This window comes from Streptomyces sp. NPDC047042, assembly GCF_040644035.1.
Taxonomy (GTDB): Bacteria; Actinomycetota; Actinomycetes; order Streptomycetales; family Streptomycetaceae; genus Streptomyces.
The window spans coordinates 1-101,406 of the sequence record NZ_JBEYVP010000042.1 but is presented as its reverse complement, the minus strand read 5'-3'; the positions used below and the strand labels follow the sequence as shown (position 1 = coordinate 101,406).

Here is a 101,406-nt window from a genome sequence, read left to right as displayed (position 1 = left end):
CGGCGCGCCCCGCACCCCCCCGGGACCCGGTTGGGGTGGCGGCGGGGGCGCGGGGGGGCGGCGCGGGGCGTCTCTGTTGGGGCCCCGGGGGGGGGGGGGCGGGGGGGGCCCCCCCCCCCCCCACCAAAAGGGGTGAACGGTCGTAACTTTCCCGTGCGGTTCGCGTTCTGTCGCGCTAAGAGATCATTCGCACACTCCAGGTCACGAACACATGTGTGGTCACGCCGGGGCCAACTCCCGTCGTGCGGCGCGGCGCTGGGCCGCGACAAGCGGATCGAGAGCGGGTACGGCGGCCAGCAACTGCCGGGTGTACGGATCCCTCGGATTGTCGTACACCTCGTCGGCGGGGCCCGACTCGACGATCCGTCCGCGCCGCATCACCGCGACGCGGTCGCTGACCTGGCGTACGACGGCGAGGTCATGTGCGACGAACACCAGCGCGAGGCCGAGTTCGCGCTGCAACTCGCCGAGCAGGGCGACCACCTGGGCCTGGGTCGTGACGTCGAGCGCCGAGACCGGCTCGTCGCAGACGATGACGCGCGGCTCGGCGGCCAGTGCCCGGGCGATGCCCACGCGTTGGCGCTGGCCTCCGCTGAACTCGTGGGGATAGCGGTCGAAGTGTGCCGGATCGAGCCCGACCCGCTCCAGCAGCTCGCCCACGCGTGCCCGGACCCGCGCGTCGTCCCGCTCGCCGCGTGCCCGTAGCGGGTCGGCGATCGACTCGCCCACGCTGCGGCGGGGGTTGAGCGAGGAGACCGGGTCCTGGAACACCATCTGCACGGCGGGACCGACCCCCGACCGCACCCGCCCCTCGTAGCGCACCTCGCCGGCCGTCGGCTCCAGCAGCCCGACCAGCATCCGCCCTAGCGTCGTCTTGCCGCTGCCGCTCTCGCCGACGATGCCGAGGGTCTCGCCCCGGCGCACGGTCAGCGACACGTCGTCCACGGCCGCGAACGCCCGCTTCCCGCGCCCGAACTCGCGCCGCAGAGCGGTGGCCTCCAGCACGACCTCCGCAGAGCCGACGCCGACGCCCGACCCCGACCCGGCCCCAGAGCCGACGCCCGCCCCAAACCCGGACCCGACGCCCGACCCGGACCCGGACCCGACGCCCGACCCGGACCCGACGCCCGACCCCGACCCCGACCCGGACCCGACGCCCGACCCCGACCCGGACCCCGACCCGGACCCGACGCCCAACCCCGACCCCGACCCCGACCCGGACCCCGACCCGGACCCGACGCCCAACCCCGACCCCGACCCCGACCCGGACCCCGACCCGACGCCCAACCCCGACCCGACGCCCGAGCCAGACCCGGACCCGAGGTCGGACCCGGACCCGAGGCCGGACCCGGACCCTAGGCCCGAGCCAGACCCGGTGGTTCCCCTAGAGCCGGACCCGGTGGTGTCCCCCGTTGCCCTACGCGCCTCCACGCGCGGTACCGCGGCGAGCAGTTCACGCGTGTACGCCTGGGCGGGCGCCCCCAGGACGGCGGCGACCGGGCCGTGCTCGACGGCCCGCCCGTGCCGCATCACCAGCACGTCGTCGACGCTCTCCGCCGCGACGCCCACGTCGTGCGTGACGAGCAGCAGGCCCATGCCGGTCTCCTCGCGGAGTGTGTGCAGCAGGTCGAGGATCTGGGCCTGGACGGTCACGTCCAGCGCGGTCGTCGGCTCGTCGGCGATCAACAGGTCGGGTTCGCAGGCGAGCGCCATGGCGATCAGCGCGCGCTGGCGCATCCCGCCGCTGAACTCGTGCGGCCGGGACCGGGAGCGCCGTACCGCGTCCGGAATCCCGACACGGTCCAGTACGTCGACGGCACGCGCGCGTGCGGCCCGCCGGGACACCCGGTTGTGCACCCGGTACACCTCGGCGATCTGGTCGCCGACCGCGTAGTACGGGTCGAGGGAGGACAGCGGGTCCTGAAAAACCATCGCCGCCTTTGCCCCGCGCAGCCGCCGCAACTCGGCCTCGGACGCCCGCTGTACGTCGGTTCCGGCGACCCGGAGGGCGCCGCCGACCTCCGCTCCCGTACCCCGGTGCAGCCCCAGCAGGGCGGCGGCGACCGTGGACTTGCCCGAGCCGGACTCGCCGACCAGGCCCAGCGCGGCGCCCTTGTCGAGTCGGAACGAGAGCCCGTCCACGGCCCGCAGGGAGCCGAAGGCCACCGTCAGCCCGTCGACCTCCACGAGAGCACTGCTCTCGGCGTTCTCCACCGCGTCCACCACCGCGCCCACCACCGCGTCCAACACCACGTTCTCCACCGGCTTCTCCACCGCGGCCTCGGCCGAGGCACCTTCCGCGGCACCTTCTGAGGCTCCGTCCGAGGCCTCGAATGAGGCCCTGTCCAGGCTCATACGAGCACCACCCGTCGGTCGGCCACCGCGTAGAGCACATCCGCGACGGCGTTGGCCACGACCACGAAGAACCCGGTGACCAGCACCATGCCGACGACCACCGGCAGGTCCACGACCTTGACCGCCTGGACGAGTTCCTGTCCGATGCCGGGCAGTCCGAAGAGCGTCTCGGTGAGCACCGCGCCGCCGAACATCGATCCGAAGTCGGTGGCGCTCAGCGCGATCAGGGGAGCCACCGCACCGCGCAGCGCGTGCCGCCCGATGACGGACCGCTCCCCGACGCCGTACGCGCGGAAAGTGCGTACATGGTCCTCCGCGAGGGTCTCCAGCATCGACGCCCTGGTCAGACGGGCGTACTTGGCGGATTCGATCAGGGCGAGCGACAGCCAGGGCAGCAGCAGGTTCCAGGCCCACTGCTCGGGGTCGTCGGCGAAGGGCACGTACTGCGGGAACGGCAGCAGCTCCAGCTGGCCGCAGACGACGATCATCAGGATCAGGCCGATGACGAAGACGGGCGTGGCCGTGCCGGCCAGCGTGAGGCCGGTCAGGATGCGCTCGGTGGGCCGGCCGCGCCGCCAGGCCGAGAGCACTCCGGTGCCGACGCCGATGAGCAGCCACAGCACCATCGCGCCGAGCGCGAGCGAGCCGGTGACCGGCAGTTTCGCCAGGATCAGCTCGGTGACCTGCTGGTCGCTCTGGTACGACAGACCGAGGCAGGGCGCCGCGCAGTGCTCGACTGACGTACCGGTGGAGTAGTCGTGGCCGACGAAGACGCCCAGCAGGAAGTGCCAGTAGCGCAGGTACAGCGGGTCGTCGAGGCGCAGTTGCTCGGCGACCTGGTGCACCTGGGCCGGGGAGCAGCGCGGGCCGCAGGTGATCTGGGCGATGTTGCCCGGGGCGACGTAGAAGACGACGTAGATGATCACCGAGATGGCGAGGAGGGTGACGATCGCGCCGATGACACGGCGGGCGACGAACCCGCCGAAACCGGAGATGTTCACGCGCGGGCCCCCTGCCCGGTGTCCGATGCTTCCGCCGACGTCGTGCCGGCCTTCTTCTCCCCGGCCCTGGCCTCGCGTTTGCGGCCCGTGCCGATACGCAGCCGGGACGCGGCACGCGGATCGAGGGCGGTGCGTATGCCGTCGCCGAGGACGGTGAGGGCGAGGACGGTCACGAAGAGGGCGCCCGCGGGCAGCAGCAGGTACTGCGGTGCCGCCTGGTACCAGACATCGGCGGCGGTGATCATCTGCCCCCAGGAGGCCGTCGGCGGCTTCACCCCGACCCCGAGGAAGGACAGGGCGGCCTCGACCGTGATGTTCGTCGGAACGAGGAGCGCGGCGTACGTGATGACGGGTGCGGCCAGGCCGGGCAGCAGTTCACGGCGGGCGATCCGCCAGGAGCCCCAGCCGCTGAGGCGGGCGGCGGCCACATGGTCGAGCTGTTTGAGGGTGAGCGTCTGGGCGCGCACGATCTTCGCGATCGAGCCCCAGGCGATCAGTCCGATGACCAGGGCGACGAGGACGGGCCTCGGGAAGCTGCTGGGCACGATCGCCAGCAGGGCCAGCGACATGATCATGAGTGGCAGGGCGATGATGACATCGGTGAGACGGCTCAACAGTTGATCAACCCATTGACCGCCGAGGGCGGACGCAATGCCGACCACGACGCCGATCAATACCTGGACGAGGGTCGCCGCGAGCGCGACGCCCAGCGAGACCCGGGCGCCGTAGACGAGCCGGGCGAACAGGTCGCGACCGGTCTGCGGTTCGACGCCCAGCCAGTGGTCGCCGCTGATCCCGCCGAAGGCGCCGGTCGGGACACCTCCGCGCGCGGAGTCGACGAGGGCCGGGTGGTAGGTGGTCGGATCCTGGCCCTCGATCGCGGTGAGCAGCGGCGCGCCGAGCGCGACCAGGACGAGCAGCGCGACGACGGCCGCCGCGAAGAGGGCGGCACGCTGCGCACGCAGCCGCCGCCAGAACTGGCGGGCCCCCGAAACCGCCGGGACGGGTGTCGTACCCGTCCCGGCGGCCTGGGAGGCGAGAAGGACCTCGCTCACGTCGTCGTCACTTCACCGAGACCTGGGAGATGTCCAGGACACCCGTCCAGTCGCTGATCACGATGTTCTTGATGTCCTTGCCGTACAGCCGCTTGTAGACGGGGTGGAACAGCGGCACGGTCAGCGCCTGCTCACCGATCTTGCTGTCCAGTGCACCCCACCTCTTGGCGGCAGCGTCAAGATCGGTCAACTTGTTGATCGCGTCAATCTCGGCATTGACCGACTTGTCGTCGAGGAAGCCGGTGTTGAAGTTCGCACCGTCCTTGACGATCTGCCGGCCGTCGAAGATCGGAGCGAGGAAGGGACCGCCGGAGGGCCAGTCGGCACCCCAGTGGGCGAGGAAGAACCCGGGCTCCTTCTTCACGTCGTGGATGGTGTCGGAGTAGTCGTTGTCCTCCAGCCCGTTCAGCTTCACCGTGATCCCGGCCTTCTTGAGCGCGTCCTGGACTGCGGTCGCGATCTCCGGGCTGGTCTCGAAGTCCTTGGCGTTGGAGTGGGTCAGGGTGACGGTCAGCCCGTTCGGGTAACCGGCCTCCTTCAGCACCTCCTTGGCCTTCGCCGGGTCCCCCGAGGCACCCGCCGGGAAGTGGTCGTACGGCGTGTATCCGAAGGACTTCTGGTTCGGCAGATAGGTGGTGGCGGGCTCGGCCAGCGACGAACCGCCGGCCGCGTTGACGACGCTCGTACGGTCGATGGCGTACGAGATCGCCTGGCGCACCTTGATGTTGTCGAACGGCTTGATCTTCGGGTTGAACGCTATGTAGTTGATGTAGCCGAAGTGTCCGGTGCCGACACGCGCGGCCAGTTCCCTGTCACCGGAGACCTTGGCGAGCTCGGCCGGGCCGAGGTTGGTGTCCGTGGTGACGGACGCGGCGTCCGCCCCTTGAGACGCGGACAGCCGCTGGTTGATCACCGAGGAGTCGAGCCCGGACCGTACGTCGATCTTGTCCGGGTACGCCTTGCGCTCCGCGTCCGTGGCGGCCGACCAGTAGGGGTTGCGCTCCAGGATCAGCCGCTCACCGTCCCCCTCGTTGCTGACGACCTTGTACGGGCCCGACGAGACCGGGTGCTCCTCGTACTTGGTGCCGGTGTCCTTGGCCTTCGGGACCGGCGTGAACTGCGTCTGGGTGGCCAGGTAGGGAAACTCGCCCTCGGGCTTGTTCAGATGGAAGACGATCGTGCGGGCGTCCGGCGTCTCGATCGCGTCGAGGCCCTCGCCCTTGTCCTTGTAGGGGCCCTGGTAGTCGGCGGCGCCGACCAGCCAGTCCCTCAAGTAGGGCGCGCCGCCGGAGAGTTCGGGGGCGAAGGACCGCTCGATGCCGTACTTGATGTCGGCGCTGGTGATCGCCGTACCGTCCTCGTACTTGAGCCCTTCCTTCAGGGTGTACGTCCACACGGTCGCGTTCTCGCTCGGGCGCCCGGTGTCGGTGGCGAGGTCGGGGACGACCTTCGCGCCCGCCGCCCCGCTCTCGCGGTTGCGCGTGGTGAGCGTACGGAAGACCAGTGAGGGGACGTTGCCGCCGCCGGAGGTGTACAGCCTCGCGGGGTCGAAGTCGTCCTGCGGCCTGGAGTTCAGGACGGTGAGTGTGCCGCCCTTCTGCGGCTTGGAGTCGCCGCTTCCCGCGCCCTTGGCATCGTTGTCCTTCGGACCGCATGCAGCGGCGCCCGCGGCCAGGACAAGGCTGACGGACACCGCTGCGACGCGGCGCGCTCTGACGGACGGTTGGGGCATCGGAAGACGACCTCTCGAATAATGAGACGGAATGACGAGGGATGAGACGGAAAGGAACACACGTCCGCCCGGCGTCACAACACGCGTCAGGTCGCACCAGAAGCACCAGGTCACCAGTGGCACCAGGTAGCACCAGTGGCATCAGGTCATGGAGAACCGCCGACGACGAGACGACGACAGAAGTCGAAGGTCAGTCGGTGACGGCAGAGGTGCAGATCGCGACACGCACGCCGGGGGCGGGTGTCAGCGACAGAGAATGTCGGCCACGCAGAGCGGGGTCACGCCGATCAGCGCCAGCTCGATGGCGGCGCGACGGACAGCATGACTAGACCACATGCGCAAAAATATGAACGAACTTTCCACCGGTGTCAACGTGACATCTGAGCCATGTGTCAACTTCCGGGGAACGGCCAGGGGTTGGCCAGGCAGTGGATCCCGTCGTGGTCGAGGAACTTGGTCTGCTGCTGCATGACCGGGGCGAGTTCGCCGTCCTTGTCGCAGGTCACATGCCCCTTGCCCAGGCGATGGCCGACCTCGTGATTGATCAGCATCTGCCGGTACGCGTAGATCTTGTCGCCGTAGGTCACGGAGCCCTGCGCCCATCGATACGCGTTGATCATCACGCGGTCGGTGGACGCCGAGTCGCAGGACACATTGTCCTCGGTGGTGTCGAGTTCGGACTTGGCGCACCAGAAGGCGGTGGTGCCGGGGCTGGCCAGCGTGATCACGAAGTCGGGCCGGCCGGAGGAGATCCGCTCGAACGTACGGCCGCCGTTGTGCGCCCAGCTGCGGTTGTCGTTGAGCGTCTTCTGCACGGCCTGCGCGAACAGTTCCCCGTCGAGTCCGAGCCCCTGCTCGACGTCCACCCGGTACCTGTACTTCTGCCCGGTCCCCGGCGCCTTGGCGAACCCACGGATCGCGTCGAACTTCCCGGAGCCCTTGAGGGCCGCTCCGAGTGCGTACTCTTTGGCCATCTTCTGGTCGTAGGTCAGCGTCGCCGCCGCGTCCGGTGCTGCCGGAACGGCGTCAGTGCGCGCTCCGGAGTCCCCGTACCCCCGTACGTCCTGGCCCGAGCCGCTCGCGGTCTGTGTCCGGGTACCGCCGTCGTCGTCGTCCGTCTGGCCGCCGGTGACCTGCCCGGCCACGACGACCGCCAGCACGGTGGTGACGGCGGCAGCCGCGATCCCGGTGAACGCCCGCCCCTTGCCGCCCTTGCCCTTGACCGCCACCTCGGGCGCCGGCGCGTGGGCGTGGCCGGTCCCGGGCGGGTCGGAGGGGTGCGAGGTCCGGACGCGGGGCGCGAAGAGGTCGACGTCCTCGGCTGCGGCGCCGTGCGCGCCCGTACCGTCGAAGGCGTCGACGTACGCCTGCCGGGGGCCGGAGGCGTGCGGGGGCGCGGGCCGCTGACGCGGTATGGCCGGACCGACCCCGGGCCGCCCGCCCAACTCGCCCCAGCCACCGCCGGCTTCACGCTGCTCGGGGTGTCCGCCGCCCCGGACCCGGGGGAAGCCGTGGGCGGGGGTTCCCTCCGGGAGACGCGGCGTCCCGTGCGCCGGGGTGCCGTCGGAGAAACGCGGGAAGCCATGAGCGGGCGTGCCGTCGGGAACAGGAAAGCGGGGGGCTTCCTGCCCCTGCTGCGGTTGCCGTCCCTGTTGAGGTTGCCGTCCCTGTTGAGGTTGCCGTCCCTGTGGCCCCACAGGGGTGTTCGCCGTGTTGCCCGTACTCGGGCTGCCGCCGGATCGACCGCGCCGGCTGTGACGTCCCACCTCGCGTCTCAGCTCCCCGCGTTCGCGGCGTCGGCCCTGCTGCCGACCGTCCTCGCTGCCACAGTACCGGCATCCGCCGCCAACTCACCTGCGTCCTCGAGCAGTTCACGGAAGGCCGAGGCCACGACCTCCGGGTACTCCATCATCGCCACATGTCCGGCGTCGGGCAGTGTCAGCAGCCGGGAGTCGCGGAAGGCACGCGACGCGCGCTGGGCCATACGGAAGGCGACGAGCTGATCCCGGCCGCCGTAGACGAGGAGTGTCGGCGCGAGCACACGCTCGGCCTGACGCCACAGTCCGTGCTGACCGCCGAGCGTGTACGCGTTGACGATCCCGCGCGCGGAACGCGCCATCGCGTCCCAGAAGTACGGCAGTTGCAGCCGCCGTTCCATCTCCTCGACCGCGTTGCGGAATCCCTCGGGCGTCACCTGCCCAGGATCCCCGTAACAGAGCGCGGTGACCCCGCGGACGCGCTGTTCGGCGCTCCAGTCCTTGGTCAACCGGGTGAACAGACGGGCCACGCCGGGCAGGGCGAGCAGCCCGGTCGGCACCGCGTTGCGCTGCACGCGGATCTCCGGCAGCGCGGGCGACACGAGCGTGAGCGTGCGGACGAGGTCGGGTCGCACCGCCGCGACACGCGTGGAGACCGCGCCGCCCAGCGAGTTGCCGAACAGGTGCACGGGACCGCGTCCGGAGGCGTCGAGGTAGCGGATGACGGCACGCGCGTGCCCGGTGACCGAGTAGTCGCCGTCGTCCGGTGGCGGGGAGTCACCGAAGCCCGGCAGGTCCAGCGCCTCGCTGTCGACGAGCTCGTCGTTCAGCGGCATCAGCGCCGACCAGTTCTGCGAGGAACCGCCCAGGCCATGGACGTACAGCGCGGGCGGCAGCCCCTCGCGCACGGGGGGCCGTGACCGCACGGTCAGTGTGATCCCCGGCAGACCGACCGAGCGCAGCCGCTCACCCTCCGCGACCCTGACAGGAGTCACCTTGGGCAGCACGTTGGTGGCCGACACGTACGGCAGCTCGGTCGAAGACATGCGGCAATGTTACGAGACGATCACGCAGTGGTTCGTGTGTTCGGCATCACAGGCCGGGTTTGCGGTCGCACGGGGACCCGATCGCATGGCATACCGCCTCCGTGTCTCCTACGCTCGTAAACAGGGCACCCGTAGGAGAACCACACCCCTGGAAGGGAGCCCAGCATGGCCGCCGACCCCACCGACCCCAAGGCCTTCGAAGAAATCACGGACCCCGAAAACGCCGAGAGCCCCGGGGACCACGAGGATTACGAAGCCGAGGACGACACCACCGAGGTCGCCGTGGAGGCCCCCGAGGGCGACGCGGCCGAGCAGCACAGGGAAGTCACCCCACAGCACGACGAGCGGCTGACCGGCGAGAACACGGACCGCGCCAACGAGGCCGACCTCGCGGAACAGGCCCGCGTCGTGGAACTGGACGAGGACGACTACCGGTAGCCGTCCATGTATTCCGCACCCAGCCCGGGATTTGTTGCCATTTGAGCAAATAGACCGGAACATACAGTCGCTCGGTCGAGGAATTTCTGCGCTTGGACCGCGCACACCAGGGTTACCGAAAAGTACGATGGCGGCGCGGCGCACACCGCATGTGGACGAAATTGGGAGGCGGCGTGACAGCCATCGAGCAAACTGAGGCGGCACGCCCGCGGGGCACGCGGTTGCCGCGTCGCGCCCGACGGAACCAGCTGCTGGGCGCCGCCCAGGAAGTGTTCGTGGCGCAGGGCTACCACTCCGCCGCGATGGACGACATCGCCGAACGGGCCGGCGTCAGCAAGCCGGTGCTCTACCAGCACTTCCCGGGCAAGCTCGACCTCTACCTCGCCCTGCTGGACCAGCACTGCGAGGCACTCATCGAGTCGGTCCGTACGGCCCTGGCCTCGACCTCCGACAACAAGCAGCGCGTCCGGGCGACGATGGACGCGTACTTCGCGTACGTGGAGGACGACGGCGGCGCCTTCCGCCTGGTCTTCGAGTCCGACCTGACGAACGAGCCCGCCGTGCGCGAGCGCGTCGACAAGGTGACGCACCAGTGCGCGGAGGCGATCTCCGAGGTCATCGCCGAGGACACCGGCCTCTCCCCCTCGGAGTCGATGCTGCTGGCCTCCGGTCTGGGCGGCCTCGCCCAGGTGGTGGCGCGGTCCTGGCTGCACAGCGACCGCAGCGTCCCGCGCGAGCAGGCGGTCCAGTTGCTGGCCTCGCTGGCCTGGCGCGGCATCGCCGGCTTCCCGCTGCACGGCACCGAGCACCACTGACCGCCCGTTTGTTCCCACTGGTTGTTCGCTCCTGGCGTTCCCGCGCGGAACATCAACGTCCCCTCACCGGGCTAATGTGTGCTGGGTACGGCGCGGACGCCCGCGCACTTCACTGACCGTCGGAGGGACATAGCCGTGGAGGTCAAGATCGGCGTGCAGCACGCGCCCCGCGAGATCGTTCTGGAGAGCGGTCAGAGCGCCGAGGAGGTCGAGCAGGCCGTGGCCGATGCGCTGGCCGGTAAGTCGGCGCTCCTGAGCCTCGTGGACGACCACGGCCGCAAGGTCCTGGTCCCGGCCGACCGTCTCGCGTACGTCGAGCTGGGCGAGCCGACGGTCCGCAAGGTGGGCTTCAGCGCGCTGTAGGGCACGTACGACACGTATATGGGTGGGGCCCGGCGGTCTTGAACCGCCGGGCCCCACCCATGTCGGCGCCCGTGTTCGTGACCGCTGTCGATGTTCACAGGTTGACCACACGTCACCCTTACAAGGGGATTGCCCTGCGCAGGTCACGGGTATGACGGGCTGAGAACGTCACGCGCCGGCAGGCTGTGGGAGGGACCCCGACATGTTCTTTGAAGCACTCGGCTCCGCGATCCTCGGCCTCGCCCTGGCCTGGGCGGCGGCCCACCGTCTGCCCGACCGCCTCCCCGCACGGCACCTGGTCCTGTCGACGGGAGTGGCCGGAGCCCTTTTCGGCGCCTTCCTGACGCACAGTGCGCTGAGCGCCGGCCACTTCCTGCTGATCCTGATGGGCGCGACGGCCGTCAGCGCCGCGTCCCTCTCCCTGCTGCTCCGCCCCAAGGGCGGATTCCGCCGATCATCGGCGACGGCGTAGCCGTCGCCGACAGGGGCGCGCGGAACGCCGCGACCGGCCACCGCGCACCCGCGGACAACTACGCGGCCAGCCCCAGTGCCGCCATCCGCTTCGTGTGCGCCTCGGTGATCCTGGAGAACATCCGGCCGACCTCGGCGAGGTCGAACCCGTCCGCGACACCGCCGACGAGCATCGTCGACAGCGCGTCCCGGTCGGCCACGACCCGCTGCGACTGCGACAGCGCCTCGCCCATCAGCCGCCGCGCCCACAGCGCGAGCCGCCCGCCCACCCGGGGCTCCGCGTCGATGGCCGCGCGCACCTTCTCCACGGCGAAGCTGGCGTGCCCGGTGTCGTCGAGGACCGCCAGCACCAGCTTGCGGGTGTCCGCGTCGAGGCGGGCGGCGACCTCACGGTAGAAGTCACTGGCGATCGAGTCACCGACGTACGCCTTGACGAGCCCCTCCAGCCAGTCGGAGGGCGCCGTCTGCTTGTGGAAGCCGTCGAGCGCGGCGACGAACGGCTCCATCGCCTGCGTGGCGTCGGCGCCGATCTCCGTGAGACGGTCCCTGATCTGCTCGAAGTGATGGAACTCCGCGGACGCCATCTTGGCCAGTTCCGACTTGTCGACGAGGGTCGGCGCCAGCTTGGCGTCCTCGGCGAGCCGCTCGAACGCGGCCAGTTCGCCGTACGCGAGCGCGCCGAGCAGGTCGACGACGGCGGCGCGGTACTGCGGGTCGACGGCAGCCTGCGCCCAGTCCTGGGCGGCGACTCCGGTGGGTGCGGGAGCGGCTTCGGCCGCTGTCTCTGCTGCGCTTTCGTCGGGGGTCGCGGGGGTACCGGAGGCATTGTCAGACGTCGTCATGAAGCGCACAATAGCCCGCTGGCCGCAGCGTGGAAGTCCCTGCTCAATCAGTGTGACGACCACTACGTGACCGAATCGGCCATCGCATGTGCGCGATTCCGGGGTATGGTGGTAATGCGCCCGCTGAGTTGAAAGACGTAGCTCGACGGGCCACACGAATGAGGATGCCCGGTCGGTGGCCCGATCGGCTCCGACCCGACAGCTCTCCTCATCCGTACGGCACGATGCGTACGGAATTCGGAGGGACCCTCAGCGGTACGAGCGCTCGAGCGTCGGCAGTGGTCCCGTGCCACTCGGCCCGCCCGTGAGGCGACCGAAGTTCCCCGGCCCGGTCCCCGACACGACCCCCGCGCTCGCCTCGCACCGCGTACACAGAAGAGGCATTGCCCTGACTACGACTTTCCGGGATCTCGGAATCCTTCCCGAGACCGCCGAGGCGCTCGAAGCCGTCGGCATCATCACTCCCTTCCCCATCCAGGAGATGACCCTCCCCGTCGCCCTCACCGGCACGGACGTCATCGGCCAGGCCAAGACCGGCACCGGCAAGACGCTCGGCTTCGGGCTCCCGCTCCTCGAGCGCGTGACCGTCCCCGCCGACGTCGAGGCCGGCCGCGCCCAGCCCGAGCAGCTCACCGAGGCCCCGCAGGCCCTCGTCGTCGTCCCGACGCGCGAGCTGTGCCAGCAGGTCACGAACGACCTGCTGACGGCCGGCAAGGTCCGTAACGTGCGCGTTCTCGCCATCTACGGCGGCCGGGCGTACGAGCCGCAGGTCGAGGCCCTCAAGAAGGGCGTCGACGTCGTCGTCGGCACCCCGGGGCGCCTTCTCGACCTCGCCGGCCAGAAGAAGCTGAACCTGAAGCACGTCCGCGCGCTCGTCCTCGACGAGGCCGACGAGATGCTCGACCTGGGCTTCCTGCCCGACGTCGAGAAGATCATGAACATGCTTCCGGCCCGCCGTCAGACGATGCTGTTCTCGGCGACCATGCCGGGCGCGGTCATCGGTCTCGCGCGCCGCTACATGTCGCAGCCCACGCACATCCGCGCCGCCGCGCCGGACGACGAGGGCAAGACGGTCGCGAACACCGCGCAGTACGTCTACCGCGCGCACAACATGGACAAGCCCGAGATGGTCGCGCGGATACTGCAGGCCGAAGGCCGGGGACTGGCCATGGTCTTCTGCCGTACGAAACGTACGGCGGCCGATCTCGCCGACCAGCTCTCCCAGCGTGGCTTCGCCTCCGGCGCCGTCCACGGCGACCTCGGCCAGGGTGCCCGCGAGCAGGCGCTGCGCGCGTTCCGCAACGGCAAGGTCGACGTCCTCGTCTGCACGGACGTGGCGGCGCGCGGTATCGACGTCGAGGGCGTCACGCACGTCATCAACTACCAGTCTCCCGAAGAGGAGAAGACGTACCTGCACCGCATCGGCCGTACGGGCCGCGCGGGTGCCAAGGGCATCGCGATCACGCTGGTCGACTGGGACGACATCCCGCGCTGGCAGCTGATCAACAAGGCGCTGGAGCTGAACTTCAACGACCCGCCGGAGACGTACTCCACCTCTCCGCACCTGTTCGAGGACCTGAGCATCCCGGTCGGCACCAAGGGTGTTCTGCCGCGCTCGGAGCGCACGCGCGCCGGCCTGGGTGCCGAGGAGCTCGAAGACCTCGGTGAGACGGGCGGACGCGGTGGCCCGCGTGGTCGCGGTGGCCGCAACTCCGGCCCGGCGGCTGCTTCCGCGCCGTCGGCGGAGCGGGAGCGCCCGGCGCGTACGCCGCGCAGCCGCCGCCGCACCCGTGGCGGTGCCGCCACGGACGCGCAGACGACTCCGGTCACGTCGGCCGCCCCGGTCAGCGAGGCGGTCACCTCGTCCGAGCAGCCGACCGAGCGCCGTACGCCGCGTCGCCGTCGCCGTACGCGCGGTGCCGCCGCCGAGCAGGTGACGGCCCCGACGGCGACGTTCGTCCAGCCGTCGGCCGAGGCCGCGGTCGCGACGGCGGAGGGCACGGCTCCGGAGTCCACGGAGCGCCCGCGCCGCCGCCGCACCCGCAGGACGGCGGAGCCCGCACCGGCCACGGTCACACCGACCGAGACCACCACCGAGGCACCCCAGGCCGAGGTCCCGGCGGAACAGCCCCGCCGACGCCGTACCCGCAAGGCCGCAGAGCCCACGCTGACCACCCCGGCCCAGGCCCTGCCGACCGAAGCCCCGGCAGCACCCGAAGCCGAGGCCACGGAGGAACAGCCCCGCCGACGCCGTACGCGCAAGGTGGCCGAGCCGACACTGACCACCCCGGCCCAGGCCCTCCCGACCGAGACCCCGGCAGCACCCGAAGCCGAGGCCACGGAGGAACAGCCCCGCCGACGCCGTACCCGCAAGGCCGCAGAGCCCACGCTGACCACCCCGGCCCAGGCCCTCCCGACCGAGACCCCGGCAGCACCCGAAGCCGAGGCCACGGAGGAACAGCCCCGCCGACGCCGTACCCGCAAGGCCGCAGAGCCCACGCTGACCACCCCGGCCCAGGTCCTCCCGACCGAAGCCCCGGCAGCACCCGAGGCCGAAGTGGCCAAGGAGCAGCCTCGCCGCCGTACGCGCAAGGCTGCGGAGTCGGTCGTCGAGGCCGAGGTCGTCGCGGAGGCCAAGCCGCGCCGCGCAACCCGTAAGGCGGCGGCGACGGCTCCTGCCGAAGCCGCCGTGGACACCGTCGAGGCCGTGGAGGCCAAGCCGCGCAGGACGGCCGCCCGCAAGGCGACCGCGACCGCGCCGGCCGCCGAAGCCGCCGTCGACACCGCCGAGGCAACCGAGGCCAAGCCCCGCCGCCGTACGACGCGTAAGGCCGCCGAGCCCGTCGTGGCCGTCGTCGAGGCCGCTGCGGAGACTCCGGAACCCGAGGCCGTGAAGCCCCGCCGGACCCGCAAGGCCGCGGTGGCCGCCGTCGACACCGCCGAAGCGGTCGAGGCCAAGCCGCGCAGGACGGCCGCCCGCAAGGCGACCGCGACCGCGCCGGCCGCCGAAGCCGCCGTCGAAGCGGTCGAGGTGAAGCCGCGTCGGACAGCGCGCAAGGCCACCGCGGCTGCCGCCCCGGCCGCCGAGGCTGCCGTCGACACCGCTGAAACGGTCGAGGCGAAGCCGCGCCGCCGTACGACACGTAAGGCCGCCGAACCGGCGGTCGTGACGGAGACCGTCGGCATCCCGGCCCAGCCGACCTCGGCCGACGCCCCGGCGCCGAAGCGCCGTGCGACGCGCAAGGCGACGGCACCAGCCGCGGAGGCCGCCGTGGACACCGCCGAAGGTGTCGAGGCCAAGCCCCGCCGCCGTACGACCGGCAAGGCCGCCGAACCGGCGGTCGTCGCGGAGCCGGAGGCAACCGAGGCGAAGCCGCGTCGTACCCGCAAGGCGACGGCCACGGCCGCTGAGGTCGCAGTCGACACCGCCGAGGCCAAGCCGCGCAGGACGGCCGCCCGCAAGGCGACCGCGACCGCGCCGGCCGCCGAAGCCGCCGTCGACGCTGCCGAGGCGACCGAGGCCAAGCCCCGCCGCCGTACGGCGCGCAAGGCCGTCGAGGTCGTCGCGGACATCCCGGCGCAGGCCGCCGAGGAGCCGAAGCCGCGTGGCCGGACCCGTAAGGCCGCCGAACCGGCGGTCGTGACGGAGAGGGCGACGGCGGAGGCCGCAGCCGAGGCGAAGCCCAGGCGACGTGCCACCCGCAAGGCCACGGTCACCGCGCCGACCACGGACTCCGTGGAGGCCTGACCACCCCGAGGGCCCCGGCCCTCCGCAGTACCGGCCACACCCCGACGGCCCGGACCACCACCAGGTGGCCGGGCCGTCGGCGTTCCCGCCGGCGCCTGTCCGGCGGAGCAGGCGCCCCGGAGGCGGGCAAGCCGCCGATGCGTCGCGCCGCGCCCCCAGCCCGGACGCACGCGCCCGCTGTTGGCGCGACCCGCCGCTCCTGCGACAGCCCCCTCGGCCCGGCCGGACAGACTCGCGCCCACCGAGAACCCGCCTGCCCAGCCCCACACCTGCTCACTCACCCCCTCACCCCCTCACCCCCGCCGCCGACCTCCCCTGCCCTCCTCTCGCCTCCTCCGGATAACCTCGACGCATGAGCAGGCCCGCGACCTTCGCCCCGCCCCCCGGCGCCCGTGCGTACGCCCTGCGTACCGCGCGTGGTGAGTTCGCCGTCATCGACGCCTCCGCCGGTGTCGGTGCCGAGCCGAAGGGGACCGTTCTGCTGCTGCCCGGGTTCACCGGCAGCAAGGAGGACTTCATCTCGCTGCACGAGCCGCTGGCCGCGCGCGGGTACCGTACCGTCGCCGTGGACGGGCGCGGCCAGTTCGAGTCGCCCGGCTCCCGGGACGACGAATCGGCGTACGCACAGGCCGAGTTGGCGCAGGACGTGCTCGCCCAGGCGGCAGCCGTCGGCACCCCCGTGCACCTCGTCGGGCATTCGCTCGGCGGGCAGATCGCCCGAGCCGCCGTCCTGCTCGACCACACCCCGTTCCTCTCGCTGACCCTCGTTTCCTCAGGTCCCGCCGAGATCTCCGAGGCACAGCAGCAGCGCGCGAAACTGCTGCGGGACGCGCTCGCCGTGATGAGCATGGCCGACGTCTGGGCGGCCATCCAGGCCATGGACGACCCCCAGGGCGGTGGCGGCGACCTCGACTCGGTGGACGCCGTGGACGCCGGGCTCGACGACCGCGAGGACCTGCGCCGCCGTTGGATGGGCAACAGCCCCGCCCAACTCGCCGCCACGGGGCTTCAGTTGTGCACCGAGCCGGACCGGGTGGCGGAGCTCGCCGCCGTACCCCTGCCCTTCCATGTCCTGTCCGGCGAGGAGGACGGCACGTGGGCCGTCCCACTGCTCGACGACATGGCCGTACGACTGGACGCGCACCGGACCGTCATCGCGGGCGCCGAACACTCCCCCAACACGGACCGCCCGCTGGAGACCGCACGCGCCCTGGCCGACTTCTGGGACACCCTCGCGCAGTAGGCAATGCACCGGAATGGCCCAGTGGTGACGGCCTATGGGTGACGGCCTAGTACTGGGCCTGCAGATGCTCCCAGAAGCCGTCCCGCAGCGCCCGCCGCAGTTCGGCCTGGCCGCGCAGCGAGTACTGCAGCAGCCCCTCCGCCTCCACCAGCAGGTCCTGGTCGACGGAACCGGGCAGATACGGATGCCCGGGCAGCAGTTCGACCAGCGCCTCGCGCCCCCGCGCCGCCAGCCACTTCGCCGCGATCTGCGCGCCCACGAACCGCACGTCCTCGCGCGTGGGCCGCGTCCCTCCCGACGCCTCGTAGCTCGCGGCCGTGCGCCGGGCGACGTACGGCTTGAAGAAGTCGAGGTCGAACGTACGCTGGCTGTCGACCTCCCAGAGCAGCGGCTCGGCCTGGTTGCGGCCCTCGGGCGCCTCGATGCCCCACAGGTGGACGCGCGCCCCGTACCCCTGCGCCGCCTCGACCGCCGACACCAGGTCCTCGTCGCCGCCGATGAGCGCGGCGTCGCTGATCGCGCGATGCCGGGCCAGGGACTCCAGGTCGGTGCGGATCAGCGAGTCGACGCCTTTCTGCTGGTTGTTGGCGTTGAGGTTGCCCAGGCGGACCTTCACATCGGGAAGCTCCGCGATCGACTGCTGCTCGATGGTGTGGATGCGGCGCCTGGCACCGTCGTACCAGTAGACCCGCAGCAGCCGGCTGTCCGCGAAGATCGTGCGAGCCTTGTCGATGAGCGCCTCGATGAGACCTTCCGCGTCCAGCTCGTAGGAGCGGCGGTCCTCGGTGCCGGCGACGAGCCGTCCCGCCGCCGCGTACAGATATCCCGCGTCGACGAAGATCGCATGCGTCGAGGGTGTCTTCGCCACCTCGGCGAGCATGCGGTGGAGGAGTTCGTTCGTGCGGTCGATGCGGGCGCTCAGTTCCGCGTGGTCGTCGTTGTTCATATGCCGTCCATTGTTCCGGCGGTCACGCTTCGAACACAACCGGTCCCGGTCAGTCTCCTGCACAGCTTGTGTACGGCTCTTACCGGTCAGTAGTTAGGCGTTCGAAAAATTTATTTAGCGTAGGGAATGTTCGTAACACCCGGGTAGTTGACTACCTACGTAACCGAGTAGTTCTCCTCAGGAGGATGACCAGACGAAGGGAGAAGCCCATGCGCTTCGAAATCATGCGTCTCGACGATGTCGACGGAACCCCCGTTGACAGCACGGTCGTGGACGCCGCCTCCGTCAACCGGATCGTGCAGCAAGCAGCCGCCATAGGGCAGCGCCTCTGGATCCGCCCGGCCGACACCACGGCCTCATAACGCGCCAACGCGCGGACACCGCTCGCGGACGACGAGCAGACTTCAGAACCCCCGTACGGCACCCATGCCGTACGGGGGTTCTGCGTACGAACCTCGTCACGGTCGACCGGCTCAACTCTGCTGGATCACCTGGGTGATCCCGTTGATGATCTGCTGCACGGCGATCGCGGACAGCATCATCCCGGCGAGCCGGGTCACCAGCACCACACCCCCGTCCTTGATGACGCGGATGATCAGCAGCGAGTACCGCATCACCACCCACAGCACGACATGGACGGCCAGGATCGCCGCCCACACCGACACCTGCATGGCCGCGCCGTCCGCCTTCTGGACGGCCAGGATGACCGACACGATCGCACCGGGGCCCGCGAGCAACGGCATGCCGAGCGGCACGAGAGCGACGTTCACGTCCTTGGTCTGCTTGGGTTCGTCCGTCTTGCCGGTGAGCAGGTCGAGGGCGATCAGCAGGAGCAGCAGCCCGCCGGCGATCATCAGGGCCGGCACGGAGACGTGCAGATAGTCCAGGATCTGGTGCCCGAGCAGCCCGAACACGGTGATCACGCCGCCGGCCACGCACACCGCCTGGAACGCCATCCGCTTCTGGACGCGGGCGGGGCGACCGGCGGTGAGCGCGAGAAAGATCGGGGTGATCCCAGGGGGATCCATGATCACGAACAGGGTGAGGAAGAGCGAACCGAAAATGGCGACGTCGAACATGGGTGGGCGAGCCTTGCGTAGATACGGGAAGCGGGAAGGGCGCAGCGCAGAGCGGCACGGCTCATGCGAGGCGAGGTGAGGTGAGGTGAGTTACGGCGAGGAGGGAGGCCGCGTCCTGGGGCTCAGGCTCCGCCGGTGCCCGGTACCGGGAACGCGCCTGTGGCCCGCCGGGTGATCTCGCCGTACACCTCGGGGTCCGTGGTGTACTCCCCGAGCACGCAGGTCTTGCGGCTGCCGTGGTAGTCGGACGAGCCGGTGCCCAGCAGTCCCAGCTCCGCCGCGAGGCCGCGCAGTCGCGACCGGGTCGCCGGTTCGTGGTCCATGTGGTCGACCTCGATGCCGTCGAGCCCGGCGGCGGCCAGCTCCGCGATCACGGACTCCGGCACCGTCCGCCCCCGCTTGCTCGCGGCCGGGTGCGCGAACACGGCAACCCCGCCGGCCCCCTTGATCAGGCGCAGCGCCTCGAAGGGGTCGGTCTCGTGCTTCGGTACGTAGGCCCGGGCGCCGTCGGCCAGCCAGCTCCCGGTGAAGGCGTCGTTCACGGTCGGTACGACGCCCAGCTCGACCAGCGCGGTGGCCACGTGCGGCCGGCCCACGGAACCGTCACCGGCGATCCGCGCGACCTGCTCCCAGGTGATCGGTACGCCCAGCTCCTGCAGCTTGGCCACCATGGCCCGGGCCCGCGGCACCCGGTCGTCCCGCACCAGCTCACGCTCGGCGAACAGCTCGGGCTCCTCGGGGTCGAACAGGTAGGCCAGCATGTGCAGGCTGATTCCGTCGAGCCGGCAGGACAGCTCGGCCCCGGTGACCAGCGTGAGCCCGGCGGGCAGCGCGGCGATCGCCTCGGCGTACCCCCGGGTCGTGTCGTGGTCGGTCAGCGCGACGACGTCGAGCCCGGCAGCGGCGGCGTTGCGCACCAGCTCGGCGGGCGTGTCCGTACCGTCGGAGGCCGTGGAGTGGCAGTGCAGATCAATGCGCACGGTGCGGACTCCAGGCAGCGACGGGGTGAACAAGACACGCCAAGCATACCGGCCTCCAGAGGTCCACGTGTCACACCTGAAGCAGGAGAACACCCCTTACATGAGCCGACCCCCAGGGGTGCGGGGAACTGCGCGACAAGCCCCCACCGACCGCAAGCCCGCCCCACACACCAGCCACCCCAAACCGATTCGCCCCTGAAGCGCGGCTCGAAGAACTAAGGCTGAAGCAACCGGGGCGACAACGCCCCGCAAGGCACCAACTCCACCTCGGCCCCCGCATCCCGCAGATCCGTCAGCACCAGTTCGTCGTACATCAGCAACCCCGACTGCTCGGGCCACACCACCGCCCACAGCCAAAGCCCCAGCGCCTCACCCGCGAACACCGCACGGTCGTCGGGCCCACCCGCGACATGCCACAGCGGCGTCGGCCGACCCGCAGCCAGCACCTTCGCCTCGGCCGGCTTCTCGACGTTCATGTACGGCCCCGGGTCGGGCCCGTCGATGCCCGCGTACCGCGCACCGAGTCCGACACCGAGTTCCTCCGCGACCAGGATCAGCTCGCCCATGCCGCCGAGGGGGCCGGGGCCCGTACAGGCCACCGCCGTCGCACGGCCGCCGCTGCGGTCGTCGCCCGCGCAGCCCACGCCCGTGAACAGCCAGCCGACCGGCAGCGGCCACGGCATCCACACCGGCACCTGCGTGCGGTGCACCACGACACTGAGGGCCTCGACGCTGGGCGGGATCACGGGCTGCAGCGGATGCACCGTCCCGTGCGCATCACACTGCCAGGAGTCGGAGAAGAGTCCGGGAGCCCTGACCCGGCCACCACACTTCGGGCAACTGGGTTCGCCCCTCATAGAGCCCCACGGTCCTCCCCGTCCTCCCTCCCGTCAAGGACGATCACCCGTCCGGAGTGACAGGTTTCCACCCTTTCCATCAGACGAAATAGATGTAGCTTGCATTAATTAGCTACTCTAACTTAGTATGTGCATACACCAACGATCCCCTCGCGGGTCGGGTGCAGCGGGTCGAAGTGAAGGAGAAGGAGCGGGCATGCACAGCAGCACGGAAAACACGGGAGGACTCCTCCGCCAGCCGAAGGCCGTCTGGGCGACCGCGGGCGCGTCCGTCGTCGCCTTCATGGGCATCGGGCTCGTCGACCCGATCCTGCCGTCCATCGCCAAGGGCCTGGACGCCACGGCCGGCCAGGTCTCCCTGCTCTTCACGTCGTACTTCCTGATCACCGCCGTGGCGATGCTGGTCACCGGCTTCGTCTCGAGCCGCATCGGCGGCAGGAAGACCCTGCTGCTCGGACTCGCGTTCGTCGTGGTCTTCGCGGGCCTGGCCGGCACATCGGGCTCGGTCGCCGAACTGGTCGGCTTCCGGGCCGGCTGGGGGCTCGGCAACGCCCTCTTCGTGTCGACGGCCCTCGCGGTGATCGTCGGCGCGGCGGCCGGCGGCAGCGCCACGGCGATCCTGCTGTACGAATCGGCCCTGGGCCTCGGCATGGCGTGCGGCCCCCTGCTGGGCGCCCTGCTCGGCAACGCGAGCTGGCGCTACCCCTTCTTCGGCACCGCGTTCCTGATGGCCGTCGGCTTCCTGTGCATCACGGTGTTCCTGAAGGAGCAGCCGAAGCCGGCCCGGAAGACGTCACTGCTCGACCCGATCAAGGCGCTCGGCCACGGCGGACTGGCCTCCGCCGCGATCTCGTCCTTCTTCTACAACTACACGTTCTTCACCGTGCTGGCCTTCACCCCCTTCGTGCTCGACATGACGCCCTACCGGTCCGGGGCCGTGTTCTTCGCCTGGGGTCTGCTGCTCGCCGTCTCGTCCGTGCTCGTGGCACCGCGCCTGCAGCGGCGGTTCGGCTCGCTGACGGTTCTCGGCGGCTCACTGGTGCTGCTCGCCGTCGACGTACTGGTCCTGGGCTACGGCAGCCACACCGTCGCCGTTGTCTGCACGATCCTGTCGGGCGCGTTCATCGGCGTGAACAACACCGTCTACACCGAACTGGCGCTGGGCGTGTCGGACGCGCCGCGCCCGGTGGCGAGCGCCGGTTACAACTTCGTGCGCTGGTTCGCGGCGGCCGCGGCCCCGTACTTCGCGCCGAAGATCGAGGAGTGGAGCGACATCCACATGCCCTTCGTGGTCGCGGCGGTCACCGCCGTGCTCGGCGCGGCGGTGGTCGTCGTACGGCGGAAGTCGCTCACCCACGAGGTCGAGGAACTGGAGACTCGGCACGCGACGGAGGACAGTGTCGCCGTGTTCGCGAACTGAGCGCTGCACCTGATGGACCGTTCGCCGTCAACTGGCTTCCTCCGGGCGCCGGTTGGTGACATCGGTCACTTCGAGAAGACGTACGAGGGTCAGTCCAGCGGGACGGATCTGCGGGCCGGGTCCCGTAGGTCCGTCCCGTTCGTGAGCCAGCGTTCCTGGAGGGCCTGGGCGCCGTGGACGCGCTTCCAGGCGGCCTCGTTGGGGGTCATCGGCAGCAGCGGCAGGAAGCGTACGGGGTCCAGGGGCTCGTCGAGCTCCAGGTCCTCGACCAGGCCGCCCGGTTCGGCGACCAGCACCGAGGTGAAGGGGGCCCCGGGCCACAGCGGCTCCCCGACGTCGAGTGAGGCGCCGGGGGCCACGATCACACCCTCGACCTGCGGGGACGCGGCGAGGATCGCGAGCGGGCGCAGCACCTTGTCGGTGTCGGCGAGGCCGGCCCGGACGGAGATGAGCAGTTCGGCGCGCGGGCCCTTCACCGGGTCGGCGAGCACCGCGGTGGGGTCGGCCATCGGCTGGGCGGACATGCCGAGCGTGGCGTAGCGGACGAGTTCCCCGTCCTGGTCCCGGTCCCTGAAGCGCAGCACCTCGACGCGGTCCGTACCGAGGAAGGTGACCGCGGCGCGCGCGTCCGGTTCGCCCAGCGTCGTACGCAGCCGGGCCTCGACCAGAGGAAGAACATCAGCCATGCGGCGAGCATAGAACTCGTCAGTTACGGGCAAACGAGCACCTTGACAGTTCTGTCGGCTGTTACCCTAGGCCGGGTTCGGGCAGCACGCGCAAGCGTCGGTACAACGTCCCGCACACCGCTGAAGTTCCCCTCAGGGGGCTCCCCTTGACGGGGAATGGATCGTCCCTCACGAGGGACCGGCCGGAGGAGGTGGGGCTGCAATGGATCGAAGTCATCCGTGCAGTAGCACCCGCTCTTCCGCCCGCTGATGTAGTCGCTTGACGTAGTCGCTCCGGCCTACTCCCGCTGGCTGTCACTCTCGCATTCGCGTCATCGCGTTCGCGTCGTCGCGGAAGAGCACTTGGTTTCGTTTTGCCTGATCCATGTGATCTCAGTCAGTTCTGAATCAGCAGCGAAGCTCACCACCGCGACGGTGCGGTGCTCCCCGCTTTGTGGACGTGCCAAACATCCTCAGTCAGGACGTCCCCATTCCGGGCAGTTCCAGTCGTTGTCGGCGGTCTTTCGTTGCGTGTCGCGAAGGAGCCTGCCACATGTCGATGATCCACAACCTGCGTGCCGCGGTCCGTCCGTCCCGTCCGTCCCTGCGCAAGGACGGCAGCACGTACGACACCACCCGCGACCCCTCGACGCCCTCCGCCGTCGTCGACTGCGCCGTCTACCGCGACGGCGCCCGGGTCGAGACGCCGAAGACGCTCACGCCGCACGAGGCGATGCGCAAGGTGCGGCGCGACGGCGGCTTCGTGTGGATCGGTCTGCACGAGCCGACGGAGGCCGAGTTCTCCGGTATCGCCAGCGAGTTCGGGCTCCACCCGCTCGCCGTGGAGGACGCCATCCAGGCCCACCAGCGGCCCAAGCTGGAGCGGTACGACGACACGCTCTTCACCGTCTTCAAGACGATCCACTACGTCGACCACGCCGAACTCACCGCGACCAGCGAGGTCGTGGAGAGCGGCGAGGTCATGTGCTTCACCGGGCGGGACTTCTTCATCACCGTCCGGCACGGCGGCCAGGGTTCCCTGCGCGCCCTGCGCCACCGCCTCCAGGACGACCCCGAGCTGCTCGCCAGGGGCCCCTCCGCCGTACTGCACGCCATCGCCGACCACGTCGTCGACGGCTATGTCGCGGTCGCGGACGCCATGCAGGACGACATCGACGAGGTCGAGACGGAGGTATTCTCACCGGGCCGCAAGGGCACCCCGCGCGGTACGGACGCCGGCCGGATCTACCAGCTCAAGCGCGAGGTCCTGGAGTTCAAGCGGGCGGTGTCGCCGCTGCTGCGGCCCATGCAGCTGCTGAGCGAGCGGCCGATGCGGCTGATCGACCCCGACATCCAGAAGTACTTCCGCGATGTCGCCGACCACCTCGCCAGGGTCCAGGAGCAGGTGATCGGCTTCGACGAGCTGCTCAACTCGATCCTCCAGGCCAACCTCGCCCAGGCCTCCGTCGCGCAGAACGAGGACATGCGCAAGATCACGTCCTGGGCGGCGATCATCGCCGTACCGACGATGGTGTGCGGGGTCTACGGCATGAACTTCGACTACATGCCGGAACTGCACTGGAAGTTTGGCTACCCCGTGGTCATGACGGCCATGATCGGCATGTGTGTGGGCATCCACCGCACGCTGAAGCGCAACGGCTGGCTGTGACGAGGCCCCACCTCGCTGTCACAGGGCATCGCTACGCTTTGCCCATGACTGACACGCTGCTCGACCGGGCCCTCGTCGAGGAGGCCACGAAGAAGTCCGGGCTCATCTGGGTCCAGGGCCCCACCGGTCCCGCCCGCGCCCTGTGGCACGTGTGGCACGAGGGCGCGGCCGTCCTGGTCGGCGACGGGCCCGGTGAGCAGCCGCTGCCGGGGCTCTCCGAGGGGGCGGAGGCGGAGGTCACCGTCCGCAGCAAGGACAAGGGCGGGCGGCTGGTCACGTGGGCGGCGACCGTTGTGGAGGTCGCGCCTCGGTCCCCCGAGTGGGAGGGGGCTGTCGCCGAGCTGAAGGGGAAGCGGTTGAACGCGCCTGACGGGGAGGCCATGCCCGATCGGTGGGCGCGGGAATGCAGGGTTGTGCGGCTCGTTGTTCGCGCCGGGGAGACGCGGCCATTGCCGGACGGATCGTTGTCGGCGCCGCCGGTGCCTACGTCTGCGACGACGCGGGAAGCAATCCCGGCGGGGTTGCCGCGGCTGCTGTTCAGAAAGCGGAAGCGGTCCGTTGGCTAGTTCGTTCGCTGCGGGGCGGCGGGGGCTTGTCGCGCAGTTCCCCGCGCCCCTAAAAGCCTGCGGTTTCCCGCGCCGGAGATGAATTCAGGAGGTCGGTAGTTGTTGGCCGTAGTCGACCGTTTCGTCCTTCTTGGGTTCTTCCAGGGGGAAGTCCTTGCCCCAGTCGCTCAGGAGGAGGGTGCCCGCGCCGCCCGCGCGTACCAGGCGCAGGGGGTAGGGGGCTCCCTCGAGGGAGACGTCCAGGGTGCCGCCCGAGCCCTCGTCGCCGGTGATGCGAATCGTGCGGACGCCCGACTGCTTGTGGTGGCCGTCGGTGGCGAGGCTGCCGTGCAGGGTGAGCAGGCCGTCCAGGAGGACGTCCTTGTCGGTGAAACCGCTGAACTTCTTGTACGAGGGGTCGCCCGTCGGCACCTTCACGAACAGGCCCCCGAGCTTCTCGGCGGCTGCCGCGTCCGAGTCGCTGTCGTCGCCCTTGGCGCCGTCCTCGTGGCTCCAGAACGCGGCGTCGGCCTTCAGGAACAGGTGCTCCCCGACCCGCAGCAACCGGAACGTCGACCCCTTCGCGGTGACCGAGCCGGTGCCGCCGTCGCTCTTGAGCTGCATGTCCAGGGTGTACGTGGTCCCGCTGGTCACCACGGTCCCGGACAGCCGTACCGCGTCGGCGGTCGTGGCGGCCTTGCGGGTCTTGGTCTGGATGGTGTCGGCCGGCAGCTTGCCGACCCCGTTCGTGCCCTCGTCCGGGTCGGCACCGCAACCCGTCAGCAGCCCGGTCCCCGTCACCACCAGCGCGCACATCGCGCTCACCAGTCCGGCGCTGCGGGTACGGCCACGGGGTTTCACAGACACAGGTGGGGCTGCCTCTCGTACGGGTGTCCTGAGGGGTGTGGACGGCAGCGTACCGGTGCCGTGGGCCCCCGGCGGAGCCAGTCCGTCCGGACCCCCCACCAGGGCGCGGCCGAACCGGACGGGCTAGCCTGAAGCGCATCCGAGCAGGCAATTCGGAACCCTTGGACGCAATCCGACGCGCTCCCCACAGCGCACCCGAGGCAGGAGGCTTGGCATGGCGGCAGGCTCCTCCCGGGTCTTCGTCTCGCACCTCGCCGGTACGGCGGTCTTCGACCCGAACGGCGACCAGGTGGGCCGGGTACGCGACCTCGTCGCCATGCTGCGCGTCGGCAACCGCCCGCCCCGGCTGCTCGGCCTCGTCGTCGAACTCACCACCAGGCGCCGCGTGTTCATGCCCATGACCCGCGTCACCGGCATCGAGTCGGGCCAGGTCATCACGACGGGTGTGCTCAACGTCCGGCGCTTCGAGCAGCGCCCCACCGAGCGGCTCGTCCTCGGCGAACTGCTCGACCGGCGCGTCACCCTGGGCGAGACCGGCGAGGAGGTCACCGTCCTGGACGTGGCGGTACGACAGCTGCCGGCCCGCCGCGACTGGGAGATCGAACGGGTCTTCGTACGGAAGAAGGGCCGTGGCGGAGCCTTCCGGCGCAACACCGGCGAGACGCTGACCGTGGACTGGTCCGCCGTCACCGGTTTCTCCCTGGAGGAGGACGGACAGGGCGCCGAGAGCCTCCTCGCCACCTTCGAGCAACTGCGCCCCGCCGACCTCGCGAACGTCCTGCACCACCTCTCCGCCAAGCGGCGCGCGGAGGTCGCCGCCGCTCTCGACGACGACCGGCTGGCCGACGTACTCGAGGAGTTGCCCGAGGACGACCAGATCGAGATCCTCGGCAAGCTCAAGGAGGAGCGGGCCGCCGACGTCCTGGAGGCGATGGACCCGGACGACGCCGCCGACCTGCTGGGCGAGCTGCCCGAGGCCGACAAGGAGCGGCTGCTGAGCCTGATGCAGCCCGCCGACGCGGCCGACATGCGCCGGCTGATGGCGTACCGGGAGGACACGGCGGGCGGTCTGATGACGACCGAGCCGATCGTGCTGCGCCCCGACGCGACCGTGGCCGACGCGCTGGCCCGGATCCGCGAGCCCGACCTGTCCCCCGCGCTCGCCGCCCAGGTGTACGTGTGCCGTCCGCCGGACGAGACGCCGACCGGCAAGTACCTGGGCGCCGTCCACTTCCAGCGGCTGCTGCGCGACCCCCCGTACACCCTGGTCGGCTCGCTCGTCGACGACGATCTGCAGCCGCTTTCGCCGGACGCCGAACTCCCGGTCGTCGCCGGTTTCTTCGCGACGTACGACATGGTGGCGGCGCCGGTCGTCGACGAGAGCGGGTCGCTGCTGGGCGCGGTGACCGTGGACGACGTCCTCGACCACATGCTGCCCGAGGACTGGCGGGAGACGGAGTTCCACCTCGACGACAACGACACCGATGGTGACACCGACGCCGACGCCGACGACTCCGAGGCCGAGGAAGGGGGTGTCCATGGCGCCCGAGCGTGAGCGTGAGGGCGGTGCCCGGGAGCGCGCCGCCAGTGGCGCCACCGCGGCCTCCCGTTCCCGGGTGCGCCTCGACCAGCCGCGGGCGCCCCGGCGCCGGCTGCTGCCCGAGTACGACCCGGAGGCCTTCGGACGGCTGTCCGAACGCATCGCGCGCTTCCTCGGGACCGGGCGGTTCATCGTCTGGATGACGGTCGTCATCATCGTGTGGGTGGTGTGGAACGTGTCCGCACCCGCCGACCTGCGGTGGGACCACTACCCCTTCATCTTCCTGACGCTGATGCTGTCGCTCCAGGCCTCCTACGCGGCCCCGCTGATCCTGCTCGCGCAGAACCGGCAGGACGACCGCGACCGCGTCAACCTCGAGCAGGACCGCAAACAGAACGAGCGGTCGATCGCCGACACCGAGTACCTGACCCGCGAGATCGCCTCCCTGCGGGCCGGCCTCGGCGAGGTCGCGACCCGGGACTGGATCCGTTCCGAGCTCCAGGACCTGGTCAAGGAGCTGGAGGAGCGGTACGCGGACGGGTCTCCGGACCGACCCGGGGTATTCCCGGCAGAACGGCCGCGGGGGCGTGACGTAGAAGACCGGTGACGGGCTTTCCGGGGGCCAGGTGCGGACCCGTACCATCGGGGCTATGGCTACGGAAGACGCGGTGCGCGAGGCACTGGCGACGGTGAACGACCCCGAGATCCAGCGACCCATCACCGAACTGGGGATGGTGAAGTCGGTGGAGATCGGCGCGGACGGAGCGGTCGCGGTCGCCGTGTACCTGACGGTCTCCGGCTGCCCGATGCGCGACACGATCACGAAGAACGTGACGGAGGCGGTCTCGCGGGTCGAGGGCGTCACGAGCGTCGCCGTCGAGTTGGACGTCATGAGCGACAACCAGCGCAAGGAACTGGCGTCCGCCCTGCGCGGCGGCCAGGCCGAGCGCGAGGTCCCCTTCGCCAAGCCGGGCTCCCTCACGCGCGTGTACGCGGTCGCGTCCGGCAAGGGCGGTGTCGGCAAGTCGTCGGTCACCGTCAACCTGGCGGCGGCGATGGCGGCCGACGGCCTCAAGGTGGGCGTGGTCGACGCCGACATCTACGGCCACAGCGTGCCGCGCATGCTGGGCGTGGAGGGCCGTCCGACCCAGGTCGAGAACATGATCATGCCGCCGTCGTCGAACGGTGTGAAGGTCATCTCCATCGGCATGTTCACCCCGGGCAACGCCCCGGTCGTCTGGCGCGGCCCGATGCTCCACAGGGCTCTGCAGCAGTTCCTGGCGGACGTGTTCTGGGGCGACCTGGACGTCCTTCTCCTCGACCTCCCGCCGGGCACCGGTGACATCGCGATCTCGGTGGCCCAGCTGGTCCCGAACGCCGAGATCCTGGTCGTGACGACGCCTCAGCAGGCGGCGGCCGAGGTGGCCGAGCGGGCCGGCGCCATCGCCGTCCAGACCCACCAGAAGATCGTCGGCGTGGTCGAGAACATGGCCGGGCTGCCCTGCCCGCACTGCGGCGAGATGGTCGACGTCTTCGGCACGGGCGGCGGCCAGACCGTCGCCGACGGCCTCACCCGCACGACCGGCGCCACGGTCCCGGTCCTCGGCTCCATCCCGATCGACGTCCGCCTCCGCGAGGGCGGCGACGACGGCAGGCCGGTGGTCCTCTCCGACCCCGACTCCCCGGCAGGCACGGCCCTACGCACCATCGCGGGCAAACTGGGCGGCAGGGCACGGGGTCTTTCGGGACTGTCGCTGGGGATCACTCCGAAAAACAAGTTCTAGAGGAGCGGACCCAGGGGCGCGGGGAACTGCGCGACCAGCCACGGACGGCCCGCAGTCGCCCGAACTCCTGAAGACGAATGACGATGGGGCGCCGAAAACCAACGGCGCCCCTCTCTCATGCGTACACGCCAATATCCTTGATCACGGCAAAGCCCAACCCGTACGCACTCATCCCCCGCCCATACGCCCCCACATGCACCCCCGCCTGCGTAGACCCGGCCAGCACCCACCCGAACTCGGACTCCCGGTAGTGGAACGGCGTAGGCACCCCGTCGACCGGCAGGGACAGCGTGGTCCAGTCCTCACCGGCGAGATCGTCCGCGAGAACCCACGCCGTCTCCGTCTGCTGGTCCAGCCAGTCGTCCCGCAGGGTGTGGTCCATCTGTCCGGGCCAGGTGAAGGACAGTAGCCCCACACCGGCCAGCCAGGCCGCCGAGGACACCGACGTGGCCTCCAGCAGCCCCGTGCCGTCCGCACTGCGCCGTACGGGGTTCGCGGCCACGGTGACGACCACCGCGAACCGCTCCTTGTCCTCCCCCATGGCCTCGTGCCGTACGGAGGGTTCGTCGCCGTGCCCGATCGAACCGTGTTCGACGGCACCGTCGGCCGCCGTACCCACCTGCATCAGCCAGCGCGGTCCCGTGAAGGCCTCGTCGAGGCCGTACCACGGGAAGGGCGCCAGCAGATAGCCGTCGACCGTGCGCCGGGCGGAGGGGACCTGTTGTCCACCCTCCGCGGCCGGCGCCTGCGCGCCCACCCGACTTGTCGTCTCCATGTACCCGGACGCCTCCTCGTTCTCGTAGGCCCGGACGGCCCGCCCCCCTTCGGGCGGCGTTGTTCGCCCATATACGGCCCCACAACAACTCGGCAGCATAGCCACACCGCTCCGAGCAGCAGGGAAAGCGCCCGGCACGCGGGCCGCGCGGACGTCCGGATCAGGCCGTACGGGGCCCGGTCGGAGTATGAATCACGTCACGCGCGGACCTACGACGGTCAGGTGGCGTCCGCGTCGAAGGGCGGGCGCTCGTCCGGCTCGGGCTTCTTCGTCATGTCGACGGTGCCACCGGAGGAACCCGCCGAGGACGACGACGAAGAGGAGGACGACGACGTGTCCGAGTCGCGGCCGTGGACCGCGTCCGTGACCTCGGCCATCTCCTTCTTCAGGTCGAAGCCGTTGCGGATCTCCTTGAGCCCCAGCTCGTCGTTGTCCAGCTGCTTGCGGATGAACGTCTTGGGGTTCAGGTCCTCGAACTCGAAGTCCTTGAACTCCGGGCCCAGCTCCTGGCGGATGTCCTGCTTCGCGCTGTCCGAGAACTCCCGGATCTTGCGGATGGTGCGCGTGACGTCCTGGATCATCTTCGGAAGCTTCTCCGGGCCGAAGACGAGCACGGCGAGGAGCACGAGCGTCACCAGCTCGAGCGGTCCTATGTCATTGAACACCTGAAGCTCCTTGCGATGTCCTCGGTCCTCGGCCCTCGGCGGTCCGTGCGGTCTTCGCGGTCTTCCGTGGTCCGGGCCGGTTCCACGGTACCCGGCCATCCTGTCCCACCGGTACCGTCCAGGGGACCAAGAGTGTGTGTACACGGCCTGTTTTCCGCGATGTTTGCCTTGCGGCAGGCCGTACGGGCACACCACCTGTGACGTTTCTGTCAGTTGCCGCCCGAGGAGCCGAGGACGAGGGAGACCGTCCGCTGCCTGCCACCGCGCAGCAGGGACAGCTCCAGCCGGTCGCCGGGGCGGTGGGCGCGGATCTTGACGATCAGTTCCTCGCCGGAGTGCACGCGTCGGCCGTCGACCTCGGTGATGACGTCGCCGGCCTCCAGGCCGGCCCGGTCGCCGGGGCCGCCGGTGGTGACCGAGGGCCCGCCGTCCTCGCCGTTCGTGCCCACGCGCGCGCCGTCGCCGTTGTAGTCCATGTCGAGGGTGACGCCGATGATGGGGTGGGTCGCCCTGCCGGTGTTGATCAGTTCCTCGGCGACCCGCTTGCCCTGGTTGATGGGGATGGCGAACCCGAGCCCGATCGAACCGGCCTGTGCGCCGGCCGACCCCGAGCCGCTGCCGGCGGAGCGGATCGCGGAGTTGATCCCGACGACCCTGGCCCGGGCGTCGAGCAGCGGTCCGCCGGAGTTGCCCGGGTTGATGGACGCGTCGGTCTGGAGCGCGTCGACGTACGAGACGTCGCTTCCGTCGCCGCTGTCGCCCCCGGCGGTGATGGGCCGTTCCTTGGCGCTGATGATGCCGGAGGTGACGGTGTTGGCGAGGTCGAAGGGGGCTCCGATGGCGACGACGGGGTCACCGACGGCCACGTTGTCGGAGTTCCCGAGGACCACCGGCCGCAGTCCGTCGACTCCGCTCACCTTGACGACGGCGAGGTCGTAGCCGGTGTCCCGTCCGACGATCTCGGCCTCGGCACTCTCGCCGCCGCTGAACGTCACCGTCACCTTGCCGTCGGCGCCGGCGGGCTCGACGACGTGGTTGTTGGTGAGGATGTGGCCCCTGCCGTCGAGCACGAACCCGGTGCCGGTGCCCTCGGCTCCGGCGCCGCGCACCCGTAGCGTCACCACGCTGGGCAGCGCACGCGCGGCGATCCCGGCCACGCTGTCGGGTGCTCGCCCGACGGTCTCGTCCTTCCCGGTCTGCGACAGCCGGATACGGTCGCTGTCCCCCTGATGCCGCTGCAGATAGGACCCGACGACCCCGCCGACGCCCCCGGAGAGCAGCGCGATCACCAGGGCGCCGACGAGCAGCCCCCGCTTGCGCGTCCCCGGCGGGCCGGCGGCGGTGCCGGCACCGTTCTGCTGGAGGGGGCCGACGGGCGCCCAGGGGTCGTAGCGGCGCCAGGGATCGGGGCTGTCCGCAGGCGTCTGCGGCTCCGGTACGGCCGTACCGTGCGCCGGGGCCATCGCGGGGTGCTGGACCGGCGGAGCGGGCGCCCAGGGCCCGGGGCTGTCCGCAGGCGTCTGCGGCTCCGGTACGGCCGCACCGTGCGCCGGGGCCATCGCGGGGTGCTGGACCGGCGGAGCGGGCGCCCAGGGCCCGGGATGGCCGTAGGGCGGGGTGCTGTAGGGGTCGGGGTCGTGCAGCGACCGGGGGCCCGCCTCGACGGCGGGCCCGGAGTCGGCGGCCTCCGCGGGCTCCGGTACGGGCGGCGCGGCCGGAGCCGGCGGCCCAGGGGCTACCGGCGGTGGCAGCTCGAAGTCGCCGCCGGAGTCGGTTCCGGCGGCGACTTCGACGGTTACGGAGTCGGCCGGGGCCTCGCTACGCGCGTCCGGCTCGGCCGGGCCCGGCCCTGGCAGCGGCTCCGCCTCCGACTCCGGTTGCTCGTCCTCCCGAGACCGGCTCCACCAGTTGGCCTTCGCCGGTTTCCCCTCGTTCATGTTCTCCCCACACCTGGCCCGCCGTTGTGCGGCCCGCACCTCGGATTCAACCAGGTTCGTGGGATCAGCGGACCGTGTCCGACGTGGACGTGGTCGTGGAGGCCGACGAGGACGGTGAGGGGGACGAGTCGGGCGCCGGTGCCATGAGCAGGCCCTGGACCGCGGTCTCGGGGGCCGAGGACCACGAGGTCAGGGCGATGTTCGGGGCCGCCAGCGGCTGTATGAGCGGGGACAGCACCGCGGCGGCGGCCACGACGGGCGTGGTCAGCGGATGCATGGCCGCGCGCTCCCGGACCCCGGAGGCAGGCGCCGGTATGCCCGGCAGCAGCGGCGCGGACGCCTCCGTCGACGCCACCGGCGCCTGTCCGAACGTCCCCTGTCCCAGGCCCTGGGTGAACAGCGGGCCGGCCGATCGGCGCCGCTGGCTCTCGGGAGCCGTCGAGGTCCCGCCGCCCTGCGGGCGCATCGGCGTCACATTGCTGCCCCCGGAGGTGCCCCGGGCATCGGTGTCGCCGGGAACGCCCGTCGACACCCCGCCCAGCGCGATCGCGGCCAGCGACACCGCGCCGGCGGCGGCGAACGCGAACCGCAGGCCGCGCGAGGACGAGCGGTCGGCATCGTGACGTCCGACGTCGTGGATACGGAATCCCCGGCCCGGCGCGGACGACGGGAGCACGGAGGTGTGCGGCCGGGCGGGAACGTACCCGAACCCCTCACCTCTCACCCCGAAGACCCCTGAGCCGGAACCCGCCCCTCCGGGGAACCCGGAGAGTCCGTCGGCGAATCCTCCCCCGCCCAGCGGTGAGCCGCCGGAGTCGGAATCACCTCCTCCGGGCAGACCCTGGAGACGTGCCAGGAAGCTCTCCGAAGGTGGCGGCGGGGCCATCTCCGCGAAGACGTTCTTCAGTCGGCGCTGTGCGTCGGCCTCCGCCTTGCACTTCGCGCAGGTGGCCAGGTGCGCCAGGACGCGTTCCCGCGTCTCATGACCGAGTTCTCCGTCCACCAGGGCGGAGAGCCGGTCTCCCAGATGCTGCTCGGCGAGGCGACGCTCGGCAGAGTACGGCCGTGATCCACTCACGCGGTCGCGCCCCCTCCTCCCAGCGCGGCCACCCGTGGCACCGCGAAGCGGCGCTCGGAACGGGCCTCCGGAGAGCGGTGCGCGAGGGCCTTGCGGAGCTGGGAGCGACCACGGTGGATACGCGAGCGGACCGTACCGAGCTTCACGCCGAGAGTCGCGGCGATCTCCTCGTACGACAGTCCCTCGATGTCGCAGAGGACGACGGCGGCGCGGAACTCGGGCGCGAGGGTGTCCAGCGCCTGCTGGACGTCGGCGTCGAAGTGCGCGTCGTTGAAGACCTGCTGCGGGGACGGCTCGCGGCTGGGCAGACGCTCGGCCGCGTCGTCGCCGAGGGCGTCGAAACGGATGCGCTGCTTGCGGCGGACCATGTCCAGGAAGAGGTTGGTGGTGATGCGGTGCAGCCAGCCCTCGAAGGTGCCGGGCGTGTACGTCGACAGGGAGCGGAAGACGCGGACGAAGACCTCCTGCGTGAGGTCCTCGGCGTCGTGCTGGTTGCCGGTCAGGCGGTATGCCAGGCGGTAGACGCGGCCGCTGTGCGTGCTGACGATCTCCTCCCACGTGGGCGGAGTCCACGCCTGCCCGTCCGCGTCGGTGGTGAAGGTCGCGGTCTGGGCTCGGTCAGCGGCGTGGCTGGGGTCAGCAGCGGTCTTGTTCACGGATTTCGGCCTGCCCGCTGATCCAAGAAGGCGCCGGAGCGCTCCTCCTCGATCCACAGGCGCAGCCGCACCTCCCCTGTCGGCTCTGGTGGTGTCCAGTGGAGCCCCTACCATAGCCACCTCGCCCGTTAGCTCCGGATAAGCGGTTTTACGAGAAATTGATGCGTGCTGATCCGGCTCATCCGGCCGCGCCAGCACCTGTACCGCGTCGCCGGTGTACCCGGTGTGCCGGTCCATCCGCTCATCCCCCTTGTCCTTCTCTTGTCTCTTGTCCCTGGTTCCTCGACCTGTCTGCCCCACCTCGTCCCGCACCCCTCTAAACGCCCGGTCCCATCAGCAGGTTCCCGGCCGCAACGGATACAGTCACGCCCAGGCAACCACGGGGACAGGAGAGGGTCATTACCGGCAACCGGCAGACGAGCTGGGCGTTCGCCGACGCCTTTGTCGCCGAGGACGAAGCACTGCGCTGGGCCCGTGACCGGGCCCGCGAGGCGGGGCTGCGCTCGGTCGCGCCCAGCACGGGCGCCGCGCTACGGCTGCTGGCCGCCTCCGTGGACGCGAAGGCGGTGGCGGAGATCGGGACCGGGACGGGCGTCTCGGGTCTGTATCTCCTGCAGGGCATGCGCGCGGACGGGGTCCTGACGACGGTCGACCCCGAGCCGGATCACCAGCAGTTCGCCCGGCAGGCCTTCCGCGCGTCCGGATTCGCCAGCAACCGCGCCCGCTTCATCCCGGGCCGCGCCCTGGACGTGCTGCCCCGGCTCGCGGACGCCGGTTACGACCTCGTCTTCTGCGACGGCGACCGGCTGGAGAGCCTGGAGTGTCTAGCTGAATCGTTGCGTCTGCTCCGTACGGGTGGCCTGGTCGTTTTCGAGGGCGTCTTCGCCAATGGCAGGACGGTCGATTCGGGGCCCCAGCCCACCGAGGTCATACGGCTGCGGGAGCTGCTGCGCGCGGTGCGGGAGAGTCCGGAACTGGTGTCGTCCCTGCTGCCCGTGGGCGACGGACTGCTGTGCGCGGTCAAGCGCTGAGGCGCTGAAACCTCTCCGGGGCGGGCCAGGTGGTCGGGGCGGGCGGGGCGGGGGGCAAAACAGTGCCCCGGCACCGTAAGCGCACGATGCCGGGGCAGCTGAAAGGGTATGGACGCGTCCGCGCGTCAGCCGACGACCTTCTTGAGGGCATCGCCCAGGGCGTCAGCCTCGTCAGGGGTCAGCTCGACGACGAGCCGACCGCCGCCTTCGAGCGGAACTCGCATGACGATGCCCCGCCCCTCCTTTGTCACCTCGAGCGGGCCATCGCCCGTCCGCGGCTTCATGGCCGCCATGCTCGTTCCCCTTCCTGAAACCAGCTCATCGTCGCCGACGGCCCCTTAGGAGGGCACGCAGATCCCCTCATGGGACACACGTCACCGGCATCGAACACATTGCTTCCAGGCCATTATCCCGCATCTCAGGACCCTATGACCAACATCAGTCGGCATCGCTTGGGCAACGCGCGCGAGCAAAACCACCCAATTCGGCGATGTGGCTGCGATACTGCGCCGCCCCGCCGACTCGAACAGACCGCGGCCGAACCGGAATTCTTTGACGCAGGTCACATGACCCGCCCGCTCCTCCGCGCATGATCTCCGCCATGCTGTCATGGGACGAGGACGTACTGATCAGTAGTACGTACGACGACGCATCCGCGACACCGGAGGGGATCCCCATGGCCGACACCGTGCTCTACGAGGTGCACGACGGGCTGGCGACGATCACGCTGAACCGCCCCGAGGCGATGAACGCGCTGAGCATCGCGACCAAGGTCGCACTCCGGGAGGCGGTCCAGGCGGCGGCCACGGACGACGCCGTACGGGCGGTGCTGCTGACGGCCGCCGGTGACCGGGCGTTCTGCGTGGGCCAGGACCTCAAGGAGCATATCGGGCTGCTGGCCTCCGACCGTGAGGCCGGCACGGGCCAGACCATGACGACGGTCCGCGAGCACTACAACCCGATCGTGCGGGCGCTGACGGGCATGCCCAAGCCGGTGGTGGCGGGCGTGAACGGCGTCGCGGCCGGGGCCGGCTTCGGCTTCGCGCTCGCCGCGGACTACCGGGTCGTCGCGGACACGGCCGCCTTCAACACGTCGTTCGCCGGCGTGGCGCTGACCGCCGACTCGGGCGTCTCCTGGACGCTCCCGCGCGTGGTCGGCCCCGGCCGCGCCGCCGACCTGCTGCTGTTCCCGCGCAGCATCAAGGCGCAGGAGGCGTACGAGCTGGGCATCGCGAACCGGGTCGTCCCCTCGGCGGAACTGCGGGCGGAGGCCGAGAAGACGGCACGGGCCCTGGCCGAGGGCCCGACGGTGGCGTACGCGGCCCTCAAGGAGGCGGTGGCGTACGGGTTCACCCACTCCCTGGAGGAGACCCTGGAGAAGGAGGACGAACTCCAGACACGCGCGGGTGCGTCGGCGGACCACATGATCGCGGTGGAGGCGTTCGTCAACAAGGAGAAGCCGAAGTACCTGGGGCGTTAGTCCGGTACGGGGCGCCTCTTGCCACGCAGGTCTCCAGGTGGTCGTCCACCAGTCCGCACGCCTGCATGAGCGCGTACGCGGTCGTGGGGCCCACGAAACGCAGCCCGCGCTTCTTCAGGGCCTTGGACAGGGCGGTGGACTCGTCGGTGATCGCCGGTACGTCGGCGAGGGTCCGGGGAGCCGGGCGGTCGGCCGCGTCGGGGGCGTGGGACCAGATCAGTTCGTCCAGCTCGCCCGGGGCCCAGTCGGCCAGCACGCGCGCGTTGGCGATCGTCGCGTCGACCTTCGCACGGTTGCGGATGATGCCGGCGTCGGCGAGGAGCCGTTCACGGTCGGCGTCCGTGAAGACCGCGACGGACGAGATCTTGAAGTCGGCGAAGGCGGTACGGAAGCCCGGGCGGCGGCGCAGGATGGTGATCCAGGAGAGGCCGGACTGGAAGGCCTCCAGGGAGAGCCGTTCGAACAGGGCGTCGTCGCCGTGGACCGGGCGGCCCCACTCCTCGTCGTGGTACGCCACGTAGTCAGGTGTGGACAGCGCCCAGGGGCAGCGCAGAGCGCCGTCCGGACCGGCCAGGGCGCCTCCGGCGTCGCTCACTGCTCGCCGTCCTCGGCCTGCTTGTCCAGGGTGACCCGGGACACGGCCTGGGCACCGGCCAGCGCGGACTCCAGGTTGGCGATACGGGCGTCCCGCTCGGCGAGTTCGGCACCGAGGCGGGTGAGCGCGTCGTCGACGTCCGACATGCGATAGCCGCGGGCGGCGACCGGGAAGCGGAGGGACTCGACGTCGCCGCGGCCGACCGGGCGATCGAGCGGCAGGAGGTCCTGGAGCCGTTCCGGCGCGACCTCCGGCAGGACGGCGGTCTCGCCGCCGCCGACCACGGCCAGCGTCACCGCGGCGACCACGACGGCGAGCGCGACGACCAGGAACAAGAACATCAACATCGCTGGGTCCCCACGGGGTTCGGACGGATCGGGTTGAGCAGGTGGATCGGGTTGATCCAGTTGATCAAAGTGCCTGTGCCGAATGCGGCAGGCTCCGATCGTGCCATGCGAGTCTGGCAGTTAGGGTCGCAGGCGGCCTAATACAGGGCTGATTACTAGGAGGGGTCGCAGGCGATGCTCAGACTGGGCAGGCGTGAGTTCGACGCGCACGAGCCGGTGATCATGGCGATCGTGAACCGCACCCCCGACTCCTTCTACGACCAGGGAGCCACCTTCCGCGACGAGCCGGCGCTCGCGCGCGTGGAGCAGGCGATGTCAGAGGGTGCTGCCATCATCGACATCGGCGGGGTGAAGGCGGGTCCGGGCGAAGAGGTGACGGCGGCGGAGGAGGCGCGGCGGACTGTCGGCTTCGTCGCCGAGGTGCGGCGCCGCTTCCCCGACGTGATCATCAGCGTGGACACCTGGCGGGCCGATGTGGGCGAGGCCGTGTGCGAGGCCGGCGCGGATCTGCTGAACGACGCGTGGGGCGGCGTCGATCCGCGGCTCGCGGAAGTCGCGGGGCGGTACGGGGTGGGGCTGGTGTGCACGCACGCGGGCGGTGCGGAGCCTCGGACGCGGCCGCATCGGGTGGCGTACGAGGATGTCATGGCCGACATCCTGCGGGTGACTGTCGGGCTGGCCGAGCGGGCGGTCGCGCTGGGGGTGCCGCGGGAGTCGGTGATGATCGATCCCGGGCACGACTTCGGGAAGAACACGCGGCACAGTCTGGAGGCGACGCGGCGGCTGGGGGAGATGGTGGAGACGGGGTGGCCGGTGCTGGTGTCCCTGTCCAACAAGGACTTCGTGGGGGAGACGTTGGACAGGCCGTTGAAGGAACGGCTGGTGGGGACGTTGGCGACGACGGCGGTGTCGATGTGGTTGGGGGCGCGGGTCTATCGCGTGCATGAGGTGGCGGAGACGCGGCAGGTGCTGGACATGGTGGCGTCGATCGCGGGCCACCGGCCTCCGGCGGTGGCCCGGCGGGGGTTGGCATAGGGGTTTCCTTCGCCCCCGCCGCCCCTACCCGTCCCGTCCTTCTGGGGCTCCGCCCCAGACCCCGCTCCTCAAACGCCGGAGGGGCTGAAATGCCAGCTCGTCCGGCGTTTGGGGGCGGCGTCTAGCGGCCCGCCTCCTTGGACACCAGTGCTACCGCCTCGTCCACGTCGTCCGTAACGTGGAAGAGGAGCAGGTCCTTCTCCGATGCCTTGCCCTGGGCGATGAGGGTGTTCGTCACCCAGTCCACCAGACCGCCCCAGTACTCGCTTCCGAAGAGGACGATCGGGAAGCGCGTGACCTTCTGCGTCTGGACGAGGGTGAGGGCCTCGAAGAGTTCGTCCAGGGTGCCGAGGCCGCCGGGCAGGACCACGAACCCCTGTGCGTACTTTACGAACATCATTTTTCGTACGAAAAAGTACCGAAAGTTCAGGCCGATATCGACGTAGGGGTTGAGCCCCTGCTCGAAGGGAAGCTCGATACCCAGCCCCACCGAGACACCCTTCGCCTCGCACGCGCCCTTGTTCGCCGCCTCCATCGCGCCGGGTCCGCCGCCCGTGATCACCGCGAAGCCGGCCTCGACCAGCCCTCGGCCGAGACGGACGCCCGCCTCGTACTCCGGCGAGTCGGCCGGGGTCCGGGCCGAGCCGAACACGCTGATCGCGGGCGGGAGTTCGGCGAGAGTGCCGAAGCCCTCGATGAACTCCGACTGAATGCGCAGGACCCGCCAGGGGTCGGTGTGGACCCAGTCGGAGGGGCCGCCCGCGTCGAGGAGACGCTGGTCGGTGGTGCTCGCCTGGACCTGCTGGCGTCTGCGCAGCACCGGTCCGAGCCGCTGCTCCTCCGGTGGCTGCTGCTTGTCCTCGGGGTTGCCGGTAGCCATGGCCGCTCCCTTCCTCCACCTACTGTCGTTCCACCTCAGCGTAGATCTCCGCCGGTTACGGGCGGGGGACGTGAGCATGTCCGCCGTGAAGCGCCGCTCCCCGGCGCGCTCGGGCACGCTCAGGTGCTGTGCCGGGTCATGACGTCAGCCAGGCCCGCAGCCGTTCCTCGCCTGCCAAAATCTTTCCGGTTTCCACCCGTTCGTCCCGCTTGTGCGCCAAGTGCGGGTTGCCGGGGCCGTAGTTGACGGCGGGGATGCCGAGCGCGCTGAAGCGGGAGACGTCCGTCCAGCCGTACTTGGGCTGCGGGATGCCGCCCACCGCCTCGATGAAGGCCGCCGCGGCGGGATGGGAGAGGCCGGGGAGCGCGGCGCCGCTGTGGTCGTCGACGACGAACTCCGTGACCCCGCAGTCCGCGAACACCTCACGCACGTGCGCGAGCGCCTCGGCCTCCGAACGGTCCGGCGCGTAACGGAAGTTGACGGTCACCACGCACTCGTCGGGGATGACGTTGCCCGCCACTCCGCCCCCGATGCGGACCGCGTTCAGCCCCTCCCGGTACTCCAGGCCGTCGATCACCGGGTAACGCGGCTGGTACGCGGCCAGTTTGGCCAGGATCGGGGCCGCCGCGTGGATCGCGTTGGAGCCCATCCAACTGCGCGCCGAGTGGGCCCGCTCCCCCGCCGTCTTCAGCAGCACCCTCAGCGTGCCCTGGCAGCCGCCCTCCACCTGACCGTCGGACGGCTCGAGCAGCACCGCGAAGTCGCCCTCCAGCCACTCCGGGTGCGCCTCGGCCACGTGCTTGAGGCCGTTCAGCTCGGCCGCGACCTCTTCCTGATCGTAGAAGACGAACGTCAGGTCCCTGTTCGGCTCGGGCACGGTGGCCGCGATACGCAACTGCACCGCGACCCCGGACTTCATGTCGCAGGTACCGCAGCCCCACAGCACCCCGTCGTCGTCGAGCCGCGACGGGACGTTGTCGGCGATCGGGACGGTGTCGATGTGGCCGGCCAGGATCACGCGTTCCGCGCGGCCCAGGTTCGTGCGGGCGACGACGTTGTTCCCGTACCGCTCGACCGCGAGGTGCGGGAGGGCGCGCAGGGCGGTCTCGATCGCGTCCGCGAGTGGTTTCTCGCTGCCGCTCTCGGAGGGGAAGTCGACGAGCCACGCCGTGAGGAGGGCGGCGTCCAGCGAGAGGTCAAGGGGGGTATCGGCCATGCCGACGACCCTAACGCGCCGCCGCACCGCCGCCTGCGGCGCCCGGCTCCGCGCCACGGCCCCCCGCCGCGCCCGGCCCCGCGCCACGGTCTCCCGCGCGCCCGGTGGGGGCTGGTCGCGCAGTTCCCCGCGCCCCTGAAGGGCGCGCGTGCCGCGCCGCCCACCACGCCCCCAAGCCGCCCCACTCCCCTCCACACCGTCCTCTCACCTTCTTCCGACTGCTCTCCTCACCCGTCACGGAAGTCGCACTCCTTACTCTCCAGTACCTTGTACGGATGCCGGAGTCGTCTGCCACCTACACTCGTCGCGGCCGCCTTCTCCGTCGGGGGGCGTCCTTTCTGGTGCTGCTCGCTGTCGCGGGGTATCTCGCGGTGCAGTACGTCACCGGTGGCACCGGGGACAGGGACTGCGAGGTCGTCTCGGCCGGGGGCGACGGGGCTGCCTACGCGTTCACCCCCGAGCAGGCGGTGAACGCGGCGACGATCACCGCGGTCGGTACCACGCGCGGGCTGCCCGAACGGGCCGTCGCGATCGCCCTGGCGACCGCCATCCAGGAGTCGGGGCTGCGCAACATCACCCATGGCGACCGGGATTCACTGGGCCTGTTCCAGCAGCGGCCCTCGCAGGGCTGGGGCACGGAGAAGGAGATCCTGGACCCGACCTACTCGGCGGGCGAGTTCTACGACCACCTCGTCAAGATCCCCGACTACACGCGCCTCCCCCTCACCGTGGCCGCGCAGCGCGTGCAGCGCAGCGGCTACCCCGAGGCTTACGCGAAGCACGAGCCGGACGCCGTACTGCTGGCCGCGGCCCTGACCGGGCGCGCGGCGGCCACGCTGACCTGCGAGGGCCGCACTACCGACACCCCGGCCGGCGGCCCGGACGCCGTACGGGCGGCGCTCGTACGGGACTTCGGCCGCGACGCGCTCGCCGTGGCCGGCGCGGAGGTGCGCCGCAGTCCCAAGGCCACCCCTTTGCCCTCCCCCACCGCGACGACGGACACCGCGAGCCGCACCGTGGCGGTTCCCGTGCCGCCCGGCACCGGCAAGGCCGCCGGGACGACGGTCCTGCGGCGCGGCTGGCAGCTGGCCCAGTGGGCGGTGGCCAACGCGTCCGCGCTGCACATCCAGAACGTCACGTACGCGGGGCGCCGTTGGACGGCCGGAAACACCGACAGCCAGTGGCTCCCGGTCGGCACGGGCAAGGGCACAGGTGAGGGCACAGGTGAGGGCACGGACGTGGTCCGGATCGTCACCATGCAGTAGTACGAGCAGGCGTACGGGACATCACTCGCGAGGGTTACTCCTGGCGGGTGCGGGCGGAAGTCTGCGCGGGTTTTCGCCGAGTCGCTCCCACATCCGCGCACTGTCCGCCAAAACCCTTGCGAACAAAGGGCTGCAACCCATCACAAGGATTCACCCGACTTTCGGACCGGGTGGCCTTTGCCCGTTTTTATCCGCAGCCGATAATGCGACGCATTGCCAACTCTTTACATTACGGCGCCGCAACCTTCAGGGGCCTTCGAGCGGTAGTCACTGCGTCCGAGTCCGGACGATCAACAGTCAACCGACACTCAGGAGCATCATGTCCCTCCCCCTGACCCGCCGGATCGCCCGTGCAGCGCTGCTCGTCGCAGCGGGAGCGGCAGCCGGGGTCGGTGCGGCCGGCTCGGCCAGCGCGGCCCCGGCCGGTCTGCCGGCCACCCCGAACCTCGGCGGCCTGACCGCCCTGGACGGGGCGAACGTCGGCAACACGGTCGACGGCGCGGCTCAGAACGTCTCCGGGCTCGCGGGCCAAGCCGGTGGCGACACGGTCAAGAAGGCCGTGCCGGCGGCGGGCGCGACCGGCGGCAAGGTCGCCAAGAAGGCCACGCCCGCCGCGCAGAAGACGGCCGGTGGAGCGACGGGCGACGCCGGTGCCCTTCTCGGTGACACCGCCGAGACCGCCACGAAGGGCGGCCTGCCGACGGACGCGCTCCCCACGAAGGGCCTGCCGGGCGGCGGCCAGCTGCCCCTGCCGGGCGGGCTGCCGCTGGGCTGACCAAGCAGCGGTGACCAGGTGATGGCGGAGGGGCCCGGGGATCTTCCCCGGGCCCCTCCGTCGCACTGACGACCGTCGCGCTGACCGTCGTACGGACTACAGGCGGGCGACCGCCGCCGCGACCCGCTCGTCCGTCGCCGTCAGGGCCACGCGGACGAACGTCTCGCCGGCGGTGCCGTAGAAGTCACCAGGCGCCACCAGGATGCCCAGGTCGGCGAGGTGGGCGACGGTGTCCCAGCAGGACTCGTCGCGGGTGGCCCACAGGTAGAGGCTGGCCTCGCTGTGCTCGATGCGGAAGCCGTGCCGTACGAGGGCCTCGCGCAGGGCCGTACGCCGGGCCACGTACCGTTCGCGCTGCTCGCGCACATGCGTGTCGTCGCCGAGCGCGGCCACGACCGCCGCCTGGGTGGGCGCCGAGGTCATCATGCCGCCGTGCTTGCGGATCTGCAGCAGCGGGCCGAGGACCTCCGGATCGCCGGCGAGGAAGGCGGCGCGGTAGCCGGCGAGGTTGGAGCGCTTGGAGAGGGAGTGGACGGCCACGATCCCCTCGTACGAGCCGCGGCACACGTCCGGGTGGAGCACGGAGACCGGGTCGGCCTCCCAGCCCAGCTCGAGGTAGCACTCGTCGGAGAAGACCAGTACGCCGTGCTCGCGGGCCCAGGCGACCGCCCTGGTCAGCTCCTCCTTGCTCAGCACCCGGCCCGTGGGGTTCGAGGGCGAGTTGAGCCAGAGCAGCTTGAGGTTCGTCGGGTCCAGCTCGGTGGGGTCGTCGTAGACCTCGTACTCGGCGCGGGCCAGCCGGGCGCCCACCTCGTACGTCGGGTAGGCCAGGCGCGGGTGGGCGACCTTGTCGCCGGGGCCGAGGCCCAGCTGGGTCGGGAGCCAGGCGACCAGTTCCTTGGAGCCGACGATCGGCAGGACGTGGCGGTGGGTGACGTCCCGGGCGCCGAGGCGCCGCTCGACCCAGGAGGTGAGGGCGTCGCGCAGTTCCGGCGTGCCCCAGACGGTCGGGTAGCCCGGCGAGTCGGCCGCCGCGACGAGCGCCTTCTGGATCAGCTCGGGAACGGGGTCGACCGGCGTGCCGACCGACAGATCGACGATGCCGTCCGGGTGCGCGGCAGCCGTCTTCTTGTACGGCTCCAGCTTGTCCCAGGGAAAAGTGGGAAGGCGGTCGGAGACTGCGGAGGACACGGTCACTGGCTCACTTTCGTACGTACGGCAAACGCCTCGGTCCCGTACGGCCGTCAAGATCGGGGCGATCAGGCCGTACGGGACCGGGGTGGCGCAGGCTCTACGGGCCGAACTCAGCCGTTCTGCGGCGGCAGCGCGGCGATGAAGGGGTGGTCGCGCTCGATCAGGCCCAGCTTGCTGGCGCCGCCGGGCGAGCCGAGGTCGTCGAAGAACTCGACGTTCGCCTTGTAGTAGTCCTTCCACTCCTCCGGAGTGTCGTCCTCGTAGAAGATCGCCTCGACCGGGCAGACCGGCTCACAGGCGCCGCAGTCGACGCATTCGTCCGGGTGGATGTACAAGGACCGGGAGCCCTCGTAGATGCAGTCGACCGGGCACTCTTCAATGCACGCCTTGTCCTTGACGTCGACACAAGGCTGCGCGATGACGTAGGTCACGCTGTCGTTCCTCCTCGATAGGGCGCTGGCGAGCCGTCTTCAGGCTCCGCCACCTGGCGCGCGGGAGCGCGGCGTCGTCGATGCCCGCACCTAGTATCTCCGTTCCCGGGCATGATCCATACAGGAGGGGTGAACTGACCTGTGGAAATCTCTGCGGCCGGCCGTCTCGAGGTCCGCATTACCGCTGCTGACGTGGGCAAACGTGTCTCTGTTCGACGGCTGAACGAAGAACCTCAGGGTGCAGAGAAGTTCACCGACACGGTCGGAGTTCTCACATCATGGGACGAAGACGCCGGTGTGCTTCTGATCACACGGCGCGACGGCGAGCCGGTCCGGGTCGCGGAGGCGTCCCTGGTGGCCGGCAAGGTCGTCCCCGCGGCCCCCGCCCGCCGCCGCGGTCCCGCCGCCTCGTACGAGGAGCTGGCGCGGGTCTCCGCGCGGGCCTGGCAGCCGGTGGAGAGCGAGCGGCTGGGCGAGTGGGAGCTGCGGGCGGCCTCCGGATTCACCCGGCGGGCCAACTCCGTCCTGCCGGTCGGCGACCCCGGCATACCGCTCGACGAGGCGCTGACCGCCGTACGCAACTGGTACGGCGAGCGCGGTCTGCCCGCCTACGTCCAGACCGCCACCGGCGCCGAGGGGACGCAGGAGCTGCTGTGCGCGCAGCTGGAGGCGCGCGGGTGGACGCGGGAGGTGACGGCCGAGCTGTGGGTCGGAGGGCTGGCGCCCGTCGCCGACGCGGGTACGGGCGGGGCGGAGGTCGTGCTGTCGCGGGAGGCCGATGACGCGTGGCTCTCGCGGTATCAGCGCAAGGGCGTGAGTGACGTGGCCTTGGCCGTGCTCGGGAGCGGTCCTTCCGTGTGGTTCGCGACCGTGTCCGGTGATGAGGGTGAGTCGCCCGCCGCGATCGGGCGGTGTGTCGTGGAAGGGCGGTGGGCCGGGTTCGGCGCGGTCGAGGTGGATCCCGCCCAGCGGCGGCGGGGGCTGGCCACGGCCGTCATGGCCGCGCTGGCCGGCCGGGCGCTGGAGGAGGGGGCGTCGGCGGCCTGGCTCCAGGTCGAGGCCGACAACGCGGGGGCGCGGGCCCTGTACGCCGGGATGGGGTTCGCGGCGCATCACTCCTACCATCACTATCGAGCCATGTGACACGAGACGGGCCTGGTATGCGTTTCCCTCATCCCCCTCCGTATCCGCCGGGTCCCGAACGGTCCGCCGAGCTGCGCGCGCTCTTCGCCGACGAGGCGCGGTCCGAGCGGCCCGATCTGACGACGCTGTGCCTGCTGATGAGCGCGGTCGCCGACCGGGCGCTCGACGACGCCGGTATCGACGCCGTGCAGATGGAACTCGACCGGCTGGCCGGGCAGTTGCCGTACCAGCCGGGCGGGCCGCGCTCCTGGGCGACGGCCCTGCGTGAACTCCTCGGCGAGCGGGAGGGGTTCGGCGGCAGCCCCGCCGACTACCAGCGGCTGCAGTCGTCGCTGCTGCACGAAGTGCTGGTACGGCGGCGGGGGTTGCCCATCCTGCTGTCCGTGGTGTGGATGGAGGTCGCACGGCGGGCGGGGGCGCCGGTGTACGGGGTCGCGCTGCCCGGGCACTTCGTCGTGGGGTTCGGCCCGGTCGACGAGCAGGTGCTCGCCGATCCCTTCGACGGGGGGCGGGTGTTGAGCGGGGTCGACGCGGAGTTGCTGGTGGCCGGGGCCACGGGGGAGGCGCTGGATCCGTCGATGCTGGCGCCCGCGGATCCGCTGGATGTGGTGTTGCGGGTGCTGAACAACATCCGGGCGTGGGGGGCGGCGCGGCCGGAGCGGTCGGAAGTGTCTTTGTGGGCGGTGGAGTTGGCGTTGCTGTTGCCCTCGCATCCGGCTCGGTTGCGGTACGAGCGGGCTCAGTTGCTGGTGCGGAGGGGGGAGTTTTTGGCGGGGGCGACTGAGCTTGAGGGGTATGCGGAGGTTGTTTCCACGTTTGACGGGCCGTCGGCTGAGCGGATGCGGGGGCAGGCCCGGGCTGCTCGGGCCCGCCTCAACTGAGGTCGTGTTTTGCGTGCGGGTGCGTTGTGGCTTGTCGCGCAGTTCCCCGCGCCCCTGACGGAGTTGCCCTCACGCGTGCTTACAACCAGCCCTTCTCTCTTGCTATGCGTACCGCTTCCGTTCGGTTTCTTGCCGTCAGTTTTTGGATCGCCGTCGACAAGTAGTTGCGGACCGTGCCCTGGGACAGGTGCAGGGTTTTCGCCAGTTCGGCGTTCGTCGCGCCGTCTGCTGCCGCGCGCAGGACCTCGCGTTCGCGGTCGGTCAGGGGGTTGGCGCCGTCCGCCAGGGCGGCTGCTGCCAGCATCGGGTCGATGACTCGCTCGCCGGCCAGTACTTTGCGTACCGCTGCCGCTAGTTGGGCGGCCGGGGCGTCCTTGACGAGGAAGGCGTCGGCGCCGGATTCCATGGCGGTGCGGAGGTAGCCGGGGCGGCCGAAGGTCGTCAGGATGACCAGCTTCAGGGCGGGGAACTCCCGGTGGAGCCGGGCCGCCGCCTCGATGCCGGTGGCACCCGGCATCTCGATGTCCAGGAGGGCCACGTCCAGGTCGGGGTGGGTACGGGCGGCCTCCAACACCTCGTCACCGCGCGCCACTTGGGCCACGACCTCGATGTCGGGCTCCAGGCCGAGCAGCGCGGCCAACGCCTCGCGGACCATCGACTGGTCCTCCGCCAACAGGACCTTGATCGTGCGGGTCATGAAGCGGATCCTACGTCCGTCGAGGCCGGCCGGGGACTCGACGGCACCCTGGCCACCAGACGGAAACCGCGTTTCGTACGGGACGTCTCCAGCGAACCGCCCGCCTGCTCCAGGCGTTCCGCGAGGCCGGTGAGACCGTTGCCGGGGGTGCCGTCGGAGCCGTTGCCCGAGCCGTCGTCCTCGACCGAGAGTTCGAGCATCGGGCCTGCCAGGGTCTGCCGGGTCAGCACCTCCACCGAGCAGCGCCGCGCCCCGCTGTGCCGTACGACGTTGGTCACGGCCTCGCGCAGTGTCCAGGCGAGGGCGGACTCCGCCTCCTCGTCGACGTCGGTCGGGGCGGCGTCGGCGGGCAGTTCGGCCTTGATGCCGGCCGCCGTCAACGCGACCTGTGCGCCCGCGAGTTCACCGGCCAGGCGGGGACGCCGGTAGCCGCTCACCGCCTCGCGTACGTCCACCAGGGCCTGCCGGCTCACCTTCTCGATGTCGGCCACCTGCAGGGCGGCGGTCTCGGGGTGCGCGGGGAGCATCCGGCCCGCCAGCTCGCTCTTCAGGGTGATCAGGGAGAGGGAGTGGCCCAGCAGATCGTGCAGGTCACGGGCCAGCCGCAGCCGTTCCTCGTTCGCCGCGAGCTGGGCGACCGTGGCCCGGGCCTCGCGCAACTCGATGGTCGTGCGCACGAGTTGCCGTACCCCCGCCATGGCGGCCCCGCCGAGCAGGGCCGGGACGAGCAGGCCGGCCAGATAGGAGTGGCCGCCGGGGACGGCCAGCGCGACCGCCGTCATCAGGGCCGCGTTGGCGGCGATCGCCCAGCGCGACATCCGGAGCGGCAGGGCGGCGCCGGACGAGGTGGACACGTACACGAACAGAACCAGCCACTCGCGGCCCAGGCTGAGGGCCAGGACGGCCGACTGGGCCGCGAGGACCCCCAGCGAGCCGACCACCAGGCGGGTCGTCTCACCGCGACCCGTACGGAACACCAGGGCCGCGTACCAGGCCACGAAGGCGACCAGGCCCAGCCAGCCGAGGATCCGTACGCCCGTGCTGTGGCCGCCGTGGAGGAGGTCGTTGACGGGGGCGCCCAGGTAGAACAGCCAGACGCCGATCCACAGGGACTTCATCACCCGCCGCTTGGGGGTCGTGGGGCGCTGCCCGATGCCGACGCTGCTCACGCCTTCAGCGTGTCCTTCCGGTACAGCCAGGCCGCGCCGCCCGCGAAGAGGACGAACGAGACGGCCAGGATCGCCATGTCCTTCGCCTGTGGGGCGTTGCCCAGTTCTATGGACCGCCCCAGGGCAGCGTACGCGTGCGTGGGCAGCCACTTGGCGATGTCCTGCAGCCACTGGGGGAAGGTCGTCGTCGGCATCCACAGGCCGCCGAGCATGGACAGGCCGAAGTAGACGATCATCGTGATCGGGCGGACCGCGTCCCCGCTCGCCAGATAGCCGATGGCCACCCCGAGCGCGGCGAAGACCAGGCTGCCGATCCAGATGGCCGCGGTGAGCGCCAGCCACTTCCAGGCGTCCAGGCGTACGTCCTTCACCGCCGCCGCGACGACGAAGACGATCACGATCGACGGGAGGCTGATCACGGCCGCGCTCGCCGTCTTCGCCAGCACGAAGCCGCGGCCCGGCAGCGGGGTCAGCCGCAACTGCCGTACCCAGCCGCTCTCCCGCTCCTTGGCGATGCGCTCGCTGTTGCCCATCAGGACGGCCGTCAGCGCGCCGAAGGAGGCCATGGAGACCATCATGTACGTCGGGACGGTCAGGCCCGTTCCGTCGACCTTGGTGGTGGCGTCGGCGCTGCCCGCGATCAGCAGGAACAGGGCGGACGGATAGATCACCGAGAAGAACAGGAACTTGCGGTTGCGCAGGGCCCGGGTGATCTCGAGTCGGATGAGGTTGTTCATGCTGTGCGCGCCTCCTCGGCTGCGGCGGTGAGGGTGACGAACGCCTGCTCGAGGCCCAGGCCGGCCACTTCGAGGTTGCGCGGGTAGAGGCCGAGGCCGTACACGGCGTGGACGGTCGCGTCGGCGTCGGAGGACTGGATGCGGACCGTCTGACCGGATATGTCGAGGGAGGTGAGGAAGGGCAGGGAGCGCAGTGCCTCCTCGTTCACCGGGGTCTCCAGTGCCTCCAGGTCGAACGAGATCCGGCGCGCGCCCGCCTTCGCCTTGATCTCGGCGGCCGTTCCGTCGGCCAGCAGCCGTCCCCGGTGGAGGACGAGGACGCGGTCGGCTATCGCGTCCGCCTCCTCCAGGTAGTGGGTGGCGAACAGGACCGTACGCCCCTGGTCCGCCTGCTCGCGCATGGTCGCCCAGAAGGCCTGGCGGGCGGTGACGTCCATGCCGGTGGTGGGCTCGTCCAGGACGATCAGGGCGCTGTCCCCGGCCGTGGCGAGCGCGAACCGTACGCGCTGCTCCTGGCCGCCGGACAGCTTGTTGACCTTGCGGTCGGCGAGCTGGGTGATGCCGGCCCGGGAGAGGACCTCGCCGACCGGGAAGGGGCGCGGGTGCAGGGCGCAGACCAGCGACACGAGCTCGCGGACGGTGACCTCGTCCATCAGGCCGCCGCTCTGGAGCATGGCCCCGACGTCACCGGCGACGATGGCGTCCCGGGGGCTCTTGCCGAGGACGCGAACCGTGCCGCTGTCGGGCTGCTTGAGACCGAGGAGCAGGTCCAGGGTGGTCGACTTGCCGGCGCCGTTGGGGCCCAGAAGGGCGACCGTCTCACCGGGCCGAAGGGTGAGCGCGAGCCCGTCGACGGCCCGTACGTCGCCGTAACTCTTGGTGACCTGGTCGAACGCGACCACGGTGGTGGTTTCCATGCGCCCATGGTGGCCGCGGGCCGGGTCGGCGTGGCAGTGCCGGGGATCCTGACTGCCGGATGACAGATGTCATGTGCGCGACCCCGCGCCCCCCTTCAGGGGCGCGGGGAACTGCGCGACAGGCCACCCACCGGGCCGCGGCCGAAGAACCGCGTATCCGGCTGACCGCTCAACTCGGGTTGGTCTCGATGACACCGACCCGATTGGTGGTGCTGACCAGAGCCTGCCGCAACGCCCCGATGACATCCTCGACGGTGACCGGCGTCTTGTTGCCGTTGCCACGGGCGATCAGAACCTGATCGAACGTCCCGCCGTACAGCTCCTTCAGCGCGGCCTTGTCATAGGCCTCGACGAGCGTGCCGTTGATCGGCTTCACCTGGAGAAACTTCCACAGCGAGTTCTTCGGACTGAACTCCAGCTCCGGCGCGCCGGTGTCCGGGCGGACGGTAACGTTCGCGGACATCGCCGGGATGGCGAACTTCTTCATCATGCGATCGACCTCGGCGTTCGAGATCGTCGGCTCCTGCGTCTTGGTGGGGACCTGGATCGGCGTACTCGTGCCGGTCTCCACCTGACTGCGGTAGGCGTTCTCGACCGACTCGGCGGCCGCGCCGGCGTCGATGCCCTTGCCCGCCTTGCCGTAGACGGCGACGGCCTTGCCGGACACGAACTTGATCGTGCCGTCGGTCGCCGAGCTCGCCCCGCCGGCCACCCGCTGGAGCGCGGCGGCCAGTTTCTCCTCGTCGACCGGCATGACGGGTTCGACGACCCGCTGCTGCCCGAAGAGCGAGCCGACCACCGACACCGGGTTGTAGTCGCTGACGGCCGCCGCCCGGACCGTGGCCTGGGTGTCGAACTGGAGTCCTGCCTGGTCCGGCTTGAGCTCGACCGTCTTGCCGTCGACCGTCAGCTTCAGGGGCTGGGTCATCCGGTCGTCGAAGGCGTCGTCGAGCTTCTTGACGGCGTCGTCACGGGTGCCGCCGCCGATGTCGACGCCGAACACGGTGGTGCCCTTGGGCACGTCGGAGTGGTTCATCAGCAGCCCCGCGCCGTACACGGCACCGGCGGCGACGAAGACGGCGACGAAGAGCAGCGTGACCTTGCTGCGGCCCTTCTTCTTCGCCTTCTTGCCCTTGGGCGCGGCTGCGGCGGGCGTGCTCGGCGACACCGGCTCGGGCAGCTTCGGCGGGGTGTGCGGAAGCGGACCGTCGGAGTGCGTGCCCGGCCCGAACAGGGAGTTCCGCTCGTCCGGTACGACGGGCATGGCGCTGGTGAGGGTGGAGCTGGAGATGTTGTCCACGGAGCCGCCGTGGAAGCCGCCGCCCGGTTCGGGGGCGTGCTTCTGCGGGGTCAGGATCGCGGTGTCGTCACTGAGCCCGGCGGCGAGCCGACCCGTGCCGGAGACGCCGGGGGCGCCGGGGGCGACGGAGCCGTTGCCGGTGACAGGCGGGACGACAGGGCCGTCTCCGGTGACGGGACCGCCGGTGGGACCGGCGGGACCGCGTCGGACGGGACCTCCGGGACGGGCTACGGGGCCGCCGACCCCGAAGCCGTTCTGGCCGTTCTGGCCGTTCTGGCCGTTCTGGCCATTGGGGCCGCCCTGGCCATTCGGGCCGCCGAAGTCACCGAAATCGCCGAAGTCGTTGGGCGCGGTGAAGTCGTTGGACGCCGTGAAGTCGTGCTGGGGCCCGAATGCGCCGGCCTGACCGCCGAAGCCGTTCTGGCCGTTCTGGCCGTTCTGGCCGTTCTGGCCGTTCCGGTCTGCGTGGCCGTTCTGCGCGTGGGGGCCGCCCTGGCCGTTCGGCCCGGCCTGACCGCCCTGCGTATTCCGCCCCTGCCCGTTGTCCGAGAAGTACGGCAGGTCGTCGCGACGCGGCTCACCACGGCCGTCGTCGAGTCCGACGCCGAAGCCGGGATCGCCCTGGCCGGGGGGATTCCCGGCCGACGGGCGGGGAGACGTGCTCAGCGGTCCCGCCCCGGCCGCCAGCGCGGACACGTCGAAGGAACCGGTGCCGCCGCCGTGCCCGGGCGCCACGGGACCGGCGCCGGTGGCACCGGGGAGCCCGGCACCCTTCGTACCGCCGCCTGCGGCACGTGGGCCGCCCGCGTTGCCCGCGGCGCCCATGACACCGAGGCCGGGACGCGAAGAGCCCGTGGAACCCACGCCGTTGGGACCGCCGGGACGTGAAGCACCGGCCGACCCTGTGCCGTTGGGACCGGCGGGCCGGGGACCGCTGGGCACGGGGCCCGAAACACCGGGCATACCGGCCCCGTTGCTCGCGCCGCCGCCCGGAGTGCCCTTGGGCGCACCGGACTTGCGCGGCGCGAACCAGTCGCTGGTCTTGTCCCCCGGCTGACCGGCGGATTCGGCGGAGGGCTCGGCGATGCCGGGGGACGGGGCCGCGCCCGGCGTCGCTCTGCCGTCGCCTCCCGTCTTCGGCCGCGCGTGCGTGCCGGTCTCCTCGGAGGACTCGGTGTCCGCGACGGGGGTGCGGACGACGACCGGCGGAATCGGCCGGGATCCGGGGATGTTGATCCGGATCCGGGTCGTCAGCGTGGTCTCGGTCTTGGGCCCGTCGGGCTCCGCGGCCGAACGGCCCGCGTCCGCACCGCCGTCGGACGCCATGGGCGTGCCGTACGGCGGTGTCCCCGAGGGGTAGGCGGCACCTCCGCGCCCGTTGGGCCCGGAGGACGGACTGTCAGTTTCACGACTCAAGGCAGGTTCTCCCGGTTGGCTCCGCCGCCCGACGCGACCTCACGCGGGCAGCTCGGCGGCGCGCACCACCATACTGGCCACTCCTGGCGCGTATCCCACGACCGCTGAGGAAACCATCACTGGACCCCCACGTGGTTGCGGCGGCGAAGTAGTACGTCACTTGCCAAGTCGGACGGCGGAGCCGTCCGGTTGCCGCGTCCTGGCGAGGGTGGCGCACATCACAGCTACAGCCATCCCACCGAGGAGGAAGAGGTACGAGCCGACTCCTGCGGCGAACAGGAAGTCCCCCTCCGGGCGGCTGGCGGTGAGCAGGACGACGGCGATCATCCAGCCGGCCGCCGGCGCGACCGCCCCGGCGCGCGTGCCGACGCCCCGCGCCCCGCCGAGGAAGAGCCCGGCCGCTCCGCCCAGCGCGAGCAGCAGCCCGCCCGGAAACCAGGCGGCCTGTACGAGCGCCCCCGCGGCCCCCACGACGGCTCCGAGGACGAAGAGCCCCAGATAGACCGCCGCACGCCCCGGAGAGGGCCCGACAAGCGGCTGAGCCAGCAGACTCCCTCCGCCGCCCCCACCGCCCCCGGCTCCCCCGACGCCCGTCACGGCCTTCCCACGCGCCCCACCCGCGGCGATCTTCCCGTTAGCACTCTTCGCACTATCGCCACGCGCAGCTTTGTTTCCACTCGCAGCGCTCTCTCCCCTTGCCGCGCTCCTGCCACTCTTCCCACTCCCGGCACTCATCGCACACCGCTCTCCGTGAGCCCGTCGAACAGATCCGTCTCACGCACCGCGCCGTGTTTGCCTTGCTGCTCCCCACGTACCAACTCGTAGTACTCGTCCGTGAAGAGCGGCTGGGCCTGCTGGTTGGAGAGGGCGAACCAGGGCTCGGCCACCTCGATCTGCGTGGCGTGGGCGCGCATCGCGGCGGCTTTGGCGGCGGCGTACGCGGTGCCGTCGAGGGCCGTGGTGATCCGGTCCTCGTCCACCACACCCGGTACGTCGTCGATCGCGGCGACCTTGGGAAAGGGCAGCCCGGGCAGGGCCTCCTGAAGACGCGCGAAGCCCTCCTCGGCGACCGGACGGGGCACCCGGTTCCAGTACACCTTGGGGACGCTCCAGCCGGCCTCGGCGGCCAGCTCCACTGCGCGCATGGCGACGCGGTGGGCCTGGATGTGGTCGGGGTGGCCGTAGCCGCCGTCCGGGTCGTATGTCACCAGGACCTGCGGGCGGACCTCGAGAATCACCTCGACGAGGTACGCGGCCGCCTCGTCGACGTCCGCCTGCCAGAAGCAGCCGGGGTCGTCGTTGTCGGCGAGCCCCATCATCCCGGAGTCACCGAAGCGTCCGGCTCCGCCGAGCAGGCGGTGGTCGGCGACACCGAGGGCGCGCATCGCCTCGTCCAGCTCACGCAGCCGGTACTCGCCGAGGGCGGCCCCGGTGAGATGCGCGAGCTCGGGCGGAATGACCTCGCCGTGCTCACCGAGGGTGCAGGTGACCAGTGTCACCAGGGCACCCTCGGCCGCGTACCTGGCCATGGTCGCGCCATTGTTGATCGACTCGTCGTCCGGGTGCGCGTGCACCAGAAGCAGACGCCGGTCGGGCAGTTCCGTCATGGGCCAAGCCTACGAGGCGCAGGGCTGCGTCCCGCCGCCACCTGCCCGGCCGTCACTCCTGTGGGTAACGCGGCAGACCGGAGGTCGCAATCGTCCAGTCGACGATGGTGACGTCCTCGCCGTAGACGAAGTCCTTGCGGGTCGCGTAGCGGGGGCCGTCGGGGGTGGGGCGGATGTCGCTGAGGACGGCGCCGGTGCCGGTGCGCGGGTCGAAGATCGCGTAGACGGGGATGCCGATCAGGGGGTAGTCGCGCAGCTTGGTGACCCAGTCGTTGGCCGGGTTGGAACTGGATACGACCTCGATCGCGGCGATGAGGGTGCGGGGGTCGAACGACCCGGCACCCTCCATGCCCGCCTCCGCGAGCAGCATGACGTCGGGACGGCGCATGATGCCTTCGAATTCATCCTCCACATCCGGGGTCCCGGTGTGGGCCACGATTCCTTCCGGCATGACCGCCTCAAGGCCTCTCCGAAGGCGGGCCACAGTCAGTTCGTGGCGACCATTGGGCCGCAGCAGGTCGTGGACAATCCCTTCCTTGGTGACCTCGAACTTCCCAGGCAACGCGTCGTCCATCGTCCGAACGAAGTCCCGCATGGTCCGGTACGCGTGGGAGGAGGTGCTCAGCTGTGGTCTGTCCGGGCCGGTGGCCATCGCGTTCGTTCCTCATTACCCCAGGTATGTGATCTGAACGGCGTAAACGCGCTCGTTCCGCACGACGCCCTTCCAGCTCACTCGCGGGCCGCCCTCATGGCCTCGTCCAGGACGGCACTCAGTTCCCGTAGTGCATCCCGCGCTCTGCACAGGGCTGAGGGACTGCCACTCCACCGCCTTGGCGAAGGCCTCGTCCTTCTGCGCCTGCATCTCCTCCAGACGTCCCGGTTCGACGGCCGCGAGGGCCGCGCGCAGAGCGTCAGGGGCGTGCTCGGGACGGGGGATCAGCTCGTGTCCGTGGTCAGACTGGGTGCTCATCGTGTCCTCCTGGGGATGCCCCCGCCAGCGTATCGAGCCAGGGTGGCAGCCAAGCGAACCTCGGGAGGAGGCGGGTGGACGGCGGTCGGGGTGCCCCTCGCCCACCCCGGCATGAGTGGCAGGATTGAGCTGCTGAAGTTCGCGGACGGCACGGCGGTTGGTCGCTCGGACGGCGCGTTCAACGGCCGCCCGATTTCCGATCCGAAGCAGCTGAGGATCGTTGAGCTGCGGTTCGGCACCATCCGGGCGTTGGCTCTCCCACCTGGGGAGTCACTGGCCCTCATCGAGCAACTGCTGGGAGAGACATGATCCGCGAGACCTCAGCCAAGGACGCCGCAGAGCTGGCGTGGTTCAAGAGCAGCCACAGCAGTGGCCCCGACGGAGACTCCTGCGTCGAGATCGCCACCACCCCGAAGACGATCCACGTCCGAGACTCCAAGCACATAGAAAACGGCCCGCGTCTGGGCTTCACCCCCTCCGCCTGGGCCGGCTTCATCCCCCACGCGTCCAAGTGATGGGCGAGCGCGGCAGAGCGTTCAGGACCTGGGAAGGCTTCGCACTCGCAGGGGTGGTGATCGCCCTCGGTGCCGGTGTTGTCATGGCGCTGGGCCTGTGGAAGTGGTTCGCCCGGGCGACAGCGCCCGTCGTGGTCGACTGGCCAGGCGGGTCATGGGCGTTCGGGGTCGCCGCCGGGGTGATCGTGACCCTCGGCTTTGTCGGCGCCCGGTGGTTTTCCGGACTGGCCTCCAGCGGATCGCGGCTGCGGCGGGCAGGGCATGAGCTCGGCATGGCCCTCTGCGCGGGGACGGCATTCGCCGTACTCATGTACCTCCTCGCCTCCCTGCCCGGCAAGAACTGCCCGTCGTGCAGGGACGGTTGCGAGTACATCCCCGGAACCGGAAGCGCCCTCATCGCCTGCCTGCTCACGTCAGCGCTCCTGGGATGGGGCGGGTACCGCCTCCAGAACGCCCGGGCCGAGGAGCGCCGGGCACGTGAGCGTGAGCGCATGCGGAAGCTGCGTAAGAAGGGCAAGGGCAAGTCGCGTACGGCGCGGTAGCCCGCGACTCGAGAAGCGGACGTCGCACTGGATGGGCGTCCGGCGAGGTCCGGCTCCGGTCGTGCACTCACCGGAGCCCATCAGAGCCCTACCAGCAGCCCATCCACCGCCACCGGCGCCGTTCAGCGCGCACGATCAGAACTTCAGATCGCCGATCATGCCCGCGATGCTCGTCGTCAGGTCGCTGATCGTCGGGGCGAAGGTCGATGAGGCCATGTAGAACCCCAGGAGCATGCACACCACCGCATGCCCTCCCTTGAGCCCTGACTTCCTGATCAGCAGGATGACGATGATCGCCAGCAGCACGACCGCCGAAATCGAAAGTGCCACGGCGGCTCACCTCCAAGGGGCCCAGGGACGCGGGGGGTCGGACTATGGGGGCAGTAAATCCATACAGTGGCCAGCAGGTTCATACCCACTCGCTGTCAGTGATCATAACTATTCGCCCGCGCGCATCGGTCGGCGCACTGCCGCACAAGGGGGCGCATGGCCAATATGGTCGGGGCATGACGACCGAGCCTGTCTCCTTCCCCCGCCGGCACGCCCGCACCCAGCGATTCACGCTTGGCGCGCCCCGCGCGTTCACCGTGGCGCCCGACGGTTCGCGGGTCGCCTATCTGCGGTCCTCCTCGGGTACCGACCGGGCCAACAAACTGTGGGTGCTGGACCTTTCGGACGGCGGCGAGCGCGTCGCCGCCGACCCGTTCGCGCTCCTCGGCGGGGCCGACGAGACGCTGTCCCCCGAGGAGCGGGCGCGCCGGGAACGCAGTCGTGAGGGCAGCGCCGGGATCGTCGGCTATGCCACCGACTCGGCCGTCGAACTGGCCGCCTTCGCCTTGTCCGGGCGGCTTTTCGTGGCCGAGCTGCGAGCCGGGACGGTGAACGAGATCGCCACCCCGGGGCCCGTCATCGACCCCCGCCCCTCCCCCGACGGCCGGCTCGTCGCGTACGTCGCGGACGGCGCCCTGTGTCTCGCCGACCTCACCGGCGAGTGGGCCCGCACGCTCGCCGAGCCCGAGTCGGAGACGGTGACGTACGGGCTGGCCGAGTTCATCGCGGCCGAGGAGATGGCCCGGTCGCGGGGGTTCTGGTGGTCCCCGGAGTCGGACCGGCTGCTGGTCGCGCGGGCCGACGACGCGCCCGTGGACCGCTGGTGGATCGCCGATCCCGCGCATCCGGAACGTGAGCCGCAGCGGGTCGCGTATCCGGTGGCGGGAACCTTGAACGCGGAGGTGCGGCTCTTCGTACTGACCCTCGAGGGTGTGCGCACCGAGGTGGTCTGGGACCGGGCGCGGTACCCGTATCTGGCGCGTGTGCACTGGTCAGCGGCGGGTGCGCCGCTGATCCTGGTGCAGTCGCGGGATCAGCGCGGGCAGCTTTTCCTGGCCGTCGACCCGGACACGGGGGCGACCCGGATGGTGCACGCGGAAGAAGATCCACATTGGCTTGATCTTTTCCCTGGCGTGCCCTGTTGGAGCCCCTCCGGGCAGCTCGTGCGCATCTCCGACGAGGGTGGCGCCCGGGTGTTGGCTGTTGGGGAACGGCCTCTGACCGGCGGTCAGTTGCACGTCCGCGCGGTGCTGGACGTCTCGGCGGACGACGTGCTCGTGTCGGCGTCCGCAGGGCCGGGTGCGGATGCGGGCGGCAACGAGATCGGTGAAGTGCACGTCTATCGAGTGAACGAGCTCGGATTGGAGCGCGTCTCGCAAGAGTCCGGCGTGCACTCTGCGGTTCGCGCCGGGGGCGTGACCGTGCTCGTGTCGGCGGTGCCGGACCGGCCGGGGGCCCAGGTGCAGGTGCTGCGCGACGGAAAGCCCGTGGCGACCGTCGCCTCGTACGCCGAAGACCCCGGTTTGTCCCCGCGCATGACGCTCACCGAGGGGGGCGCACGCAGAATTCCATGCGCCCTGCTTATGCCGACCGACTACGACGGCGTCACTCCCCTCCCCGTCCTCATGGACCCCTACGGCGGTCCGCACGGCCCCCGCGTGGTCGCCGCGCACAACGCGCATCTGACCTCGCAGTGGTTCGCCGACCAGGGCTTCGCGGTGGTCGTCGCGGACGGACGTGGCACCCCGGGGCGCTCGCCGGCCTGGGAAAAGGCCATCGACGGAGACCTCACCCTCTCGCTGGACGATCAGGTCGACGCCCTGCTGGACCTCGCCAAGCGTCACCCTCTCGATCTCTCCCGGGTGGCGATCCGCGGCTGGTCCTACGGCGGCTGGCTCGCGGGGCTGGCGGTCCTGCGGCGCCCCGACATCTTCCACGCGGGTATCGCGGGGGCCCCGGTGACGGACTGGCGTCTCTACGACACGCACTACACGGAGCGGTACCTGGGCGACCCTGCCACGGCACCGGAGGCGTACGCGAACAGCTCACTGGTGACGGACGCCGGGCTGTCGTCGCCCGCCGAGCCGCACCGGCCGCTGATGGTCGTACACGGCACCGCGGACGACAATGTCGTCTTCGCGCACGCCCTGCGGCTGTCCTCTGCCCTGCTGGCCGCAGGCCGCCCGCACGAGGTGCTCCCCCTGTCCGGCGTCACGCACATGACCCCGCAGGAACAGGTCGCGGAGAACCTGCTGCTGCTTCAAGTCGACTTCCTGAAGCGGGCGTTGAGGCTCGCGTAGGTCGCAGGGCACGGGGTACGGCAACGGGCCGGGGCTACATGGCGAGCCCCGGCCCGTTTACGGCACCCGCACGGCCGTACGTTCCTCAGAGTGGCCCGTCCATATATCGAGATCGGGTCGGCCAAGTTGCCTGCGTGTAAACGCGGTTCGTGTGCGTTTGTGCGGTTATCGGCATCCGTCGACAAGATCGTCCCGGAATTCCGAGGTCACCTCGACCGCCCCGCGCTTCCCTCCCGCTTTGGTCATGGCCGTCAAAAGCTGAACCAAGTGGCACACCACACCTGAGTCAAAGGGCAAAAGTCCAGATCAAAGGCGTCAACAAAACATTGACGGCGACCGAAGCGGCGCTGAAAAGTCCCCAATGTGACCTCGTCTATACCTTCCGCCACCGCACCCCAGGTGGCGGCCGATTCCGGTGCTGAACCGCCGGCGCCCACCGCGCCGGCCCGCGGCGGCACCGGCCGCTCGCCGGGCAGGATCGCCTGGCTGCGCTTCAGACGCGACCGGACCGGCGTCGTCTCGGCCGTCGTGGTCGTGCTGTTCTTCGCGGCGGGTATCGCCGCCCCCCTGATCGCCAAGCTCTACGGCAAGGACCCGTACACCACGTACGGCCAGAACGGCACCGGACTGCTCAACGAGTTCGGTTTCCCGATCCGGCCCAACGGCGGGATCAGCGGCGACTTCTGGTTCGGGGTAGAACCCCAGCTCGGCCGGGACGTCTTCACCCTGCTGCTCTACGGCATCCGCAACTCGCTCCTCATCGCCACGGTGACGACCGCGCTGGTCACCCTGCTCGGCATCGCCGTCGGGCTCACCGCCGGCTATCTGGGCGGGCGGATCGACGGGTTCGTGGGCCGGGTCATCGACATCCTGCTGGCGTTCCCCTCCACCCTGTTCTTCATCGCCTTCTGGCCCGTGATGATCTCCGTCTTCGTGTCGCCGGAGGAGAACACCCCGACCTGGCTGACCGTCGTCAGCCTCATCTCCGTGATGACAGCGTTCGGCTGGGCGCCCATCGCCCGGCTGCTGCGCGGTGAGGTACTCGCCCTGCGCGAGCGGGAGTTCGTGGAGTCCGCCAAGGTCACCGGCGCCTCCCCGGCCCGGATCATCTTCAAGGAACTGCTGCCCAACCTGTGGACCCCGGTCCTCATCCAGGCGACCCTCGCGCTGCCCATGTACGTCACCACCGAGGCGGCGCTCGCCTTCCTCGGGGTCGGGCTCAGCGACCCCACGCCCGACTGGGGCGTGATGATCCAGCGCGGGGCGCAGGTCTACCAGAACGACATCACGTACATGCTCTTCCCCGGCCTCTCGATGGTCATCTTCGTCATCGCCTTCAACCTCCTCGGCGACTCCGTGCGCGACGCACTGGACCCGAAGACGAGGCGCTGAACAGCAGCGCCGCATGCCCACGCCACACCGTCCGGCCCCGCACCGGCCCCGCCCAGGAAAAAACCGGATGCGTCCGGAAACACCGGGAAACACCCCTTCTCCCTGATTCAGGCAGGACAACCCATGTCTCTCTCGCGCAGAAACTTCGTCATCGCCACCTCGGTAGCCGCCGGCGGCTCCATGGTCCTGTCCGCGTGCAGCAGCGGTGGGGGAGGCGGCGGCGGCACCTCGGGCGGCGGTGGCGCGGCCGGTACCGCCAAGTTCGCGGCGGTCAGCATCGGCACCAAGGAGGACTCCACGGGGCCCGCGCCGGAGATCCCGGGGGCGAAGAAGGGCGGCACGATCCGGCCGATCGGCCCGCAGGACTTCTCGCACCTCGACCCGCAGCGCATCTACTACTCGTGGAACTCCGAGATCGGCAACCTCTACATCCGCTGCCTCACCGGCTACCGCATCGACGGCGGCGCGATGAAGCTGGTCGGCGACCTCGCCACCGACACCGGCACCATGTCGGACGGCGGCAAGACCTGGACCTTCACCTTGAAGGACGGGCTGAAGTGGGAGGACGGCAGCGAGCTGACCGTCGAGGACGTACGGCACGGCATCGAGCGCGGCTTCGCCAGCTTCACCACCGAGGGCGCCACCTACCTCCAGGCCGCGCTGACCGGCACCAACGACTTCCGCTCGGTCTACAAGGGCCCGTACAGCGGCAAGCACCTCGACTCGGTCGTCACGGACACCGCGAAGAAGACGATCACCTTCCACCTCAAGACGGCCCGCCCGGACCTCAACTGGACGCTGGCGATGCAGTCGTACGGGGCGGTGTCGGCCAAGCACGACACCAAGGAGAAGTACGACAAGGACCCCTTCTCCTGCGGCCCGTACCGGCTCAAGGCGCACTCCGTCGACAAGTCGCTGACGATGGTCCGCAACACCCACTGGGACCCGGCGACCGACCCGATCCGCAACGCCTACCCGGACACGTTCGCCTTCGAGTTCGGACCCGAGGCGCTGCAGAGCACCGACCGGCTGATCGCGGACTCCGGGACCGACCAGTACGCGATCATGGCGTACAGCGGGGTGCCCGCCGAGCGCATCCAGAAGGTGCTGACGACGCCCGCGCTGAAGAGCCGTACCGTCGACGGACTGCTGACGGGCCTGTACTACTACGCCATCAACTGCAAGCGGATCACCGACCTGAAGGTCCGTCAGGCGCTGAACTACGCCTGGCCGTTGCAGCAGATCCGGACCATCTACGGCGGCCCGTCGGCCGGTGACTACGCGACCACGATCCTCGGCCCGGACATGGCGGGCCGGGTGAAGTTCGACATCTACGGCAAGCTGACGAAGCCGCAGGGCGACACCGCGAAGGCGAAGGCGCTGCTGAAGGAGGCCGGCAAGCTCGGCCAGAAGATCGTCTACACGTACCCGCAGGGCGGCAACGACGCCTACGAGAAGACGAAGGTCGTCATCGCCAACGCCCTCAAGGAGGCGGGCTTCGACCCGGTGATCAAGCCGGTGGAGTCGACCAGCTACTACGACCAGGTCCAGCAGATCGACAACTCCTTCGACGTGATGTGGTTCGGCTGGGCCCCCGACTGGCCCACCGGCTACACCATGATCCAGCCGCTCTTCGACGGCCGGACGATCGCCAACGGCGCGAACAACGTCTCGCAGCTGAAGGCGAGTTGGGTCGACGCGGCGATCGACAAGGCCGCCGCGCTCACGAGCCCGACGCAGGCGAACGCGGCGTGGGCGGCGCTGGACAAGGACATCATGGAGAAGGAGGCGCCGATCATTCCCGAGACGTATCAGCGGCGGTTCTATCTGTACGGGAGCAAGGTGGGGGGTACGGAGTACGACCCCCTGAACTCGTCGTTCGTTCTCTACAAGCTGTACGCGAAGGCATAGGCGGTTTTTCAGCTGCGGGCCGTGGGGGCTGGTCGCGCAGTTCCCCGCGCCCCTAGAGGGGGCCTGCCGGCCCCCAATCCCCGCACAACCCGACCACCCCGGCACCGGTTCTGCCCACCAGGGACCGGTGTCGGGGTTCCGCCAGGGAATCGATCGCCATGTTCCGCTTCATCCTCCGCCGGACAGCCAGTGCGCTGATGATCCTCCTCGTCATCAGCGCGATCACCTTCGTCCTCTTCTACGTCGCCCCGCGCGACCCGGCCCGCAGCGCCTGCGGCAAGCTCTGCACGCCGGAGACGCTCGCGCTCGTCCGGCGCAACCTGGGCATCGACGACCCGCTGCCGGTGCAGTACTGGCACTGGCTGGCGGGTGTGTTCGTGGGCCGTGACTACGCCGGCCTCGGCCACTGCGCGGCGCCCTGCCTGGGCTACTCCTTCACCAACCACGAGCCGGTCCTCGGCCTGATCACCAACCGCTTCCCCACCACCCTGTCCCTCACCCTGGGCAGCACGGTGATCTTCGTGGTCCTTGGTGTCGGTACGGGCATGCTGGCGGCGGTGAAGCAGGGCCGGCCCCTGGACAAGATCGCGTCGTCGGTCTCGCTGATCGGCTCGTCACTGCAGATCTACATCGTCGGCGTGGTCGCCATGTACTACCTCTCCGACGAGTGGGGCATCCTCCCCCGCCCCCAGGACAGCGTCGGCTTCAGCGCGGACCCGGTGGCCTGGTTCAAGGGGCTGCTGCTGCCCTGGTTCGTCCTCGCGATCATCTTCACCGCCAACTACACCCGGATGACCCGCTCCCAGCTCGTGGAGACCCTCGCCGAGGACTACGTCCGTACGGCCCGCGCCAAGGGCCTGTCGCGGCGCACGGTGTTCTTCCGGTTCGCCTGGCGGGGCGCGATGGGCCCGATCGTCACGATCCTGGGCCTCGACATCGGCTATCTGCTCGGCGGCGCGATCATCACCGAGGAGACCTTCGGCCTGCACGGCATCGGCGCCCTGTCCATCAAGGCGGTACGGGACAACGACCTGCCGCTGCTGCTGGGGGTGGTCCTGGTGGCCGCGGCGGCGATCGTCGTGGCGAACATCGTGGTGGACGCGGTGTACGCGCTGATCGATCCGCGGATCAGGCTGGCGTAGGAACACGCACGGTGACCTCAAAGGCCGAGTCGACCGCCACCGCCGCCACCACCCCTGCCCCCGGCCCTGCACCCGCCCCTGCCCCTTTCCTGTCCGTACGGGACCTGAAGGTGCACTTCCCCACCGACGACGGCGTGGTGCGGGCGGTCGACGGCCTGTCCTTCGACGTGGGGCGTGGCCGGACCCTGGGCATCGTCGGCGAGTCCGGCTCGGGCAAGTCGGTGACGAACCTGGCGATCCTGGGCCTGCACGACCGCACGCGCACGACGCTGACCGGGGAAATCGTCCTGGACGGCAAGGAGTTGCTCACGGCTCGGGAACGGGAGCTGGAGAGGCTGCGCGGCAGCAAGATGGCGATGATCTTCCAGGACGCGCTGGCGTCCCTGTCGCCGTACCACACGGTGGGCCGGCAGATCGCGGAGACGTACACCAGGCACAAGGGCGCGTCCCGCAGGGAGTCCAGGGCGCGTGCGGTGGAGATGCTGCGGCGAGTGGGCATCCCGCAGCCGCAGCTCCGCGCCGACGACTATCCCCACCAGTTCTCCGGCGGCATGCGCCAACGGGTGATGATCGCCATGGCGTTGGTCTGCGACCCGCAGCTCCTCATCGCCGACGAGCCGACGACCTCCCTGGACGTCACGGTCCAGGCCCAGATCATGGACCTGCTGAAGGACCTCCAGCAGGAGTCCGGCACGTCGATCGTGTTCATCACGCACGACCTGGGCGTCATCTCCCGTATGGCGGACGACATCCTGGTGATGTACGCGGGCCGGGCGGTGGAGCACGGCACCCGCGCCGAGGTACTGAGGACGCCTGAACACCCGTACACCTGGGGCCTGTTGGGCTCCATGCCGACCCTGAAAGCCCCGGTCGACATCCCCCTCTCCCCGATCCCGGGCGCACCCCCGTCCCTCCTGGACCCCCTCCCGGGCTGCCGCTTCGAGCCCCGCTGCGCCTTCACGGAACAGGTCCCGGAGGGCCACTGCGCGACCCGCCGCCCCCACCTTCCCCGCACCCCGAGCCACGGCGCGGCCTGCCATCTGACGGCGGCGCAGCGCAGAGAATTCCACGCGGACTACGTCACCGCGCAGGTCTGCTGATCAGCCCAGGTCGCCGCGTTCCACGCAGAACTCGTTGTCCTCCGGGTCCGCCATCAGGACCCAGCCGGTGCCGTCGGGGCGGCGGTGGTCCGCTACGACCCGGGCGCCCAGGGAGACCAGCCGCTCAACCTCCTCGTCGCGGGTGCGGCCGTGTGGCCGCAGGTCGAGATGGAGGCGGTTTTTCACCGACTTGCCCTCCGGCACGCGGATGAACAGGATCCTCGGACCGCCGTCCGGGTCGTCGATCAGCGCCTCCGGGTCGCCGGGCTTGTCGTCGTCGGCCAGGGGGCGGCCGAACACCGCGCTCCAGAACAGGCCGAGGTCGTAGGGGTCACCGGTGGTGTCGAAGGTGATGTTGTGGATCGTGGCGAAAGACAACCTGGCCTCCGGGCCGTGTGAGGGATACCGCGTGTGAGGGATACCGCGTGCGAGGGTTTCTCTTCCGCGCCCGTATGTCGAACGAATAAAGCCGGGGGTGAGGAGCCGCAGCTCCTCACCCCCGGCCGGTTCACGCGTCTCGGGACCTCAGTCCTCCGTGGCGTCCGCCTCCAGCGCCTTGAGCGCCGGGTCCAGGACGACGTCCTCGTCGCGGGCCTCCGTCGTGGGCTCCTCCGGGAAGTGGCAGGCCGTCAGGTGGCCCCCACGGTTGCCGGAGAGCTGGACCAGCGGGGGCTCCTCGCTCGCGCACTTGTCCTGCGCCTTCCAGCAGCGCGTACGGAAGCGGCAGCCCGACGGCGGGTGTATCGGCGAGGGGACGTCACCGGCGAGGCGGATGCGCTCGCGGGCGTCCGTCTCGTCGTCCATCGCCACCTCGGGGACGGCGGACAGCAGGGCGTGGGTGTACGGGTGACGCGGGCGGTTGTAGATCGAGTCCCGGTCGCCCACCTCGACGATCTTGCCGAGGTACATCACCGCGACGCGCTGCGAGAAGTGCCGCACGATCGCCAGGTCGTGGGCGATGAACAGGAACGCGATGCCCATCTCCTCCTGGACCTTCTTGAGGAGGTTCACCACCTGGGCCTGGATGGAGACGTCCAGCGCGGAGACCGGCTCGTCCGCCACGATCAGCTTCGGCTGCAGGGCGAGCGCGCGGGCCACCCCGATGCGCTGACGCTGGCCGCCGGAGAACTCGTGCGGGAAGCGGTTGTAGTGCTCGGGGTTGAGCCCGACCAGCTCCAGCAGCTCCCGGACCTTCTTCTCCCGGCCGCCAGCCGGCTCGATCCCGTTGACCTCCATCGGCGACTTGATGATCGTGCCGACGGTCTGGCGCGGGTTCAGGGAGCTGTACGGGTCCTGGAAGATCATCTGGATCTCGGAGCGGACCGGCGCCAGCTGCCTGCGCGAGGCGTGCGTGATGTCCTGACCGGAGTAGGTGATCTTGCCACCGGTCGGCTCCAGGAGGCGGGTGATGAGCCGGCCCGCGGTCGACTTGCCGCAGCCCGACTCGCCCACCATGCCGACGCTCTCGGCGACACCGATGCTCAGATCGATGCCGTCGACCGCCTGCACGGCGCCGACCTTCCGCTTGATCGGGAAGCCGCCGTAGATCGGGAAGTGCTTGGTGAGGCCCTCGATCTTGAGCAGTTCCTCGGTCGACGTGCCGGTGGAACCCTGCTGGGTGGGGAGGGTGAGGTTGTCGCTCATGTCTCGGTGCTCCCTAGCGCAGCCGGGGCTGGATCTTGTCGATGAAGATGGTCTGCTTCTGCTCCGCCGACAGGTGGCACGCGGAGGCGCGCCCGTCCCCCAGCGAGGGCCGTACGTCGGTGCAGAGGCTGCCCGACACCTCGCCGGTGAAGGCGCAGCGCGGGTGGAAGGGGCAGCCCGAGGGCGGGTTGAGCAGCGAGGGCGGCGAGCCGGGGATCGGCGTCAGCGCCTCGTTGATGTCACCGTCCAGGCGCGGCATGGAGGTGAGCAGACCCCAGGCGTACGGGTGCTGCGGCGTGCGGAGGACTTCCTTCACGCTGCCGCGCTCCACGGCCCGGCCCGCGTACATCACCAGCAGGTCGTCGGCCATGTTCGAGATGACGCCGAGGTCGTGCGTGATGAAGATGATCGCGGAGCCGAACTCCTGCTGGAGGTCCTTGAGCAGGTCCAGGATCTGGGCCTGCACCGTCACATCCAGCGCGGTGGTGGGCTCGTCGGCGATCAGCAGGTCGGGGTCGCACATCAGCGCCATGGCGATCATCGCGCGCTGGCGCATACCGCCGGAGAACTGGTGGGGGTAGTCGTCGAAGCGCGTCTTGGGCTGCGGGATGCCGACCTTCTCCAGCATCTGCACGGCCCGGTCCTTGGCCTCCTTCTTGGAGGCGCCGGTGTGCTTCATGAAGGGCTCGGACAGCTGGCGGCCCACCGTGTAGTACGGGGAGAGCGCGGTCAGCGGGTCCTGGAAGATCATCGCCATCTTGTTGCCGCGGAGCTGCTCGAGCTCCTTCTCCGTGGCGGTGACGAGCTCCTTGCCGTCGAGGACGATCTCGCCGTCGACGGTCGTGCTCATCGGGTTGTGCAGACCGAGGATCGTCAGGTTCGTGACGGACTTGCCCGATCCGGACTCGCCCACGATGCCCAGGGTCTTGCCGCGCTCGACGTCGAAGGACAGCCCGTCGACCGCCTTGACGATGCCGTCCTCGGTGGAGAACTGCACCTTGAGATCGCGGACCGAGAGGAAGCTGTCCGGACCGGTCGGGGCCGGTGCGCCCTCGGGCTTGGTCAGTGTGGTCACGGTGGTTCGTTCTTCCTAGGAGAGCCGGACGCGCGGGTCGATATAGGCGTACACGATGTCGGTAAGGATGTTCAGGAGCAGGATGAAGAAGGCCCCGAACAGCATGATGCCCATCGTCAGCGGAAGGTCCTTGGTGACAGCCCCGTCCACGGCGAGGCGGCCGATTCCCTGCAGGGAGAAGGTCAGTTCGGTGACGACACCGCCGCCGAGCAGGGCGCTGATGTCGATGCCGAGCACGGTGACGATCGGGATCAGCGAACCACGCCAGGCGTAGCGGAAGAAGACGTACTTCTGTGACATGCCCTTGGCGCGGGCGGTGCGGACGTGTTCCTCCGCGAGCTGCTCGATCATCGAGGCGCGCGCCATACGCGTGTACTGCGCGGTGAAGATGGTGGCCATGACGACCATGGGGATGGACAGTCCGACGAGCCAGCCGACCGGGTCCTCGGTGAACGGCACGTACTTGGGGTCTTCCATCCAGCCGGTGCTGTAGACGAAGATGATCAGCGCGATCGGTCCGAGGAAGTAGATCTGGAACGAGCTGAGCACCATGGACGCGCCGGTGGAGATCTTGTCCACCAGGGAGCCGCGCTTGTAGGCGGAGAGCATGCCCGCGCCAAGACCCACGACCAGGAAGACGACCAGCGCGCCGATCGTCAGCGACAGGGTCAGCGGGAAGCGGTCCTTGATGAGGTTCCAGACCATGTCGTTGTAGTAGAACGATTGTCCGAGGCAGGGTGCGCTGCAGTGGCCCTGCGGGAAGTCACGGCCGGTCACGATGCCGGACATGAAGTCCCAGAACTGCTGTGCGAGGGGCAGGTTGAGCCCAAGGGCGGTACGGATGTCCTCGAGTCTCGCGGGCGAGCAGTCCTTGCCACAGGCCAGTGAGGCGTAGTCGGAGGGCGCTGCGACGAACAGGAAGAACGTGGCGGCGCCGATCAGGAACAGGGTGACGACGGCACCGACCGTGCGCCGGAGGATGAACTGAAACATGGCGGGGGGCTGCTCTCTGCGGAGACGTGCGGAGACGGGATGGGACGGGTTCACGGAACCGCGGGGGTGCGCTCCGCCTGGTGCGCACCCCCGCGATCAGCCGTACAGAGTTACGACTTCAGGAACAGTCGGGTGACGTCGATGTAGCTCGACTCGGTGCTGTAGCGAGCACCGCCGATGTTCGAACCGTAGAGCTGGAACTGCTTGGTGTACCAGAGCGGAGCGGCCGGGTTGACCTTCTCCAGGATGTAGTGGTGCGCTTCCGTCCAGGTCTTGGAGGCCTCGGTCGGCTCCTGAGTCAGGGCCTTCTTGATGAGTTCCTGGACCTTCGGGTCGTTGATGTGCGAGTAGTTCGGCGCACCGTCGGCGACCTGGTCACCGTCGTAGATGGGCGTGACGACCGTGGCTGCCGACGGCCAGTCCTGGCCCCAGCCGGAGATGTACATGTCGTACGGGTTCTTGACCTTGCCGATCTGCTCGTAGTAGCTCGCGGAGTCGATCTCCTTCGAGACTACGTCGATGCCGATCTTCGTCAGCGCGTCCTCGATGGCGACCTTGCGCTTCTGGCCGGCCTCGCTGTTCGAGTAGGCGAAGACGAGCTTCTTCTCGGCGGCCGGAACGTCCTTCAGGAGCTCCTTGGCCTTCTCGATGTTGCCCTGGGGCGTCTTCAGACGACCGTACGGGTCGTACGTGGCCTCGTAGCCCGGCAGGGTCGGGGCGAACAGGTTCGGGGCCGGGTCGCCGCCGTAGGCGCCACCCTCGCCGGCGATGAGCGACTTGGAGTTGATGCCGTAGGTGATGGCGTCACGGACGGCCTTGTTCTTCACCCGGTCCAGGTTGAACGTCAGCGTCATGACGTAGGGCTGGTAGCCCTTGATCGTGCGCTTGTTGACGGCCGCGTCGCTGATGACCTTCTGGATCTGGGTCGCCTCGACGCTACCGGTGAGCTGGATGGCGTTCTTCGAGTCGCCCTGGTCGGCGATCAGACGGCTGGTCTGCGTCGACTCGGTGACACCGAAGTCGAAGTTCCAGCCGTCCACGTACTGGTGGCGCACCGGGTCGGTCTTGGCGTCCCAGTTCTCGTTCTTGACGAGCTTCATGGACTTGCCGACCTTGTACTCGGCGATCTTGTACGGGCCGGTGGAGACGGGGGCCGTGTCGTACTTCGCCTTCGTGTCGCCCTTCGCGGGGACGACCGAGTAGCCGGGCATGGCCAGCGTCTGCGGAAGGTCGGGACGCGGAGTGTCGAAGTGGAAGATGACCGTCTTCGGGTCCGGGGTGTCCAGAACCGAGGCCGGCAGGTGCTTGGAGCCGAAGCCGCCGTCCTTCAGCGCGTCGCGGTACTTCGGGCCGCTCAGCCAGGTCTGCAGGTAGGTCGGGCCGTCGAAGATGAACGGCGCGTACTGGCGCTCGACGGTGTGACGGATGTCGGCGGACGTGATGACGTTGCCGTTCTGGTCCTTCACGCCGTCCTTCAGCGTGTAGGTCCAGGTCTTGCCGCCGTCCGAGGACTTGCCCGAGTCGGTCGCGAGGTCACCGACGACCGAGGTGCCCCCCTTGCCGTCCTCCTCGAAGTTGGTCAGACCGCGGAAGAGCAGGTTGGCGACCTGGCCGGCGTCCGAGACGTAGATCTGGCCCGGGTCCAGGTGCGAGAGGCCCGCCTCCTGGTAGACCTGGACGGTACCGCCGCTCTTGGCGCCGGCGACCTCCTCGGCGGGACCGGTCGACGCGGCGGCGTCGCCGTAGACGACCGCCTTCGACTGCTCGGAGGCCTCCGCCTGGTCCTTCTTGGAGTCCTTGCCGGAGTTGCTGCCCTTGTTCTCGGAGCAACCGGTGAGCGCGAGCGAGCCGGCCGCGATGGCGACCACGATGGCCCGCGTTCTACGCGAGTTGAGCGACTTCATATTGGCGAATACCTACCTGTCAGTTGTTATCCATGAGTACTGCCTGACGTGACCGACAGGCCACGCGGGGGCGGCAGCCACCCCCCACCAATGGACGGTTCAGCGCCCGGACTTGGGGTCGAACGCATCCCGTACGGAGTCTCCGAGGAGGTTGAAGCACAGGATGAAGATCACCAGAGCCAGGCCCGGGAAGAACATGAAGGACGGATCGGGCTCCGCGTACTTGGCACCGGCGGCGAACATGCGCCCCCAGTCGGGAGTCGGCTCGACGAAGCCGACGCCCGCGAAGGACAGGAACGCGATGGTGAGAATTGTGCTGGGCAGCTGGTATGTGAACTGCACCAGGATCGGCGAGACCACGTTGGGCAGGATCTCCTTGCGGACGATCCGCCACGGCGACGCGCCCGAGACCTTCGCGGCCTCCACGAACTCACGGTCGCGCAGGGACAGCACCGTGGAGCGGATCAGACGGGCCATGCCCATCCAGCCCAGCACCCACAGCACGATCAGCATGGCCACCGCGCGGAGGTACGTGGGGGTTTCCTCCTGCGGGTCCACGAAGAACGCGGTCACGACCGGCATGAACGCGATGAAGAACAGCTGTGAGGGGAAAGAGAGGAAGAAGTCCGTGACCCGGCCGATCCAGTAGTCGGTACGACCGCCGGCGTAGCCGCCGATCAGACCGATGAGGACGCCCGTGACCATGACCAGCACGGTCACGCCCACCGCCATGAACAGCGAGGTTCGCATGCCGTACATCAGCATGGCGAAGACGTCACGGCCCAGCTGCGGCTCGACCCCGAACCAGTGGGTTCCCGACAGGCCGCCGAAGTAGCCGAGCGGCAGCCCGAAGTCGTCGAGGACGGGGGTGTCCGCGTACGTGGGGTCCTGGCCGTACAGGGTGTAGGGGTCGGTCCCACTCAGCTTGGTGAGCAGGGGTGCCGCGAGCGCGATGACGAAGTACAAAATCACTACCACGGCACAGATCACACCGGTACGGTCGCGCTTGAAGCGCTGCCACATCAACTGCCCCGGGGAACGACCCTCGAGCTTCTTCGGGCCCTTGGCGGGCTCGGTGTTCGTATCGAGCTCGGGGTCCAAGGCGATCGAGGGCCCGGAGCCTTCAGCCTTGGCTGGACTGGTCATGTGTGTTCTTCCCCCGGGGGGTTGGAGAGTTGAGCGCAGCACAGATACCGGCGGGTTCTGTGGTTTGGGGGAACTTTCGCCAAGTAAGTCAACGCGCGTCAAGGCCGCAAGGCATAGGGATCTCCCTACCGTCCATATTTTGAGCAAAAATTGCAAAGACTGACACCTGCGCGCGCTTGACACGTCGGAAAGCATATCGACTAAACGGACATATGGGTTTCAGTTTCTGTTTACATGTCCGAAACTTGATCGTTGGTTCACCGGTATCCGAACAGCCTTGCACAGCGCACGGACAGGGACAGCGACGGGGCGGCGACAGGGGGACGAACCCGTTTCCGTCCGGGCAACGCGGACATGCCGAAGGCCCGGCTCCCCACAGGGTGGGGGCCGGGTCCTCCTGACGTCACATCAGCCGTGCTTGGCGCGGCTGGCCGTACGGGCGCGGTCGCGGGCGTCCAGGACCACCTTGCGGATGCGAACCGCCTCCGGGGTGACCTCCACGCACTCGTCGTCGCGGCAGAACTCCAGGGACTGCTCCAGGGAGAGCTTGCGCGGTGGGACGATCGCCTCGAACGAGTCGGCCGAGGACGACCGCATGTTCGTGAGCTTCTTCTCCTTGGTGATGTTCACGTCCATGTCGTCGGAGCGCGAGTTCTCGCCGACGATCATGCCCTCGTACACCTCGGTGCCGGGGTCGGTGAACAGCACACCGCGCTCCTGGAGGTTCGTCATCGCGAACGCGGTGACGGCGCCGGACCGGTCGGCCACCAGCGAGCCGTTGTTACGGGTCGCCAGCGGGCCGAACCACGGCTCGTGGCCCTCGTGGATGGAGTGCGCGATACCGGTGCCGCGCGTGCCCGTCAGGAACTCCGTACGGAAGCCGATGAGCCCGCGGGAGGGCACGACGAACTCCATGCGGACCCAACCGGAGCCGTGGTTGGACATGTTGTCCATCCGGCCCTTGCGGACGCCCATGAGCTGCGTGACCGCGCCCATGTGCTCCTCGGGCACGTCGATCGTCATGCGCTCGACGGGCTCGTGGACCTTGCCGTCGATCTCCTGGGTGACCACCTGGGGCTTGCCCACGGTCAGCTCGTAGCCCTCGCGGCGCATCTGCTCGACCAGGATGGCGAGCGCCAGCTCACCACGGCCCTGGACCTCCCAGGCGTCGGGACGCTCGGTGTCGAGGACGCGCAGCGAGACGTTACCGATCAGCTCGCGGTCCAGCCGGTCCTTGACCTGACGGGCGGTGACCTTGCGGTCCTTGACCACGGCCTTGTTCTCGGCACCCTTGCCGGTGCCGCCGCGGCCGACCATCGGCGAGGTGTTCGTACCGATGGTCATGGAGATCGCCGGCTCGTCGACCGTGATGAGCGGCAGCGCGATCGGGTTCTCGGTGTCGGCGAGGGTCTCACCGATCATGATGTCCGGGATACCGGCGACGGCGCAGATGTCGCCCGGGCCGGCCATCTCGGCGGGCTTGCGGGTGAGCGCCTCGGTCATCAGCAACTCGGTGATGCGCACGTTGGACATCGAGCCGTCACGCTTGATCCAGGTGACGGTCTGGCCCTTGCGCAGCTCGCCCTGCTCGACGCGGAGCAGCGCGATACGGCCGAGGAAGTTGTCGGCGTCCAGGTTGGTGACGTGCGCCTGGAGCGGGGCCTCCTCGTCGTACGAGGGGGCGGGGACGTGCGACAGGATCGTGGAGAAGAACGGCTCGAGGCTGTTGCTGTCGGCCGGGACGGTGCCGTCCTCCGGCTTGGTCAGCGAGGCGACACCGTCACGCGCACACGCGTAGACGATGGGGAACTCGATCTGCTCCTCGTCCGCGTCCAGGTCCAGGAAGAGGTCGTAGGTCTCGTTGACGACCTCGTCGATCCGGGAGTCCGGGCGGTCCGTCTTGTTGATGCACAGAATGACCGGCAGACGCTGCTGGAGCGCCTTGCGCAGCACGAACCGGGTCTGCGGCAACGGCCCCTCGGAGGCGTCGACGAGCAGGACCACGGCGTCCACCATCGACAGACCGCGCTCGACCTCGCCACCGAAGTCGGCGTGGCCCGGGGTGTCGATGATGTTGATGGTGATGACGTCCCCCCCGTCCTTCGGGTGGTACTTCACCGCCGTGTTCTTGGCGAGGATCGTGATGCCCTTCTCACGCTCCAGGTCGTTCGAGTCCATCATGCGGTCGTCGAGCGACTCGGCGGCGTGCGCGGCGAAGGCACCGGCCTGCTTCAGCATGGCGTCGACGAGTGTCGTCTTCCCGTGGTCGACGTGGGCGACGATGGCGACGTTGCGGATGTCGTGGCGCGTGGCCATATTGCGGCGTACTCCCGGCTTGAGTGGATGGCCTGCGCGTACGTCAGTGCTACGCGGACCCTGCCGGGCTGAACATGCCACGGCCTTACCCCATGGTACGGGCCCGGGAGCGGGAGGGCTCGCCGGGCCGTACGGGTGAGGCGACCGTCACGGTCGGTGGGAGGCCTTGCTGCCCGGCGTCACACCTTTCTTCAGGAATCCCATGTCCTCGTAGTGGGGGGTCTGGAACCCGAAGGCGCCCACGTTGGCGACGTTCTTGCGCACGGCCGTGAGCTGGGGGCGCTGGAAGAGGGGGATGGACCCGCCGGCCGCCCAGATCCGGGCGTCGGCCTTCCTCACCAGCTTGGCCGATTTGCCCTCGTCGAGGGTCGCGATGGCCTGGTCGAACAATTGGTCGACCAGATCGGTGCCGACGCGGGTGTAGTTCTGCTCGACGTTGAGCGAGCCGTCGGCGGCGGGCACCGGCTTGGCGTAGATGGGCCGGGCGTCGGTGGCGGGGAAGGCGGACGCGGGCCACGAGTACAGGGCCAGGTCGTACTGCCCGTTGGCGATGTGGTCCTTGAAGTAGCTGTCGTCGGACACCTTGGTGACGGCGGTACGGATACCGACCCGGTCCAGCATCCGCGCGATCCGCTCGCCCACGGTGCGCAGCGTGGCCGAGCCCGGCCCCGAGGGCAGCACGAACCGCAGGGTCAGCGGCTTGCCGTCCTTGGCGAGCGCCCCGGCGGCCCCGGCGGGTGCGGGGGTGCCCTTGGGCGCGTAGGCACCGCCGGACGCCCCGCCCTGCTCGGGGTGCTTGCCGGTGAACCGCCGACCGTCCTGGGCGAGGTTCGTCGTGTCCTGGCCGCGCTGGGAGTCGCGGGGGTCCTGGTGGTCCTCGCGCACGGGCTCGCCGTACGGCTTGTCGTCGTCGCCGACGACATAGGTACCGTCCTCGGACGCCCCTGTCTTCTCGGTCTCGTCGCTCTTCTCGGCCTCGTCGGCCACGTCTGCCTTGTCTGCTTTATCCGTCTTATCCGCCTTTTCTTCCTCATCCGCCTTGTCGGCGCTCGGGGAGGGCTTGGGCGTGGCGGAGCTGTCGCCCGCCTTCTTCCCCTCTCCCCCGGCGACCTTTCCGCCGTCCTTCTTCTCCGGCTTCCCGATCGGGCCGCCGTGCACCCAGCCCGCGTCGGCGAGGAGCGCCTCGGCCTCGTCGGTGTCTTCGCCGCCGAGCGCGCCGCTGTTGTCGGCGTAGGCGGCCTGTCCGGAGAGCGCGAGATGACTGCCGACGGGTTCGGCGGGCAGCCCCAGGGGCTTGAGTACGAGGCCGGCGATCTCCTTGCGGTCCAGCGCGCGAGCCACGGCCCGGCGCACCCGCTCGTCGGCGAGGGGGCCGTCGGCGCCGTTCAGGGCGAGCTGGGTGTAGGCGGGCTCGAGGGACTTGCGCACCTCGAACGCGCTGAGCGACTGCTGCTGTTCGGCGTACCCGGCGGTCGCCTCGCGCTGCTGGCGCCGGGCGCCGGGACCCTGGCGGGGCGTGGACTTGCCGCGCGACGCGAGAACGATGCGCTCGGCCTGGGCGGGGTCGACCTCGGCGACGTCCACCTTGCCGGCGGCGAGCGCCTCGGCACGCTTGTCGCGCGGTACGGCGCGCAGCACGAGTTTGTCGAGCCGGGGGGTCTGCCCCCACCAGCGCGGGTTGCGCACGAGGACGACGTCACCGTCCGCCTTGGCGATCTTCTTGAGGGTGAACGCCCCCGCGGTGAGCTTGAGCCTGCGCCGCGCCCCGTCGTTGAAGGAGTCCGGGGTGCCCATGACCTCCTTGGGGTACAGGGGCGAGAACAGCGACTTCCAGTCGGCGTAGGGGCGGCTGAAGGTGACCTTGACCTCGAGGTCGTTCGCGCCGCGCTGCACCTTCTCGATCCGGTCGTACCCGGCGTTGCGGGCGGTCCAGTACGCGGAGTCCTTGCCGGACAGGGCGCGCCACTGGGCGGCGAAGTCGGCGGCGCCGATCTCCCGGCCGTCGCTCCAGACGGCCTGCTGGTGCAGCTTGTAGAGGACGACCTGCTTGGGCTCGGTCTCGACGACCTTCGCGGACTCCAGGAAGTCCGCGTTGCGCTTGGCCCGCCCGTTCGCGTCGAGGCGGTACATCGACGGCAGCACGGCCTGTGCGACCCGGGTGGTCGTCGCGTCGGCGTCCGCCTGGAAGGTGTTGAGCGTCTCCGGCAGGGCGTCCACGGCCCAGCGCAGGGTGCCGCCGTCGGCGAGCCGGCCCCGGTCGGCGGGGGCGATGTCCTGCCCGGCGAGCGGTTTGCTCTCTTCGTTCTGGTCACCGCCGCACGCGGTGAGCAGGGGCACGGCGAGTACGCCGGCGGTGAGGAAGGCGACTGAGCGCGTGACCGCGCGCAGTCCGACGCCGTGACGGGACATCTCTGCTTACCTCCGGGAGCCGCGGACGTTATGATCACTTTTGGTGGTATATGGAGCTGATCGCATGTATTTCCGCCACTGAAGAGGAAAGGGTTCGGCAACGGACGGCGACACGGCGACGACGTCCGTCAAGCCCACCCGTGCGGCGCAGCGCACCCAGGGATGCACCGGCACGCCTCGGCCAATCGGTGCACATCCCTTCCCACCGACAGGTGTGACGCGCAACACTCGCAGGCGCATGAACGTCGCCGCCCAAGGCCCCGGCCTACGGAAGTGAGGTCACGTCATGTCCGTGAACGACGAACTGACATCCATCCAGCGCTCCCTCGACGACCTGTTCCGGTCGATGGGCCGCCTGGAGCAGCAGATCGGCAAGGGCGGCCTGGAACTGCGGCGCCTGCGCACCGACGCCAACCATCTGCGAGAAAGCCTCGCGCTGCTCCGCGAGGCCGCCCCCGGGCTCACCCAGCCCCGTCGCCCCGACCTCGTGCACATCTCCGACACCCCGTACGACAACGCCCTGTGGACGGATTCGGACGACGAGGGTCTCGGCGCCCGCGACCGGCACGCCCCCTGACCGGAGTCCTCCTTGGCCACTGACACGGAACCTCATCCGAAGGGCGGCGGCGTACGGGACCGTACGCGCGCCGCCATCGACGCCCCGCATCTGCGGACCGACCGCTGGTGGCTGGCGCCCGCCGCCACCGCCGCCGGTCTGCTGGCCTTCATCGTGTACTCGACCTGGCGGGCGTTCGCCAACGCCGACTACTACGCGGCCCCCTACGTCTCGCCGTTCTACTCGCCCTGTCTGGCGGACAACTGCGCCCCCATGCGGCACGGCCCCAACGCCGACGTGTTCGGCGGCTGGTGGGGCATCTCCCCGGCGATCATCATCCTGATCTTCCCGCTGGGCTTCCGGCTGACCTGCTACTACTACCGCAAGGCCTACTACCGCGGCTTCTGGGCGTCCCCGCCCGCCTGCGCGGTGGCCGAGCCGCACAAGAAGTACACGGGCGAGACCCGCTTCCCGCTGATCCTGCAGAACATCCACCGCTACTTCTTCTACGCGGCACTGCTGGTCGCCTGCATCCTCACCTACGACACGGCCCTCGCCTTCCGCGACGAGCACTACGAGTGGGGCCACATGGGTCTCGGCACCCTCGTCTTCCTGCTCAACATCACGCTGATCTGGGCGTACACGCTCTCCTGCCACTCCTGCCGGCACATCGTCGGCGGCAAGCTCAAGCACTTCTCCAAGCATCCCGTGCGCTATCGCGCCTGGCAGTGGGTCGGGAAGCTGAACGCCCGTCACATGCTGCTCGCCTGGGCGTCGCTGGTGAGCGTGGCGCTCGCCGACTTCTACGTGTACCTGGTCGCGTCCGGTGCCTTTGACGATCCGACCATCTTCTAGGAGAAAAGGAACAGCTTCTGATGTCCGTGGTCGACCGCCAGGAGTGGGACGTTGTCGTGGTGGGCGCCGGCGGCGCCGGACTGCGGGCCGCCATCGAGGCACGCGAGCGTGGCGCCCGTACGGCGGTGATCTGCAAGTCGCTGTTCGGCAAGGCGCACACGGTGATGGCCGAGGGCGGGATCGCCGCCGCCATGGGCAACGTCAACAGCCACGACAGCTGGCAGGTCCACTTCCGCGACACCATGCGCGGCGGCAAGTTCCTCAACCAGTGGCGGATGGCCGAGCTGCACGCCCAGGAGGCCCCCGACCGGGTCTGGGAGCTGGAGACCTGGGGCGCCCTCTTCGACCGCACCCGCGACGGCCGGATCTCCCAGCGCAACTTCGGCGGCCACGAGTACCCACGCCTCGCGCACGTCGGGGACCGCACCGGCCTCGAGCTGATCCGCACGCTCCAGCAGAAGATCGTCTCCCTCCAGCAGCAGGACAAGAAGGAGACCGGCGACTACGAGTCCCGCCTGAAGGTCTTCCAGGAGTGCACGGTCACCCGCGTCCTCAAGAGCGGCGAGCGCGTCTCCGGTGTCTTCGCGTACGAGCGTGAGACGGGCCGTTTCTTCGTCCTCGAGGCGCCGTCCGTGGTCATCGCGACCGGCGGTATCGGCAAGTCCTTCAAGGTGACGTCGAACTCGTGGGAGTACACCGGCGACGGCCACGCGCTGGCGCTGCTCGCCGGGGCGCCGCTGCTGAACATGGAGTTCGTGCAGTTCCATCCGACGGGTATGGTCTGGCCGCCGTCGGTCAAAGGCATCCTCGTCACGGAATCCGTGCGCGGCGACGGCGGCGTGCTGCGCAACTCCGACGGAAAACGCTTCATGTTCGACTACATCCCGGACGTCTTCAAGGAGAAGTACGCCCAGTCGGAGGCCGAGGGCGACCGCTGGTACGAGGATCCGGACAACAACCGCCGGCCCCCCGAACTGCTCCCCCGGGACGAGGTGGCCCGCGCCATCAACTCCGAGGTCAAGGCGGGCCGCGGCTCCCCGCACGGCGGGGTCTTCCTGGACGTGTCCACCCGTATGCCCGCCGAGGTGATCCGGCGCCGACTGCCGTCCATGTACCACCAGTTCAAGGAGCTGGCGGACGTCGACATCACCGCCGAGGCGATGGAGGTCGGGCCCACCTGCCACTACGTGATGGGCGGTATCGCGGTCGACTCCGACACCGCCGCAGCCCGAGGGGTTCCCGGTCTGTTCGCGGCCGGAGAGGTCGCGGGCGGGATGCACGGCTCCAACCGGCTCGGCGGCAACTCCCTCTCCGACCTGCTGGTGTTCGGCCGCCGCGCGGGTCTGCACGCCGCCGAGTACGCGAACTCGGCCGCCGCCCGCTCCCCCGTGGACGACGACCAGATCGACACGGCCGCCGCGGAGGCCCTGCGCCCCTTCTCGGCGGAGGAACCGGCCCCGGGCGGGGACAACAGCCGCCCGGCGGAGAACCCGTACACGCTCCACCAGGAACTCCAGCAGACCATGAACGACCTGGTCGGCATCATCCGCCGCGAGGGCGAGATGGCACAGGCGCTGGAGAAACTGGCCGAGCTGCGGGTACGGGCCCAGCGCGCCGGCGTCGAGGGGCACCGCCAGTTCAACCCGGGCTGGCATCTCGCCCTGGACCTGCGGAACATGCTGCTGGTCAGCGAGTGCGTGGCCCTGGCGGCGCTGGAGCGCACCGAGTCGCGCGGCGGCCACACGCGTGAGGACCATCCGACGATGGACCGCGCGTGGCGCAATGTGAACCTGCTGTGCCAACTGTCCGACCCGGCCGGTGGGTTGGCGGCGACCGACCCGGCGCACGGCCTGATCGCCCTCACCCGAGAAACCACCGAACCCGTCCGCCCCGACCTGCTCGCCCTCTTCGAGAAAGAGGAGCTGGTCAAGTACCTCACCGATGAGGAGCTCTACGAGTGAGCAGCAGTGTGAGCAGTGTCGGGAGCAGCAGCTACGAGGCCCGTTTCCGGGTGTGGCGCGGTGATGTGAAGGGTGGTGGGCTCAAGGACTTCGCGGTCGAGGTGAACGACGGCGAGGTGGTCCTCGACATCATCCACCGGCTCCAGGCGACCCAGGCGCCCGACCTCGCCGTCCGCTGGAACTGCAAGGCGGGCAAGTGCGGTTCGTGCTCGGCGGAGATCAACGGGCGTCCCCGGCTGCTGTGCATGACCCGGATGTCGGTGTTCAGCCGCGAGGAGACGATCACCGTCACTCCGCTGCGGGCCTTCCCCGTGGTCCGGGATCTCGTCACCGACGTCGGGTTCAACTACGCCAAGGCGCGCGAGGTGCCGTCCTTCGTGCCGCCGGACGGGGTGGCTCCCGGTGAGTACCGGATGATGCAGGAGGACGTGGACCGGTCGCAGGAGTTCCGCAAGTGCATCGAGTGCTTTCTGTGCCAGGACACCTGCCATGTGGTCCGCGACCACGAGGAGAACAAGCCCGCGTTCGCGGGGCCGCGCTTCCTGATGCGGGTAGCGGAACTCGACATGCATCCGCTGGACGCGGCGGCGGAGTCCGGCCTGGACCGCAAGCGCACCGCCCAGGACGAACACGGTCTCGGCTACTGCAACATCACCAAGTGCTGCACGGAGGTGTGCCCCGAGGGCATCCACATCACGGACAACGCGCTGATCCCCTTGAAGGAACGGGCAGTCGACCGCAAGTACGACCCACTGGTGTGGCTGGGCTCGAAGATCAGGAGGCGGTCGGAGAGTTCGTGAGTCTCGCGGGTCGTGTCATGTCTCGAGGCGCCGGCGTGAGGAAAGGGCCTGGAGACAGGCGCCCGCCACAATCATCAGTAGCGCGGCGCCGGACCCGATGTCGACGAGGACCGGGTGTCCGACGAGCACGTGGAGCGCGCCGAACGACATCATCAACAGCAGGCCCGTGCCGAACAGCATCGTTCCGTAGCCCCACGGCCTGGGTCGCACGTTCCGGCTCCGCAGCGATGGCAGCAGCCAACCGGTTCGGGCCGCAACCGCACCGAATACGACCTGCCCGCCCAGCAGCAGAGCGGCAGTCCCCAACAGCAACCAGTGCATCCCCGCCCCCTTCGAACACCTCTGCGCGGACCTTACCCACTACGCCCCTCCCGCCCCCTCTGCCCCGTCCCGGTCGCGGGACCGCGATCACCCCCATACGCTCACAAATGTGACGCCCTCCCTTACCCGGGGCCGGCCTCGGCGAGCCGCCTCCCACATACCCGTGCGCGTGGCGCACACCGCTCTGGGCGGGGTCATCGGCGTGCTGTGGCTGGTGCTGCCCGGAGTGACGGCGGAGCAGGAGAGGCACGAGGTCTCCGTGTCCGCCGCCCCCGCCGCCCCGGCCCTCGCCGCCGAGGAGGACGAGACCTCCACCGGCGATCTGGTCCTGCCCCTGGTGGCGGCGGGAGCCGCGACAGCGGTGGCCGCGTACGGCTACACCCGCCGCAGACGCCGTACCAAAGCCCGGGCGGCTCCCGCCGGCCTGGTTCCCCCCGCGCGGGCCACGACCCCCGAACTCGACCGGCAGGCGCGCAGGTCACTGGTCGCCGCCGACGACTGCCTGCGCACCAGCCGGGAGGAACTCGGCTTCGTGGAGGGGCTGTTCGGGACCGAGTCGGTCGCGCCGTTCACGGAGGCCGTGCGGTACGCCGAGGCCGAGCTGTCGGCCGCCTTCCAACTCCGCCAGGCGTACGACGACAACCCGGCGGCGGCCTCCCGGGACACCCTCGACGAGATCGTCGCCCGCTGTGTGGACGCGGGCAGGCGACTGGACGCCGAGGCCGCCGGCTTCGACCAACTGCGCGCCCTGGAACGGGACATGAGCAGCGCCCTGAGCCACGCCGAGGCGCGTTTCCGTGAGCTGACCGGCCGTACGAGCGCGGCGGAGGCCACCCTCGCCGACCTGCGGGAGCGGTACGGGCCGAGCGCGTCGCTCCTTGTCTCCGGCCAGGTCGAACAGGCGAAGGACCGGCTGGTGTTCGCCACGGATGGGCTCAACCGGGCCCGCCAGTCCGCCGACCTGGACGACCGGGACCGCGCTGTGCTGCGACTGCGCGCAGCCGAGGGCGCGATCACCCAGGCGGAGATGTTCGTGGACGGCGTCGACCGGCTCGCGTCCGCACTGGCCGCCGCCGCACAGGCGCTGCCGGAGGCGCTGGACGAGGCGGAGGCGGCCGTGGTGGAGGCACGGGAGCGACTGGCCGAGGGTACGGCGTCGGGGGCGCAGGACGGCGCGCTGGAGGGGCATGTCAGCCGCGCCGAGGCCACGCTGGCCGCCGTACGGGAGGAGGCCGCCGCCGGGCCCTACGACCCCCTGGAGGCCCTGCGCCGGGTCGCGCTGGTGTCCGCGCCCCTCGGGGCGGTCCCCGGCGCCGTACGGCTCGTCGCGCGCGGGGCCACCGACGCGGCGGACGGTTTCATCGGCACCCACCGGGGCGCGGTGGGCGCCGAGGCCAGGACCCGGCTGGCCGAGGCCCGCCGGCTCCTGGACCGGGACCCGGCGGAGGCCGACGCCTTCGCCCGGCAGGCCCGCGAGCTGGCCGAGCGCGATGTGCGCGCGCACGGCAATCCGTACGGCGGGCGGACCGAGCACGCGAACGGGGTCGCCGGGGCCGTGCTCGGCGGGATCCTGCTCGGCGACCCGCCGGACGCGGCAGCGGAAACGCTGACCGGCGGCGCCCCCGGTTCGTTCGGCGGGCCCGCCACGCGGGCGCGACGGGGGATCGCTTCGTAAGAACTCGCCGGGAATTGAGTAAGGCCTCCCGGACCGCTCCGCGCCGGCGCGTCAGAACAGGCTCAGCAGTGCCTCCGCCGGGTCCGCGAGGACCGTTCCCGCCTCAGGCAGCGGGAGTTCGAACCAGACCGTCTTGCCGCGCGGGGTCCGGCGGGAGCCCCACGCCGCGCTGAGCAGGCCGACCAGCTGGAGGCCGCGTCCGCCCTCGTCGGTGTCGCGGGCGCGGCGGCGGCGCGGCTGGACCAGGCCGGCGTCCCACACCTCGCACACCAGCATGCGGTCGAGGAGGAGCCGGAGCCTGATCTCGCCCTCGCCGTAGCGCAGGGCGTTGGTGACCAGCTCGCTGACCAGCAGCTCCGTGGTGTCGATGAGGGCTTCGAGGCCCCAGGCGGTGAGCTGCGTGCGGGTGTACTCGCGGGCCCGGCCCACGCTGCGCGGTTCGCGGGGCAGGATCCAGTCGCCGACGGAATCGGCGGGCAGCCCCTGGACGCGTGCCATCAGCAGGGCGATGTCGTCCTCGCCGTGGTGGGTGTCGAGGGTGCTGAGGACGTGGTCGCAGACGTCCTCCAGCTGCTGGGAGGGATCGCGCAGGGCGCCGACGAACGCCTGCAGGCCCTCGTCGAGGGGATGATCGCGGGATTCGACCAGTCCATCCGTGTAGAGCGCCAACAGCGAACCTTCGGGTAGTTCGACCTCCACCTCCTCGAACGGCTCGCCGCCGACACCGAGCGGCATGCCCGGCGGCACGTCGAGCATCAGCGCGTCCTCGCCCGGTTCGACGAGCACGGGCGGCAGATGGCCGGCGTTGGCGAAGGTGCACCTGCGGGTCACCGAGTCGTAGACGGCGTAGATGCAGGTGGCGAGGTACACCTCGGAGAGGTCGGCGTCGCGGGGCTGACGGGCCGCGCGGGTGGCCTGCTGGACGCCACCGGGGGTGCCGAGGCCGCGCGCGATCTCGTCCAACGCGGAGAGGACCTCCGCCGGTTCGAGGTCGAGAAGCGCCAGGGTGCGGACGGCGGTACGCAGTTCACCCATCGCGACGGCGGCGCGCAGCCCGCGTCCCATCACGTCGCCGACCACCAACGCGGTGCGGTTGCCGGGGAGTTCGATGACGTCGAACCAGTCGCCGCCGACCTCGGTGGCCGCGTTGCCGGGCAGATAGCGGCAGGCGATGTCGAGGCCGGACGCCTCCGGGTCGCCCGGGGGCAGCAGGGAGCGCTGCAGTATCAGCGCCCGCTCGTGCTCACGCCGGTACAGCCGGGCGTTGTCGATACAGACGGCGGTCCGCGCGGCCAACTCCCAGGCCAGCGCCCGGTCCCGCTCCCCGAACGGCTCGCTGCCCTTCGTACGGGAGAACTGCGCGAGGCCTACGACGGTGTCGTGGGCGACCATCGGGACGGCCAGCGTGGACTGGATGGCGCCCTCGGCGGGGACGAACTGGGGGCGGGCGGTGCGCAGGGCGTCCGCGCAGGGCGAGTTGAACGGGAAGTGGTGCACGGCGCCGAGGGACACGGGTGCCTGGCCGCCGGCGAGGGGCGCGTCGGAGACGGCGCTGGCGAAGGCGACGCGGCGCAGTTCGGCGCTGCCGTCGGCGAGACCGGGCGGGGTCTCTTCGCCGACCAGCAGCCCCTGGTACAGGTCGACGGTGGCGAGGTCGCAGAAGCCGGGGACGACGACGTCGAGGAGTTCGCGCGCGGTCGTCTCAAGGTCCAGGGAGTTCCCGATGCGGGAGCCGGCCTCGTTCAGAAGGGCGAGATTGCGCCGTGCCGCGGCGGCCTCGCGGGCGGCGGCCCGGCGGGCGGTGATGTCGAGGCCGAGCCAGGCGATACCGATGGGGCGGCCGCTGCCGCTGTGCACCCGGTACAGGTTGATCGACCAGTGCCGGCGCTCGTCGGAGCCGGGCACGAACCCGGTGATGTGCATGTCCGTTATCGAGTCGCCGGTCTCCAGGACCCGACGGAGCGTCGCCGAGACCCGCTCGGCCTCGGGAGAGCGCAGGTAGTCGTACACACCGCGGCCCCGGTGGTCGTCGACCGTGCCGCCGTAGATGTTGGCGAAGCGCTGGTTGGCGCGCCGGACCCGGAGGTCGGTGTCGATCAGGATGAAGCCGAACGGGGATTGGCCGAAAATCGCCTGCGAAGCGGCGAGGTCGGTCTCGATCTGCCGCAGCGTCCGGACATCGACGACGATGCAGACGGCGGCCTTCTCGCCCTCCTCCGTCCGCGTCGGCATCACATAGACCTCGGCGAGACCCTCACGCAGACCGTCCTCACCGAGGTCGGGCTCGCGGATACGGAACGGGACCACGCCGGTCCACTCCCGGCCGTCGAGGATCTCCGCCATCTTGCGCTGACCGCGCTCGCGCAGGTCGGGGTCGATGAACGCCTGGATGGGGTCCATGCCCACGGCCCGCGCGGCGGGGATGCCGAAGATCTTCTCGGCGCGCAGACTCCACTGGTCCACCAGGCCGTCGGGGCCGATGGAGAACGACGCCACCTTGATGTAGTCGTAGATCGAGCCGGGCGGGCTGCTCTGCCACATGGGGTCACCTGTCACGTCACGCGTGTGGTCCTGCGCGGTGTCACGTGTCGTATCGCGCACCGAATCGCCCATGGTGTCACGGGCGGTTTCACGTGTCGCATCGCGTACCGCGTCACCGTCGGCGAAGCCCCCGGCGCGCGCCGCACGGCGTGGCGCGCCGGCCGCGGCGTCACCCGCGGCCCTCGCACTCGCGCCGCCCGACGGGTCCTTGGACTCCGTGGCCTTCGCTGGTATCTCGCTCACGCGAACCGTCCCCTCCAGCTCACCGCGTCCGGCACCGGTCACCGGGGGCGGCTGCCCGCAGTATCCAGCACTACGGCGCCCCACAACACGGTGTTCACGATCACAGGACCGTCCCGATGCTTTTCGGACCGGCCCGCGACAACACTCCCAGTCTTCTAACCAGGGGACCACGGGTCGAATCCCCTTTGTCGACAACTGCCAGTGGCCTGAACCAGGTGGTCGACAGGGTGGGGCGGACGTACAGCCGCGGTTACAGTCGCGGTTCATCCCGGTAGAGGGTCCGCGACTGTCGGTTACGTACGCTCATCCCTGCTCACCTGCTCATCCCTGCTCATCCCGGTACGGACAGTTCGAACCACACCGTTTTGCCCGCGTCGGCGGGGCGGGTGCCCCAGCGGCTGGAGGAGCGGGCGACCAGCTGGAGGCCCCGGCCGCCCTCCTCGTCGAGGCGGGCGGCGCGCTCGTGGGGCATGTCCGGCAGTGGGTCGGAGACCTCGACCAGGAGCGTGGCGGCACCGTCGGAAGGCCGCACGAGCCGGACACCAATGGGTCCCGCGGCATGTCTCAGCGAGTTGGTCACCAGCTCGCTGACCAGCAACTCCACGATGTCACCCACATCGTCGAGGCCCCAACTGCGCAGCTGCCCGCGCACCACCGTGCGAGCCCCACGGACGGCGCCGGGCTCCGCCGGAAAGCTCCACTCGGCACAGTCGCCTTCGGTGTCGATCACGCCGATCACTTCCCAGGCCGGCAACCCACCCATGTCCGGTTTCATGGGGTTAATGGGCACATACCCGGTATTCGGCGCTCATTACCGCCCACGAGGGCGCACTATGGCACGAACGGCGTAGGGGCCGCACGCGACGGGCACGCCCAGAGCCTCCTGTCGGGCCTGGTGAGCCCGCGCCCCCCGGCCGGGCAGCTCACCTCACCCGGGCGGCAACTTCCCGTACCGCCGGTACGTCCTGATCCAGCCACTCCACGTCCCAGATCTCGGCGGGAGTCAGCCAGCGCAGCTCGTCGTGATCCTGGAGGGGCTTCGGCTCGGCGGAGTGGTCCAGGAGCCGGGCGGTCCAGACCCACAGGACGTACGGCGCCTTGAGCGGCCACTCCCCGGGGATGCGCTCCACGGGTTCCGCGTCAACACCCAGCTCCTCGCGAAGCTCACGTACGAGGGCGTCCTCGGGCGCCTCCCCCGGCTCGACCTTGCCGCCGGGCAGCTCCCAGCGGCCGGCCAGCTCGGGGGGCGCGCTACGGCGGGCGGCGAGCAGGCGTCCGCGGTGCAGCAGGGCGCCGCCCACGACCACGGTTCGCTTCTCGGCCGCGCGCGCCGGCCCTGCGGCTGCCGCCGCCGGCTCCGTGCGTTCCGTCCGTTCCGTCCGTTCCGTCATGGCCGGAGCCTACGGGAGCCGGATCACCGGGTTCCGTTCTGCCCGACCCGCTCGACCCAGTAGAGCTGTTTGTGGCCACGGTCTTCGAGACTGTCGGCGATCTTCTGAGCCTCCGCGCGGGTCGCGTACCGGCCCACTCGATAGCGATTGCCGTTGTCGTCCTGCCGTATGACGAGCCAGGGAAGAGTGATCGTCCCGTCGCTCATGGAGCCCCTCCACTTCCCGCCCCCGGCTTGCGCCGCGCCCCGCCCGCTAAGGAAACCGCAATCCGCATATGCCCGACCCTACGCCTAACCTTTACGCAGCGAATACGGCTTTTCACAAAGAGGTACGCCAACCGGCCAGAGGGAAGGGGGCGCACGACGTCGAACGCGCCGTCGAAAGGGCATGGTGTGTCCGGTCAGCGGCATAAGGCACCCCTCGGGTCGACCTGCGAGAACGGCCAGAACCCAACACCGGGACGGGCAACGGCGATTGCCGGGACAGGGGTGAAGGGGGGAGCACTCGAGAGCCCAACCGCCCCGGAAGCGCGGGGCACTTCCCCGGGCCGACCCTGCTGAGTCCGGATCGCACGGGATCGCTCCGAGCCGAACAGAATTCGGCCGGATCCGACCGAGATCGACTGCGGGGGCGGTCGCTTGGGGGCGATTGCGGGGCAGGGGGGCGGTCGACTGCGGGCCCGGGGGCGGCGGGCCTGGACCCAAGGGACGGTCGACTGCAGGCACGGAGTGGCGGGCAGAGGCCCAGGGGGCGGTCGGGGGCGGCGGGCAGAGGCGCAGGGGACGGTCGGCTGCGGGGGCGGGGGCGGCGGGCCGGGGCCCGTCGGCCGTACGTCCCGGGTCGGTCGACCGCAGGCGCGGGGGCAGTGGGCCGCAGGCCCGGGTACTCGGCGCAGGCCCGGGGGCGGTGCCCCTGGAGGCGCCCCGCAGGGGCAGCCTCCAGGGGCGCGGGGAACTGCGCGCCCAGCCCCCACCGAGCCGCAGACCCTCGGCCGACGGCCCGGGGTCGGTCGGCTGGGTTACTTCACCGGTAGGTGGTACGCCACCTGGTAGCGGTCCGCTGGGATGACGACGTCTGCTGTTTCTACCGGCCGCCCCGAGGCGTAGTACGTGCGCTGCACCACGAGCACCACATGACCGGGGACGCCCCCCAGGGCCTGGAGTTCCTCGGCCAGGCCGGGGCGGGCGCCCACCTCCTCCGTCACGTTGTCCACGATCACGTCGATCGCCGCCATCCGCTCGACGACCCCCATCCCGCCGAGCGGACCCTCCTCGGGCAGCATCACCGGCGTACGGCCCGTCAGCGCCAGGGGTTCCCAGGAGGTGGACAGCATCATCACCTCCCCGGCGTCCCGGAAGACGTACTTCGTGCACATCACGCGGTCGGCGGGCCGGAGGCGCAACCGCTCGGCGACGGCCGCACTCGCCCCGGTCTGCGCGCTGCTGGACTCCCAGGTGCCGCGCGCCTCCGCGTCGGACTGCTCCTGGCGGAACGGCGTCGCCCCACCCTCCGGACGGAAGCCGGAGCGGGCGATACGGCGCGGCACGGGCCGCTCACGCACATACGTGCCCGACCCGGAACGGCCCTCGACGAGGCCCTCGGCCATGAGCACCTTGCGCGCCTCCAGCGCGACCGTGTCCGAGACGCCGTACTCCTCTCTGATCCTGGCCTGGGAGGGGAGGCGGGTGTGAGGTGGGAGCGAACCGTCGACGATCTTGTTTCGTAGATCACCCGCGACACGCAGGTAGGCCGGCTGCTCACCGAATGTCACGGGCCGCTCCCATCAGGTTGTACAGACAGCAACAGCGTGGCAACCATGGGTTGTGACATGCAAGCAGGGGCCAGAGAATCACTCGATGTGATGACTTGTGCCTTCAGAAGGCATGACGAAGGCAGCCTCGCTGCGATTTCTCCCTACACCTCGATGCCGGTGTCCCCGTCACCGGCACCGTCACCGTCTCCGTTTCCGCCACCGCTTCCGTCGTTGCCTTCGTCGCCGCTGCCGCCCTGCTCGTAGGAGGGCGGGCTCGTCGCCAGCCCCAGAGCCTTGCGGGCGGTGATCGTGCGGTTGACGTCGAGCAGCTTGTCACCGGCGTCGTAGTGGTCGTAGAACGTGTCCGCGTCGGCCGCCTGAGCCGCCTTCGCCCACTCCACGCGCGCGTTGCGCAGATCCCGCACCAAGGCGGCGACGCTCGGCGCGTGGGCCGGGGCGAACCGGTGTTCGGTGAGCAGGCGCGCCTGCTCGTCGAGCGCGGCCGTCACCCGCTGTGCCCATTTCCGGTGCCCGGGCAGGTCGTCCTCGACGTACTCCTCGTCGGGCGCCGTGTCCATCGCCGCGTTGAGCACATGGGCCGCCTTCAGGTACGCCAACTGGTCGGGATCGAGCGTCGTCTCGTCCTTGCGCAGCGAACCGGTGAGGCTGCCGTTCGCGTCGACGCTGCCGAACACGCACGTGACCTCGTGGTCGCCGGCCCGCCAGCTCTGGCGGGTCGGGGTGAGGTAGTAGACGTCGACGTCGTCGGGCACGGCCCAGGCGTCCATCGCGTAGCTGTCCTCGAGGGCGTAGCACCGGTCGTCGGCGATGTCGGTGACGCGGTCGTCGCCGGGGTAGGAGCCGGCCGGCAGCTTGAAGGAGGCGAAGACCTCGCCGTCGTGCGTGCGTGAGCAGGGGACGGTGTCGACGTCGTAGGCGATGCCTTCGAGGGAGCCGTCGGGGGCGTCGAAGCAGTCGCCCTTGACGAGGGAGAAGGCGCTGTCGCTGTCGTTGGCGGCGTCCTTGAAGCCGTCCCAGGCCGCGGTCAGGCCGCCGGTGGCGAGCAGCAGGGTCCACAGGGCGAGTCCGACGGTCGACAGCACGGCGCCTGTGACGGCCATGCCCTTTCCGCGCTCGCCCTTCTTGCGGATCTGGGCGAGGGCGATGATGCCGAGGATGAGGCCCAGGGCGGGGAGGAAGCAGAGGATGCCGAGGACGAGGGAGGCGATGGCGACGCCGTTGACGGGGGTGGGGTTGTTGTACGGGGAGTAGCCCTGGGGCCAGGGGGCGTAGGGGGTTTGGGGGGTGGGGTAGGGGTTGATGTAGGGGCTGGGGTGACTCTGGGGGGTGTTCTGAGGATGGCCCTGGTACGAGGGGTACGGCGGCTGGTCGGGTCCGGGGGGCGGGGGTATGGCCACGAGTGCCGGGCTCCTCGTCGGGGTGGTGTGAACTGGCGTGCGACTTGGCGCATGGTAAGGGAGTTTCGCCCCCCGCCGCCCCTACCCGTTCCCATCCCTGGGGGCTGCCGCCCCCAGACCCCCGCCACGGCCCTGAACGGGCCTCGTCCTCAAACGCCGGACGGGCTGAAAATGCCTGGGCCGCGCTGATCACATGCGGTGAACGGGCGGGTGGGTGGGAAACGCGACGTCCGCCCCATCCCGCCCCGCGCAACTACCCTGCGTACATGACCCCACTGCCGGACTCCTACTGCCCCTCGGACGGCACCCGTGTCCCCGCCGGGACCCTCGTCTGGTGCTGTCCTCTCTGTCGGGGGCCCCTGGACCTCGACTTCGTCCCGACCCCGGCGCCCCTCAAGTCCCTGGGCGGCAGGGTCAACTCCCTCTGGCGGTACGCGGAGACGCTCCCGCTCGCCTCTCCCACGACCACCCTCGGCGAGGGCCGCACCCCCCTCGTGGAACTCCGTGACGGCATCTCGGCCAAGCTCGACTTCCTGATGCCGACCCTCTCCTTCAAGGACCGGGGCGCCGTACTCCTCGCCGAGCTGGCCCTTCGTCTGGAGCCCAGGCAGGTCGTCGCCGACAGCAGCGGCAACGCGGGCACGGCGATCGCCGCGTACTGTGCCCGCGCCCGCCTGCCCTGCACGGTCTACGTACCCGAGGGCACCTCCGCGAAGAAGCTGGAGCAGATCCGGGCCCACGGGGCCCGCGTGAACATCATCGACGGGGACCGGGCGGCCACGGCCGCGGCCGCCCGCGAGGCCGCGGACGGACCGGGGACGTTCTACGCCTCCCACGTCTACAACCCGTACTTCCTGCACGGCACCAAGACGTACGTCCACGAGCTGTGGGAGGACATGGGCGGGCGTCTGCCCGATGTCATCGTCGTCCCCGTCGGCAACGGCACCCTGCTGCTCGGCGCCGCCCTCGCCGTCGCCGAACTGCACTCCGCGGGCCTCATCGACCGGCGCCCCGCGCTGCACGCCGTACAGGCCGCGGCCGTCGCCCCGCTGGCCCACGCCTGGGCGGAGGGCGCCACCGACCTCTCCGGCAGTACCCCTCCCCCGGCCTCGCCCACCCTCGCGGAGGGCATCGCGATCCCCGACCCGCCCCGGGCCCGCCAGATCCTGCGCGCGGTACGCGACTCCGGCGGGACGTTCCTCACGGTCACGGAGGATCAGATCCGGCACGCGCAGACCGACTTGGCGTCCCGGGGACTGTACGTGGAGTCGACCGGGGTGGCCTGCTGGGCCGCCGTACGGGAGGGAGCGGTGCTCGGGGCGAGCGGGGCGAGGACGGCGGTGGTGCCCTTGTGCGGAGCGGGGCTCAAGACCGGGCCGGCGTCGTCAGCAATGGTGCCGGCGCCGCCGGCCTGATACCCGCTACCCGCCACCCGCTCCGCTGGAGCGTCAGGCGTCGTCGAAGCCCGTGGCCCTCGCGCGCTTCTCCCAGTCGGCCACGTCACCCCGTACCTGGTCGAGATGGCCGAGTACGGCGGTCACCGCGTCGTCGCCGAGCGGCAGGCGCAGCGGGGTGTGGCCGGCGTCGGCGTCCAGGGCGGCCAGGATCAGGGCCGCCGCCTTGGCGGGGTCACCGGGCTGGGTGCCGTCCCCGTTCGCGACCATTCGGCGGGTCTCGCCCACCGTACGGGTGTAGACGCCGAGGTCCCGGCTGGCACCCGCACGCCCGCCGTCGAACAACTCGGTCCGGAAAGCGCCCGGTTCGACGATCAGCACCTTGATCCCGAACTGCCTGACCTCCGCCGCGAGCGCCTCGGACATGCCCTCCAACGCGAACTTGGTCGCGCTGTACGCCCCGAAACCCGGCGCGGAGAGCTGTCCGCCCACGCTGCTCATCTGCACGATCGCGCCCGACCCCCGCTGCCGCATGTGCGGCAGGACGGCCCGTACGAGCGCGGCGGGGCCGAACACATGCAGGTCGAACAGGTCACGGAGTTCGGCGTCCGTGGTCTCCTCGACGGCACCGACGTGCGTACGCCCCGCGTTGTTGACCAGGACGTCGATCCGTCCGTGCCAGGCGAGGACGTCCTGGATGGCGACCTCCACCGCGGCCAGGTCCGTGACGTCCAGGCGCAGGGCCTGGACCTGTTTGGGGTGGGCGGCCACGAAGCCGTCCAACGCGCCCGTACGCCGTGCGACACCGACGACCACGTCACCCGCGGCGACCGCCGCCTCGGCGACGGCCCGTCCGAAACCACTGCTCGCACCGGTGATGAACCAGACCCTGCTCATGAGGTCAGCCCTCCCGTAGACCGCAATCCGCCCGTAATCCGCCCGTTCACTGCGCCAACCTGCTCGGACGCGCGGTCAGCAGCCTAGACGGGCAAGGGCTTCCGCAGGTGGCACACGCTTCCAGAGGGCCGAAACGGGACCGTCAAAGACTCGACAGGATCTGCGGGGAGAGAGTCTTGATCATGGTGTTGGTCCAGCGCATCTGACGCAGGGTCTGTGGATGGCACGAGGACGCCAGGGTGAGCAGTTCGTCGTCGCTGGTGGCCTGCGCCACCTGGGCGAGCATCTCCCAGAGGAGGGAGTTCTCCGTGGCGGCCAGGTGCAGTTCCCGGAGATCGTGCAGAAGGAGCAGTCCCGGCTGGGGGTGGCCGTCCGTTGTCCAGGCCGGCAGGTCGTCGGGGTCCGGGTCGGGGTCGGGGGTGAGGTCGGTGTCCCGGTCCTGGGCGGCCCGCGCCAGGCGTCGGGCGTGTTCGCGGGACCAGTGGGCGAGATCCGTGGCCACATGGTGGACCTCGTGCTCCGCGCTGTGGCGTTCGGCCGTCGCCGTCAGGTGGGCGGCGAGCCGCTTCTCGCCGTGGTGGAGGGCGAGCAGGGTGTGGCTGACGCCGTTCACGCCGTTCACACTATTCACGCCGTTTACGCCGTTTACGCTTTTCATTCGGTCGCCTCCGTGACCAGGGCGTCCCGGCCGCCCTCGGTGGCCGGGACGGAGTCCGCGTGTGCCGGGGCCGAGGCGGTGGTCGTCGGTGCGGGGGCCGCTTGGCCGTCTCCGCGTTGTACGAGGTGGAGGGCGGCGGCCGCCGTCTTGAACAGGGGTTGCTTGGAGACCGGGTCCCAGTCGGTGACGGTCGTCTCGTTCGCGGCCCGTCCAGGTGTGTCGCCGTCGGGGGTGTGTCCGGCCTTGGTGTCCCAGTAGCCGTAGTGGAAGGGGACGAACAGCAGTCCGGTGCGGATGTCGGTGATGCGCAGGCGCGCCCGTACGGCTCCGCGAGGGGTGGTGACGTCGACCAGGTCGCCCTCCCGGAGGCCGAGCCGGATCGCGTCGGACACGGACGCCTCGACCCAGACCTCGGGAGCGGCGGCGTTGAGCTGGGGCGTGCGACCGGTCTTCGTACGGGTGTGGAAGTGGTAGAGGGTACGGCCCGTGAGCAGCTGGAACGGGTAGGCGTCGTCCGGCTTCTCGTGCGGCGGCAGGTAGGCGGCGGCCTTGATGACGGCCTTGCCGTCCGGGTTGAGGGCGCGGTAGACGGTGGCCTCGTTCGCGGCGCCGGTCACCAGGTCCTTGCCGTACGACTCGCAGAGGTCGGGGCGGGCCCAGTCGACGCCGTGGGTGTAGAGGCGGGGCGTGCCGTCCGGGGCCCGTTCGTCGCAGGGCCACTGGATGCCGCTTCCGGCACGCAGTTTGTCGTAGGTGAGGCCGGTGTAGTCGCAGGGGCGGCCGGCGCTGCAGCGTTTCCACGCCTCGAAGGCGGACTCCGGGTCGTGCCAGTCGATCAGGGGGTTCGCGTCCTTGTCGCGGAAGTCCATCCGCGCCGCGTAGTCGAGGAAGATGTCCAGGTCGGGCCTGGCTTCGCCGGGTGGTTCGACCGCCTTGTCGGACAGATGGACCGTGCGGTCGGCGTTGGTGAACGTCCCGGTCTTCTCGCCCCAGGTGGCGCCGGGCAGGACCACGTCGGCGAGTTGGGCGGTCTCGGTGAGGAACAGGTCCTGGACGACGACGAAGAGCCGCTCCTGTTCGAGGATCGACCGGATGCGGGACAGCTCCGGCAGGGAGACCGCCGGGTTGGTGCCGCTGATCCAGAGCATGCCGATCGAGCCCTGTTCGGCGTAGCGGAACAGCTGCATCGCGTGGGTGGGCGGGGCGTAGTGCGGGATCGTCTGCGGGTCGACGTTCCACACCCGGGCCAGGTCGGCCACGTGCTCGTCGTTCTGCCAGTTCCGGAATCCGGGCAGGTCGCCGTTGGCGCCGCACTCGCGGGTGTTCTGGGCGGTGGGCTGACCGTTCATCTGCAGCACGCCGGCGCCCGGTCGGCCGAGCATGCCGAGGATCAGGTGCAGGTTGTTGATCTGTACGGCCGCGGCGGTGGCCTGGTGCGACTGGTAGACGCCCTGGAGCACGGTCGACAGGAGCCGGTCGGCCGTACCGAGGAGCTCGGCGGCCTCGGTGATCCGGGCGGCGGGCAGGTCGCAGATCCCGGCGGCCCATCGCGGGGTGCACTCCTCGACCCGGGAGGCCAGTTCCTCGTAGCCGACGGTGTGCGCCTCGATGTAGTCGTGGTCGACTCGGTCCGTACGGATGAGCTCGTGCAGGAGTGCGTTGAGCAGGGCCACGTTCGTGCCGCCGCGCGGCGCGAGGTGTACGGCCGCCCGGCGGGCCACACGCGTGGGGCGCGGGTCGACGCACAGCAGCCGGGGCGGGTCGGCGCCCTCCAGCCTGTCCAGGATGCGCATCCACTGCACGGGCTGGGTCTCGGCGATGTTGTGCCCGAACAGCGCGATCACGTCGGCGTCGTCGATGTCGTCGTAGCTGCCCGGCTGTCCGTCGCAGCCGAAGGACTCCTTCAGCGCCTCGGCGGCGGTGGACGTGCACAGCCGGGTGTTGCCGTCCAGGTGGTTGGTGCCGATCCCGGCCCGGGCCAGCACCGCGAGTGTGTAGTACTCCTCCAGGAACAACTGCCCGCTGGTGTAGAAGCCGACGGATCCCGGGCCGCGTTCCCGCAGGAGGTCCCGCGAACGGGCGACGATCCGCTCCATCGCCGTGTCCCAGTCGCATTCCACGAGCCGTCCGTCCTGGCGGACCAGGGGTTCGGTCAGCCGGTCCGGGGCGGCGTTGGCCTGCCAGGCGAAGAGGTCCTTGGGGCCGAGCCGGCCGCGGTTGACCCGGTCCCGCGCGCGGCCCCGTACCCCGACCATCCGGCCGTCGACGACCGCGATGTCCATCGCGTCGCCGTCGGAGTGGAGGAGGGAGGCGGTCTGCACCCACCGCTGCACCTGCTCCGGTTCCACGCCCGCCGCCAGATGGGTGTCCACGCGCGTGGGCCACGACTCGTTCCTTCCGTACGGGGTTCGGCTGCCCCAGGGGCGTGCGATCCGGTCCACGGAAACGGCGTCCACGCGTGCCTCCCAACGACCCCGTCAGAGGTCGGCCTTGATGGTGTCCGCCTTGATGGTGTCCGTCTTGATGGTGTCCGCCTTGATGGCGTCCGCCTTGATGGAGTCGGTCCTGTCCCTGTCGCTCTTCGAACGGGCGCCCAGGACGCGGTGGCGGGCGGCTTTCAGCGCGGCGGCGATGTCACGGGTGCCGGTGGCGACGCACAGGGTGTAGGAGACGTCGTTCAGGCGCTGGAGGGCCTGGGCGCTGTTCTCCTGGGCGTGGCGGGCGCGCAGGATCTCGTACCTCTCGAGCAGGTCGGCGAGGACGGTGGGGTGGGCCATCAGCATGAGAGCTCTCCCTTGAGAAGTGGGGGGTTGCGGCGGGAGAGCTCCGGGCGGCACACACGTGCACACACGCACCCGACGTCGGCCGATGTTCGGCCTCCCGCGGCGGGCCTGTGATCCCAAGCACCTGCGGTCCAGGTGCCCCGCTTCCCCGGTCTCAAACGGGCCCGTCACGGAACCGGATGCTGTGACCACGCACATGTGTACGAGTCCAGCGTGAGCCGGATCCCGGTCTGTGTGGATCACGTCGGCGGGGGCACTCCGAGAGTGGCTCACCCCCGTCGGACGGGGGTGCCCGGGGCCGCGCGATGTCCCGCTCGCCCACGACCTCACCCGACGACCGAGGAGCAGTTCCCGTGCCCGAGAACCCCACAGACAAGCACCCACGCCCCGACTTCCCGCAGCAGGACCAGCCGCACCCCGGCTGGACCGGCCCCATAGACCCGCCGCCCGACCACGGCGAGGACTCCTACGAAGGCAGCGGGCTCCTCCGCGACCGCAAGGCAGTGGTGACCGGCGGCGACTCCGGTATCGGGCGCGCGGTGGCCCTCGCCTACGCCCGCGAGGGCGCCGACGTGCTGTTCACCCATCTGCCGGAGGAGGAGAAGGAGGCCGCCGAGACAGTGCGCCTCGTCGAGGAGGCGGGCCGCACAGCCGTCGCCGTGGTCTGCGACATCCGCGAGGAGGAGCAGTGCCGCAAGCTGGTGGAGCGTGCCGTCGACGAGTTCGGCCGGATCGACGTCCTCGTCAACAACGCGGCCTACCAGATGTCCCAGCCGGACGGCATCGAGGCGATCTCCACGGAACAGTTCGACCGGGTGGTGCGCACCAACCTGTACGGCATGTTCTGGCTCTGCAAGCTGGCCCTGCCGCACATCCCCGCCGGGGGTTCCATCATCAACACCACCTCCGTGCAGGCGTACAAGCCGAGTCCGCATCTGCTCGACTACGCGATGACGAAGGGCGCCATTGTGACGTTCACGCAGGGGCTCGCGCAGATGGTGGCCTCCGACGGCGTCCGCGTCAACGCCGTGGCGCCCGGCCCGGTGTGGACGCCGTTGATCCCGGCGACGCTCCCGGACACGGCCGAGTTCGGCAAGCAGTCACCGCTCGGCAGGCCCGCCCAACCGGCCGAGATCGCACCGGCGTTCGTCTTCCTCGCCTCGACCCACGCGAGTTTCGTCACCGCGGAGATCCTGAACGCGACGGGCGGCACCCCGCTGCCGTGAGGCGGAGGGAGGGGCACGCGGGTCGGATCGGTCGGATCGTCTGGCGCTCGGTCCGCCAGGAGGCCGCTTCCGTACGGCGCTCGGCTCGCAGGTGCGTCACCGAGGCCGGGCCCGAGCGCGACACGGCCGTGCAGTCCCTCAAGGCGGCGGGCGCCGCGCTGCCGGCCTGGGCGTTGGCGGGCTGGTGGTGGAACGCGCCCATGGCCCTGCTCGCGCCGTGGACCGCGCTGTTCCTTGTCCAGCGCACTGTCTACCGGTCGCTCGTGTCGGGGTTGCAGCAGTTCGCCGTTGTTGTGACGGGCACGCTGCTCGCCGCGGGCGCGGGCGCGCTGACCCGGGACACCATGGCGGCGATGGCCCTGGCGTTACCGCTCACCGTGCTGCTCGGCAACTACGCGCGCTTCGGCGCGGAGGGCCTGTACGCGCCGACGGCCGCCCTCTTCGTGCTCGGCTACGGCTCGTACACCGGGTTCGACATCCTGCACCGGCTTCTGGAGACCCTGCTGGGCGCGGTCATCGGCATCTGCGTCAACGCCTTCGTCCTGCCGCCGGTGCACTCCCGCAACGTCCGCCGGCTGCGAGGGCGGCTGCCCGAGGAGTGCGCCGACCTGCTGCACACCGCCGCCGACGGCCTCGACGGACCGTACGACCGGGAGCAGGCCCTTCGCTGGTACGACAGGGCGGTGTGGATCACCGACGTGGTGACGGAGCTGCGGTCGGCGCGGCGCTGGTCGGACGAGAGTTACCGGCTCAACCCCGGGCACCGTATGCGCAGATCCCTGTCCGCGCCTCCCCAGGCCGAGTGGGACATCGTCTGGGACCGGATCGCCGAGGACATCAGGGCGACGACGCGCACGCTGAGCGAGGTCACCGTGCTGCCGGCCGGAGTGCCCGGCATCCTCGCGACCCTCCTGCGGTCCGCCGGCGACGTGCTCGCCGCCGAGGAGGGCGACAGGACCGAGGCGGCGGAGACGGCGGCGTCGGCGCACGGCCGACTGACCCGCGTCCTCGCCCGCGGCCACGCCGAGACCACGCCCGAGCTCGGCGGGCTGACGGCGGACACCCAACGCCTCCTGGACGACCTGCCGACCCCTGTCGTCAGGACACGGCCGCGACGCGCGGAGGCGAAAGCACCCGCCACCCCCTCCTGACCGACGCGATACGCGGAGGGCCAGAGGGGGTGCGGGCCCGTTCCGACCATGGTGCACGGTGGGTGGCCGGCACAGGCCCTCGGAGTGCTTCGGCTCAGCCGTCCTTGCCCATGGCCGAGCGGACCGCGTCCCTCGTACGGTCGACCAGCGCGGCCACCGGGCCGAGGGTCATGTTCTTGGCCGCGGACTCGGTGCCCGGATGGGGGCGGGTGGGGGCCATCGCCTCGGCCGCCTTGATCGCGCCGGCCAGGGAGGTGAGGCGTTCGGGGTCGGCGGTGCGGCGGATGTGGATGAACTCGTAGCGTTCCTCGGCGCGGGCGTGGGCCATCACCTCGGTGCGCAGGGTGAGGAGTTCGGAGAGGAACTTGGGGTCGTCGGTGTCCGTACCGTCCAGCCCGGCGAGGGTCTCCTTGGCCGTCCTCTCCTCCGTGAGACGGTCCTCCACCACCCCCTCGCCGCCGGTCACCGACGTCCTGGTGAAGGGATGGATCACCTCCTCCTCGGCGGTCTCGTGGACCGCCAGCAGCCGCACCAGCCGCCGGAAGGCGTTCCGGCGGTCGTCGCCCGTGGACCGCTCGACCTCGTCGAAGAGGTTGCGGATGTCGCCGTGCTGCCGCATCAGCAGGGCCACGACATCGACATCGGACTCGCTCACTGCGATCCCGGCCATGTCAGCTCCGCTCCCTGGACGCGGCGTCGGGGTGTTCCCCCTCGGTCTGCGAGCGGTACTCGCGGCCGAACATCTCCTGGTGCTGCACCATCACCCGCTCGCTGGGCGGCTCCTCACCGCCGTGGATCCGATCCTGCATCCGCTGGAACCGCTCATGGGCGTCCCGTACATAGCCCGTGCCGAGCGTGGTCAAGTCCATCTGGGTGTCGAGGAGTTCGCGCAGGTACGCCTTGTTCGGCTCGAAGGTGAGCACGTTCGGCAGCTCCGGTGCCAGCACCTCCTGCGGCTCGCGCCCGTCGTGACGGCGCATCAGGTCGCAGGCGATACGGAGGTGTTCGAGCTCCATGTTCAGATGCAGCTCCCAGATCGCCCGCACCTTCGGGTCGGGCTCGGTCTCCATGAAGGAGTGGTAGAGGTAGCACTCGTTGTACTCGTGGTGGACGAGCTGTTCCCACCAGCTCTCACCCGGGTCGACCAGCGACTCGTAGTGGGTGACGTGCTCCTCCTCGATGAGGGCGATCTCCTGGTAGAGCTGCCGGGCGATCGGCTCCATGTACTGGGGGCCGACGTTCAGATAGAAGTTCATGGTCTGCTGCTCGGCCGCCATGATCGTCAGTGCGTGCAGCCGGGAGAGCGGGTCGACCGTCGCCCGGTCGTAGGGCTCGCGCACGTTGTCGACGGGGTGGCGGTGGTGGAGTTTCGTCGGCCGGCCCGGCATGACCTCGGTCAGGCCCTCGACGATCGCGTCCGCCTTGCGGTGCTCGATCATCTCGTAGAGGTTGGAGTACCGGTACAGGTGGTCGAAGTCCTCCAGCACGCCGAACTGGTAGGCCTGCTTGAGGTAGGGGTCCGGTTCCGCGCGGGCCACCCAGCCGGTGAGGTCGACCGCCACCTGCTCGTACGCGATCGTCGTCTCGAGGACCGAGGCGAGGCCGGGCAGCAGCCAGTTGACCGCCTTCTGCTGTTGCTGCTCGATGTAACGGACCTCCGCGAGCTGCTTCTTGACCTCCGGGTCCGGACAGTGCCGGGCGAACTGGTGGCTGAAGAGGATCGCCTCGACCTCGATGCCGTTCATCGCGATGACGCGGCAGCGGGTGTACGGGTCGCAGTGGTCCGGGTCGATCGGCTCGACGTCGAGCTCACGCCAGTTGCGGAGCTGTTGGTCGAGGGGGATGCCTTGCTGCTGGAGGGGATTGAAGGTCACCTGGGCCTCCTCGTTGATCCGGGCCGTGCAGGGCCACGGCCAGGTACCCGTCGCGTTTGAGCGGAAACGGCCGGGACTCACCCGGATGCCGCGTTTCCGGCCAGGGCCGAGGGGCACCCGGCAAGCCATGGATCACAGTCGCCGCTCCCCGCTCGCCGACAGCTCGCTCGCCCTGCTCACCAAGGGGTACGCCTGGTTGCCCGACCGTCGGCGCCACGCCTCGGGCCCCGTCGTGCGCACCCGGCTGATGGGGCAGCACACGGTCGCCCTGCACGGGCCGGACGCCGTCCGGTTCTTCTACGACGAACAGCACGCGGAGCGGGCTACGGCGCTCCCCGGGCCCGTACTGAGCACGCTGTTCGGCCAAGGGGCCGTGCACACCCTGGACGGGCACGCCCATCGCGTCCGCAAGGGCATGTTCCTCTCCCTGCTCACCGGGGCGCGGGCGGTCGCCGGGGTCGTGGAGGAGGTCACCGGGGAGTGGGACGAGGCCGTGTCGTCGTGGCCCGGCCGCCCCTCGGTGGTCGTCTTCGACGAGGCGAGCCGCATCCTCACCAGGGGTGTCTGCCGGTGGGCCGGCCTGCCCCTCGCCGACGCCGACGAGGTGGCCCGGGACCTGGTCGCCATGGTCGACGGTTTCGCCACGCCGGGCCCGCGCCACTGGCGGGCCCGGCGCGCCCGCTCCCGCGCCGAGGCATGGCTCGCGGCCCTGGTCGAGGACGTACGGCGGGGCACCGCCACCGCGCCGACCGGCTCGGCGCTCGACACGGTGGTCCTGCACCGGGACGCCGACGGCAGGCACCTCGACCCGCACACGGCCGCGGTCGAACTGCTCAACGTCATCCGGCCGACCGTCGCGGTGTGCTGGTTCGTCACCTACGCCGCCCACGCGCTGCACCGCGCCCCCGACATCCGGGAGCGGCTGCGCGAGGACGACACCGCGTACGCCGTGGCGTTCGCCCACGAGGTGCGGCGCTTCTACCCGTTCGCCCCCTTCCTCGGCGGCCGGGCCGTCACCGACCTGCACTGGCAGGGGGAGCCGATCCCGTCCGGCGCGCTGGTCCTGCTCGACGTGTACGGGCAGAACCACGACCCGGACGTCTTCCCGGACCCGTACACCTTCGACCCGCGCCGCTTCCTGGAGCACCCGCCGGCCCGCGACGAACTGATCCCCCAGGGCGGCGGCGACCGCACCGATGGTCACCGCTGCCCCGGCGAGGACATCACGATCGCCCTGCTGCGCGCGTTCGGGCCGCGCCTGGCCGACCTGGAGTACGCGGTGCCCGCACAGAACCTGAGGATCCCGCTGAACCGCATGCCGTCCCGGGTACGCAGCGGATTCGTCATCGAGGGGATCCGGGTACCGGTCCGGGTCGCGACGAGCTGACGGCACTGACCGGCACACCCACGCGCCGGTGCGCAGCACCCAGCGCCGGTGCGTAACGCCCGGTGTCCCGTGCCCGACGCCCGGTGCCCGACGCCCAGCGCCCCGTGCCCGACGCCCGCTGCCCGCTGCCCGCTGCCCAGCGCCCCGTGCCCAGCGCCCGACGGCCGGTGCCCGACGGCCGGCGCCCGGTGCCCAGCGCCCGGTGCCCAGCGCCCGGTGCCCAGCGCCCGACGGCCGACGCCCGACGCCCAACGGCCGCTGCCCAACGGCCCGTTCCCAGCGCCCCGCGCCCGACGGCCGGTGCCCAACGGCCGGTGCCCAACGGCCGGTGCCCAACGGCCGGTGCCCAACGGCCGGTGCCCAACGGCCGGTGCCCAACGGCCGGTGC

The 101,406-nt window shown here is 70.4% G+C and carries 93 protein-coding genes and 1 pseudogene; 37 read left to right on the top strand and 57 right to left on the bottom strand.

Annotation, left to right across the window (positions count from 1 at the left end):
* Nucleotides 1-219: 219 nt before the first annotated feature.
* The 7 genes from ABZ855_RS38375 to ABZ855_RS38345 all read right to left on the bottom strand — a co-directional run bounded on the left by ABZ855_RS38375 (nt 220) and on the right by ABZ855_RS38345 (nt 8,946).
* Nucleotides 220-2,187 (bottom strand): ABC transporter ATP-binding protein, encoded by a 1,968-nt coding sequence (locus tag ABZ855_RS38375; protein WP_360815165.1) that lies wholly within the window; start codon nt 2,185-2,187, stop codon nt 220-222.
* Between the two features lie 164 nt (nt 2,188-2,351).
* Nucleotides 2,352-3,350: an ABC transporter permease gene (locus tag ABZ855_RS38370; protein WP_360815162.1), complete on the bottom strand. Its 999-nt coding sequence runs from the start codon at nt 3,348-3,350 to the stop codon at nt 2,352-2,354.
* Between the two features lie 2 nt (nt 3,351-3,352).
* On the bottom strand, nt 3,353-4,411 hold the full coding sequence (locus ABZ855_RS38365; protein WP_360815135.1) for an ABC transporter permease: 1,059 nt from the start codon (nt 4,409-4,411) through the stop codon (nt 3,353-3,355).
* 7 nt (nt 4,412-4,418) lie between these two features.
* The gene (locus ABZ855_RS38360) at nt 4,419-6,143 is read right to left on the bottom strand and encodes an ABC transporter substrate-binding protein (RefSeq protein ID WP_360815132.1); all 1,725 of its coding nucleotides are present in this window, start codon (nt 6,141-6,143) and stop codon (nt 4,419-4,421) included.
* A gap of 243 nt (nt 6,144-6,386) precedes the next feature.
* Nucleotides 6,387-6,479, bottom strand: coding sequence for an Ms4533A family Cys-rich leader peptide (locus ABZ855_RS38355; protein ID WP_319210749.1), 93 nt, complete (start codon nt 6,477-6,479; stop codon nt 6,387-6,389).
* A gap of 56 nt (nt 6,480-6,535) precedes the next feature.
* Entirely contained in the window at nt 6,536-7,909 is a 1,374-nt protein-coding gene (locus tag ABZ855_RS38350; RefSeq protein WP_360815129.1) for a DUF3152 domain-containing protein, read from the bottom strand.
* 8 nt (nt 7,910-7,917) lie between these two features.
* Nucleotides 7,918-8,946 (bottom strand): alpha/beta hydrolase, encoded by a 1,029-nt coding sequence (locus ABZ855_RS38345; protein WP_360815125.1) that lies wholly within the window; start codon nt 8,944-8,946, stop codon nt 7,918-7,920.
* Nucleotides 8,947-9,111: 165 nt separating this feature from the next.
* Here ABZ855_RS38345 and ABZ855_RS38340 point away from each other — a divergent pair, with 165 nt between their 5' ends.
* From ABZ855_RS38340 to ABZ855_RS38325, 4 genes are all read left to right on the top strand, one after another.
* Entirely contained in the window at nt 9,112-9,384 is a 273-nt protein-coding gene (locus ABZ855_RS38340) for a hypothetical protein (protein WP_360815122.1), read from the top strand.
* Nucleotides 9,385-9,557: 173 nt separating this feature from the next.
* A complete protein-coding gene (locus ABZ855_RS38335; protein WP_360815119.1) occupies nt 9,558-10,199 on the top strand; it encodes a TetR/AcrR family transcriptional regulator in 642 nt (213 codons plus the stop codon).
* A 135-nt stretch (nt 10,200-10,334) separates the two neighbouring features.
* Entirely contained in the window at nt 10,335-10,562 is a 228-nt protein-coding gene (locus ABZ855_RS38330) for a DUF3107 domain-containing protein (protein ID WP_319210739.1), read from the top strand.
* A gap of 202 nt (nt 10,563-10,764) precedes the next feature.
* Complete coding sequence (locus ABZ855_RS38325) at nt 10,765-11,034, top strand: hypothetical protein (protein ID WP_360815116.1); 270 nt, start codon at nt 10,765-10,767, stop codon at nt 11,032-11,034.
* Between the two features lie 58 nt (nt 11,035-11,092).
* Here the strand turns inward: ABZ855_RS38325 and ABZ855_RS38320 are convergent, their stop codons facing one another.
* The gene (locus tag ABZ855_RS38320; protein WP_360815113.1) at nt 11,093-11,875 is read right to left on the bottom strand and encodes a ferritin-like fold-containing protein; all 783 of its coding nucleotides are present in this window, start codon (nt 11,873-11,875) and stop codon (nt 11,093-11,095) included.
* Between the two features lie 481 nt (nt 11,876-12,356).
* Between ABZ855_RS38320 and ABZ855_RS38315 the strand changes: the two genes are divergently transcribed.
* Together ABZ855_RS38315 and ABZ855_RS38310 are read left to right on the top strand one after the other, a co-directional pair.
* Complete coding sequence (locus ABZ855_RS38315) at nt 12,357-15,623, top strand: DEAD/DEAH box helicase (RefSeq protein ID WP_360815159.1); 3,267 nt, start codon at nt 12,357-12,359, stop codon at nt 15,621-15,623.
* A 352-nt stretch (nt 15,624-15,975) separates the two neighbouring features.
* Complete coding sequence (locus ABZ855_RS38310; protein ID WP_360815110.1) at nt 15,976-16,866, top strand: alpha/beta hydrolase; 891 nt, start codon at nt 15,976-15,978, stop codon at nt 16,864-16,866.
* Between the two features lie 46 nt (nt 16,867-16,912).
* On the opposite strand, the gene ABZ855_RS38305 is transcribed toward ABZ855_RS38310, so the two are convergent.
* Nucleotides 16,913-17,812 (bottom strand): NYN domain-containing protein, encoded by a 900-nt coding sequence (locus ABZ855_RS38305; protein WP_360815107.1) that lies wholly within the window; start codon nt 17,810-17,812, stop codon nt 16,913-16,915.
* 209 nt (nt 17,813-18,021) lie between these two features.
* On the opposite strand from ABZ855_RS38305, the gene ABZ855_RS38300 reads away from it, so the two are divergent.
* Nucleotides 18,022-18,174: a hypothetical protein gene (locus ABZ855_RS38300; protein ID WP_020136747.1), complete on the top strand. Its 153-nt coding sequence runs from the start codon at nt 18,022-18,024 to the stop codon at nt 18,172-18,174.
* Between the two features lie 111 nt (nt 18,175-18,285).
* On the opposite strand, the gene ABZ855_RS38295 is transcribed toward ABZ855_RS38300, so the two are convergent.
* The 3 genes from ABZ855_RS38295 to ABZ855_RS38285 form a co-directional block, all read right to left on the bottom strand.
* Nucleotides 18,286-18,891: a MarC family protein gene (locus tag ABZ855_RS38295; RefSeq protein ID WP_360815104.1), complete on the bottom strand. Its 606-nt coding sequence runs from the start codon at nt 18,889-18,891 to the stop codon at nt 18,286-18,288.
* A gap of 122 nt (nt 18,892-19,013) precedes the next feature.
* Entirely contained in the window at nt 19,014-19,871 is an 858-nt protein-coding gene (locus ABZ855_RS38290) for a PHP domain-containing protein (protein ID WP_360815102.1), read from the bottom strand.
* A 215-nt stretch (nt 19,872-20,086) separates the two neighbouring features.
* Nucleotides 20,087-20,728 carry a DUF6758 family protein gene (locus ABZ855_RS38285; protein ID WP_319210723.1) on the bottom strand — a complete coding sequence of 214 codons (642 nt, stop codon included), beginning with the start codon at nt 20,726-20,728 and terminating at the stop codon, nt 20,087-20,089.
* A 196-nt stretch (nt 20,729-20,924) separates the two neighbouring features.
* Between ABZ855_RS38285 and ABZ855_RS38280 the strand changes: the two genes are divergently transcribed.
* Entirely contained in the window at nt 20,925-22,148 is a 1,224-nt protein-coding gene (locus ABZ855_RS38280; protein WP_360815098.1) for an MFS transporter, read from the top strand.
* Between the two features lie 89 nt (nt 22,149-22,237).
* On the opposite strand, the gene ABZ855_RS38275 is transcribed toward ABZ855_RS38280, so the two are convergent.
* Nucleotides 22,238-22,834, bottom strand: a complete 597-nt coding sequence (locus ABZ855_RS38275; protein WP_360815095.1) for a suppressor of fused domain protein — start codon at nt 22,832-22,834, stop codon at nt 22,238-22,240.
* A gap of 532 nt (nt 22,835-23,366) precedes the next feature.
* On the opposite strand from ABZ855_RS38275, the gene ABZ855_RS38270 reads away from it, so the two are divergent.
* Complete coding sequence (locus tag ABZ855_RS38270; protein WP_360815092.1) at nt 23,367-24,482, top strand: magnesium and cobalt transport protein CorA; 1,116 nt, start codon at nt 23,367-23,369, stop codon at nt 24,480-24,482.
* A 44-nt stretch (nt 24,483-24,526) separates the two neighbouring features.
* A complete protein-coding gene (locus ABZ855_RS38265; RefSeq protein ID WP_360815089.1) occupies nt 24,527-25,048 on the top strand; it encodes a hypothetical protein in 522 nt (173 codons plus the stop codon).
* Between the two features lie 84 nt (nt 25,049-25,132).
* Here the strand turns inward: ABZ855_RS38265 and ABZ855_RS38260 are convergent, their stop codons facing one another.
* A complete protein-coding gene (locus ABZ855_RS38260; RefSeq protein ID WP_360815156.1) occupies nt 25,133-25,843 on the bottom strand; it encodes a hypothetical protein in 711 nt (236 codons plus the stop codon).
* Between the two features lie 265 nt (nt 25,844-26,108).
* Between ABZ855_RS38260 and ABZ855_RS38255 the strand changes: the two genes are divergently transcribed.
* The 3 genes from ABZ855_RS38255 to ABZ855_RS38245 are packed head-to-tail and all read left to right on the top strand — an operon-like array spanning nt 26,109 to nt 29,218.
* Nucleotides 26,109-27,449 (top strand): CBS domain-containing protein, encoded by a 1,341-nt coding sequence (locus ABZ855_RS38255; RefSeq protein WP_360815086.1) that lies wholly within the window; start codon nt 26,109-26,111, stop codon nt 27,447-27,449.
* Nucleotides 27,433-28,041, top strand: coding sequence for a DUF1003 domain-containing protein (locus tag ABZ855_RS38250; RefSeq protein WP_360815083.1), 609 nt, complete (start codon nt 27,433-27,435; stop codon nt 28,039-28,041). The genes ABZ855_RS38255 and ABZ855_RS38250 overlap by 17 nt, the downstream gene beginning before the upstream one ends.
* A gap of 43 nt (nt 28,042-28,084) precedes the next feature.
* Complete coding sequence (locus ABZ855_RS38245; protein WP_360815080.1) at nt 28,085-29,218, top strand: Mrp/NBP35 family ATP-binding protein; 1,134 nt, start codon at nt 28,085-28,087, stop codon at nt 29,216-29,218.
* A 115-nt stretch (nt 29,219-29,333) separates the two neighbouring features.
* On the opposite strand, the gene ABZ855_RS38240 is transcribed toward ABZ855_RS38245, so the two are convergent.
* From ABZ855_RS38240 to sigE, 5 genes are all read right to left on the bottom strand, one after another.
* Nucleotides 29,334-29,993, bottom strand: coding sequence for a hypothetical protein (locus ABZ855_RS38240; RefSeq protein WP_319210706.1), 660 nt, complete (start codon nt 29,991-29,993; stop codon nt 29,334-29,336).
* A gap of 218 nt (nt 29,994-30,211) precedes the next feature.
* The gene (locus tag ABZ855_RS38235; RefSeq protein ID WP_319210704.1) at nt 30,212-30,658 is read right to left on the bottom strand and encodes a sec-independent translocase; all 447 of its coding nucleotides are present in this window, start codon (nt 30,656-30,658) and stop codon (nt 30,212-30,214) included.
* A gap of 209 nt (nt 30,659-30,867) precedes the next feature.
* Nucleotides 30,868-32,595, bottom strand: a complete 1,728-nt coding sequence (locus ABZ855_RS38230) for a trypsin-like peptidase domain-containing protein (RefSeq protein WP_360815075.1) — start codon at nt 32,593-32,595, stop codon at nt 30,868-30,870.
* A 64-nt stretch (nt 32,596-32,659) separates the two neighbouring features.
* Nucleotides 32,660-33,673 (bottom strand): anti-sigma factor, encoded by a 1,014-nt coding sequence (locus ABZ855_RS38225; protein WP_360815072.1) that lies wholly within the window; start codon nt 33,671-33,673, stop codon nt 32,660-32,662.
* Nucleotides 33,670-34,443, bottom strand: coding sequence for an RNA polymerase sigma factor SigE (gene sigE / locus ABZ855_RS38220; protein ID WP_319210700.1), 774 nt, complete (start codon nt 34,441-34,443; stop codon nt 33,670-33,672). The genes ABZ855_RS38225 and sigE overlap by 4 nt, the downstream gene beginning before the upstream one ends.
* Nucleotides 34,444-34,661: 218 nt before the next feature.
* On the opposite strand from sigE, the gene ABZ855_RS38215 reads away from it, so the two are divergent.
* The gene (locus tag ABZ855_RS38215) at nt 34,662-35,360 is read left to right on the top strand and encodes an O-methyltransferase (protein ID WP_360815153.1); all 699 of its coding nucleotides are present in this window, start codon (nt 34,662-34,664) and stop codon (nt 35,358-35,360) included.
* Between the two features lie 125 nt (nt 35,361-35,485).
* Here ABZ855_RS38215 and ABZ855_RS38210 read toward each other — a convergent pair whose 3' ends face one another.
* A complete protein-coding gene (locus ABZ855_RS38210; protein WP_003966491.1) occupies nt 35,486-35,653 on the bottom strand; it encodes a DUF3117 domain-containing protein in 168 nt (55 codons plus the stop codon).
* Between the two features lie 383 nt (nt 35,654-36,036).
* Between ABZ855_RS38210 and ABZ855_RS38205 the strand changes: the two genes are divergently transcribed.
* On the top strand, nt 36,037-36,840 hold the full coding sequence (locus ABZ855_RS38205) for an enoyl-CoA hydratase-related protein (RefSeq protein ID WP_360815150.1): 804 nt from the start codon (nt 36,037-36,039) through the stop codon (nt 36,838-36,840).
* On the opposite strand, the gene ABZ855_RS38200 is transcribed toward ABZ855_RS38205, so the two are convergent.
* A complete protein-coding gene (locus tag ABZ855_RS38200) occupies nt 36,806-37,435 on the bottom strand; it encodes a DNA-3-methyladenine glycosylase I (protein ID WP_360815068.1) in 630 nt (209 codons plus the stop codon). The genes ABZ855_RS38205 and ABZ855_RS38200 overlap by 35 nt on opposite strands.
* Nucleotides 37,432-37,782: a DivIVA domain-containing protein gene (locus tag ABZ855_RS38195; protein WP_319210697.1), complete on the bottom strand. Its 351-nt coding sequence runs from the start codon at nt 37,780-37,782 to the stop codon at nt 37,432-37,434. Before ABZ855_RS38195 ends, ABZ855_RS38200 begins: the two co-directional genes overlap by 4 nt.
* Before the next feature lie 174 nt (nt 37,783-37,956).
* On the opposite strand from ABZ855_RS38195, the gene folP reads away from it, so the two are divergent.
* Nucleotides 37,957-38,817 (top strand): dihydropteroate synthase, encoded by an 861-nt coding sequence (folP, locus tag ABZ855_RS38190; RefSeq protein WP_360815065.1) that lies wholly within the window; start codon nt 37,957-37,959, stop codon nt 38,815-38,817.
* Between the two features lie 121 nt (nt 38,818-38,938).
* Here folP and ABZ855_RS38185 read toward each other — a convergent pair whose 3' ends face one another.
* Together ABZ855_RS38185 and dapE are read right to left on the bottom strand one after the other, a co-directional pair.
* Nucleotides 38,939-39,697: a TIGR00730 family Rossman fold protein gene (locus tag ABZ855_RS38185; RefSeq protein WP_360815062.1), complete on the bottom strand. Its 759-nt coding sequence runs from the start codon at nt 39,695-39,697 to the stop codon at nt 38,939-38,941.
* A 136-nt stretch (nt 39,698-39,833) separates the two neighbouring features.
* On the bottom strand, nt 39,834-40,913 hold the full coding sequence (gene dapE / locus ABZ855_RS38180; protein WP_360815059.1) for a succinyl-diaminopimelate desuccinylase: 1,080 nt from the start codon (nt 40,911-40,913) through the stop codon (nt 39,834-39,836).
* A gap of 275 nt (nt 40,914-41,188) precedes the next feature.
* Here dapE and ABZ855_RS38175 point away from each other — a divergent pair, with 275 nt between their 5' ends.
* A complete protein-coding gene (locus ABZ855_RS38175; protein WP_360815056.1) occupies nt 41,189-42,178 on the top strand; it encodes a heavy metal transporter in 990 nt (329 codons plus the stop codon).
* Nucleotides 42,179-42,497: 319 nt separating this feature from the next.
* The gene (locus tag ABZ855_RS38170) at nt 42,498-42,953 is read left to right on the top strand and encodes an ATP-binding protein (protein WP_360815053.1); all 456 of its coding nucleotides are present in this window, start codon (nt 42,498-42,500) and stop codon (nt 42,951-42,953) included.
* A 96-nt stretch (nt 42,954-43,049) separates the two neighbouring features.
* Here the strand turns inward: ABZ855_RS38170 and ABZ855_RS38165 are convergent, their stop codons facing one another.
* On the bottom strand, nt 43,050-44,144 hold the full coding sequence (locus tag ABZ855_RS38165) for a bifunctional succinyldiaminopimelate transaminase/glutamate-prephenate aminotransferase (RefSeq protein ID WP_360815147.1): 1,095 nt from the start codon (nt 44,142-44,144) through the stop codon (nt 43,050-43,052).
* A 113-nt stretch (nt 44,145-44,257) separates the two neighbouring features.
* Complete coding sequence (gene fdxA, locus ABZ855_RS38160) at nt 44,258-44,578, bottom strand: ferredoxin (protein ID WP_019889199.1); 321 nt, start codon at nt 44,576-44,578, stop codon at nt 44,258-44,260.
* 141 nt (nt 44,579-44,719) lie between these two features.
* On the opposite strand from fdxA, the gene ABZ855_RS38155 reads away from it, so the two are divergent.
* Together ABZ855_RS38155 and ABZ855_RS38150 are read left to right on the top strand one after the other, a co-directional pair.
* On the top strand, nt 44,720-45,721 hold the full coding sequence (locus ABZ855_RS38155) for a GNAT family N-acetyltransferase (RefSeq protein ID WP_360815049.1): 1,002 nt from the start codon (nt 44,720-44,722) through the stop codon (nt 45,719-45,721).
* A 17-nt stretch (nt 45,722-45,738) separates the two neighbouring features.
* Nucleotides 45,739-46,602 carry a transglutaminase-like domain-containing protein gene (locus tag ABZ855_RS38150; RefSeq protein ID WP_360815046.1) on the top strand — a complete coding sequence of 288 codons (864 nt, stop codon included), beginning with the start codon at nt 45,739-45,741 and terminating at the stop codon, nt 46,600-46,602.
* Between the two features lie 79 nt (nt 46,603-46,681).
* Here the strand turns inward: ABZ855_RS38150 and ABZ855_RS38145 are convergent, their stop codons facing one another.
* From ABZ855_RS38145 to ABZ855_RS38105, 9 genes are all read right to left on the bottom strand, one after another.
* Entirely contained in the window at nt 46,682-47,299 is a 618-nt protein-coding gene (locus ABZ855_RS38145) for a response regulator transcription factor (protein WP_360815043.1), read from the bottom strand.
* The gene (locus ABZ855_RS38140; RefSeq protein ID WP_360815040.1) at nt 47,296-48,468 is read right to left on the bottom strand and encodes a sensor histidine kinase; all 1,173 of its coding nucleotides are present in this window, start codon (nt 48,466-48,468) and stop codon (nt 47,296-47,298) included. The genes ABZ855_RS38145 and ABZ855_RS38140 overlap by 4 nt, the downstream gene beginning before the upstream one ends.
* Complete coding sequence (locus ABZ855_RS38135) at nt 48,465-49,205, bottom strand: ABC transporter permease (RefSeq protein WP_360815037.1); 741 nt, start codon at nt 49,203-49,205, stop codon at nt 48,465-48,467. The genes ABZ855_RS38140 and ABZ855_RS38135 overlap by 4 nt, the downstream gene beginning before the upstream one ends.
* Nucleotides 49,202-50,122 carry an ABC transporter ATP-binding protein gene (locus ABZ855_RS38130; protein WP_360815034.1) on the bottom strand — a complete coding sequence of 307 codons (921 nt, stop codon included), beginning with the start codon at nt 50,120-50,122 and terminating at the stop codon, nt 49,202-49,204. Before ABZ855_RS38130 ends, ABZ855_RS38135 begins: the two co-directional genes overlap by 4 nt.
* A gap of 169 nt (nt 50,123-50,291) precedes the next feature.
* On the bottom strand, nt 50,292-52,838 hold the full coding sequence (locus tag ABZ855_RS38125) for a hypothetical protein (protein WP_360815031.1): 2,547 nt from the start codon (nt 52,836-52,838) through the stop codon (nt 50,292-50,294).
* 156 nt (nt 52,839-52,994) lie between these two features.
* Nucleotides 52,995-53,435, bottom strand: coding sequence for a DUF6113 family protein (locus ABZ855_RS38120; protein WP_360815028.1), 441 nt, complete (start codon nt 53,433-53,435; stop codon nt 52,995-52,997).
* 134 nt (nt 53,436-53,569) lie between these two features.
* On the bottom strand, nt 53,570-54,445 hold the full coding sequence (gene mshB / locus ABZ855_RS38115; protein WP_360815025.1) for an N-acetyl-1-D-myo-inositol-2-amino-2-deoxy-alpha-D-glucopyranoside deacetylase: 876 nt from the start codon (nt 54,443-54,445) through the stop codon (nt 53,570-53,572).
* Nucleotides 54,446-54,497: 52 nt separating this feature from the next.
* Nucleotides 54,498-55,097: a Uma2 family endonuclease gene (locus ABZ855_RS38110; RefSeq protein ID WP_360815022.1), complete on the bottom strand. Its 600-nt coding sequence runs from the start codon at nt 55,095-55,097 to the stop codon at nt 54,498-54,500.
* Nucleotides 55,098-55,112: 15 nt separating this feature from the next.
* Nucleotides 55,113-55,415 carry a hypothetical protein gene (locus ABZ855_RS38105; protein WP_360815019.1) on the bottom strand — a complete coding sequence of 101 codons (303 nt, stop codon included), beginning with the start codon at nt 55,413-55,415 and terminating at the stop codon, nt 55,113-55,115.
* Nucleotides 55,416-55,514: 99 nt separating this feature from the next.
* Between ABZ855_RS38105 and ABZ855_RS38100 the strand changes: the two are divergent.
* The 3 genes and pseudogenes from ABZ855_RS38100 to ABZ855_RS38090 all read left to right on the top strand — a co-directional run.
* Nucleotides 55,515-55,724 (top strand): annotated as a pseudogene (locus tag ABZ855_RS38100) (Scr1 family TA system antitoxin-like transcriptional regulator); the annotation flags it as partial.
* The gene (locus tag ABZ855_RS38095) at nt 55,721-55,930 is read left to right on the top strand and encodes a DUF397 domain-containing protein (RefSeq protein WP_360815016.1); all 210 of its coding nucleotides are present in this window, start codon (nt 55,721-55,723) and stop codon (nt 55,928-55,930) included. The pseudogene ABZ855_RS38100 and the gene ABZ855_RS38095, both read left to right, overlap by 4 nt.
* Complete coding sequence (locus ABZ855_RS38090; protein WP_360815013.1) at nt 55,930-56,472, top strand: hypothetical protein; 543 nt, start codon at nt 55,930-55,932, stop codon at nt 56,470-56,472. Before ABZ855_RS38095 ends, ABZ855_RS38090 begins: the two co-directional genes overlap by 1 nt.
* 135 nt (nt 56,473-56,607) lie before the next feature.
* Here ABZ855_RS38090 and ABZ855_RS38085 read toward each other — a convergent pair whose 3' ends face one another.
* On the bottom strand, nt 56,608-56,802 hold the full coding sequence (locus ABZ855_RS38085) for a hypothetical protein (RefSeq protein WP_360815010.1): 195 nt from the start codon (nt 56,800-56,802) through the stop codon (nt 56,608-56,610).
* Nucleotides 56,803-56,978: 176 nt separating this feature from the next.
* On the opposite strand from ABZ855_RS38085, the gene ABZ855_RS38080 reads away from it, so the two are divergent.
* From ABZ855_RS38080 to ABZ855_RS38060, 5 genes are all read left to right on the top strand, one after another.
* Nucleotides 56,979-59,102 carry a prolyl oligopeptidase family serine peptidase gene (locus tag ABZ855_RS38080; RefSeq protein WP_360815007.1) on the top strand — a complete coding sequence of 708 codons (2,124 nt, stop codon included), beginning with the start codon at nt 56,979-56,981 and terminating at the stop codon, nt 59,100-59,102.
* 399 nt (nt 59,103-59,501) lie between these two features.
* A complete protein-coding gene (locus ABZ855_RS38075; protein ID WP_360815143.1) occupies nt 59,502-60,494 on the top strand; it encodes an ABC transporter permease in 993 nt (330 codons plus the stop codon).
* A gap of 123 nt (nt 60,495-60,617) precedes the next feature.
* Nucleotides 60,618-62,405, top strand: a complete 1,788-nt coding sequence (locus tag ABZ855_RS38070) for an ABC transporter substrate-binding protein (RefSeq protein ID WP_360815004.1) — start codon at nt 60,618-60,620, stop codon at nt 62,403-62,405.
* Nucleotides 62,406-62,563: 158 nt separating this feature from the next.
* Nucleotides 62,564-63,547, top strand: coding sequence for an ABC transporter permease (locus ABZ855_RS38065; protein ID WP_360815001.1), 984 nt, complete (start codon nt 62,564-62,566; stop codon nt 63,545-63,547).
* A gap of 89 nt (nt 63,548-63,636) precedes the next feature.
* A complete protein-coding gene (locus tag ABZ855_RS38060) occupies nt 63,637-64,647 on the top strand; it encodes an ABC transporter ATP-binding protein (protein ID WP_360815140.1) in 1,011 nt (336 codons plus the stop codon).
* Here ABZ855_RS38060 and ABZ855_RS38055 read toward each other — a convergent pair whose 3' ends face one another.
* The 8 genes from ABZ855_RS38055 to ABZ855_RS38020 form a co-directional block, all read right to left on the bottom strand.
* The gene (locus ABZ855_RS38055) at nt 64,648-65,025 is read right to left on the bottom strand and encodes a VOC family protein (RefSeq protein ID WP_360814998.1); all 378 of its coding nucleotides are present in this window, start codon (nt 65,023-65,025) and stop codon (nt 64,648-64,650) included. It abuts the gene before it with no gap.
* Between the two features lie 147 nt (nt 65,026-65,172).
* Nucleotides 65,173-66,291, bottom strand: a complete 1,119-nt coding sequence (locus ABZ855_RS38050) for a dipeptide ABC transporter ATP-binding protein (RefSeq protein ID WP_360814995.1) — start codon at nt 66,289-66,291, stop codon at nt 65,173-65,175.
* Nucleotides 66,292-66,304: 13 nt separating this feature from the next.
* Nucleotides 66,305-67,366 carry an ABC transporter ATP-binding protein gene (locus ABZ855_RS38045; RefSeq protein ID WP_360814992.1) on the bottom strand — a complete coding sequence of 354 codons (1,062 nt, stop codon included), beginning with the start codon at nt 67,364-67,366 and terminating at the stop codon, nt 66,305-66,307.
* Between the two features lie 15 nt (nt 67,367-67,381).
* Nucleotides 67,382-68,359 (bottom strand): ABC transporter permease, encoded by a 978-nt coding sequence (locus ABZ855_RS38040; RefSeq protein ID WP_360814989.1) that lies wholly within the window; start codon nt 68,357-68,359, stop codon nt 67,382-67,384.
* 110 nt (nt 68,360-68,469) lie between these two features.
* Entirely contained in the window at nt 68,470-70,263 is a 1,794-nt protein-coding gene (locus ABZ855_RS38035; RefSeq protein WP_360814986.1) for an ABC transporter substrate-binding protein, read from the bottom strand.
* A 99-nt stretch (nt 70,264-70,362) separates the two neighbouring features.
* Entirely contained in the window at nt 70,363-71,409 is a 1,047-nt protein-coding gene (locus ABZ855_RS38030; protein ID WP_360814983.1) for an ABC transporter permease, read from the bottom strand.
* A gap of 408 nt (nt 71,410-71,817) precedes the next feature.
* Complete coding sequence (gene typA, locus ABZ855_RS38025; RefSeq protein ID WP_360814980.1) at nt 71,818-73,725, bottom strand: translational GTPase TypA; 1,908 nt, start codon at nt 73,723-73,725, stop codon at nt 71,818-71,820.
* A gap of 147 nt (nt 73,726-73,872) precedes the next feature.
* Nucleotides 73,873-76,134 (bottom strand): ABC transporter substrate-binding protein, encoded by a 2,262-nt coding sequence (locus ABZ855_RS38020; protein ID WP_360814977.1) that lies wholly within the window; start codon nt 76,132-76,134, stop codon nt 73,873-73,875.
* 286 nt (nt 76,135-76,420) lie between these two features.
* Here ABZ855_RS38020 and ABZ855_RS38015 point away from each other — a divergent pair, with 286 nt between their 5' ends.
* From ABZ855_RS38015 to ABZ855_RS38000, 4 genes are read left to right on the top strand one after another with little or no spacing between them, the layout of a single operon-like run.
* On the top strand, nt 76,421-76,711 hold the full coding sequence (locus tag ABZ855_RS38015; RefSeq protein ID WP_360814973.1) for a hypothetical protein: 291 nt from the start codon (nt 76,421-76,423) through the stop codon (nt 76,709-76,711).
* Nucleotides 76,712-76,723: 12 nt separating this feature from the next.
* Nucleotides 76,724-77,545: a hypothetical protein gene (locus tag ABZ855_RS38010; protein WP_360814970.1), complete on the top strand. Its 822-nt coding sequence runs from the start codon at nt 76,724-76,726 to the stop codon at nt 77,543-77,545.
* Nucleotides 77,546-77,565: 20 nt separating this feature from the next.
* The gene (locus ABZ855_RS38005) at nt 77,566-79,506 is read left to right on the top strand and encodes a fumarate reductase/succinate dehydrogenase flavoprotein subunit (RefSeq protein WP_360814967.1); all 1,941 of its coding nucleotides are present in this window, start codon (nt 77,566-77,568) and stop codon (nt 79,504-79,506) included.
* A gap of 8 nt (nt 79,507-79,514) precedes the next feature.
* A complete protein-coding gene (locus ABZ855_RS38000) occupies nt 79,515-80,306 on the top strand; it encodes a succinate dehydrogenase/fumarate reductase iron-sulfur subunit (protein ID WP_360815138.1) in 792 nt (263 codons plus the stop codon).
* A 15-nt stretch (nt 80,307-80,321) separates the two neighbouring features.
* On the opposite strand, the gene ABZ855_RS37995 is transcribed toward ABZ855_RS38000, so the two are convergent.
* Nucleotides 80,322-80,627: a hypothetical protein gene (locus tag ABZ855_RS37995; protein ID WP_360814964.1), complete on the bottom strand. Its 306-nt coding sequence runs from the start codon at nt 80,625-80,627 to the stop codon at nt 80,322-80,324.
* Nucleotides 80,628-80,796: 169 nt separating this feature from the next.
* Here ABZ855_RS37995 and ABZ855_RS37990 point away from each other — a divergent pair, with 169 nt between their 5' ends.
* Entirely contained in the window at nt 80,797-82,302 is a 1,506-nt protein-coding gene (locus ABZ855_RS37990) for a hypothetical protein (RefSeq protein ID WP_360814961.1), read from the top strand.
* Between the two features lie 51 nt (nt 82,303-82,353).
* Here ABZ855_RS37990 and ABZ855_RS37985 read toward each other — a convergent pair whose 3' ends face one another.
* From ABZ855_RS37985 to ABZ855_RS37960, 6 genes are all read right to left on the bottom strand, one after another.
* On the bottom strand, nt 82,354-85,086 hold the full coding sequence (locus ABZ855_RS37985; protein ID WP_360814958.1) for a SpoIIE family protein phosphatase: 2,733 nt from the start codon (nt 85,084-85,086) through the stop codon (nt 82,354-82,356).
* A gap of 331 nt (nt 85,087-85,417) precedes the next feature.
* A complete protein-coding gene (locus ABZ855_RS37980; RefSeq protein ID WP_360814955.1) occupies nt 85,418-85,849 on the bottom strand; it encodes an ATP-binding protein in 432 nt (143 codons plus the stop codon).
* A gap of 160 nt (nt 85,850-86,009) precedes the next feature.
* A complete protein-coding gene (locus tag ABZ855_RS37975) occupies nt 86,010-86,477 on the bottom strand; it encodes a (deoxy)nucleoside triphosphate pyrophosphohydrolase (protein WP_360814952.1) in 468 nt (155 codons plus the stop codon).
* Nucleotides 86,478-86,500: 23 nt separating this feature from the next.
* Nucleotides 86,501-86,683, bottom strand: coding sequence for an SPOR domain-containing protein (locus tag ABZ855_RS37970; RefSeq protein ID WP_360814948.1), 183 nt, complete (start codon nt 86,681-86,683; stop codon nt 86,501-86,503).
* Nucleotides 86,684-87,495: 812 nt separating this feature from the next.
* Nucleotides 87,496-88,248 carry a GntR family transcriptional regulator gene (locus ABZ855_RS37965; protein WP_360814945.1) on the bottom strand — a complete coding sequence of 251 codons (753 nt, stop codon included), beginning with the start codon at nt 88,246-88,248 and terminating at the stop codon, nt 87,496-87,498.
* Between the two features lie 143 nt (nt 88,249-88,391).
* Nucleotides 88,392-89,648 (bottom strand): DUF4190 domain-containing protein, encoded by a 1,257-nt coding sequence (locus ABZ855_RS37960; RefSeq protein ID WP_360814942.1) that lies wholly within the window; start codon nt 89,646-89,648, stop codon nt 88,392-88,394.
* A gap of 266 nt (nt 89,649-89,914) precedes the next feature.
* Between ABZ855_RS37960 and ABZ855_RS37955 the strand changes: the two genes are divergently transcribed.
* Complete coding sequence (locus ABZ855_RS37955; RefSeq protein ID WP_360814939.1) at nt 89,915-91,063, top strand: pyridoxal-phosphate dependent enzyme; 1,149 nt, start codon at nt 89,915-89,917, stop codon at nt 91,061-91,063.
* A 33-nt stretch (nt 91,064-91,096) separates the two neighbouring features.
* Here the strand turns inward: ABZ855_RS37955 and ABZ855_RS37950 are convergent, their stop codons facing one another.
* The 4 genes from ABZ855_RS37950 to ABZ855_RS37935 form a co-directional block, all read right to left on the bottom strand.
* A complete protein-coding gene (locus ABZ855_RS37950; protein WP_360814936.1) occupies nt 91,097-91,939 on the bottom strand; it encodes an SDR family NAD(P)-dependent oxidoreductase in 843 nt (280 codons plus the stop codon).
* Between the two features lie 142 nt (nt 91,940-92,081).
* Nucleotides 92,082-92,552 (bottom strand): hypothetical protein, encoded by a 471-nt coding sequence (locus ABZ855_RS37945; protein WP_360814934.1) that lies wholly within the window; start codon nt 92,550-92,552, stop codon nt 92,082-92,084.
* Nucleotides 92,553-92,593: 41 nt separating this feature from the next.
* Nucleotides 92,594-95,053: a nitrate reductase gene (locus tag ABZ855_RS37940; RefSeq protein WP_360814931.1), complete on the bottom strand. Its 2,460-nt coding sequence runs from the start codon at nt 95,051-95,053 to the stop codon at nt 92,594-92,596.
* A gap of 21 nt (nt 95,054-95,074) precedes the next feature.
* On the bottom strand, nt 95,075-95,380 hold the full coding sequence (locus tag ABZ855_RS37935) for a DUF5133 domain-containing protein (RefSeq protein WP_360814928.1): 306 nt from the start codon (nt 95,378-95,380) through the stop codon (nt 95,075-95,077).
* 305 nt (nt 95,381-95,685) lie between these two features.
* On the opposite strand from ABZ855_RS37935, the gene ABZ855_RS37930 reads away from it, so the two are divergent.
* On the top strand, nt 95,686-96,606 hold the full coding sequence (locus ABZ855_RS37930) for an SDR family oxidoreductase (RefSeq protein WP_360814925.1): 921 nt from the start codon (nt 95,686-95,688) through the stop codon (nt 96,604-96,606).
* Nucleotides 96,603-97,757: an aromatic acid exporter family protein gene (locus tag ABZ855_RS37925; protein ID WP_360814922.1), complete on the top strand. Its 1,155-nt coding sequence runs from the start codon at nt 96,603-96,605 to the stop codon at nt 97,755-97,757. Before ABZ855_RS37930 ends, ABZ855_RS37925 begins: the two co-directional genes overlap by 4 nt.
* A gap of 94 nt (nt 97,758-97,851) precedes the next feature.
* Here ABZ855_RS37925 and ABZ855_RS37920 read toward each other — a convergent pair whose 3' ends face one another.
* Both ABZ855_RS37920 and ABZ855_RS37915 read right to left on the bottom strand, forming a co-directional pair.
* The gene (locus tag ABZ855_RS37920; protein WP_360814919.1) at nt 97,852-98,427 is read right to left on the bottom strand and encodes a hemerythrin domain-containing protein; all 576 of its coding nucleotides are present in this window, start codon (nt 98,425-98,427) and stop codon (nt 97,852-97,854) included.
* 1 nt (nt 98,428) lies between these two features.
* Entirely contained in the window at nt 98,429-99,631 is a 1,203-nt protein-coding gene (locus ABZ855_RS37915; protein WP_360814916.1) for a hypothetical protein, read from the bottom strand.
* 127 nt (nt 99,632-99,758) lie between these two features.
* Here ABZ855_RS37915 and ABZ855_RS37910 point away from each other — a divergent pair, with 127 nt between their 5' ends.
* Nucleotides 99,759-101,018 carry a cytochrome P450 gene (locus ABZ855_RS37910; RefSeq protein WP_360814913.1) on the top strand — a complete coding sequence of 420 codons (1,260 nt, stop codon included), beginning with the start codon at nt 99,759-99,761 and terminating at the stop codon, nt 101,016-101,018.
* Nucleotides 101,019-101,406 lie beyond the last annotated feature (388 nt).

Bases quoted from the DNA above. Each gene is read 5' to 3' on its own strand.
- ABZ855_RS37910 (WP_360814913.1), top strand. From the start codon at position 99,759: ATGGATCACAGTCGCCGCTCCCCGCTCGCCGACAGCTCGCTCGCCCTG.
- ABZ855_RS38325 (WP_360815116.1), top strand. From the start codon at position 10,765: ATGTTCTTTGAAGCACTCGGCTCCGCGATCCTCGGCCTCGCCCTGGCC.
- ABZ855_RS37955 (WP_360814939.1), top strand. From the start codon at position 89,915: ATGACCCCACTGCCGGACTCCTACTGCCCCTCGGACGGCACCCGTGTC.
- ABZ855_RS38275 (WP_360815095.1), bottom strand. From the start codon at position 22,834: ATGGCTGATGTTCTTCCTCTGGTCGAGGCCCGGCTGCGTACGACGCTG.
- ABZ855_RS38260 (WP_360815156.1), bottom strand. From the start codon at position 25,843: ATGTGCGCGCTGGTGGTGACGGGGACCGGGCTGCTGACGGGTTGCGGT.
- dapE (WP_360815059.1), bottom strand. From the start codon at position 40,913: ATGGCCGATACCCCCCTTGACCTCTCGCTGGACGCCGCCCTCCTCACG.
- ABZ855_RS38015 (WP_360814973.1), top strand. From the start codon at position 76,421: ATGTCCGTGAACGACGAACTGACATCCATCCAGCGCTCCCTCGACGAC.
- ABZ855_RS38020 (WP_360814977.1), bottom strand. From the start codon at position 76,134: ATGTCCCGTCACGGCGTCGGACTGCGCGCGGTCACGCGCTCAGTCGCC.
- ABZ855_RS38145 (WP_360815043.1), bottom strand. From the start codon at position 47,299: ATGACCCGCACGATCAAGGTCCTGTTGGCGGAGGACCAGTCGATGGTC.
- ABZ855_RS38240 (WP_319210706.1), bottom strand. From the start codon at position 29,993: ATGGAGACGACAAGTCGGGTGGGCGCGCAGGCGCCGGCCGCGGAGGGT.
- ABZ855_RS38030 (WP_360814983.1), bottom strand. From the start codon at position 71,409: ATGACCAGTCCAGCCAAGGCTGAAGGCTCCGGGCCCTCGATCGCCTTG.
- ABZ855_RS38305 (WP_360815107.1), bottom strand. From the start codon at position 17,812: ATGAACAACGACGACCACGCGGAACTGAGCGCCCGCATCGACCGCACG.
- ABZ855_RS38310 (WP_360815110.1), top strand. From the start codon at position 15,976: ATGAGCAGGCCCGCGACCTTCGCCCCGCCCCCCGGCGCCCGTGCGTAC.
- ABZ855_RS38035 (WP_360814986.1), bottom strand. From the start codon at position 70,263: ATGAAGTCGCTCAACTCGCGTAGAACGCGGGCCATCGTGGTCGCCATC.
- ABZ855_RS37920 (WP_360814919.1), bottom strand. From the start codon at position 98,427: ATGGCCGGGATCGCAGTGAGCGAGTCCGATGTCGATGTCGTGGCCCTG.
- ABZ855_RS38170 (WP_360815053.1), top strand. From the start codon at position 42,498: ATGTCCCTCCCCCTGACCCGCCGGATCGCCCGTGCAGCGCTGCTCGTC.
- ABZ855_RS38285 (WP_319210723.1), bottom strand. From the start codon at position 20,728: ATGAGGGGCGAACCCAGTTGCCCGAAGTGTGGTGGCCGGGTCAGGGCT.
- ABZ855_RS38205 (WP_360815150.1), top strand. From the start codon at position 36,037: ATGGCCGACACCGTGCTCTACGAGGTGCACGACGGGCTGGCGACGATC.
- ABZ855_RS38270 (WP_360815092.1), top strand. From the start codon at position 23,367: ATGTCGATGATCCACAACCTGCGTGCCGCGGTCCGTCCGTCCCGTCCG.
- ABZ855_RS37995 (WP_360814964.1), bottom strand. From the start codon at position 80,627: ATGCACTGGTTGCTGTTGGGGACTGCCGCTCTGCTGCTGGGCGGGCAG.
- ABZ855_RS38105 (WP_360815019.1), bottom strand. From the start codon at position 55,415: ATGAGCACCCAGTCTGACCACGGACACGAGCTGATCCCCCGTCCCGAG.
- ABZ855_RS38080 (WP_360815007.1), top strand. From the start codon at position 56,979: ATGACGACCGAGCCTGTCTCCTTCCCCCGCCGGCACGCCCGCACCCAG.
- ABZ855_RS38070 (WP_360815004.1), top strand. From the start codon at position 60,618: ATGTCTCTCTCGCGCAGAAACTTCGTCATCGCCACCTCGGTAGCCGCC.
- ABZ855_RS37930 (WP_360814925.1), top strand. From the start codon at position 95,686: ATGTCCCGCTCGCCCACGACCTCACCCGACGACCGAGGAGCAGTTCCC.
- ABZ855_RS38230 (WP_360815075.1), bottom strand. From the start codon at position 32,595: ATGAACGAGGGGAAACCGGCGAAGGCCAACTGGTGGAGCCGGTCTCGG.
- ABZ855_RS37970 (WP_360814948.1), bottom strand. From the start codon at position 86,683: ATGAGCGACGGGACGATCACTCTTCCCTGGCTCGTCATACGGCAGGAC.
- ABZ855_RS38130 (WP_360815034.1), bottom strand. From the start codon at position 50,122: ATGGAAACCACCACCGTGGTCGCGTTCGACCAGGTCACCAAGAGTTAC.
- ABZ855_RS38320 (WP_360815113.1), bottom strand. From the start codon at position 11,875: ATGACGACGTCTGACAATGCCTCCGGTACCCCCGCGACCCCCGACGAA.
- sigE (WP_319210700.1), bottom strand. From the start codon at position 34,443: ATGGTAGGGGCTCCACTGGACACCACCAGAGCCGACAGGGGAGGTGCG.
- typA (WP_360814980.1), bottom strand. From the start codon at position 73,725: ATGGCCACGCGCCACGACATCCGCAACGTCGCCATCGTCGCCCACGTC.
- ABZ855_RS38040 (WP_360814989.1), bottom strand. From the start codon at position 68,359: ATGTTTCAGTTCATCCTCCGGCGCACGGTCGGTGCCGTCGTCACCCTG.
- ABZ855_RS37950 (WP_360814936.1), bottom strand. From the start codon at position 91,939: ATGAGCAGGGTCTGGTTCATCACCGGTGCGAGCAGTGGTTTCGGACGG.
- ABZ855_RS38185 (WP_360815062.1), bottom strand. From the start codon at position 39,697: ATGGCTACCGGCAACCCCGAGGACAAGCAGCAGCCACCGGAGGAGCAG.
- ABZ855_RS38065 (WP_360815001.1), top strand. From the start codon at position 62,564: ATGTTCCGCTTCATCCTCCGCCGGACAGCCAGTGCGCTGATGATCCTC.
- ABZ855_RS37975 (WP_360814952.1), bottom strand. From the start codon at position 86,477: ATGACGGAACGGACGGAACGGACGGAACGCACGGAGCCGGCGGCGGCA.
- ABZ855_RS38295 (WP_360815104.1), bottom strand. From the start codon at position 18,891: ATGTTCGACGTCGCCATTTTCGGTTCGCTCTTCCTCACCCTGTTCGTG.
- ABZ855_RS38345 (WP_360815125.1), bottom strand. From the start codon at position 8,946: ATGTCTTCGACCGAGCTGCCGTACGTGTCGGCCACCAACGTGCTGCCC.
- ABZ855_RS38245 (WP_360815080.1), top strand. From the start codon at position 28,085: ATGGCTACGGAAGACGCGGTGCGCGAGGCACTGGCGACGGTGAACGAC.
- ABZ855_RS37980 (WP_360814955.1), bottom strand. From the start codon at position 85,849: ATGGGTGGGTTGCCGGCCTGGGAAGTGATCGGCGTGATCGACACCGAA.
- ABZ855_RS38090 (WP_360815013.1), top strand. From the start codon at position 55,930: ATGGGCGAGCGCGGCAGAGCGTTCAGGACCTGGGAAGGCTTCGCACTC.
- folP (WP_360815065.1), top strand. From the start codon at position 37,957: ATGCTCAGACTGGGCAGGCGTGAGTTCGACGCGCACGAGCCGGTGATC.
- ABZ855_RS38265 (WP_360815089.1), top strand. From the start codon at position 24,527: ATGACTGACACGCTGCTCGACCGGGCCCTCGTCGAGGAGGCCACGAAG.
- ABZ855_RS38315 (WP_360815159.1), top strand. From the start codon at position 12,357: ATGACCCTCCCCGTCGCCCTCACCGGCACGGACGTCATCGGCCAGGCC.
- ABZ855_RS38195 (WP_319210697.1), bottom strand. From the start codon at position 37,782: ATGTTGATGTTCTTGTTCCTGGTCGTCGCGCTCGCCGTCGTGGTCGCC.
- ABZ855_RS37935 (WP_360814928.1), bottom strand. From the start codon at position 95,380: ATGCTGATGGCCCACCCCACCGTCCTCGCCGACCTGCTCGAGAGGTAC.
- ABZ855_RS38360 (WP_360815132.1), bottom strand. From the start codon at position 6,143: ATGCCCCAACCGTCCGTCAGAGCGCGCCGCGTCGCAGCGGTGTCCGTC.
- ABZ855_RS38050 (WP_360814995.1), bottom strand. From the start codon at position 66,291: ATGAGCGACAACCTCACCCTCCCCACCCAGCAGGGTTCCACCGGCACG.
- mshB (WP_360815025.1), bottom strand. From the start codon at position 54,445: ATGACGGAACTGCCCGACCGGCGTCTGCTTCTGGTGCACGCGCACCCG.
- ABZ855_RS38005 (WP_360814967.1), top strand. From the start codon at position 77,566: ATGTCCGTGGTCGACCGCCAGGAGTGGGACGTTGTCGTGGTGGGCGCC.
- ABZ855_RS38150 (WP_360815046.1), top strand. From the start codon at position 45,739: ATGCGTTTCCCTCATCCCCCTCCGTATCCGCCGGGTCCCGAACGGTCC.
- ABZ855_RS38280 (WP_360815098.1), top strand. From the start codon at position 20,925: ATGCACAGCAGCACGGAAAACACGGGAGGACTCCTCCGCCAGCCGAAG.
- ABZ855_RS38175 (WP_360815056.1), top strand. From the start codon at position 41,189: ATGCCGGAGTCGTCTGCCACCTACACTCGTCGCGGCCGCCTTCTCCGT.
- ABZ855_RS38340 (WP_360815122.1), top strand. From the start codon at position 9,112: ATGGCCGCCGACCCCACCGACCCCAAGGCCTTCGAAGAAATCACGGAC.
- ABZ855_RS38250 (WP_360815083.1), top strand. From the start codon at position 27,433: ATGGCGCCCGAGCGTGAGCGTGAGGGCGGTGCCCGGGAGCGCGCCGCC.
- ABZ855_RS38135 (WP_360815037.1), bottom strand. From the start codon at position 49,205: ATGAACAACCTCATCCGACTCGAGATCACCCGGGCCCTGCGCAACCGC.
- ABZ855_RS38355 (WP_319210749.1), bottom strand. From the start codon at position 6,479: ATGTGGTCTAGTCATGCTGTCCGTCGCGCCGCCATCGAGCTGGCGCTG.
- ABZ855_RS38210 (WP_003966491.1), bottom strand. From the start codon at position 35,653: ATGGCGGCCATGAAGCCGCGGACGGGCGATGGCCCGCTCGAGGTGACA.
- ABZ855_RS38110 (WP_360815022.1), bottom strand. From the start codon at position 55,097: ATGGCCACCGGCCCGGACAGACCACAGCTGAGCACCTCCTCCCACGCG.
- ABZ855_RS38255 (WP_360815086.1), top strand. From the start codon at position 26,109: ATGGCGGCAGGCTCCTCCCGGGTCTTCGTCTCGCACCTCGCCGGTACG.
- ABZ855_RS38095 (WP_360815016.1), top strand. From the start codon at position 55,721: ATGATCCGCGAGACCTCAGCCAAGGACGCCGCAGAGCTGGCGTGGTTC.
- ABZ855_RS38300 (WP_020136747.1), top strand. From the start codon at position 18,022: ATGCGCTTCGAAATCATGCGTCTCGACGATGTCGACGGAACCCCCGTT.